108 protein-coding genes, 1 tRNA gene and 1 CRISPR repeat array (2 of these 110 cut by a window edge) are annotated in these 113,676 nt (G+C 47.7%); of the genes, 55 read left to right on the top strand and 54 right to left on the bottom strand.

Annotation, left to right across the window (positions count from 1 at the left end):
- The 4 genes in view from THAL_RS01680 to THAL_RS01665 are tightly spaced (at most 12 nt apart) and all read left to right on the top strand, a layout consistent with a single transcriptional unit that may run on beyond the window.
- Positions 1-648 carry the 3' portion of a damage-control phosphatase ARMT1 family protein gene (locus THAL_RS01680; protein ID WP_052293037.1) on the top strand. Its footprint begins 225 nt before the window's first position, so only the last 648 of its 873 coding nucleotides appear in the window; its start codon lies off the left edge, out of view; the stop codon is at positions 646-648.
- 9 nt (positions 649-657) lie between these two features.
- Positions 658-1,680 carry a PhoH family protein gene (locus THAL_RS01675; protein WP_012991380.1) on the top strand — a complete coding sequence of 341 codons (1,023 nt, stop codon included), beginning with the start codon at positions 658-660 and terminating at the stop codon, positions 1,678-1,680.
- On the top strand, positions 1,622-2,074 hold the full coding sequence (gene ybeY / locus THAL_RS08170) for an rRNA maturation RNase YbeY (RefSeq protein ID WP_245522245.1): 453 nt from the start codon (positions 1,622-1,624) through the stop codon (positions 2,072-2,074). The genes THAL_RS01675 and ybeY overlap by 59 nt, the downstream gene beginning before the upstream one ends.
- Before the next feature lie 12 nt (positions 2,075-2,086).
- On the top strand, positions 2,087-2,431 hold the full coding sequence (locus tag THAL_RS01665; RefSeq protein WP_012991378.1) for a HesB/IscA family protein: 345 nt from the start codon (positions 2,087-2,089) through the stop codon (positions 2,429-2,431).
- A 2-nt stretch (positions 2,432-2,433) separates the two neighbouring features.
- Here the strand turns inward: THAL_RS01665 and THAL_RS01660 are convergent, their stop codons facing one another.
- Both THAL_RS01660 and THAL_RS01655 read right to left on the bottom strand, forming a co-directional pair.
- Positions 2,434-2,823 carry a YbbR-like domain-containing protein gene (locus tag THAL_RS01660; RefSeq protein WP_041434064.1) on the bottom strand — a complete coding sequence of 130 codons (390 nt, stop codon included), beginning with the start codon at positions 2,821-2,823 and terminating at the stop codon, positions 2,434-2,436.
- Complete coding sequence (locus THAL_RS01655) at positions 2,805-4,055, bottom strand: M48 family metalloprotease (protein ID WP_012991376.1); 1,251 nt, start codon at positions 4,053-4,055, stop codon at positions 2,805-2,807. The genes THAL_RS01660 and THAL_RS01655 overlap by 19 nt, the downstream gene beginning before the upstream one ends.
- A 22-nt stretch (positions 4,056-4,077) precedes the next feature.
- Between THAL_RS01655 and alr the strand changes: the two genes are divergently transcribed.
- The 3 genes from alr to guaA all read left to right on the top strand — a co-directional run bounded on the left by alr (position 4,078) and on the right by guaA (position 7,997).
- Positions 4,078-5,091, top strand: coding sequence for an alanine racemase (alr, locus tag THAL_RS01650; protein ID WP_012991375.1), 1,014 nt, complete (start codon positions 4,078-4,080; stop codon positions 5,089-5,091).
- A 144-nt stretch (positions 5,092-5,235) separates the two neighbouring features.
- Positions 5,236-6,420, top strand: a complete 1,185-nt coding sequence (locus tag THAL_RS01645) for a porin (protein WP_012991374.1) — start codon at positions 5,236-5,238, stop codon at positions 6,418-6,420.
- A 50-nt stretch (positions 6,421-6,470) separates the two neighbouring features.
- A complete protein-coding gene (guaA, locus tag THAL_RS01640; protein ID WP_012991373.1) occupies positions 6,471-7,997 on the top strand; it encodes a glutamine-hydrolyzing GMP synthase in 1,527 nt (508 codons plus the stop codon).
- A gap of 11 nt (positions 7,998-8,008) precedes the next feature.
- Here guaA and THAL_RS01635 read toward each other — a convergent pair whose 3' ends face one another.
- A complete protein-coding gene (locus tag THAL_RS01635) occupies positions 8,009-9,355 on the bottom strand; it encodes an RNA-guided endonuclease InsQ/TnpB family protein (protein ID WP_012991372.1) in 1,347 nt (448 codons plus the stop codon).
- Between the two features lie 116 nt (positions 9,356-9,471).
- Between THAL_RS01635 and THAL_RS01630 the strand changes: the two genes are divergently transcribed.
- On the top strand, positions 9,472-9,723 hold the full coding sequence (locus THAL_RS01630; RefSeq protein ID WP_012991371.1) for a hypothetical protein: 252 nt from the start codon (positions 9,472-9,474) through the stop codon (positions 9,721-9,723).
- A complete protein-coding gene (gene hisC, locus THAL_RS01625; RefSeq protein WP_012991370.1) occupies positions 9,720-10,775 on the top strand; it encodes a histidinol-phosphate transaminase in 1,056 nt (351 codons plus the stop codon). Before THAL_RS01630 ends, hisC begins: the two co-directional genes overlap by 4 nt.
- Here hisC and THAL_RS01620 read toward each other — a convergent pair.
- The gene (locus THAL_RS01620) at positions 10,756-11,997 is read right to left on the bottom strand and encodes a ComEC/Rec2 family competence protein (RefSeq protein ID WP_012991369.1); all 1,242 of its coding nucleotides are present in this window, start codon (positions 11,995-11,997) and stop codon (positions 10,756-10,758) included. The two genes, hisC and THAL_RS01620, sit on opposite strands and share 20 nt — an antisense overlap.
- 20 nt (positions 11,998-12,017) lie before the next feature.
- On the opposite strand from THAL_RS01620, the gene purL reads away from it, so the two are divergent.
- Both purL and lspA read left to right on the top strand, forming a co-directional pair.
- A complete protein-coding gene (gene purL / locus THAL_RS01615; RefSeq protein WP_012991368.1) occupies positions 12,018-14,243 on the top strand; it encodes a phosphoribosylformylglycinamidine synthase subunit PurL in 2,226 nt (741 codons plus the stop codon).
- Positions 14,213-14,731 (top strand): signal peptidase II, encoded by a 519-nt coding sequence (gene lspA / locus THAL_RS01610; protein WP_012991367.1) that lies wholly within the window; start codon positions 14,213-14,215, stop codon positions 14,729-14,731. The genes purL and lspA overlap by 31 nt, the downstream gene beginning before the upstream one ends.
- Here lspA and THAL_RS01605 read toward each other — a convergent pair.
- From THAL_RS01605 to THAL_RS01585, 5 genes are read right to left on the bottom strand one after another with little or no spacing between them, the layout of a single operon-like run.
- Positions 14,665-15,000, bottom strand: a complete 336-nt coding sequence (locus THAL_RS01605) for a hypothetical protein (RefSeq protein ID WP_012991366.1) — start codon at positions 14,998-15,000, stop codon at positions 14,665-14,667. The two genes, lspA and THAL_RS01605, sit on opposite strands and share 67 nt — an antisense overlap.
- Positions 14,978-16,048, bottom strand: a complete 1,071-nt coding sequence (ispG, locus tag THAL_RS01600) for a flavodoxin-dependent (E)-4-hydroxy-3-methylbut-2-enyl-diphosphate synthase (RefSeq protein WP_012991365.1) — start codon at positions 16,046-16,048, stop codon at positions 14,978-14,980. The genes THAL_RS01605 and ispG overlap by 23 nt, the downstream gene beginning before the upstream one ends.
- Positions 16,045-17,004 carry a quinolinate synthase NadA gene (gene nadA / locus THAL_RS01595; RefSeq protein WP_012991364.1) on the bottom strand — a complete coding sequence of 320 codons (960 nt, stop codon included), beginning with the start codon at positions 17,002-17,004 and terminating at the stop codon, positions 16,045-16,047. The genes ispG and nadA overlap by 4 nt, the downstream gene beginning before the upstream one ends.
- A 27-nt stretch (positions 17,005-17,031) precedes the next feature.
- Positions 17,032-18,342 carry a sensor histidine kinase gene (locus tag THAL_RS01590; protein ID WP_012991363.1) on the bottom strand — a complete coding sequence of 437 codons (1,311 nt, stop codon included), beginning with the start codon at positions 18,340-18,342 and terminating at the stop codon, positions 17,032-17,034.
- Entirely contained in the window at positions 18,326-19,006 is a 681-nt protein-coding gene (locus THAL_RS01585) for a response regulator transcription factor (RefSeq protein ID WP_012991362.1), read from the bottom strand. The genes THAL_RS01590 and THAL_RS01585 overlap by 17 nt, the downstream gene beginning before the upstream one ends.
- Positions 19,007-19,023: 17 nt before the next feature.
- On the opposite strand from THAL_RS01585, the gene THAL_RS01580 reads away from it, so the two are divergent.
- The 4 genes from THAL_RS01580 to THAL_RS01565 all read left to right on the top strand — a co-directional run bounded on the left by THAL_RS01580 (position 19,024) and on the right by THAL_RS01565 (position 21,704).
- Positions 19,024-19,827, top strand: coding sequence for a MotE family protein (locus tag THAL_RS01580; RefSeq protein ID WP_012991361.1), 804 nt, complete (start codon positions 19,024-19,026; stop codon positions 19,825-19,827).
- Positions 19,828-19,948: 121 nt separating this feature from the next.
- Positions 19,949-21,064 carry a radical SAM protein gene (locus tag THAL_RS01575; protein ID WP_012991360.1) on the top strand — a complete coding sequence of 372 codons (1,116 nt, stop codon included), beginning with the start codon at positions 19,949-19,951 and terminating at the stop codon, positions 21,062-21,064.
- Positions 21,064-21,357, top strand: a complete 294-nt coding sequence (locus THAL_RS01570; protein WP_012991359.1) for an FUN14 domain-containing protein — start codon at positions 21,064-21,066, stop codon at positions 21,355-21,357. The genes THAL_RS01575 and THAL_RS01570 overlap by 1 nt, the downstream gene beginning before the upstream one ends.
- Entirely contained in the window at positions 21,354-21,704 is a 351-nt protein-coding gene (locus tag THAL_RS01565; RefSeq protein WP_012991358.1) for a DUF309 domain-containing protein, read from the top strand. The genes THAL_RS01570 and THAL_RS01565 overlap by 4 nt, the downstream gene beginning before the upstream one ends.
- Here the strand turns inward: THAL_RS01565 and dnaE are convergent.
- Together dnaE and THAL_RS01555 are read right to left on the bottom strand one after the other, a co-directional pair.
- Positions 21,701-25,153, bottom strand: a complete 3,453-nt coding sequence (gene dnaE, locus THAL_RS01560; RefSeq protein ID WP_012991357.1) for a DNA polymerase III subunit alpha — start codon at positions 25,151-25,153, stop codon at positions 21,701-21,703. The genes THAL_RS01565 and dnaE overlap by 4 nt on opposite strands.
- Before the next feature lie 3 nt (positions 25,154-25,156).
- Positions 25,157-25,915, bottom strand: a complete 759-nt coding sequence (locus tag THAL_RS01555; protein WP_012991356.1) for an oxygen-binding di-iron domain-containing protein — start codon at positions 25,913-25,915, stop codon at positions 25,157-25,159.
- Here THAL_RS01555 and THAL_RS01550 point away from each other — a divergent pair.
- Complete coding sequence (locus THAL_RS01550) at positions 25,914-26,384, top strand: CPBP family intramembrane glutamic endopeptidase (RefSeq protein WP_169301981.1); 471 nt, start codon at positions 25,914-25,916, stop codon at positions 26,382-26,384. The two genes, THAL_RS01555 and THAL_RS01550, sit on opposite strands and share 2 nt — an antisense overlap.
- On the opposite strand, the gene ispH is transcribed toward THAL_RS01550, so the two are convergent.
- Positions 26,341-27,201 (bottom strand): 4-hydroxy-3-methylbut-2-enyl diphosphate reductase, encoded by an 861-nt coding sequence (gene ispH / locus THAL_RS01545; protein WP_012991354.1) that lies wholly within the window; start codon positions 27,199-27,201, stop codon positions 26,341-26,343. The genes THAL_RS01550 and ispH overlap by 44 nt on opposite strands.
- 5 nt (positions 27,202-27,206) lie before the next feature.
- Complete coding sequence (gene sfsA / locus THAL_RS01540; RefSeq protein ID WP_012991353.1) at positions 27,207-27,845, bottom strand: DNA/RNA nuclease SfsA; 639 nt, start codon at positions 27,843-27,845, stop codon at positions 27,207-27,209.
- Positions 27,846-27,972: 127 nt separating this feature from the next.
- On the opposite strand from sfsA, the gene THAL_RS01535 reads away from it, so the two are divergent.
- The gene (locus THAL_RS01535; protein ID WP_148209087.1) at positions 27,973-28,653 is read left to right on the top strand and encodes an SDR family NAD(P)-dependent oxidoreductase; all 681 of its coding nucleotides are present in this window, start codon (positions 27,973-27,975) and stop codon (positions 28,651-28,653) included.
- A complete protein-coding gene (locus THAL_RS08165; protein ID WP_012991351.1) occupies positions 28,637-31,483 on the top strand; it encodes a putative bifunctional diguanylate cyclase/phosphodiesterase in 2,847 nt (948 codons plus the stop codon). Before THAL_RS01535 ends, THAL_RS08165 begins: the two co-directional genes overlap by 17 nt.
- On the opposite strand, the gene THAL_RS01525 is transcribed toward THAL_RS08165, so the two are convergent.
- On the bottom strand, positions 31,439-32,014 hold the full coding sequence (locus THAL_RS01525; protein ID WP_169301980.1) for a TIGR01906 family membrane protein: 576 nt from the start codon (positions 32,012-32,014) through the stop codon (positions 31,439-31,441). The two genes, THAL_RS08165 and THAL_RS01525, sit on opposite strands and share 45 nt — an antisense overlap.
- A 25-nt stretch (positions 32,015-32,039) precedes the next feature.
- A complete protein-coding gene (locus tag THAL_RS01520; RefSeq protein ID WP_012991349.1) occupies positions 32,040-32,999 on the bottom strand; it encodes a cellulose biosynthesis cyclic di-GMP-binding regulatory protein BcsB in 960 nt (319 codons plus the stop codon).
- Positions 33,000-33,018: 19 nt separating this feature from the next.
- Between THAL_RS01520 and mnmE the strand changes: the two genes are divergently transcribed.
- From mnmE to hisB, 4 genes are all read left to right on the top strand, one after another.
- Entirely contained in the window at positions 33,019-34,371 is a 1,353-nt protein-coding gene (gene mnmE, locus THAL_RS01515; protein ID WP_012991348.1) for a tRNA uridine-5-carboxymethylaminomethyl(34) synthesis GTPase MnmE, read from the top strand.
- A 114-nt stretch (positions 34,372-34,485) separates the two neighbouring features.
- On the top strand, positions 34,486-35,772 hold the full coding sequence (gene rho / locus THAL_RS01510; RefSeq protein WP_012991347.1) for a transcription termination factor Rho: 1,287 nt from the start codon (positions 34,486-34,488) through the stop codon (positions 35,770-35,772).
- Positions 35,772-36,809: a DNA polymerase III subunit delta gene (gene holA, locus THAL_RS01505; RefSeq protein ID WP_012991346.1), complete on the top strand. Its 1,038-nt coding sequence runs from the start codon at positions 35,772-35,774 to the stop codon at positions 36,807-36,809. The genes rho and holA overlap by 1 nt, the downstream gene beginning before the upstream one ends.
- Positions 36,745-37,326, top strand: coding sequence for an imidazoleglycerol-phosphate dehydratase HisB (gene hisB, locus THAL_RS01500; protein ID WP_012991345.1), 582 nt, complete (start codon positions 36,745-36,747; stop codon positions 37,324-37,326). Before holA ends, hisB begins: the two co-directional genes overlap by 65 nt.
- A gap of 4 nt (positions 37,327-37,330) precedes the next feature.
- Here the strand turns inward: hisB and THAL_RS01495 are convergent, their stop codons facing one another.
- From THAL_RS01495 to THAL_RS01460, 8 genes are all read right to left on the bottom strand, one after another.
- Positions 37,331-38,392 (bottom strand): SPOR domain-containing protein, encoded by a 1,062-nt coding sequence (locus THAL_RS01495; protein ID WP_012991344.1) that lies wholly within the window; start codon positions 38,390-38,392, stop codon positions 37,331-37,333.
- Positions 38,389-38,907 carry an SPOR domain-containing protein gene (locus THAL_RS01490; RefSeq protein WP_012991343.1) on the bottom strand — a complete coding sequence of 173 codons (519 nt, stop codon included), beginning with the start codon at positions 38,905-38,907 and terminating at the stop codon, positions 38,389-38,391. The genes THAL_RS01495 and THAL_RS01490 overlap by 4 nt, the downstream gene beginning before the upstream one ends.
- Positions 38,908-38,919: 12 nt before the next feature.
- Positions 38,920-40,575 carry an arginine--tRNA ligase gene (gene argS, locus THAL_RS01485; protein WP_012991342.1) on the bottom strand — a complete coding sequence of 552 codons (1,656 nt, stop codon included), beginning with the start codon at positions 40,573-40,575 and terminating at the stop codon, positions 38,920-38,922.
- Between the two features lies 1 nt (position 40,576).
- Complete coding sequence (locus THAL_RS01480; protein WP_012991341.1) at positions 40,577-41,890, bottom strand: nucleotide sugar dehydrogenase; 1,314 nt, start codon at positions 41,888-41,890, stop codon at positions 40,577-40,579.
- A 335-nt stretch (positions 41,891-42,225) separates the two neighbouring features.
- A complete protein-coding gene (locus THAL_RS01475) occupies positions 42,226-42,906 on the bottom strand; it encodes a metal ABC transporter ATP-binding protein (protein WP_012991340.1) in 681 nt (226 codons plus the stop codon).
- Positions 42,897-43,712, bottom strand: coding sequence for a metal ABC transporter substrate-binding protein (locus tag THAL_RS01470; RefSeq protein WP_012991339.1), 816 nt, complete (start codon positions 43,710-43,712; stop codon positions 42,897-42,899). Before THAL_RS01470 ends, THAL_RS01475 begins: the two co-directional genes overlap by 10 nt.
- Positions 43,713-43,725: 13 nt before the next feature.
- Positions 43,726-44,463: an ABC transporter permease gene (locus THAL_RS01465; protein WP_012991338.1), complete on the bottom strand. Its 738-nt coding sequence runs from the start codon at positions 44,461-44,463 to the stop codon at positions 43,726-43,728.
- Between the two features lie 5 nt (positions 44,464-44,468).
- A complete protein-coding gene (locus THAL_RS01460) occupies positions 44,469-44,900 on the bottom strand; it encodes an RrF2 family transcriptional regulator (RefSeq protein ID WP_012991337.1) in 432 nt (143 codons plus the stop codon).
- A gap of 68 nt (positions 44,901-44,968) precedes the next feature.
- Here THAL_RS01460 and THAL_RS01455 point away from each other — a divergent pair, with 68 nt between their 5' ends.
- Complete coding sequence (locus THAL_RS01455; RefSeq protein ID WP_012991336.1) at positions 44,969-46,180, top strand: MFS transporter; 1,212 nt, start codon at positions 44,969-44,971, stop codon at positions 46,178-46,180.
- Here the strand turns inward: THAL_RS01455 and THAL_RS01450 are convergent.
- Entirely contained in the window at positions 46,171-47,454 is a 1,284-nt protein-coding gene (locus THAL_RS01450) for an anaerobic glycerol-3-phosphate dehydrogenase subunit C (protein WP_012991335.1), read from the bottom strand. The two genes, THAL_RS01455 and THAL_RS01450, sit on opposite strands and share 10 nt — an antisense overlap.
- An 83-nt stretch (positions 47,455-47,537) precedes the next feature.
- On the opposite strand from THAL_RS01450, the gene THAL_RS01445 reads away from it, so the two are divergent.
- Together THAL_RS01445 and THAL_RS01440 are read left to right on the top strand one after the other, a co-directional pair.
- Complete coding sequence (locus tag THAL_RS01445) at positions 47,538-47,948, top strand: hypothetical protein (protein ID WP_012991334.1); 411 nt, start codon at positions 47,538-47,540, stop codon at positions 47,946-47,948.
- Positions 47,945-48,166 (top strand): DUF465 domain-containing protein, encoded by a 222-nt coding sequence (locus THAL_RS01440; protein WP_012991333.1) that lies wholly within the window; start codon positions 47,945-47,947, stop codon positions 48,164-48,166. Before THAL_RS01445 ends, THAL_RS01440 begins: the two co-directional genes overlap by 4 nt.
- Here THAL_RS01440 and THAL_RS01435 read toward each other — a convergent pair.
- Positions 48,163-48,897 carry an SDR family oxidoreductase gene (locus THAL_RS01435; RefSeq protein ID WP_012991332.1) on the bottom strand — a complete coding sequence of 245 codons (735 nt, stop codon included), beginning with the start codon at positions 48,895-48,897 and terminating at the stop codon, positions 48,163-48,165. The two genes, THAL_RS01440 and THAL_RS01435, sit on opposite strands and share 4 nt — an antisense overlap.
- A gap of 20 nt (positions 48,898-48,917) precedes the next feature.
- On the opposite strand from THAL_RS01435, the gene THAL_RS01430 reads away from it, so the two are divergent.
- From THAL_RS01430 to THAL_RS01420, 3 genes are read left to right on the top strand one after another with little or no spacing between them, the layout of a single operon-like run.
- The gene (locus THAL_RS01430) at positions 48,918-50,624 is read left to right on the top strand and encodes an FAD-dependent oxidoreductase (protein ID WP_012991331.1); all 1,707 of its coding nucleotides are present in this window, start codon (positions 48,918-48,920) and stop codon (positions 50,622-50,624) included.
- A gap of 1 nt (position 50,625) precedes the next feature.
- The gene (locus tag THAL_RS01425; protein ID WP_012991330.1) at positions 50,626-51,705 is read left to right on the top strand and encodes a 5-(carboxyamino)imidazole ribonucleotide synthase; all 1,080 of its coding nucleotides are present in this window, start codon (positions 50,626-50,628) and stop codon (positions 51,703-51,705) included.
- Positions 51,702-52,670, top strand: coding sequence for a sensor histidine kinase (locus THAL_RS01420; RefSeq protein ID WP_012991329.1), 969 nt, complete (start codon positions 51,702-51,704; stop codon positions 52,668-52,670). Before THAL_RS01425 ends, THAL_RS01420 begins: the two co-directional genes overlap by 4 nt.
- On the opposite strand, the gene THAL_RS01415 is transcribed toward THAL_RS01420, so the two are convergent.
- The gene (locus THAL_RS01415; protein WP_012991328.1) at positions 52,658-53,869 is read right to left on the bottom strand and encodes a bifunctional 3,4-dihydroxy-2-butanone-4-phosphate synthase/GTP cyclohydrolase II; all 1,212 of its coding nucleotides are present in this window, start codon (positions 53,867-53,869) and stop codon (positions 52,658-52,660) included. The genes THAL_RS01420 and THAL_RS01415 overlap by 13 nt on opposite strands.
- The gene (locus THAL_RS01410; RefSeq protein WP_012991327.1) at positions 53,862-54,107 is read right to left on the bottom strand and encodes a hypothetical protein; all 246 of its coding nucleotides are present in this window, start codon (positions 54,105-54,107) and stop codon (positions 53,862-53,864) included. The genes THAL_RS01415 and THAL_RS01410 overlap by 8 nt, the downstream gene beginning before the upstream one ends.
- A 25-nt stretch (positions 54,108-54,132) precedes the next feature.
- On the opposite strand from THAL_RS01410, the gene THAL_RS01405 reads away from it, so the two are divergent.
- Positions 54,133-55,797, top strand: a complete 1,665-nt coding sequence (locus tag THAL_RS01405; RefSeq protein ID WP_012991326.1) for an ABC transporter ATP-binding protein — start codon at positions 54,133-54,135, stop codon at positions 55,795-55,797.
- On the opposite strand, the gene THAL_RS01400 is transcribed toward THAL_RS01405, so the two are convergent.
- Genes THAL_RS01400 through THAL_RS01390 form a run of 3 tightly spaced genes read right to left on the bottom strand, consistent with a single transcriptional unit; the run spans position 55,781 to position 58,164 of the window.
- Positions 55,781-56,563 carry an LpxI family protein gene (locus tag THAL_RS01400; RefSeq protein WP_012991325.1) on the bottom strand — a complete coding sequence of 261 codons (783 nt, stop codon included), beginning with the start codon at positions 56,561-56,563 and terminating at the stop codon, positions 55,781-55,783. The genes THAL_RS01405 and THAL_RS01400 overlap by 17 nt on opposite strands.
- Positions 56,560-57,117, bottom strand: a complete 558-nt coding sequence (folE, locus tag THAL_RS01395) for a GTP cyclohydrolase I FolE (protein WP_012991324.1) — start codon at positions 57,115-57,117, stop codon at positions 56,560-56,562. Before folE ends, THAL_RS01400 begins: the two co-directional genes overlap by 4 nt.
- 6 nt (positions 57,118-57,123) lie before the next feature.
- A complete protein-coding gene (locus tag THAL_RS01390) occupies positions 57,124-58,164 on the bottom strand; it encodes an FAD-dependent oxidoreductase (protein ID WP_012991323.1) in 1,041 nt (346 codons plus the stop codon).
- A gap of 14 nt (positions 58,165-58,178) precedes the next feature.
- Between THAL_RS01390 and THAL_RS01385 the strand changes: the two genes are divergently transcribed.
- A complete protein-coding gene (locus tag THAL_RS01385; protein WP_012991322.1) occupies positions 58,179-58,667 on the top strand; it encodes a CDP-alcohol phosphatidyltransferase family protein in 489 nt (162 codons plus the stop codon).
- Positions 58,668-58,671: 4 nt separating this feature from the next.
- Positions 58,672-60,966, top strand: a complete 2,295-nt coding sequence (locus tag THAL_RS01380; RefSeq protein ID WP_012991321.1) for a DNA gyrase/topoisomerase IV subunit A — start codon at positions 58,672-58,674, stop codon at positions 60,964-60,966.
- Here the strand turns inward: THAL_RS01380 and THAL_RS01375 are convergent.
- Positions 60,950-61,243 carry a DUF503 domain-containing protein gene (locus THAL_RS01375; protein ID WP_012991320.1) on the bottom strand — a complete coding sequence of 98 codons (294 nt, stop codon included), beginning with the start codon at positions 61,241-61,243 and terminating at the stop codon, positions 60,950-60,952. The two genes, THAL_RS01380 and THAL_RS01375, sit on opposite strands and share 17 nt — an antisense overlap.
- 26 nt (positions 61,244-61,269) lie before the next feature.
- Between THAL_RS01375 and THAL_RS01370 the strand changes: the two genes are divergently transcribed.
- Both THAL_RS01370 and THAL_RS01365 read left to right on the top strand, forming a co-directional pair.
- Positions 61,270-62,967, top strand: coding sequence for an NAD+ synthase (locus tag THAL_RS01370; RefSeq protein WP_012991319.1), 1,698 nt, complete (start codon positions 61,270-61,272; stop codon positions 62,965-62,967).
- Entirely contained in the window at positions 62,958-64,097 is a 1,140-nt protein-coding gene (locus THAL_RS01365) for an aspartate aminotransferase family protein (RefSeq protein ID WP_012991318.1), read from the top strand. Before THAL_RS01370 ends, THAL_RS01365 begins: the two co-directional genes overlap by 10 nt.
- Here THAL_RS01365 and THAL_RS01360 read toward each other — a convergent pair.
- The gene (locus tag THAL_RS01360; protein ID WP_012991317.1) at positions 64,060-65,385 is read right to left on the bottom strand and encodes a UDP-N-acetylmuramoyl-tripeptide--D-alanyl-D-alanine ligase; all 1,326 of its coding nucleotides are present in this window, start codon (positions 65,383-65,385) and stop codon (positions 64,060-64,062) included. The two genes, THAL_RS01365 and THAL_RS01360, sit on opposite strands and share 38 nt — an antisense overlap.
- A 21-nt stretch (positions 65,386-65,406) precedes the next feature.
- Here THAL_RS01360 and THAL_RS01355 point away from each other — a divergent pair.
- Positions 65,407-65,480 (top strand) — tRNA-Met (locus THAL_RS01355).
- 1 nt (position 65,481) lies between these two features.
- Here the strand turns inward: THAL_RS01355 and THAL_RS01350 are convergent.
- The gene (locus tag THAL_RS01350) at positions 65,482-67,215 is read right to left on the bottom strand and encodes an ATP-dependent DNA ligase (RefSeq protein WP_012991316.1); all 1,734 of its coding nucleotides are present in this window, start codon (positions 67,213-67,215) and stop codon (positions 65,482-65,484) included.
- A gap of 16 nt (positions 67,216-67,231) precedes the next feature.
- On the opposite strand from THAL_RS01350, the gene THAL_RS01345 reads away from it, so the two are divergent.
- Together THAL_RS01345 and THAL_RS01340 are read left to right on the top strand one after the other, a co-directional pair.
- A complete protein-coding gene (locus tag THAL_RS01345; RefSeq protein WP_012991315.1) occupies positions 67,232-69,058 on the top strand; it encodes a KUP/HAK/KT family potassium transporter in 1,827 nt (608 codons plus the stop codon).
- Between the two features lies 1 nt (position 69,059).
- Positions 69,060-70,028 (top strand): YbgA family protein, encoded by a 969-nt coding sequence (locus THAL_RS01340; protein ID WP_012991314.1) that lies wholly within the window; start codon positions 69,060-69,062, stop codon positions 70,026-70,028.
- Here the strand turns inward: THAL_RS01340 and THAL_RS01335 are convergent.
- The 7 genes from THAL_RS01335 to THAL_RS01305 form a co-directional block, all read right to left on the bottom strand.
- Complete coding sequence (locus tag THAL_RS01335; RefSeq protein ID WP_012991313.1) at positions 69,974-71,206, bottom strand: bifunctional folylpolyglutamate synthase/dihydrofolate synthase; 1,233 nt, start codon at positions 71,204-71,206, stop codon at positions 69,974-69,976. The two genes, THAL_RS01340 and THAL_RS01335, sit on opposite strands and share 55 nt — an antisense overlap.
- Positions 71,207-71,210: 4 nt before the next feature.
- Entirely contained in the window at positions 71,211-72,077 is an 867-nt protein-coding gene (locus tag THAL_RS01330) for an FAD:protein FMN transferase (protein WP_012991312.1), read from the bottom strand.
- A complete protein-coding gene (locus THAL_RS01325) occupies positions 72,074-72,547 on the bottom strand; it encodes a peroxiredoxin (RefSeq protein WP_012991311.1) in 474 nt (157 codons plus the stop codon). Before THAL_RS01325 ends, THAL_RS01330 begins: the two co-directional genes overlap by 4 nt.
- Positions 72,540-74,501 (bottom strand): 2-oxoglutarate carboxylase large subunit, encoded by a 1,962-nt coding sequence (cfiA, locus tag THAL_RS01320; RefSeq protein ID WP_012991310.1) that lies wholly within the window; start codon positions 74,499-74,501, stop codon positions 72,540-72,542. Before cfiA ends, THAL_RS01325 begins: the two co-directional genes overlap by 8 nt.
- Positions 74,502-74,522: 21 nt before the next feature.
- Complete coding sequence (gene accC / locus THAL_RS01315; protein ID WP_012991309.1) at positions 74,523-75,941, bottom strand: acetyl-CoA carboxylase biotin carboxylase subunit; 1,419 nt, start codon at positions 75,939-75,941, stop codon at positions 74,523-74,525.
- 16 nt (positions 75,942-75,957) lie between these two features.
- A complete protein-coding gene (locus THAL_RS01310; protein WP_012991308.1) occupies positions 75,958-76,377 on the bottom strand; it encodes an OsmC family protein in 420 nt (139 codons plus the stop codon).
- A 63-nt stretch (positions 76,378-76,440) separates the two neighbouring features.
- Positions 76,441-77,142, bottom strand: a complete 702-nt coding sequence (locus THAL_RS01305; protein WP_012991307.1) for a biotin--[acetyl-CoA-carboxylase] ligase — start codon at positions 77,140-77,142, stop codon at positions 76,441-76,443.
- A gap of 20 nt (positions 77,143-77,162) precedes the next feature.
- On the opposite strand from THAL_RS01305, the gene THAL_RS01300 reads away from it, so the two are divergent.
- The gene (locus THAL_RS01300; RefSeq protein ID WP_012991306.1) at positions 77,163-77,573 is read left to right on the top strand and encodes a DUF420 domain-containing protein; all 411 of its coding nucleotides are present in this window, start codon (positions 77,163-77,165) and stop codon (positions 77,571-77,573) included.
- Between the two features lie 7 nt (positions 77,574-77,580).
- Here THAL_RS01300 and THAL_RS01295 read toward each other — a convergent pair whose 3' ends face one another.
- From THAL_RS01295 to THAL_RS01270, 6 genes are read right to left on the bottom strand one after another with little or no spacing between them, the layout of a single operon-like run.
- On the bottom strand, positions 77,581-78,081 hold the full coding sequence (locus THAL_RS01295) for a lytic transglycosylase domain-containing protein (RefSeq protein WP_012991305.1): 501 nt from the start codon (positions 78,079-78,081) through the stop codon (positions 77,581-77,583).
- Between the two features lies 1 nt (position 78,082).
- Positions 78,083-78,523, bottom strand: a complete 441-nt coding sequence (locus THAL_RS01290; protein WP_012991304.1) for a Fur family transcriptional regulator — start codon at positions 78,521-78,523, stop codon at positions 78,083-78,085.
- 31 nt (positions 78,524-78,554) lie between these two features.
- On the bottom strand, positions 78,555-78,971 hold the full coding sequence (locus THAL_RS01285) for a hypothetical protein (RefSeq protein WP_012991303.1): 417 nt from the start codon (positions 78,969-78,971) through the stop codon (positions 78,555-78,557).
- A complete protein-coding gene (locus tag THAL_RS01280) occupies positions 78,968-79,390 on the bottom strand; it encodes a DUF2227 family putative metal-binding protein (RefSeq protein ID WP_012991302.1) in 423 nt (140 codons plus the stop codon). The genes THAL_RS01285 and THAL_RS01280 overlap by 4 nt, the downstream gene beginning before the upstream one ends.
- 1 nt (position 79,391) lies before the next feature.
- On the bottom strand, positions 79,392-80,615 hold the full coding sequence (locus THAL_RS01275; RefSeq protein ID WP_012991301.1) for a cysteine desulfurase family protein: 1,224 nt from the start codon (positions 80,613-80,615) through the stop codon (positions 79,392-79,394).
- Positions 80,616-80,619: 4 nt separating this feature from the next.
- Positions 80,620-81,651, bottom strand: coding sequence for an Mrp/NBP35 family ATP-binding protein (locus THAL_RS01270; protein WP_012991300.1), 1,032 nt, complete (start codon positions 81,649-81,651; stop codon positions 80,620-80,622).
- Between the two features lie 52 nt (positions 81,652-81,703).
- Here THAL_RS01270 and nth point away from each other — a divergent pair, with 52 nt between their 5' ends.
- From nth to thiD, 11 genes are all read left to right on the top strand, one after another.
- Positions 81,704-82,321 carry an endonuclease III gene (gene nth, locus THAL_RS01265; RefSeq protein WP_012991299.1) on the top strand — a complete coding sequence of 206 codons (618 nt, stop codon included), beginning with the start codon at positions 81,704-81,706 and terminating at the stop codon, positions 82,319-82,321.
- A gap of 12 nt (positions 82,322-82,333) precedes the next feature.
- Entirely contained in the window at positions 82,334-83,383 is a 1,050-nt protein-coding gene (locus THAL_RS01260; protein ID WP_012991298.1) for a DegT/DnrJ/EryC1/StrS family aminotransferase, read from the top strand.
- Complete coding sequence (locus THAL_RS01255; RefSeq protein WP_012991297.1) at positions 83,374-84,075, top strand: SIR2 family NAD-dependent protein deacylase; 702 nt, start codon at positions 83,374-83,376, stop codon at positions 84,073-84,075. The genes THAL_RS01260 and THAL_RS01255 overlap by 10 nt, the downstream gene beginning before the upstream one ends.
- Before the next feature lie 86 nt (positions 84,076-84,161).
- The gene (locus tag THAL_RS01250; RefSeq protein ID WP_012991296.1) at positions 84,162-86,441 is read left to right on the top strand and encodes a proton-conducting transporter transmembrane domain-containing protein; all 2,280 of its coding nucleotides are present in this window, start codon (positions 84,162-84,164) and stop codon (positions 86,439-86,441) included.
- Positions 86,442-86,445: 4 nt separating this feature from the next.
- Positions 86,446-89,445 carry a DUF2309 domain-containing protein gene (locus THAL_RS01245; RefSeq protein ID WP_012991295.1) on the top strand — a complete coding sequence of 1,000 codons (3,000 nt, stop codon included), beginning with the start codon at positions 86,446-86,448 and terminating at the stop codon, positions 89,443-89,445.
- On the top strand, positions 89,442-89,795 hold the full coding sequence (locus THAL_RS01240) for a DUF190 domain-containing protein (RefSeq protein WP_012991294.1): 354 nt from the start codon (positions 89,442-89,444) through the stop codon (positions 89,793-89,795). Before THAL_RS01245 ends, THAL_RS01240 begins: the two co-directional genes overlap by 4 nt.
- 22 nt (positions 89,796-89,817) lie before the next feature.
- Positions 89,818-93,611: a CRISPR direct-repeat array (repeat unit 29 nt; unit sequence CTTTCAACTCCACACGGTACATTAGAAAC).
- A 190-nt stretch (positions 93,612-93,801) separates the two neighbouring features.
- Positions 93,802-93,948, top strand: a complete 147-nt coding sequence (locus tag THAL_RS08400; RefSeq protein WP_012991293.1) for a hypothetical protein — start codon at positions 93,802-93,804, stop codon at positions 93,946-93,948.
- A 30-nt stretch (positions 93,949-93,978) separates the two neighbouring features.
- Complete coding sequence (gene thpR, locus THAL_RS01235) at positions 93,979-94,536, top strand: RNA 2',3'-cyclic phosphodiesterase (RefSeq protein ID WP_012991292.1); 558 nt, start codon at positions 93,979-93,981, stop codon at positions 94,534-94,536.
- Entirely contained in the window at positions 94,529-95,536 is a 1,008-nt protein-coding gene (gene purM / locus THAL_RS01230) for a phosphoribosylformylglycinamidine cyclo-ligase (RefSeq protein WP_012991291.1), read from the top strand. The genes thpR and purM overlap by 8 nt, the downstream gene beginning before the upstream one ends.
- A 49-nt stretch (positions 95,537-95,585) precedes the next feature.
- The gene (gene bamA, locus THAL_RS01225) at positions 95,586-97,844 is read left to right on the top strand and encodes an outer membrane protein assembly factor BamA (RefSeq protein ID WP_245522244.1); all 2,259 of its coding nucleotides are present in this window, start codon (positions 95,586-95,588) and stop codon (positions 97,842-97,844) included.
- A complete protein-coding gene (thiD, locus tag THAL_RS01220) occupies positions 97,844-98,677 on the top strand; it encodes a bifunctional hydroxymethylpyrimidine kinase/phosphomethylpyrimidine kinase (RefSeq protein ID WP_012991289.1) in 834 nt (277 codons plus the stop codon). Before bamA ends, thiD begins: the two co-directional genes overlap by 1 nt.
- Here the strand turns inward: thiD and acpS are convergent.
- Positions 98,607-98,987, bottom strand: a complete 381-nt coding sequence (acpS, locus tag THAL_RS01215; protein WP_012991288.1) for a holo-ACP synthase — start codon at positions 98,985-98,987, stop codon at positions 98,607-98,609. The genes thiD and acpS overlap by 71 nt on opposite strands.
- A 16-nt stretch (positions 98,988-99,003) precedes the next feature.
- Between acpS and hemC the strand changes: the two genes are divergently transcribed.
- Genes hemC through THAL_RS01200 form a run of 3 tightly spaced genes read left to right on the top strand, consistent with a single transcriptional unit; the run spans position 99,004 to position 102,770 of the window.
- Positions 99,004-99,906, top strand: coding sequence for a hydroxymethylbilane synthase (hemC, locus tag THAL_RS01210; protein WP_012991287.1), 903 nt, complete (start codon positions 99,004-99,006; stop codon positions 99,904-99,906).
- A gap of 4 nt (positions 99,907-99,910) precedes the next feature.
- Complete coding sequence (locus tag THAL_RS01205; RefSeq protein WP_012991286.1) at positions 99,911-101,560, top strand: ATP-binding protein; 1,650 nt, start codon at positions 99,911-99,913, stop codon at positions 101,558-101,560.
- The gene (locus THAL_RS01200) at positions 101,532-102,770 is read left to right on the top strand and encodes an N-acetylmuramoyl-L-alanine amidase (RefSeq protein WP_012991285.1); all 1,239 of its coding nucleotides are present in this window, start codon (positions 101,532-101,534) and stop codon (positions 102,768-102,770) included. The genes THAL_RS01205 and THAL_RS01200 overlap by 29 nt, the downstream gene beginning before the upstream one ends.
- Here the strand turns inward: THAL_RS01200 and THAL_RS01195 are convergent.
- From THAL_RS01195 to THAL_RS01165, 7 genes are read right to left on the bottom strand one after another with little or no spacing between them, the layout of a single operon-like run.
- Positions 102,727-103,386, bottom strand: a complete 660-nt coding sequence (locus tag THAL_RS01195; RefSeq protein WP_012991284.1) for a 7-carboxy-7-deazaguanine synthase QueE — start codon at positions 103,384-103,386, stop codon at positions 102,727-102,729. The genes THAL_RS01200 and THAL_RS01195 overlap by 44 nt on opposite strands.
- Entirely contained in the window at positions 103,350-105,416 is a 2,067-nt protein-coding gene (gene infB / locus THAL_RS01190; RefSeq protein WP_012991283.1) for a translation initiation factor IF-2, read from the bottom strand. The genes THAL_RS01195 and infB overlap by 37 nt, the downstream gene beginning before the upstream one ends.
- Before the next feature lie 18 nt (positions 105,417-105,434).
- Complete coding sequence (locus THAL_RS01185) at positions 105,435-106,751, bottom strand: glutamate-5-semialdehyde dehydrogenase (RefSeq protein WP_425598185.1); 1,317 nt, start codon at positions 106,749-106,751, stop codon at positions 105,435-105,437.
- Positions 106,752-106,771: 20 nt separating this feature from the next.
- Entirely contained in the window at positions 106,772-108,049 is a 1,278-nt protein-coding gene (locus THAL_RS01180) for a FliI/YscN family ATPase (protein ID WP_012991281.1), read from the bottom strand.
- Positions 108,033-108,698, bottom strand: coding sequence for a FliH/SctL family protein (locus THAL_RS01175; RefSeq protein ID WP_012991280.1), 666 nt, complete (start codon positions 108,696-108,698; stop codon positions 108,033-108,035). Before THAL_RS01175 ends, THAL_RS01180 begins: the two co-directional genes overlap by 17 nt.
- Positions 108,691-109,695 carry a flagellar motor switch protein FliG gene (gene fliG / locus THAL_RS01170; RefSeq protein WP_012991279.1) on the bottom strand — a complete coding sequence of 335 codons (1,005 nt, stop codon included), beginning with the start codon at positions 109,693-109,695 and terminating at the stop codon, positions 108,691-108,693. Before fliG ends, THAL_RS01175 begins: the two co-directional genes overlap by 8 nt.
- A 19-nt stretch (positions 109,696-109,714) precedes the next feature.
- Entirely contained in the window at positions 109,715-109,906 is a 192-nt protein-coding gene (locus tag THAL_RS01165) for a CDGSH iron-sulfur domain-containing protein (RefSeq protein ID WP_012991278.1), read from the bottom strand.
- 35 nt (positions 109,907-109,941) lie between these two features.
- On the opposite strand from THAL_RS01165, the gene folP reads away from it, so the two are divergent.
- The 4 genes in view from folP to THAL_RS01145 are tightly spaced (at most 22 nt apart) and all read left to right on the top strand, a layout consistent with a single transcriptional unit that may run on beyond the window.
- Positions 109,942-111,129, top strand: coding sequence for a dihydropteroate synthase (gene folP, locus THAL_RS01160; protein ID WP_012991277.1), 1,188 nt, complete (start codon positions 109,942-109,944; stop codon positions 111,127-111,129).
- Positions 111,119-111,865: a diadenylate cyclase CdaA gene (cdaA, locus tag THAL_RS01155; protein WP_012991276.1), complete on the top strand. Its 747-nt coding sequence runs from the start codon at positions 111,119-111,121 to the stop codon at positions 111,863-111,865. Before folP ends, cdaA begins: the two co-directional genes overlap by 11 nt.
- Positions 111,866-111,883: 18 nt before the next feature.
- Complete coding sequence (locus tag THAL_RS01150) at positions 111,884-113,248, top strand: YchF/TatD family DNA exonuclease (RefSeq protein ID WP_012991275.1); 1,365 nt, start codon at positions 111,884-111,886, stop codon at positions 113,246-113,248.
- Between the two features lie 22 nt (positions 113,249-113,270).
- Positions 113,271-113,676, top strand: partial view of a hypothetical protein gene (locus THAL_RS01145; RefSeq protein ID WP_012991274.1) — the 5' portion only. 20 nt of this gene lie beyond the right edge of the window; only the first 406 of its 426 coding nucleotides appear in the window; its start codon is at positions 113,271-113,273; the stop codon falls past the right edge of the window.

Genomic DNA, 113,676 nt, shown 5'->3' with positions numbered 1-113,676 from the left:
AAAGTATCCAACCGTGTGGCTCTAAAACTTTTGCAGGAGCTTTCCCAGCTTCCTACAGAGGATCCTCTGGAGAGGGCCATAAAGCTGTCAGGCGCTGGCAACGCGGTGGACTTTGCCATAGCCCAGCAACTGGACCTTGAGGAAAGGGTTAAGGAGATCCTCAACACCGAACCTGCCCTCTTTGAGTACCCTCTCTTTTTGGAGAGACTTCAGAAGGCAGAAAAGGTGCTCATTATAGGAGATAACGCAGGTGAGATAGTTTTGGATCGCTTGCTGGTGGAGGAACTCATCAAGAGAGGTAAGGAAGTGATATACGCCGTGAAAGGTGCTCCCATCCTCAACGACGCTCTTATGGAGGATGCAGAGGAAGCCGGCCTCACTTCCCTCTGCCGAGTTGTCAGTAACGGTTCCGATAGGGTAGGTACAGTTCTGGAAGATTGTTCCCAAGAGTTTCGGCGCCTTTTCCAAGAGGCTCACCTGGTTATAAGTAAGGGGCAGGCCAACTTTGAAACCCTATCAAAGGCAGACAGAGAGATCTTCTTTCTTCTCACTGTGAAGTGTCTTCCTATAGAGAGGGAGACAGGAGGGAAGAAAGGTAGGATCTTTTTCGGAACTTGTCAAGGGAAGAAAAATCGTTATACTTTTTAATTGGTGCAGGTGGAAGAGAGGATAGACTTAGGAAGTTTCGACGAGAGGTTTTACGCTATAGTAGGCAGAGGCGACGAGAATCTAAAGCAGTTTTCCCAGCTCTTCGGTGTTAAAGTGACGGCAAGAGGCACCGAGGTCATCATAAAGGGGGAGGAGGAGAAAGTAAGGGCGCTTGCCGACTTTATAAGAACCATCATGAGGGAGATAAAGACCACACCCATGACGGCACAGGAAGTAAGAGAAAGAGCGAAGGCTCTGTTGAAAGCACGTCCTCAAGAAACAACACCTCAGACCCAGGAAGAAGTTATCTTGGTAACTCACAGGAAAAAGGCCATAGTTCCCAAGACACCCACCCAGAAGTTGTACGTACAAGCGATAAGGGAGAAGGACATAGTGTTCGGTGTGGGTCCGGCAGGTACCGGTAAGACCTATCTGGCTATGGCTATGGCGCTGGCTCATATAAAGGAGGGTAAGGTCAACAAGATAATCCTCACAAGGCCAGCCATAGAAGCGGGTGAGAAGCTGGGTTTTCTACCGGGGGGTATAGCGGAGAAGGTAGATCCTTACCTAAGACCCCTCTACGATGCCCTCTATGATATGGTGGATTACGACAAAGCTACTTATATGCTGGAGAGGAACGTTATAGAGATAGCACCTCTGGCCTTCATGCGGGGTAGGACCCTCAACGATGCCTTTATAATACTGGACGAAGCTCAGAACGCTACAAGAGATCAGATGAAGATGTTCCTCACCCGTATAGGTTTCGGCTCCAAAGTAGTGATAACGGGAGACATAACCCAGATAGACCTTCCCAAAAAGGAGGAGTCGGGTCTGGTAGAGGCTATAAAGGTACTACAGGGGATAGAAGAGATAGCCTTCGTGTGGTTTTCCCAAGAAGACGTAGTTAGGCACCCCATAGTGGCGAGGATAATAAGGGCTTATGAGGAGTACGAAAAACAAAGTTCTTCTGAGAGTGGAGAGAGGAAGAGTAAGAAGAAGGTGGTTAAAGGCTCTACTGCTGAAGGCTCTTGACCTTCTCCACCTTAAGAAGGTGGAGCTGAGCCTTTACATCACCACAGATCAGGTGATAAGAGAACTCAACAGGGAGTATAGGGGAAAGGATAAACCCACCGACGTGCTTTCTTTTCCCATAGGGGAAAAGGTGGGTTCCTTTACCCTCTTGGGAGACATAGTGATATCCTGGGACACCGCTAAAAAACAGGCAAAGGAGTACGGACACTCCACCGAGGAGGAGATAAAGAGACTTGCTTTACACGGTCTTGTACACCTTTTGGGTTACGATCACGAACTGGGTGGTGAGGAGGAGAGAAAATTCTTCTCCTTAGAGAACTATCTTCTCTCTGAGCTTTCTCATATTGCACCGTGGAGTTGGGGGGCTAATTTTTTGAAAAGGAAAAACTCTTAAGGAGGTAGTAAGATGCAGAAGGTAAGCTTTAACTTTTACGCCACCGAGAAGGCTGTGCAGGAAGTTCTCAGGATAGCACAGGAGAATGGAATAACCGAACCTATCCTGAGGATAAGGGTTGTTCCCGGAGGATGCTCCGGATTCCAGTACGCCATGGGTTTTGACGACACGGTAGAGGAGGGTGACCACGTTTTTGAGTTCGGTGGTCTGAAGATAGCTATAGATCAGTTCTCTATGCCTTACGTCAACAACGCCGAGCTGGACTACGTGGTGGACTTTATGGGAGGTGGTTTCACCATAAGGAACCCCAACGTGACGGGATCCTGCGGTTGCGGCAACTCCTTCTCCTGCGGCTGAGGTTATCGGTCCCCCTCCGGGGGGGCTTTTGATATCTTCACTTTTACATACTCTGGGTGAACGCTTTCAGGGAAAGCGAGGAACTTAAAGGGTGTCTCTACTTGAACCTTCAGTGTATAACTACCTTCCGATAAACCCCTTACGTCCACGTAAGCCTTAACACCCTCTACCACGTCTTCAGGCATAAGCCTCTCTATGAGAAGGAGCTTTATCTTCACCTTTTTTACGCTGAGGTGATAGGAAAACCCCTGTTGAGGGTGGAGGATCTCCACAGGTTTTTCCACTGTGACGGGTACCCGGGTACCGAAGTTGACCACAAACCACAGGGAAAAACCCACCGTAAGGGCTATCAGTTTGAGGGGTATATCTTCCGTTAGCAACCCCTTGAGCATCTTCTGAGTCTCTCTTGGGCATCGTAAACCCATGGTCTTTCACCTCCCGCCAGCTGAAGGGCCGTTCTGTAGTTTTCCACAGCTCTCTCACTATCTCCCATAGCTTCGTAACACCTACCCAGGTAGTAGTAAGTGTCTGGATAGCTGGGTATGAGATCTCTGGCTCTTCTCAGGTAATTTACGCTTCTAGGATAATCACCTGTTATAAAGAGGACATAACCGTAGGCGTAGTTGGTGGAAAAGACTTGAGGCATTTCTCTGTAAGCTCTTTCTACGTAAGAGAGGGCATCTTTCCCTCTTCCCATACGGGCCAGTATCATACCTGCGTACACTCTGGCCATATAGTTTCTGTCATAGAGTCTTATGGCCCTCTCCATGTAGAGGAGTGCTGTTCTCAAGTCACCTTTTTGGTAGTACTTCTTTCCTTCCGCAAAGGCATCAAAGGAGGGTTTTGTGGCAAGGAGGGACCTCTTTATCTTCTGAAACTCCTCGGTGTCGTCCACCAAAGTACCGCTTGGCCTTAGCGATCTTATTAGATCTTTAGTTTCTTCAATGCGCGTCTTGGGAAGGGGATGGGTGGAGAGCCACTCTACCCTCTCATCACCACCCACCTTTTCTAAGATGCGAAAGGTGCCTATAAGACCGTTGGGATCATAACCTGCTCTGATGGCATAGATGACACCGTATCTGTCTGCCTCCCTCTCTTGATCCCTGCTGAACTTAAGACTCATAAGCTGGGCTCCTATCTCCCCAAAGCGTACCAAGAGAGGGCCGTAAGCTTTATCCTGAAGAAATACTGAACCTATCTGTAAAAGCAGATTCATGGCCACCATTTTTTCCATAAAGCGAGCGTGATGTCGAGCGTTGAGGTGGCCCAGCTCGTGTCCCAACACACCCGCCAGCTCACTCTCCTTTTCCAGGCGCATCAAAAGTCCCCGCGTTATCATAATGGGTCCACCGGGCAAAGCAAAGGCGTTTACCTGATCAGAGTTCACCACGTAAAAACTGTAAGGTAGGTTCCTTTCGGTGTGTCTTGCCAGCCTCATACCCACTTCCGACACGTACCTTTGCACCTGAGGGTCCGGATACAGACCGTCCATCTCCTCTATAGCCAGAGGCACGTATGCTTTTCCTATGCGTATCTCCTCCTCCTCAGGCAGGAGGGTAAAGGAGGAAGAAACCTGAGCACACGAAAAGAGGAAAAGAAGGATAAAACTCAAAAGAGCCCTCATAGGTTAAAATATTAAAGCCTCAATGCGCATTCTTCTGGAGATAAACAGAGATGCCCTTTTACAGAACGTAAAGAGGATAAACACCTTCACCGGTAAAAAACTGATAGCGGTGGTAAAGGCCAACGCCTACGGCGTAGGAGCAACTCTGATAGCATCTCTTTTAGAACCTCTTGAGGAAGTAGCCGCTTTTGCGGTAGCCTGCGTAGAGGAGGGGGTAGAACTGAGAGAGGCTGGTGTGAAAAAACCCATTCTGGTGCTGGGAGGTGTTCTCCCAGAGGAGCTGGAGGAACTCGTAAGATGGAACCTCACTCCCGTAGTGTCCCATCCCTCCCATCTGAAAGCTTTAGAAGGGAGCTTCGTTAAGTTTCACGTCAAGTACGATACGGGGATGGGACGGTTGGGTTTTCTGGAGGAAATTATTCAGGACCGTAGAGTGGAAGGAGTTATGACTCATCTTTCTCATCCTGCCGACAGATCTTTTACTTTAAAACAGATAGAAACCTTCAGAAAGATAGTGAGTCATTACAGAGGAGTAAAATGGGTGCATCTGGAAAGTTCTGCTGGGTTAATTTACCGCGTAGATTACGCCACCCACGTGAGGGTAGGTCTTGCCCTTTACGGTGAAAAACCTCTTTCCTCTTACCCCATAGAGCTGTCTCCAGCTCTATCCCTAAAGGCCCGTATCATCTCGGTGAAGGTGTTGCCTGCAGGACACCGGGTGTCTTATGGTGATAGCTGTGTACTGAAGAGGGACACTCGCGTAGGAGTTGTGGCCATAGGCTACGCAGACGGCCTTCTTAAGAGTCTCTCAGGGAAAGCCCGCTTTTATTACAGAGGTGTTCCTGTCCCCCTTCTGGGAAACATCACCATGGACATGACCATGGTGGATCTCTCCTCTGTGGAAGCAGAAGTAGGTGACTGGGTGGAGATAGTAGGACCCCACCAGAGCTTTACTCAGTTGGCAAAAGAAGCAGGTACCATACCTTACGAACTCATGTCCCTCCTTTCCAGAAGGGTTCACAGAGTTTTTGCGTAAAAGCAAAAAGGCCCCCTTACCAAAAGCCTTACTTTTCAAAAAGGAATTTTTACATTTTGCAAAAAAACCACTTCAAAAAAACTTGACAGATCTTCATCCATGTGCTATCATAAAAACTAACAAAACCTCAAAGGAGGGTAAGCTATGAGGAAAAAGCTACTTCTGACGGCACTACTGGTGGGAGCCACCGGTGCCAACGCAGCGGTCATCAGAATCGACGAAGACACCTTTGCCAACACGGGCCTCAAACTCCAGATCTGGGCTCAGCGCTTAGGAAAAACCACTCCCGGTGGTAAAGACTACACGGACTTCTCTATAAGCAGCGCACGTATCTACTTTAACGGTCAGGTCAACAAGTACGTCCAGTTTGGTGCCAACTTGGAGTTTGCTGTACACCCTGGTCCTGCCGGTAGGGGAACTCACCAAGGCATTGGTACCAAAAATACTAGCACCTCAAGGGCCCAAGATGCCTTCATCAACCTGAAGGCTTCCGACGAGCTTCAGCTGATGGCAGGTCTCTACAGGTTACCCTTCAGCAGAGCATCCCTCACCGACAGCTACCAATACATAATTCCCACAGGCTACGGTTACAGCACAAGGGGTAACTACTTTGCACCCTTTACCATAGGATCTAACTCTAACATGGGTAACAGCTACAGAGATGCGGGTGTGACCCTCTGGGGTAACCTGCTGGACGGTATGATCAAGTACCAGCTGGGTGTCTTTGACGGTAGATGGGATCATGTAAATCCAAATGGTCTTGGTGTGAAGGACAACCTCGCCTTTTCCGGAAGGATCCAGTTCACACCCACCATGCTGGGCTTCAAACCTGAGAAGGGCTATACCCTTGCTGACACCTATCTCGGAAAGCAGAACGTGCTGAGCATAGGTCTCGGTTACAACGCCCAAAAGTGGGACAATGGCCAAGGCTTTAGCGGTACCGCCAAGGCATGGGTGGTGGACGCCATGTGGGAGCAGAAGTTTGGAGACTTGGTGCCCAACCTCCAGCTTGGCTACCAAGACAGAAAGGACATGCCTGGTACTGCACCCAACAAGGTGAAGGACAGGGCCTACTACGTGCAAGGTCAGCTCCTCTACGATCAGGTGGTGGGTATAGGTAAGCCTGCCATAGCCTTCAGATACGAAAAGCAGGATGACAGAAGTGCTGCCAACCAGGATACAGACAGGTACGGTGTGTTTGTCAACTACTACATAAAGGGTCATGACGCCAAGATACAGCTTGGCTTTGACTCCGTAAAACTGAAGAACAAAACACCTAACGAAAAGAACTACACAGACGTAACGCTGGCTTTACAAACTCAGTTCTAAGCTAAGGAAACTCTGTGGCCCCCGTCAGGGGGCCTTTATTTTTTTATGGTATGAGAAGGGGTGTTCTAGTCCTTAACTTTGGTTCTCAGTATGTTCAGCTTATAGCACGGCGTATAAGGGAACTGGGTGTTTACAGCGAGATAATCCCCTACTGGACCAGTGCGGAAGAAATAAAAACCAAGGAGCCTTATGGAATTATCCTGTCGGGTGGTCCTGCTTCCGTTTACCAAGAGGGAGCTCCCCTTCCTGATGCTGGTATCTACCGTCTGGGTGTTCCCCTTTTGGGTATCTGTTATGGCCTTCAGGTGATGGTGCATCAGTGGGGTGGTAAAGTGGAGAGGGCCACCCGTCAGGAGTATGGGAGAGCTCGTCTCACGATCATTAAGAGAGATATCCTCTTTGAAGGTCTTCCTGAGGAAATGGATGTTTGGATGAGTCACGCCGACAAGGTCTCTTCTCTGCCGGAAGATTTTGAAGTGCTGGCCATCTCCGAAAACTCCCCTTATGCGGTGGTGAGACACAGAGAACTTCCCCTTTACGGTCTTCAGTTTCATCCCGAGGTTTCTCATACTCCTTACGGTAAGGATCTTCTGGCCCGTTTCCTCTTTGGTATCTGTAAAGCTCCCGCCCACTGGCAGATGGGTGATATCCTTAAGGAAAAGATAGAAGAGATACGCTCTCAGGTAAAGGGAAGGAAGGTGATATCTGCCCTTTCGGGGGGTGTAGATTCCACAGTAGCTGCAGTTCTTACCCACAGAGCGGTGGGAGATCTTCTGGAGTGTGTCTTTGTGGATCATGGCCTTTTGCGTAAGGGAGAGTTAGAACAGGTCACAGAGGCCTTTAGAAAAATGAACCTTCCCTTTCGCGTAGTGTCGGCAGGTAAGCTGTTTCTGGAAAGGCTGAGGGGAGTTGAGGATCCGGAGGAGAAACGCAGGATCATAGGTCACACCTTTATAGAGGTGTTTGAAAAGGAGGCTGAGAAAATAGGTGCCCAGCTTCTCCTCCAGGGTACTCTTTATCCTGATGTGGTGGAGAGTGCAGGTATAGCTGGTTCTCAAGTTATAAAGTCCCACCACAACGTGGGAGGATTGCCAGAGAAGATGAACCTGGAACTTCTGGAGCCTCTGAGGGACATGTTTAAAGATGAGGTGCGTCAGTTGGGTAAGCTTTTAGGCATACCCGACGAGATCTTAAACAGACATCCTTTCCCGGGTCCAGGTCTTGCCATAAGGATACTGGGTGAGGTAAAAGAAGAAGACTTGGAACTCCTCCGTGAGGCCGACTACATCTTCGTGGAGGAACTCAAAAGGTGGGGACTTTACCACCGCGTGTGGCAGGCTTTTGCTGTTCTTTTGCCGGTAAAAAGTGTGGGTGTTATGGGAGATCAAAGAACTTACGAGAGGGTAATAGCCCTCAGAGCTGTGGACAGTGTGGATGGTATGACGGCAGACTGGTCAAGACTACCCTATGACTTTCTGGATCACGTGATGAGAAGAATCATAAACGAAGTTAAGGGGATAAACAGAGTGGTTTACGACATATCTTCTAAACCTCCCGCCACCATAGAATGGGAGTGAACTACCCCGCATCAAAGATGCGGAGCTTCGTGGTGGGTCTGGACACTTAACGTGTCCCTTACCACCACGGGCGGGTTCACACCACCCCTACTCCTGCCTATACCACCGTACAGTGGTATAGCGGAGCTACTTCCCTTTAGCTTGTAAAATACCCTCAGCCTCACAGGTCTTCCCAGAGCGGTTTCAAGGTCAAACTTTCTGAGCTTCTTGAGATAGTTCCTCACTGCGTTGACATCAGCATTCAAAAGTCCAAGAGAGGTTCTGAAAAGTCCTCTCTTTATCCTTCCTTCAGGGGTGTAGTTTTCTTTGCTAACTCCACAAAAGAGCGTGGAGTCTACCCCTGAAGTGTAGCTCTCATCTATGTAATCCACACTTATACCGTATTCCAGAGCTTTATACTCCAGATACTCCTTCGCCTTCCCGTGTGGAAGCAGGCTCCATATCTGGTCCGCCACGGAGTTCAGTTTGCTCTCTTTGTTCTTATCCCTCACCGCATCTCCTATGTAGATTTCTTTCACTCCGTGCTTGATTGCAAGCTCAAGTATCAGATTTGATACCGTATGAGCGTAGTGCCTTAAAAGTCTCTTTATCTTCACCCAGAGCTTGCTTATCCTCTCCTCCACCCTGTGGTAGGGAAGTCCCTTGTTCTTGAGATTGTCTTTTAAGCTCTGGAGCTTTGCTATCTTCTTTAAATACTTCCTGAGCAGGCCCTTTAGTCCTTTTCCGTCTATTATGTAAGGAGTCTTTATCCCTTCTATCCCCACCACCATGAAGTTTCCTGAGTTTGGGTCTATTACCATTACCTTGTTTCCTGAATACTCCCTGTTTTCTATTTTATGCTCGTAGATTATGTGAAGCTCAAACCCTGTCCCTTTAGGGACTATCTGGATATTCTTCACGAGCTCCTCTCTCAGTTCAAGCCCTGTCTCTATCCAGAGGTATTTGACGTGTATGTCGTGCCTTTCTCTGAGCCACCTTCTTAGCTCCTTAGAGAGACTGAGCCTCACTTTAGTGCCTATCACCTTAAAGCCTGTCCTGTCGTAAGTTAAGGTTCTGTGGGGTTTTCTCTTGGGCCTGAATTTGGGAGGCTTTACCTTCTCAGACCAGTTTTTGTAGGCTCTTACAAGCTCATCTAAGACTATCTGGGCTGTTCTTGACTGGAGGGCTTTGAGGTGGATTGAGGAGTTTAGCTTGTTGTAGAGGTCAAACATATTAACCTTGGCAAGTTTGTTTTTGAGAAAGTAGAGAGCCTGGTTGTAGAGCTTTCCCGAGTGATAGGTAAGATACCCGAGGGCAATCCTGTACTCTTGGGGAAGGTCGTTTAAGGATATGGTGATACATCTTAGAGATTTTGGCATTCCTCAATATACCTCCTGATGATCTAAATCATATCATAGATACGGGGTTTTAGCCCACAAGTTTTTCTATAAAAGTTAAAAAAAGTGTTAAAATATCTTCCAAGGAGGTGTGAAAAATGGCAAGAAGAGGAAGAAAGAGAGGCGGAGCAAGATACAGGAGAGTCACCATATCTCTTCCCAAGAGACTGTATGCTATCCTCAACGGTATAGCTATGGGAGACGAGAGAAAACTCAACAGACTTATAAAGGGGATTCTTGAGGACAAACTTTTAGAATCCACCGTGGCTGAGTTGGAACTCTATCTTGGAAGGGGTGAGGAGGAAGAGGAGGAGGAAATGGCCGAATCCGAAGAACAGCCTAAGGAATGATAAGTGCGCGCATAAAGGGTCTGTCTCCTTACAAGACCGAAAAGAGGTCTGCGAAGGTAAAACTTTCCTCCAACGAACTTTCTTTGGATCTGCCGGCTGAGGTGAAAGAAGAGATAGCGCGGGCTGTGGCCCGCATTCCTTTTAACCGTTATCCTGATCCTCAGGCAACAGAACTCAAAGAAGCGGTGGCCCTAAGGTTCGGAGTGGACCCCTCTTGCGTGGTGTTGGGTAATGGTTCTGACGAACTCATTCAGTATCTGTGTATGGCGGTAGGTGAATCGGGAGATGCGGTCTTCTACCCCGTCCCCACTTTCCCCATGTATGGTATATCTGCCCAGACGGTGGGTAAAGAAAGGCTGGAGGTACCTTTGGGAGAGGATCTGGACATAGATCTGGACTCTTCCCTGAAAGAGATAAGGCGTAGAAAACCCATTTTAGCCTTCTTCTCCTACCCCAACAACCCTACAGGTAACTGCTTTGACAAAAACAAGATAACCGCCATAAGGAACGAAGGTGTCTTCTGTGTAATAGATGAAGCCTACTACCACTTTTCCGGCAAAACCTTCCTGGAAGAAGCCCTATCCAGAGAAGACACGGTAGTCCTAAGGACCCTTTCCAAAATAGGCATGGCTGGCCTCAGGGTGGGAGTGTTAATAGCCAGACAGGACGTGGCTGACTACATAAACAGGATGCGCTTACCCTTTAACATCACTTATCCTTCCCAGGTGATAGCGGTTCTGATGCTTACCAAGTTCTACCATTTTGTGGAGGAAGCGGTAAACACAGTAAAGAGGGAAAGGGATAGGCTAATGGATGCACTGCGTAGTATGAAGGGTGTGGAGGTGTTTCCTTCCGAAGCCAACTTCTTCCTGTTTAGAACACCGCTACCTGCCCCTTTGCTCCAGGAAAAGCTGCTGGAGGAGGGGGTTTTAGTGAGGGACGTGTCCTATCTTCCGCGCCTAGAAAGATGCCTGAGGGTAAGTATAGGAAAGCCTGAAGAGAACGACGCCTTTCTGGAAGCTCTCCACAAAGTTATAGAAAAGATGCTATAAGAAAGAGGGGAACCACCAAAAGCTTTCTGTAACCTTTCGTCAGGTATAGGATCAACATACCTACCACCTCCGTAACCACCACACCATAAAAGCTTACCTCCCACTCCAATTGAGGTGCCACTGTGGAGGCGTAGGCTACCGTGATGTTCATAACTTTTGCAAGGAATTCTAAAGGAAGTGAAGGGAGACTAAAGCCGGTAAAGAGATCCACAAACCCATAAAAACTGAAGGGTAGCACTATGGGTGTGAGGAGAGGGGTGAGGATCACTGTGAGGGGAGTGATGTGGGTAAAAAGGGCCAGTATGGGCGAGACACCCAGGAAAGCAAAGAAGGAGGCCCAGAGGGAACTAATCCACCAACCTTTTACACCCTCTGGAAAGGAGATGTTCCTGAAGGAGAGAATCAGAAAGGCTGTACCACAGAAGGACAGCCAGAAAGAGTAAGAGTAAACCATTTGGGGAAAGAGTACCAGTAACACCACTCCTGAAAAAAGAAGCAGACCGAAGATATCTGGTCTTTCGTAGAGAAGTCTTAGGATGATGTAGAGGAGGATCATAAAGTAGGCTCTCAGAACGGGGGGTTCCTGAGGGACCAGTAGTAAGGCGTAAGCGCTTATGACCACAGCCGACAACACAAGGCCGTACCTGTAGGGTAAGAGATGTCTGGTGAGAAGAAACAGAATACCCAGATGCCCTCCCGAAACCACCAGAAGGTGCACCAAACCTGTAGCGGTGTAGTAGTACTGTACGCGGAGGGGAAGAAGGCTCATGTCCTCACCCATAAAGAAGGTGGCCACCAAAGATCTCACGGAAGGATCTTTTATCTTTTCCTCTAATCTCTGTAACAGCCTTTCCCTCAGAGGCATGGGTCCGTAGTAAGGTTCCAGATCACCTGCATAGGTAGTCATCCATACCCTTCCCTCCTTCACCCTTACCTTCATCCAACCTTCTACTCGCCATGGATGATGAAAGTGAGAAGCACCGTACACTCTAAGGTAAGCTTTTTTCCCATACAGCTCAGGAAAGTCTCCACCCGTTATCTCACATCTACAGAGGACTCCTCCTTCTTCCTCTTGGCAGAAGGAAAGAAACCTGACGGACACCTTACCCTCTCCCATGTCTTCATCCCACAGAAAAGGATCCGGTTTTCCTCTCTGAAGGGCCAACAGAAGAGCCAGTGTAAAGAGGAGGAATAACTTCAGGTGTGGGAATCGGGCAGACATATTATAATTTTCTTTCACTTATGGAACTCTACTCAGCTTTTGGACTGACACAGGAGGAGTATTTAAAGATAAAGGAACGTTTGGGGCGTGAACCCAATCAGGTGGAGTTGGGTATACTGGGAGCTCTTTGGTCGGAGCACTGCTCTTACAAATCTTCCCGTAGGGTTCTGAAGCTCTTTCCTACGGAGGGTCCTCATGTTATACAGGGGCCGGGAGAGAACGCCGGAGTGGTGAAGCTGGATGACGAGGTTTGGTTAGCCTTTAAGATAGAGAGCCACAACCATCCTTCTTACATAGAACCCTTCAACGGTGCTGCCACAGGTGTAGGTGGTATCATAAGGGACGTACTGTCCATGGGCGCAAGACCCATAGCTCTTATGAACTCCCTCCGTTTCGGTTATCCCGTTAAAGGAAGAACCAGACATATCCTCAAAGGTGTAGTGAGAGGTATATCCCATTACGGTAATTCCATAGGGATCCCCAACGTAGGTGGTGAGACTTACTTTGAAGAGTGTTACGTTACCAACCCTCTCGTAAACGCCTTCTGCTTAGGTGTTATGCCTGCCGGCAGACTTTACAGGGCCAGAGCCACAAGGGTGGGACAGGTTCTATTTCTCATAGGTTCTTCTACTGGTAGAGATGGTATTCATGGTGCCGTTATGGCATCTGCCGAGGTCAGCACAGAGACGGAAGAGAAGAGATCTACCGTCCAGGTGGGAGATCCTTACTTTGGTAAAAAGCTGATAGAAGCCATTATGGAAATACTGGAAAAAGATCTCATAGTGGGTATGCAAGATCTGGGAGCCGGTGGTTTGGCAGGTGCTTCTTCGGAACTTGCCGGTAAGTCTCAGATGGGGGTAGAGTTGTTTCTGGAGAAGGTGCCCCAAAGGGAGGAGGGTATGACACCCTTTGAGATACTCCTGTCAGAGAGTCAGGAAAGAATGCTGTTGGTGGCGGAAGAAGAGGCCACAGAGGAGCTCTATCGCATAGCGAAAAAACACCATCTGGAAGGTGCGGTGGTGGGCAGAATGACAGATGATGGTTATCTGAGAGCCTTTTACATGGGAAGTATAGTGGCAGAGCTACCGGTAAGTCTGATTGTGCGAGAGGCACCCCTTTATCACAGACCCAGCGAGGAACCTGCTTACCTTAAGGAGCTGAGAAACTATAAGGACGAAGATCTACCTCAAGCACCCCTTAAGGAGTCGGTTTTTTTACTTCTGAGGTCTCCCAACGTATGTTCCAAAGAGGGGATATACACCCAGTACGACTATCAGGTAGGTACCAACACCGTTCTTAAACCTGGTGCTGACGCTGCTCTTCTGAGGATCAAGTGGGTGGTAAGACCGGAAGTGAAGTCTGAAAAGCTGGTGGCTCTCACCTGCGAAGGAAACGGTAGGATGGTGTTTCTGAATCCATACGAAGGGGGTAAATATCTGGTGGCAGAAGCTTTGAGAAACTTAGCGTGTGTAGGTGCTGAGCCTCTCGCCATAACGGACTGTCTTAATTTCGGCAATCCCGAAAGACCTGAGATCATGTGGCAGTTGGAGAAAGCGGTGGAAGGGATAGCGGACGCTTGTAGGTTCTTTGGTGTGCCTGTTGTGAGTGGAAACGTTTCCCTTTACAACGAAACTGTAGAGAAGGAAGGTGCTCGTAACGTGTATCCTACACCCATACTGGTGGCGGTAGGTAAAGTGGCTGGGCGTAGGTGGGTGTCCCACAGCTTTAGAGAAGAAGGTTCAGCCGTGTTCCTTATAGGTGATCTTAACAGAAAACTCACCTTGGGAGGGAGTGAGTTCCTTAAGGTGGTCCACTCTAAGGTGGCGGGAGATGTCCCTCCCGTAGATCTCGGGAAAGAGCTGGCCCTTCATAATCTTCTGAGGGAGGTGATAGAGAACGGTCTTATTCTCTCCGCTCACGATGTGTCGGTAGGTGGGCTTATGATAGCTCTTGTGGAAAGTGTGTTCTCCACAGGTTTAGGTTTAGAGATAGACCTTTATGAAGACGAGCGGCTGGATCTTTTCTTCTTTGCGGAGGATCCTACGAGGGTGGTGGTTAGTGTCCCGAGGGGTAAGGAGGAGGACTTTAAGGATGCTGTAGAAATGGCAGGACTTGACTGGCTCCTCTTAGGCAGAGTCATCGACAGACCCATCTTGGTGGTGAGAAACTACGGAGAGGAGATCTTTAAAGAAGAGGTAGCATCCTTGGAGAAGGTATGGAGAGAAGCGTTGGAAGAGTTTCTCTGATATACCTGCTTACTTCTGCGGTGGTCCTTGTGGTGGATCTCTGGACCAAGAAGCTGGCAGAAGAACTCCTGGCAGGGAAAGAGATACAGATACTCCCTTTTCTCAGCTTAGTGTTGGTGTATAACAAAGGTGTTGCCTTTGGACTGTTCTCGGACAGTCATGATCTTATAAGACTACCCATCCTCCTTTTGGCTCCTGTCCTAGCTCTCATAATTACCTTCTTTTACTCCCTCAAAAGGAAGGAGCCGGTGACCGGTTTTCTCATGGGACTGATAGGGGGTGGTTCTCTTGGGAACCTGTATGACAGGCTGTTTCTTGGGCAGGTGAGAGATTTTCTATACTTACACTACGGTTGGTTTTCATGGCCAGCTTTTAACATAGCAGATGCTTCCATCACCTGCGGTATCTTTCTCTATCTCCTTTATTCCTCTGGATTACATCTGTTCACGTTACCAAAGCACTGGGGACAGAGATCAAAGAACACCTGAAGCCCCAAACCACCCAGCATCATGTTGACTTGGGTGATGACCAGATTCTCCTGCCTTTCGGGCAGTATCTGATACTGTTGGAGACTCTTCCCACACTGAGTCACACCTTCCTGATCACCCAGCTTGTGAAACTGGAAGACAAGTCTTCTGGTACGCCTGCACTTCATCCACCTAGGTGACAGATCCAGCATCACAAAGTTTATGGTGATATTAGGATCTACCAGTTGTGCCTTTTGCAGGAGTTTCTCAAACTTTTCCTTCTCCGTCATGGCCTAACACCTCTTCCAGTAATGCTTGTACCATCTCTTCTTCTTCAACTCGTCTTACCGGTTTACCCTTCTTAAAGATCCACCCAAAACCTCTACCACAGGCCAAACCTACGTCCGCTTCTCTGGCTTCACCTATGGCGTTAACCACGCATCCCATCACCGCCACCTTGATGGGCTTCTCAATACCCTTGAGTTTTTCCTCTACTTCCTTCACTATTTTGGGAAGGTCCACCTCTATCCTGCCACAGGTGGGACACGCTACTATCTCCACACCCCTTCTCCTTATGCCGAGAGACTGGAGGATGGCGTAAGCTACCTCTACCTCCACTACAGGGTCGTCTGTCAGGGACACCCTCACCGTGTCTCCTATTCCTAAGTAGAGGAGAATGCCTATACCCACAGAAGACTTTACTATACCCTTGGTTCCCATACCTGCCTCTGTTATCCCTATGTGAAGGGGCACGTCTGTCTCCTTTGCAAACAGAAGGTTGGCCTTTATGTTTTCCATAACATCGGATCCTTTTATAGAAACCTTAAAGTTGTAAAAGCCCCACTTTTCAAACTTTTCCGACCACCTTATGGCACTTTCAAAGAGAGCCTGTGCACAAGGATGACCGTACTTTTCCAAAAGGTCCTTCTCTAATGATCCTGAGTTAACCCCTATCCTGATAGCCACACCCTTTCTCTTGGCCTCCTCCACTATCTCCCTCACTATCTCCTCCTTTCCTATGTTTCCCGGGTTTATCCTTATGCCGTGTACTCCCGCTTCCATGGATCGGAAGGCATAGGAAGGTGCAAAGTGGATGTCCGCTATCACAGGCATGGGAGAGTTCCTAACTATGTCGGGCAAGGCTATCACATCTTCCTCGTGGGGCACAGCCACCCTTATGAGCTCACATCCTGCCTCCCACAGTCTCTTTATCTGCTGTAGAGTCTCTTCCACCTTGTGGGTCTTAGTGGAGGTCATAGACTGAACCACCACGGGGGCTGATCCACCCACCTTCACCCATCCTACTTGGATCTGGCGCGTCTTTCTGCGCTGTATCATGTCAGTTCCAACATCCTCCTTATGGGAATCACTGCCCTCTCTATTATTTCCTCCGGCAGTGTCACTTCGTTGATCTCATCCCTTAGGGTGGTGTAGACCTTTTCCAGTGTTATGGCCTTCATGGTACAACAGTAAACGCTACCACAGTAGTTCATAGAATCCGGGAAGATATACTCCTTGTTGGGGTTCTTCTTCATGAGGGTGTGCTTGAGACCCACCTCCGTTATCACTATAACTCTCTGTGCGGGACATGTGGTAGCAAACTGCACTATTTGGGATGTGGATCCTACGAAGTCTGCCATGTCTATAACTTCTTGATGACATTCGGGATGAACGGCCACCGGAGCATCCGGATACTTCTCCTTCAGTTTTTTCACCTCACGGGCTGTGAACTCAAAGTGGGGGGGACAGAAACCCTGCCATATTATGAACTCCTTGTCGGGTACATGCCTCTTTACCCAGTTACCCAGCGCCTGATCGGGAACGAAGATGATCTTTCTGGCGGGCAGTTTCTGTACCACCTTTATAGCGTTGGCAGAGGTCACGCATACATCAGAGACGGCCTTCACCTCTGCGGTGGTGTTTACATAAGACACCACCATAGCATCGGGATGCTTCTCCTTCAGAGCCATAACCTGCTGAGGTGTTATCATGTCCGCCATGGGACAACCGGATTCCGGGTTGGGATGCAGAACCTTGCGGGTAGGGTTGAGGATCTTGGCTGTTTCGCACATGAACCTGACACCACAGAAGACTATTATCTCCGCATCTGTTTGGGCAGCTTTCCGTGAAAGCTCTAAGGAATCACCTACAAAGTCCGCTATCTCCTGAACCTCGGGTCTTTGGTAGTAATGGGCCAGTATAACAGCCTTTTTCTCCTCTGCCAGTCTTCTTATCTCTCTCTGAAGCTCTTGTACGGACCTTGTATCTTCCTTCTGGAGCTGGAATGTAAGCATAGTAAAGATAAAAATATATCCTTCCCTTTAGGAGAACACTTTTATGCTTACCTTTGTACCCATACCTTTTGTACTCTCTATGATGAGCTGAAAACCGTGTTTTTCTACCACAGCCTTTACTATGGCTAGGCCAAGGCCGAAACCTTCCGTGTCTTTAGCCTCACGGTAGAAGGCTTCCAGAATCCTCCGCGTGTCCTCCACTCCCCTCCCTGTGTCTTCCACCACGATACTGTCCCCCGAAAAGTAAAGTCTTATACTGCCTCCTGCCGGTGTGTACTTGTATGCGTTGTCCAAAAGGTTAGAGAGGGCCAACTTAAGATAGCTTCTGTCCGCTCTGATGATAACGTCCTCTTCCATATACTCTACCCGAAAGTTATGACTACTCTTTACAAACTCGTACTCCTCCTCTAACTCTGCGAAGATCTCATTAAGGGACACATCCTCCATCTGGAGAGGTACGTGGGATTCTAAACGCATGAGGGTGAGGAGTCTGTTGATGAGGTTCTCCATTCTCCCCACCTGGACCTGCATGTTTCTGAGAACTTCTTCCTCCTTTACAGGATCGTATATGCCTTTCTGCAGAAGTTCTAGCTGACCCTTTATGTAGGTGAGAGGTGTTTTGAGGGAGTGGGCAAAGTCTCTCATAAACTGTATCTGCCAGCTTACCGATTCCCTAAGGCGAAGGATCATTTCCCTGAAAGCTCTCTGAAGAAGTCCAAACTCGTCGGACCTATCTGTGGACTCCACATCCACCTTCAGGCCTCCCCTTGACACCTCTTTGGATACATAGGTGAGGTACTCTAAGGGCTGGAGAAGTTTTTTGAGCACCAACATGAGGACCACCGACATGATTACCGACAGGAGACTGAACGCCACTAAGTTGGATCTTAGTACCCTTACCTGAATGTTCTCTATGCGATCTATATCCATAATGAGGAGGAGTCTGTAGCGTCCGTTGATCTCCTTGACAAGGTAGGCGTAATCTCCCCACACGCCTCTCTTGGTTCTTAGGAACTTCTGGACGAGGGCTTCATCTAACTGAGGTTCTTCCTCTCCCAAGAAGGGTTCCTTATGAATCACGCGGTTGTTCCTGTCTGCTACCACCACCGCCATCTCCCTGGAAACTATGTCAGAGGCTAGAAGTTTCACGTAATGTTTTTCATCCACCGGGAAGTTTTTGTAAAACTCCAGTACTGGCTGTACGTATCTCTCCATATAGCTGTAGGTATACTCCAGCAGATAACTGCGGAGGGCAGCTAAGGAGAAAATCAGCAGTAGGAGAAAACTGATGGTGTATATACCCAAAAAGTAAAGAGTGAACTTAAGTCTGACCGACATCTTCTGTACGCAGTATGTAACCGTATCCCCTCACCGTCTGTATGAGGCGTGGTGGTTTGTCCCCCAGTTTGTTCCTAAGATTCTTTATGTACACGTCCACTATGTTGGATCCTTCCTCGTGAGAGTATCCCCAGACCTTGGCGTATATCTCCTCCCTGCTGACTACCCTGTTGGCGTTTTCGGCAAGAAGCTTCAGAAGTTCAAACTCTCTACGGGTGAGGTGTATCTTCTGCCCTCTGTAGGTAACCTCTACCGCAGAGGGATCTATGCGCAGATCTCCCACCATTATCACCCCTTCTTTTTTCCTGTACCTTCTCAGCACGGCCTGTATGCGTGCGGAGAGTTCCTTGAAGGAGAAGGGTTTTGTTATGTAGTCGTCTGCCCCCGCAGATAGACCCTCTACCTTGTCCTCTATCTGCGACCTTGCGGTGACCATGATGACGGGTATATCCTTCGTTTCTCTTATCTTTCTGCAAACTTTCATGCCATCAAACTTAGGAAGCATTATGTCCAGTATTACAAGATCGTAGTTCTCTTCCACCACACGCCTGAGGGCAGTAAAGCCGTCCTGAACCCATTCCACAGTGAATCCTTCGTGTCTGAGCCCCTCCACCATCATCTGCCCTAAGTAGAGATCGTCCTCCACCAGAAGGATCCTGGGCATGGTTCTAAAATATTACCATGGACCCTGAGAAACTTCTCAGGCTGATGGAAAGCAGGAAGGAGGAGATCAGAAGGGAGTTGACGATGCTGGACAGCGATATAGCTCGTCTTGAGAGCCTCCTGCGAGAGTTGGTGAAGGAAATGGAACTGGTAAATGATGGGTTCAAGGTTGATCCCTCCGAGAAGGTACGGACAAGGTACGCATCTCTTTCTGCCAAGAAGAGGGATGTCTACCGCCAGCTGATGGCACTACAAACCAAGAGAGAGGAGCTTTTAAGATCCCTCGAGGATGTTATGATAGACATACAGGCCCTTAGAATCCTCTGCAGAAACAGAAAGAGGGAGGAGGAGGCTACCTTGCTAAAGAGGGAGATAACGGGCGTCTCCTTCTTACATATGCTGAGAAAGGCATCGCTTCTCCTCCTGTTCATAGTAGGAACGGCTGGGGGTGAAGGAGCACTTCAGAAGAAGATGAAGGAGCAGCAAAGGAGGGTGGTGGAGGAGGGTCTGACAGAGATATCCAAAGACATAGATCTTAAGCTAAAGCGGTTGGAGGAAGAGAAGAAGAGGCTAAACATGTTGAGGAGACAACAACCTCAAGAGGAAAGGAGCAAAGAGTACGTGGAGAAACTGGTGAATATCTTCAACAAAGCTTCCCCCGATGAGGCGGGTGCCATAATGAACAACATGGACCCTCATCTGGTGGCCCAGATCCTCGTAAGACTCAAGGAGAGACAGGCAGCTTCCATACTGGAGGCGATGGATCCTCAGAAGGCGGCGGAGGTATCTCAGATAATTTTAAAGATAAAGGGCTCACGGTGATGTATAGGTATAATAGAGAGGGCTGGGGAAATAGCGCCTGCGGGGTCCTCCCCAGCTTCAGAGGGCGCTATACAAGTAGCCCCGCACCTGGTCCTTGGAGGATCAGGTAAGGAAGGGAGTCATGGACCGAGTTCTTTTAGAAAAACTCACCCAGCAGAAGGAGAGTCCCGAGTATCTTCAGATAAGCATGGCAGCAGCTATGACGTTGGGCCTCGTACCCGGTATGTTTTATAAGAACACTAAACTCAGCTGTATAAACACCCTCCTCACGTATCCTTCCGGTTGTCATGCCACGTGTGCTTACTGTGGTCTTCAGAAGGCGAGAGATGTGGAGTACTCTAAGAAGAACTTCATCAGGGTAGAGTGGCCCACCGTCAAACTGGAAGATATTATAGAGCGCTCCAAAAAGGTGGGTCATGTGGAAAGGCTCTGTATAGCCCAGATCACCCATCCGAGAGCTATATCTGATACCAAGTATGTGCTGGAGAGGGTGGTGAAAGAGTTGGGAGACCAGATATTTGTCTCTTTGCTGATAAATGCTACGGGAACCACCTATCAAGACATGCTGGATTACAAGAAGTTGGGTGCAGATACCGTTACGGTGGCTCTTGACTGTGCAACACCCCAACTCTTTGAGAAGCTGAGAGGAAGACCTATGAACAGTCCTCACCGCTGGGAGACTTTCTGGAAGGTTCTGGAATGGGCAGTGGACGTAATGGGAGACGGCTACGCAGGTTGTCACTTGGTGGTGGGACTAGGTGAGACGGAGCAGGAGATGGTAGAGACCATACAGAGGGTGAGGGACTTAGGGGCGCGTACACACCTGTTCTCCTTCTGGCCAGAGGAAGGTTCTATGATGGAGAAAGAGCCTCCTTGTCCGGCACCTCAGTACAGGAGAGTGCAGTTTGCCAGATATCTCATAGACAACGGTATGGCCCGCTACGAGGATATGAAGTTCAACGAGAAGGGTCAGATAGTAGATTTCGGTATACCTAAGGAGACCTTTGAGGAGATATTCTGGAGTGGGAGGCCTTTCATGACATCAGGATGCAGGGGTAAAACGGTAGAGGTGGCCTGCAACAGGCCCTTCGGTGACAGTTCTCCCAGCGATATAAGAAGTTATCCCTTCAAACCTAACAGACAGGAGCTGGAAAGGATAAGAAAGCAGATGATGGACTACGAGATGACCACCAACTACCCTGACATACTCAACCCCAGTACTATGAGGTATCACTGATGGAGATAGAGAAGATTCTCACTGACATGGGCTACGGAGGGTTTGCAGGTTTTGTGGTGGGCTTTGCCGTCAAGAAGGTTCTCAACGTCTTCCTTATGCTGATGGGACTTTACATCCTCTCCATCATGTGGCTGTCTCATATTGGTATACTGGACGTAAACTGGGGGCAGTTGTGGGTCCTCCTCAAGTCTTCTGTAAGTAGTTTTGATGCCTTTGTTAAGGGCCTTGTGAGAACCATCGCTTTCTCCGGGTCCTTTATGGTGGGTTTCACGCTGGGCTTTAAGACGGGATGATGCAGGAAGAGAGAGAACTTCTCAGAAGAGCCAGGGAGCTGTGGGAAGAAGGGAAGTTTTACGAGGCTCACGAAGTGTTGGAAGATATCTGGAGACTCTTTCCCAAGGAGGATAGGTTATCCCGCCAGTGTTATCAGGGACTGATAAGGCTTGCCATAGCTATAAACCACTACCAACAGGGGAGGAGAGAGAGCTCCCTGCGTGTTCTTAACATGTGCAGGGATCAGCTCTCCTCCTGTACACCCACCTTTAGGGATATAGATGTAGCCTGTCTGGTGAGTTGGATAGAGGAGGCGATAGAGACGTTACAGAGAGGGGGGAACATAGAGAGGTTTCCTAAGCTTTAAACTCTGATTTCCACACCCAAAGAACGCAGTGCTTCCCGCAGTTCAGGTGTGGGGACTACGCGTATCCGTGGATCCACCTCCAGTAAAGTGCGATAACGGGGTGTGATGATCTCTATGGTGATGGGAAGGCCATCTGGACCTGTGTAAGCGGTCAGTGTCCTGTGAACTTGCAGGAGTTTGTCCTCCTCCAGCTCACAGGTGAAGATTAGAGTGATGTAATGACCCTTTCTTTTGAGAAACTCCTCCACACCGTGTACAGCACGTGCTATTATACTGACTTCTTCCGTCTCCTCGTCCCTCTCCACTAAGCCCTCTATCACCACCACGCTGTCTTCTTTCAGTTTGTCCTTCTCCTCTTCGTACACAGAAGGTGGGATTATCAGGGGTACCATACCTGTTCTGTCGGTGAGGTGAGCTGTGGCCATAAGGGTGTTCTTTGTAGTCTTCTTCACCTTTATGTCAGTAAGAGATCCTGCAAACAGATACGGACCCCCCTCCAGTTCTTCCACTTCTTCCAGTTTCTTGCAGGTGTCTTCTAGAAAACCTTCCCACACGTCTATGGGGTGTCTGGTGAGGTAAAATCCCAAAACTTCCTTCTCGTAATGGAATATGTCTTCTTGACGGTCTTCGGTGCTTTGGGAGTTTTTCTCAAAGAGACTGACACCACCCAAAAGAGCGTTTTTACTTTCCAACGCTTTCAGTAATGCGGTTCTACTCTTTCCGGTAAAATCAAAGGCTCCTGCCTTTATGAGGGCTTCCAAAGCTTTCTTGTTGAGACCCGCCGCTCTGGCCACCTGAGAAGGCTGAGTCCAGGTGGTTTTACGAGCTTTCACTATCTGATAGGCTGTGTCTTCTCCTATACCCTTTATACGTGCTAAACCAAATCTTAGTGTTCTATCACCTTCTATAACAAAGTGGACGTGGCTTTTGTTGATATCAGGTGGTAGTATAGTGATGCGATGCTTCTTGGCATCGTTAACCAGTGCCAAAAACTTGGCGTCGTTCTTTTCGTAAGAGAGTTTCACCGCAAAGAACTCTTCTGTGTAGTGGGCTTTGAGGTAAGCGGTCCAGTAAGAGAGATAACCGTAAGCCACCGAGTGAGACTTGTTGAAGGAGTAACTGGCAAACTTCTCAAAGTCCTCCCACAGTTTGGTAATCTTCTCCTCCTTGTAGCCCCTCTCTACCGCTCCTCTTATAAACTTTTCCCTCAGAGAGGCCATAAGTTCTTTATCCTTCTTACCTATGGCCTTTCTGAGGGTGTCCGCCTCACCGGGAGTAAAGCCTGCCAGTATCTGACTGGCCTTCATTATCTGCTCCTGATACACCCATACACCGTAAGTTTCCTTCAAAACGGGCTCCAGTTCAGGGAAAGGATACTCCACTTCCTCCTTACCGTGCTTTCTCTTCACGTAAGAGTCCACAAGACCCGATTTGAGAGGTCCTGGTCTGTAAAGGGCTATGGCAGCCACAAGGTCTTCAAACCTATCGGGAGACAGCTTACTGAGGAGTCTCTGCATTCCCTTACTTTCCAACTGGAACACGCCGGAGGTGTTACCCTTCCTCAGGAGCTCAAAGGTTCTCTCGTCGTCCAAAGGTATCTTCAGAAAGTCTACGTCCGCCTTGTGCCTCTCCCTTATCAGGTTCCTCATGGCGTTAAGTTCCGTAAGAGTCTTCAAACCCAGAAAGTCCATCTTTACGAGACCCAGTTTTTCCAGCTGGCCCATGTCCAGCTGTGTGGCCACCTGACCGTCGTCGTAGTAAGTAGGTACTACCTCCTCCAAAGGTAAAGGAGATATCACTATACCTGCCGCGTGCAGTGAGGTATGTCTGACGAGCCCCTCCAGCTTAAGAGCTATCTCTACCACCCTTCTTATCTCCGCGTCCGTCTCCATAAGCTGTCTGAAGGTCTTTACGTTCTCCTCTATATCGGTTCTGTGATGGCCGTACTTCTCCAGAAGTTCTTCTAGAGGGGTGTGTACCATCTCCTCCAGGCTAAGCCACGAGCCCTGTACGTCGCCGGGAGGTACCAACTTGGCCAGCCTATCACCCACCGAATAGGGAAGCCCGAGAGCCCTTGCCGCATCGCGCAGTGCCTGTTTGGCCTTCATCACGTTGTAGGTGATGATCTGAGCCACCTTGTCCTCTCCGTACTTTTCTCTCACGTACTGAATCACCTTCTCCCTTCCCTCCATACAGAAGTCCACATCCACGTCCGGCATGGAGATGCGTTCCGGATTAAGGAATCTCTCAAAGAGAAGGCCGTGTTTTACCGGATCCACGTCCGTTATACCAAGAGCGTAGGCCAACAAAGATCCCGCTGCGGAACCTCTTCCGGGTCCTACAGGTACACCCTGGTTCTTAGCCCAGTTTATAAAATCCTGCACTATGAGGAAGTACCCTGCAAACCCCATCCTGCGTACTTGTTCTATTTCGTACTCCAGTCTGTCCCAGTACTCCTTACTGTCGGGACAGTGTCCAAGAGCCTGCCTTCTTCTGAGTCCCTCCCTTGCCAGATCCTCCAGAAGCTGACCCTCCTCCACACCTTCGTAGGCTTTAGGTAAGAGATAGTCTTTGTTTTCCAGCTGAGGAAAACTGTCGGCACACTTTTCGGCCACCTCCAAAGTGTTCTTCAGAGCGTCTTCCCATCCATCAAACTTTCCTCTGAACCGTTCCCACATCTCTTGGGGAGGGGCAAAATGAAGATCGCAGACCGAGTACTTAAGTCCTTCCTTCTGTATGTCCTGTAGTGTTTTTTTCATCTGAAGGGCCATGAGAACAGAGTGGGCGGTTTTGTCCTCCGGGTCCAGATAATGAGCGTCGGCGGTGGCCACCAACTTGACCCCAAACCTCTTGGCGATGTTTATGAGAACTCTGTTGGCAGTTTCCTGCTCCGGCAGACCGTTAGCCTGAAGTTCCAAATACAGATCATCTCCAAAAAGGTCCTTCAGCTTCTTTACCCACTCCTCCGCTTTTCTTTCCTCTCCCATGCTGGCGTAATAAGTGGGCACACCTTTCAGACAAGCCGTCACCGCTATCAGTCCCCTATGATACTTCTGAAGGAGCTCATAATCTATACGGGGCTTGTAGTAGAAACCTTCCCTGTAGGAAAGGGAGGAGAGTCTGAAGAGGTTTTTAAGTCCCTCCTGGTCCTTTGCTATGAGGATTATGTGATGGTTTATCCTGTCGGTGAGGTTGTCATCGCTTCCCTTACCTTTCCTGTCAAAACGGGAACCTGTGGTGAAGTAGGCTTCCATTCCCAGAAGGGGTTTTATACCCTTTTCCTTAAGGGTCTTGTAGAACTCCAAAAGTCCAAAGAGGTTACCGTGATCTGTTATGGCTACCGCTCTGTATCCATAAGCCTGTGCTCTTTCAGCAAGATCCTTTATCTTTATAGCACCGTCCAGGAGGGAGTACTGAGTGTGAAGATGAAGGTGGACAAAGTCCCTCATACCTTAAGGTAGTCGGTAATGGTCCTGCGTCATAAGATCAACACCCACCTGTAAGTTTTCCAACCAATTTAGGAACTTCTCCACCATCTGTTTGCCTTTAAAGATGGCACCGTGCTGAGGAACTATCATCTCTATGTCCAACTGACGGACCATGTTGACCCAGAAACGGAGCACCTTGTTGGAGGCCATGTACCTTTTGTGGAAGGGCTCCATGTACTTTACGTGTTCCTCAAAGTTCTCCACCACATAGTAGTCCTGCCCCAGAGATGCACCCAGATCACCGGAAAAGAGCATCTTGGCGCAAGGATCGTAGACGTGAAAGTTACCGGGAGAGTGGAGAAAGTGAGCAGGCAGAACCAACAGCTGACAGTCACCTCCGAGGGTCAAGGTGGTTCCACTGTCTTCTATGGGTATAACCCTATCCTCCAGCTGGGAGTCCAGTCCGAAGTGGGGGAGGAACCTCATCCAGAGCTTTGAGATGTAGGCGACGGCTTTTGTGGTCATGAGCCACCCGTTTATGCTGGCCACTATGTCCGGGTCCTGATGGGAGAGAAAGATGTACTTTATCTGGTTGGGGGGTATGAGTAGGGAGATATCGGAGAGAAGCTTGGAAAAAACTTTGTGACCTCCTGGATCCAGGAGCATGCCTTCCCCTTTGTGAACAATGAGCAGTTGATTTGCCTGTACTGCGGAGGCAGGTGTAAGTTCCTCAAAGAAGGCTATCTTATGATCTGGAGTGTTGTAGATGACCTTAGCTACCATGAGTAAAAGTTTAACATACCTTTTGATAGTTCTACTTTTTCTAAGTCTTTTTGTCTCGCTCCCGGTCTATCCTTCTCTTCTGTTACCTCTGATCTTTCTTCCCCCCTCCCGTTTCGGACTGATGAGCCTCTGGAGCTATGTAGCCTATGCAGGTATCTTCTTCCTCCCTTTCCTCGGTGGAGTTTCCTCCCTCAGTTACCTCTTTGGTGCCTTTGCTGAAGAGGTGTTTTTCAGAGCTTACCTTACACCCCAACTGGGTAACATACGTGCATCTTTCATCTTTGCCTTGGCCCATCTCAGTGTGAGGTTTAACCTTTTTTCCGCTCTCACCTTCTTTCCATCCTTGTTCTTGGGTTGGGTGTACATGAGGACAAGATCCTTACCTCTCAGCGTGTTACTTCATACCCTCTTCAACCTTCTCTGGTTTAACTACATAGCTCCCTTATTTTCTCCACAACACCCTGTATGATCCAGTCGGGTGTAGATGCTCCCGCAGTTACTCCCACACGTTTCACACCTTTAAACCAGTCTGGTTGTAGTTCATCAGGAAGCTCCACATGGTAAGTGCGGGGATTTAAAGAGAGGGATATTTGGTAAAGTCGGCGTGTGTTTCCACTGTTTCTACCACCCACCACTATCATAACATCCACTTCTGGTGCCAGCTGATAGACGTCCTCCTGTCTTTCAGAGGTGGCGTTGCATATGGTGTTTATCACTTTCAGTTCTTTTACCCACAAACAGAGCTCCCCAACCACCTCTTTAAAAAAGGCCTCGTTCTGTGTGGTCTGTGCTACAACACCTACCCTCTCTTTACCCAGTACCTCCCTAAGGTCCTCCTTTCTTTCCACCACTGCACCCTCTCCTCCTGCTTCCTCCAGATAACCGAGGGTACCTACCACCTCGGGATGATCTTTTTCCCCCACTATGACCACAAAGTAACCCTCCTTTGCCAGCTGGGTGACAGCTTCGTGAACCGCCTTCACGTAAGGGCACGTGGCGTCCATAATAGTTAAACCTTTTCTTCGAAGCTCCCTTTCCCTTTTTGGAGGAATGCCGTGAGATCTTACTATAACCACATCTCCTTCCCTCAAACCATCTGCCGAGGACAGAACCTCTACACCCTTCCCCCTTAACCTGTCCACCTCCTGAGGATTGTGGATAAGAGGTCCCATGGTGAAGACCCTTCTGCCCTCTTGCGTCAACAAGGAGGCTTTTTCCGCTATGTTTATAGCTCTTCTCACACCGAAACAGAAACCCGCATGTGGTGCTATAAGTATTTCCACCATGGCAATTAAAATATAATGTCCAACGGCTTTTCTATCATGATCTCCTTCATACTAACCTTGCAGGCGTAAGCCTGCAGCTGAAAACCCTTTTCTCTGTACCGCACAAGTGCACGGCAGAAGTCCGGGTCCGTATCCCAGTTAGGGGAGAAGTACAGAGCGTCCTCTCTTTGAACCACAAAGACTATAAGGGGTTCATAACCTTCTTCACCCAGTTTTATGAGTTCCTCCACGTGTTTTCTTCCCCTCAAGGTGGGAGCATCGGGGAAAAGGGCCACTTTATCTCTCACCAGATTGACAGATTTGGTTTCTATTATCTTTTTGTCCACCAAGAGATCAAACCTTACGTTGCCAAAGCGTGGCTCTCTCTTTCCTTTAACTCCTGTGTACTCCTCGTAGAGAAAAGGTGGGATGGTGGAGTCTACACACACCAAAGATGAACCTGCGTCTACCAAAAGGAGTTCTAAGGGATGTTTTCCTCCCTCCTTCTCCCGCACGTACACCTTTGTGCCTTCTTTTAGAAGTTCTCTCAGTCTTCCTGTGTTGCGAAGGTAAGCGGTATGCTGCCCATCTCGGTAAAGTACTCTGCATATAAACCTGTTGATACGTTCCAGGAAGATGGCCTCTCTAAGAGTTCCAAGGAGCATCTTTTAGAAAGGCCCCTCCTGGCGGAGGGGCAAACAAATTAGGGGAGGGAGGGGGAGGGAGTTTCTCACCCTTCCACATTAAAACATTATATTCCGGTTTCTGAGGATGTCAAGATATACTTTTTTTGTGCGTGCTGTAGTGACAGGGGGAAGTAGAGGGATAGGTAGAGCCATAGTGGAGGCCTTTCTGAAAGAGAACTACAGGGTGTGTACCTGCGCGCGCCACCAAGAGGGTCTTCTCGTACTAAAAAGAGAGCTGGGAGATCCGATAAATCTTTTTGCTATGCCCTGTGATGTGAAGGATAGGGACTCGGTGAAGAGTTTTGTAAACCACTGTGTCTCTTTTCTCGGAAAAGTGGATGTTTTGGTAAACAACGCAGGAGTGTTGGGTGTGAGGGAGAAGATAGAGGGTTATCCGGAAGATGTGTGGGAGGAGGTTCTACGAGTTAACCTTAACGGTATGTTTTTTGTAACCAAGTACTTCATACCCTATATGGAGAGAGGTGGTTTCATCATAAACATGTCCTCGGGAGTGGGGAAGCGCCCTGCACCAACGTGGGGTGCTTACGCTGTTTCCAAGTTCGGTACAGAAGGTTTCTCCCTCTTACTGGCAGAGGAGCTGAGAGAAAGAGACATAAGGGTATACGCCTTCAATCCAGGTGCCACCCGCACCACTATGAGAGCACAGGCTTACCCTCAGGAGGATCCCACGAGGCTAAAGTCTCCCGAGGAGGTGGCGCGAGCCGTGCTCCGTCTTATAAAGCTAAGACCTTCTTCAGTTTCCTTGGACTATGAGGACATACTCTGAGATCTTTTTGGCAGGTTTGGGTCTTTTGGTGTTCTTCTCCACCTTGGCGGTGAGGGATACCATTCACATAGATATGACCACCTTCGGCTATCTCACAGCGCTTCTGCGTATAACCGCCTTCTTCACTCTTCTCTTCTTCTCTCTAACGGTGCTGATACTGGGCAGGGGCTTGGTGTGTAGGAGGCTTTATCTCACGGGCCTCTTCATGATACCCGCCCTTATACCCAACGCTCTTCACATCTTGTCTTTTGTCTTCTTCCCCTCCTTCATCACACCTAACACCAGAGATAAAGTGGCTTATCTCTTTTCCTTATCCCACCTGTTTCTTCTGACAGCCCTTTACATAGGCTTCCTTCTGGGTAGGAGATGGAAAACTTCCACCACCAGAGTGGTCTTTCTTTTCAGCACCTTTCTTTCCTCTCTCTTCTCTGCTCTCGTGGTCCTTTACTACCCGTGGCTACCTCCCATGTGGCTGGAAGGGGAAGGGTTCCCATGGTACAGAGAAGTTTTCCAGGTAGCGTTGGCAGGAGCATCCCTCCTTCTGTGGAGAAGTATAGGTAGTGAAGGGTTTTTGCGCCTCTCTTTACTTTACCTGTCTCTGGGGTTTTTGCTGAGTTCTACCGCCGTTAGATTCACCGACTTAACCCTCGTGGTGTGTAGTGGTTTTCTCTTGGTCTCTTATCTATTTCTCGTGTGGTCTTTGTTGGTGGTAGGTCTACGCCACAGGGCACATCTTGTGGTGCAACTTAGTGGGAAAATTCTCTCAGTTCTCTCTTACCTTAAACCAGAGGTGAAGGATCATGTGGTTTACATGAAGCTGGAAGAGGCTTTTGCAAAGGGTCTTGTGAGGGAGGTGTGGGTTTACGATAAAAGAGACAACCAACTGAAGATACACGCTTACGCCTACGAACCTTCCAGTCCACCCTCCCAGTGGGAGAAGTTTTACACGGAGAAGAGCTGGAAAGGATTTCATGTGGAACTGTATCGGGGAAGGTACTGGGTCATAAGCCTTCTGGCAGGGAAGTTGGAAAATCCCATAGAGAGGTTGCACGTGCTAAACGTAGAGAACTTGATAGTTAGCTATGGTCTTTACACTTTAGAGCTTCACAAAGAACTCAGTAAAATGAAACTTCTGCTGGAAACGTCCCAGTACGTAGCAGAAGCCTACAACAACATAGAGACATTCTCCCGGCAAGTTCTCAACAAAATTGATCAGATCCTTCATCTAGACGGTAGTCTGTTCTTTATGTACAACAAAAATTCCGACACTACCGACAAGCTGACCTTTTCGTCCGGCTTTTTGGGAAAACTGGGTGATCTTCCAGTATCCGGTTATGTGAGCCGGGTATTGGAAAAGGATAGTTCTTACGGTGTGGAAGAAGGGTTCATATACGCTAAGGGGGAGTATGGGCATTTGGTGGTGGGTGTGTTAGCCTTCAGAAAAGGCGGAGTTTTTGACAGTGATCAGCTTATGTTCCTCCGGACAGTTTTCCACCAGCTTTTCCACGTAGTTAGATTGATGAAAGCGATAGAAGATCTCCAAAAGGCTCAGCTGAGTGTAAAGTTTCTCTCCCAGTACGATCCTTTAACCGCTCTTCTCAACAGGGTCAGTTTTGAAAAGGAGTTACAAAAGGCCACCAAGCATGACATCTTCTCCATCATACTGATAGACATAGACAACCTCAAAGTTATAAACGATACCTACGGTTTTTCTGCTGGGGATCTACTACTGAATGGTATGGCCAGCGTCCTACGAAGAAGCGTAAGGAGGTGGGACACGGTGGGTAGGGTGGGAGGAGACGAGTTTGCTATCCTTTTACCTAACACCCCTAAAAAGGTGGCGAAGATAGTGGCTGAAAGGATAAGGAAGGAGATAGAAGCATGGGGATGGGAGCCTCAGCCCGGTGTGGTGGCCAGGGTGAGTGTAAGTATGGTGATACTCACTTATCCGGAGGACGCGGATAAACCTGAGGAGATGATACACATTGGTGAGCTGGCCATGGGGAAGCTTAAAAGGGAGGGCAAAGGTGGAATCTGGGTGCTGGGAGAGGAGGAAAGGGAAAGGTTATATGTCTTTTACAGAATGGAACGTATCCTGATGCAAGCCTTAGAGAAAGATGCTGTTATACCTTACCTACAGCCCATAGTGGAGCTCAAAGATATGAAGGTGTTAGGTTACGAGGTTCTCATGCGCCTTGAGGTAGATGGCCAGATTCTAACGGCGGGGCAGTTTGTGGAGGTGGCAGAAAAACTGGGAGTAATGCCCCAACTGGACGTACTCCTTATAGAAAAGGTTCTGGAGGGGTACCATACGCTGGAAGGTGAACCTCTGTTGTTTATAAACTTAGAGCTCAGAAACGCTACACCTAAGTTCACAGAGCTTCTTACGTCCTTATGTGAAAAGTACAGAGTACCCACCCATAGGGTAGTTCTGGAGATAACAGAGAGGGAGGCGGTGGGAAATATGATAAGTGTAGTAGAGTTTGTAAACTCTCTGAGATCCAAAGGTTTTTCTTTTGCCATAGATGACTTTGGTTCTGGTTACTCCTCCTTCTACTATCTGAAGTTTATCCCAGTGGACTACATAAAGATAGATGGGGAGTTTGTGAAGAGTGCTGTTGTATCCCCTGTGGATAGGATCTTTGTGGAAGCTGTAGTAAATATGGCCAAGAGGTTGGGTATAAAGACGTTGGCAGAGTTTGTGGAAAACGAAGAGATACTACGCGTGATGTCACAGTTAGGTGTAGACTACGGACAGGGTTTCTATTTAGGAAAACCTACGCCACTAACGGGATTTTCTCAAAAGGAGACCCACCAGCAGGGAGACTGAGGACAGTATCAACATAAGGATTCCTGCCAGTAGGGTGGATACGAACCAAAATCTCATAGGATAAACCCTCAGTAGAGTATCTTGGTCAAAGAAACGCCACGAGTAAGGATCGAAAACTATATTGTGGAACTTCTCAAAGAGGGCATCGTAGTTCAGAAAGGACAAAAGAAGGGAGAGAAGGACCAACAGCAGACCTAAGAAACCACCTATTAGAAACACGCCCCCTATCCTCCTTTTATCTCTTAGACTTACCACCCCCACAACCCACAGAGGGAGTATCCCATAAAAGGCTTTGGTGAGGTAAGATAGTACTTTCTGGACATCTTTCATATGTTTTATCTCCCTCTCGTTGAAGAGTCCGGACTTTATAAACTCCTCCATTCCCTCTTCAGAGAGGACAGCCCTGAGACCCAGCAGAGCTATACGTAAGCGTGTGGCATCGTCCATGCCCCATCTGTCTGGTGGGAGATCTCCCACCGCGTACACCAACTTCACAAAACTCTCGGTAAAGGCAAGCTTCACCGTCCCCATCACCAGCAAGAAGGGGAGCAGAACACTAAGGAGCGCTACTGTAACCCCTCTTACTGGTAGGACCCGCATGACAGTTGATACAAGAGAGACCAAAGCTCTCCGCTATACGTTGGTGTTTGGCGTGAATGGACTCTAAGGGTACGAACTTCCTCATCTGGGGGATGCCTTCCCCTTGGTGACACTGGTAACAGGTTACCATAGCCTCTTTCCAAAGGGATACCGCTTTCTTTCTGTCCCTCTTCTCTATGGCCTCCGGAAGATCCTTGTAGAGGATACTGTTTCTCTTTTGGACCACACTCTTCACCTCATCGGACCAGGATGCCACCATGGGAGCTGCCAAAGACATGTTCTTACCACAGGCAGAGACGCCTTGAGGACTCTTTATGAGTCTTAGGGCGCTCTCCCACTCTCCTTTCTCCAAAAGACCTCTTAAAGTCACGAAGGAGAAGAAGGTTTTGTAAGCACCGGCCTTGAAGTTTAGGCGCACATCAGACAGGTACCTGGCTGCTTGTATCACCTCCTTTTCATTTCTACCACCTACTACCATTATCTTTTTACCGTCCTTATCCACCACCTTTATGGTGGGTCCGGAAAAGGTGATTCCCAAACTCTTTACCACATCATTGTTGGTACCAACCACTATTATGTTCTTCCAGGGGATTTCTCTGAGCTGCAGATCGCTCACCAAAAGGGGTGGTATCCGGGACTCTTTTACTTCCTCTACACCAAAGCCGATATCGTCGGTCCACTGTCCCAGATAGAAGGCTATCTTGCCTGCCTGGGCTACCACCTGAGGATCCTCCCTAACGCCATAGACGATGAGAAGGTTGGGGACAGCCACATCCTTCAGAGAGGCAGGAGTACCTTTCCACACCTCACTGTAGGTGATGTAGGGAAACACCCTATCGGCAAAGGGAGGATCTATTGCTACATTTTGTGCAAAAGCTACCGCCAGAGGTCCGATGAATATCACCAACTTCCTCATGCCATTAAATTATATGCTCATGATACGTCAAAGAGAACCGATAGTGGCTCTTGCGACCCCCTACGGTGAGAGTGCCATAGGTGTCCTACGCCTGTCTGGTAAAGGTGTGCTGGAAAAGATTAAACCCTTTCTAAAGCTGAAGGGTGCTGTAAAACCTAGGTATGCCCATCTGGTGACCCTTGTGGACGAAGAGGGTAGGGAGATAGACGAAGGTATACTGGTCTTCTATCCCTCTCCCAAAAGTTACACAGGAGAAGATATGATAGAACTTTCCCTACACGGTAATCCCCTTATTCTTCATAGAGCTTTGGAACTTTTCCTGTCGGCAGGTATAAGACTGGCGGAACCTGGTGAGTTTACCAGAAGGGCCTTCCTGAACGGAAAGATGGATCTACTACAAGCTGAGGCTGTGGCAGACCTTATAGGTGCCAGGACGGAGCTGGCTGTCCGGTGTGCCCTGCGTCAACTGAGAGGTGAGCTTTCGGATCGCATAGAGAGGATACGTTCCCAACTTTTAGAGCTTATCGCCTACGTGGAGGCAGACATAGAGTTCTCAGAACAGGACATTCCCACCCTCAGTAGGGAGGAGATACTGAAGCGCCTTGAAGATTTGATAAAGGATCTGGAAGATCTTTTGGCCACGGCACGTGTAGGTAACTTTCTTAGAAAAGGTCTAAACCTGGCCATAGTGGGCAAGCCCAACGTGGGAAAATCCTCTCTATTTAACGCCCTTCTAGGATCTCAGAGAGCTATAGTTACCGACATACCCGGTACCACCAGGGACTTTTTACAGGAGCAGTGGAACATCGGGGGAATTCCCATAAACTTGGTGGACACAGCGGGGATAAGGACCACTACAGATCCTGTAGAGCAGATGGGTGTGCAGAGGAGCATTGAGAAACTGGGTAGTGCCCACATAGTTCTGCTGGTGGTGGATGGTTCAAAACCTCTGGAGGAGGAGGATCTTTCCATATACAGTATGGTGAAAGATAAAGATCACATAGTGGTTTTAAACAAGAAGGATCTAGGGGTGTGCGAAGATACAGCCAAGGCTTTCCCTGAGTTTGTTATGGTAAGTGCCAAGACGGGGGATGGATTGGAGGATCTGAGGAAGGAGATCCTCAGAAGAGCTGGTTTTTACACGGCGGAGGGAGGAAGTATCTACGTATCTGCCAGGCACGCCAACCTCTTGCAAAACTCCCTTTCGGTGATAAAATTAGTTTATCAGCAACTGAGGGAGCAGGACATATCGCCGGAAATACTCATGCTTTATCTTAGAGAAGCCGTGCACTACCTTGAGGAGGTGATCGGTACTGTTACCACAGAGGATGTTTTGGATAGTATTTTCTCCAGTTTTTGCATAGGTAAATAAAGCGTGAGGGCGTCCAAATGCCGCCTGCCGGGTATGTGGGCGCTCCTCTGAGGCGGGGTATAAATAGCCCGGCACCTGGGTGTGAGGATAAAGGCCCAGGTATCAGGGTTCAGCATGCAGGAAGTTCAAGAGAAGAAAACTTACAGTTTTGAGGAACTCAAAAAAATGTCACTTGCAGAACTTCAGAAGATAGGGAGGGAATTTGAACTCAAAAGGGTTACAGGACTTCGCAAAGAGGAGCTTATAGAGAGTATACTGGCGGCACAGGCGAAGGAAGAGGGTCTTAACTTTGTGAAGGGGGTTTTGGAGATTCTCCCCGAAGGTTACGGTTTCATCAGGAGCCCGGAGAACAACTACATGCCCAGTAACACCGACGTATACGTAGCTCCCTCCCAGATAAAGAAGTTTGGCCTCAGAACAGGGGATACCATAGTGGGGTACGCACGCCCTCCTCAGGAGAGGGAAAAGTACCAGGCTCTCATAAGAATAGAGTCCGTTAGCGGACTTCCTCCTGATCCAGATGTTTTAAAATCTCGTCCCATCTTTGAAAAACTGACACCCTTCCATCCCACCGAACGGTTCCAACTGGAGACAACACCCGACGAACTGTCAACCCGTGTGGTGAGTCTTATAGCTCCCATAGGTAAAGGTCAGAGAGGCCTCATAGTGGCACCTCCGAAGGCCGGTAAAACGGTACTCCTTCAGAAGATAGCCAAAGCCCTCATCCAAAACCATCCTGAGGTTTATCTCATCATACTCCTCATAGACGAAAGGCCGGAAGAAGTTACCGAGATGCGTAGGATAGTGGGGGAAGGTGCGGAGGTGGTGGCATCCACTTTTGACGAACCTCCGGAAAGACACGTACAGGTGGCAGAGTTGGTGGTAGAGAAAGCCAAGAGAATGGTGGAACTACAGAAAGACGTGGTGATACTTTTGGACTCTATGACACGTTTCGGAAGGGCAGCCAACGCCATCACCCCACCCACAGGTCGTGTACTAACGGGTGGTATAGAGGCAACCGCTCTCCAGAGACCCAAGAAGTTCTTTGGTGCTGCCAGGAACATAGAAGAAGGTGGTTCCCTCACCATAATAGCCACAGCTTTGATAGAGACAGGTTCCCGTATGGACGATGTTATATACGAAGAGTTTAAAGGTACTGGAAATATGGAGATACACTTAGACAGGCGTTTGATGGAACGTAGAATATTCCCCGCCATCAACATAGAGAAATCGGGAACCAGAAAAGAGGAGCTGTTGCTGGAAGATTGGGAGCTTCAGAGAATATGGGTGCTCAGGAAGTTCCTCGCCACCATGGACAACATAGAGGCGATGGAGTTTCTGCTGGACAAACTTAAGAAGTTCAAAAACAACAGAGAGTTCCTTAAGGCTATGCATTCCTGATGGACATACTGGAGTATCAAAAAAACATAAGTATTGATAAAATAAAGCCCATAAACTTAGTGATAGGGGAGGAGGAGTATCTGGTTAAAACTTTCCTGGAAAAACTATCTCGGATAGCCTCCCTACGTGTTCTTTGGGGGGACGAGCTTACCCTGGAGGATTTTCTCAACCAGCTAGGTGAAACCAACCTCTTTGAAGGAAAGTCTCACGAGATAGTGGTGGTGAAGAACGGAGAGGAAGTTCTTAAGAAGCTTAAGGATCCCAAACTGGTTTTGAGGATAGCAAGAAATCTTAAGAAGAAGAAGGTGTTCTTCGTAGTAGGTAAAGTGGACAAAAGACAGTTGGAAAAACCTCCTTACCAAACCATAGGAGAGGTGGGGGACGTAATAGAAGCCAAGAAACTGAACTCTAAGAAGGTTAAAGACTTGGTGAAAAGACGTTTTGAGAAAGAAGGGATACAGATAGATGAAGATGCACTAAACTACCTTCTGGAGGCTTTCTCCTACAATCTTATGATGTTGAAAACAGAGGTAGATAAACTGACCCTCTACGGTAAGAGGATAACCCTTGAGGATGTAAGGAGAGTGTGTGTACCCAGTGGTGAAGGATCCATCTTCGATTTCTTGGAAGCCTTCTTCACGAGAAATGTGGAGAAGGCTCTCGTCAGTTTAGACACCCTTTACAGGTACGGTGTTCATCCTCTTTTGATACAGAAGTCTCTCGCTAACCTGGTTATCCTACTTTACACCGCTGTCAGGTTATCGGGTGGTAAAGATATGGATGAAACTCTCAGAAAGTTGGGTGTAAGGCATCCCTATCAGATAAAGCTCTACAAAGAGTACATATCCATCAACGGTGAGGAAAAACTTAGAAAACTCATAGATGGACTGTTTTGGTTGGACTTTGGGGAGAAGGTCTATTATAAAAAGCCAGAGGATACTCTGAGGCGTTTTGTGATAGAATACCTCTCCGATGCGGTGGTCAGAGTTCAAGAGGGAGACGAAGGAAACCAGGATATGGGCGAAGATCAATCTTGACGGTAGTGGCCAGTATCATATAGAGACGCCTGTGGGTTTTCTCACCCACATGTTAGAGACTTTGGCAAGACACTCAGGTTTTGATATACACCTTAAGGCAGAGGGAGACGTTCATGTTTCTCACCACCACACGGTAGAAGACGCAGGTATAGTTCTTGGTACAGCTTTCCTAAAGGCTTTAGGTGAAATGAAGGGCATAAATCGTTTCGGTTACGCCATAGTACCCATGGACGAAGCACTGGTGATGTGCAGTTTGGATATATGTGGTAGGCCTCTCTTTTTTTACGAAGATGGAGGCCTCAGAGGCAAAATAACGGATTTTGACTTTGAACTGATATGGGAGTTCTTCAAAGGTTTTGCTCTTGAGTCCAAGATAACCTTGCATATGAGGGTTCTCTCGGGGAGAATTCTGCATCACGTGGCAGAAGCCTGCTTCAAGGCCTTTGCTCTGTCTCTGAAACAAGCGGTCATATTAACCCACTCCCGCATACCCTCCACCAAGGAACATATACTGTGAGGTATCAGTCAACGATAAAACCGTAGACGTTGAGGTCCCTAAGCTTTCTAAGCTCTCTCTCTGCATCTTTTCTGTCTTCAAAGCTTCCGTAGAATATCCTGTAAACACCCCCTTGTTCCTCCACCGTTATATCCTTAAGGCCCAGCTCTCTCTCCAGTTTCTCCTTCCAGCTGTTGGCCTTCTCCTTCGAAGAGAAGGCACCCAGCTGTATGCGCCACCTCTTTACAGGCTTATGTTCCTGCTCCTTTACCGGTGGTGTGGAAGGTTGAGGTTTCTCAAGGGGAGGGGGTTTTCTCATCCCCAACTTAAGTTCCTGCTCCTTTACCAGCACCTTGGTGAGGAGATCCATAGCAGCAGATCTTGTAGGAGCATCTATCTGTCTATCCTCTAGCAGTTCCCTCAACAGACCCTTAGCTTTCTCTGTATCTCCCATGGCGTAGTAGACTCTCGCCATTCCCAGACGGACGCTGGGAGAATTAACACCGTTACTTTGAAGAGTTCTGTAAACGTCTAAAGCGGCATCGTACTCCCCCCTGCTTTCGTAAGCTTGAGCTAGTTCCATCTGTGCCTCCAAGAAGAGGGGGTAATAAGCCACAGCTTTCCTGAGATTCTCTAGATATCCTCTCTCGTTCCCTACAGCTTTTTCCACCCTTGCCAGGTAATAGAAGGCCATGTGTTTCTGGGGAAAACCTTCGTCAGATATAGCCTTAAGCAAATACTCCTTAGCCTTGTCATACTCACCCTTCCTAAAGTGAAGAATGCCTAGTTGTAGAGTAGCATCAGTGAAGTTCTTATCCACACTGAGCGCCTTTACAAAGGCTGATTCCGCTTTTTCGTATTCTCCCGCTTCCATGTAAGCTATACCCAAAGCGTTCCAGATCTTTGGGTCGTATGGGTTCTCACGAGAAGCCCTAAATAAGTTAGCTATAGCTTCCGAGTAGTTGCGGGATATGAGGGAAGACATACCCATGTCGTAGTAGTACCTTGCTGACTCCGCCCCTTTGTTTTCCTGTATCTGTGCACAGCTACTTACTATCAGCGAAAGGAGTAGCCATCTACGTATCATTTCACGAAAGCTCCCCCGAACTCTTTCCTCAGTTTCTGAAGGTGCTCATCTATGTTGTCGGTCTTTACCACCAGTAGGACCTTATAGAACCCGTCTTCCTTCTTTATATGACCTTTATATCCCATCTTTTGGGCTTTCTCTAAGGCTTTCTGAGCATTCTCTTGGTAGGTGAAGGCACCTACCTGTATCAGGTACTCCTTTTTCGGGCGAGGCTTGGGTTTTTCTTTAGGCTTCTCATGAGGTTTTTCATGAGCTTCGGTGGTGGTAGAAGGAGTAGGAGATACGTGCTTTTCTGTAGGAGTTGCAGCCTGTGTCTGTTGCGAAGATTCGGGAGGGGTTGTTGTTGAGGAAGGTGCGGATGTAGCTGGGGGTGGTGAAGGTGTGGGCTTTACCGGCATGATGGTAACAGGTGTTGAAGGTTGGTTCTTGCTGGAGAGCCACTGATTTAGTCCCACATAAAAGGACACCAGTGCCACCAGTAAGCCCACCAGTAGTATAAGTCTCTCCCTCTTCATTTTAACCTCCTCTCACATTCTTTCCGGAGCAGACACACCTATCAAGTTTAACGCAGTTTTTAAGGAGATCTCCACTGTTTTTAAGACGGCCAGTCTTGATAGCATAAGCTCTCTGTCTTCCACCATCACCCTGTGATGGTTGTAGTAATTGTGGAAGTCTTTGGCGGTTTCTATGAGCCACGAGGTTATTATATGGGGTGCCAGTTTGGATACGGCGTCCCACAGAGTATCCTTTAGAAAGATGCATTTCTTGCACAGTTTAACGCCTGCTTCGTCCCTTAGATTCTGTATATGTTCTCCAAGACCTGCGTTATCCGGGTCTATGCCGTACCGGGTCTTTACTTCTCTGAACACACCCCGTATACGGGCGTGAGCGTACTGTACGTAAAAAACTGGGTTTTCAGAACTCTTCTCAAGGGCCAGTTGTATATCAAAGTCAAGAGGTGTGTCGGATCTTCTTGTCAAAAAGATGAACCTAACAGCATCTTTCCCCACTTCCTCCATAAGCTCTTCTAAGGTAACAAACTCCCCAGCTCTCTTAGACATGCGTACCTCCTCTTCACCCTTGAAGAGTCTTACCATCTGCACCCACTCTACCCTTAACCACTGATCTGGTATACCGAGAGCTCTCAGAGCTCCCACAAGGCGCGGCAGATAACCGTGATGGTCTGCTCCCCACACGTTAACTACTTGCTGGTAACCTCTTTTGTACTTCTCATAGTGGTAGGCTATGTCGGTGGCAAAGTAGGTGTACTCTCCCGTAGACTTTCTGAGGACTCTGTCTTTGTCATCTCCAAAGAGGGTACTTTTGAACCATATGGCACCATCCTTCTCGTAAAGGTAGCCTTTCTCCTGTAGTACGGAAAGGACTTCCTCCACTCTGCCCTCTTCCACCAAACTTCTCTCACTGAACCAACTGTCTATAGAGACATCTAGTTTGCTGAGTGTCTGAGATATCTCCTCTAAGATCTTACGGATACCTAACTGAGAAAGGGTTCTTATAGTCTCTTCCCTATCTCCTTTAAAAAGTTCCTCCCCGTATGTCTGTAGGGCCTCCTTGGCGAGATCCATTACGTAGGTGCCTTTGTAGCCTTCCTCCTCAAAGGTGGGTCTTATATCCTCTGGATCCCTGCCGGTCATCTCCAGACACCTGTAAAGAATGGACAGTCCCAAGAGGTACACCTGTCTTCCCGCATCGTTTATGTAGTACTCCCTCGTTACATCAAAACCAAAGGCGGTTAAAAGTCTTGCTATGACGTCACCTACCACCGCTATCCTGCCGTGTCCTAAGTGTAACGGACCGGTGGGGTTGGCGCTCACCAGTTCCACCAGTATCCTCTTGCCTTCTCCCACCTTTTCAAGGAAGAAGCTTTCACCTTCCTGTAGAATTTGTTTTGTCATCTCTTTCACTGTACTTTCCAGTATGCGGATGTTGATAAAGCCTCTCTGAGCTGTTGCATCAAAACCGTGCTGTGATAAGAGGTTTGCCAAATACTGGGCTATTTCCTGTGGGTTTCTTCTGAGAGTCTTAGACAGGATAAAGGCCACGTTGGTGGCAAGATCTCCCAGTTCCTCCTGCCGAGGTGGTTCCACCTGAAACTCTTCCACCTCTGTCTTGTATTCCTGACGTACTATCTCCCTTATCTTCTGAAATAGATACCTTCTCATGCTACAGCCTCCAATACACGAAGCCGAGTTTTTGAGCCTCCTCTTTGTCCCACATCCCTTTTATATCCACTAGGATAGGGGGCTTATCGCACAGAGTTTTAAGGAGTTCTAAGGAAAATATTTCCTTAAAAATGTTGTGTCTTACCGCAAAAATCACGGCATGGTAGGGGGCTCCTACTGTGTAGTCTTCTACCAGCTCCAGGCCGTACTCTTCTTTCAAACCTTCCCTGTCCGCTATAGGATCAAAGATGTAAGTTTCCATCTCAAAGTCGGCTAGTTCTTTTACCAGGTCGTAAACCTTAGAGTTTCTTACATCTGGTACATTCTCCTTGAAAGAGACTCCCAGTACCAGTACGCGTGCTCCCTTAATCTTTTTTCCACTTCTCACTAAAGTCTTTACCACTTGGTGGGCCACAAACACGGGTATATGCTCGTTAACCCTTCTGCCTGCTAGAATAAGCTCCGGAATATATCCCACCTCCTTAGATTTGTGAGCCAGATAGTAGGGATCCACAGGTATACAGTGTCCTCCCACGAGTCCAGGTTCAAACTTCAGAAAGTTCCACTTGGTGGAGGCCGCTTTTAGAACCTCCCTTGTATCCAGCCCAAGACGGTGAAATATTATGGCTAGTTCGTTTATGAGAGCTATGTTGATGTCTCGCTGTATGTTCTCTATCACTTTGGCCGCTTCTGCAGTCTTTATATCAGGAGCAACATACACGCCAGCTTTCACCACCTTTTCGTAAACCCCTTTCACCACCTGCAGCGTCTGGGGTGTATCAGCAGACACCACCTTTACCACTTTCTCCAAGCTGTGATGAGGATCTCCCGGGTTTATTCTCTCCGGGGAGTATCCCACAAAGAAGTCCCTCTTCCACACAAGACCGCTCTCCCTTTCCAGTATCGGTACGCACACCTCTTCTGTAGCACCGGGATAGACGGTAGATTCGTAAACCACCACACTTCCCCTCCTCATGTACCTACCCACCAAGGCGGATGCAGATCTTATAAAGGAGAGATCCGGGTTCTTAAGTTTATCCACAGGTGTGGGAACAGCCACTATTATAAACCTGGATTGGGATATGACGGAGGGATCTGAGGAAAACTGAACGTTGGTACCTATTAACTTCTCAGCTTCTACCTCTCCTGTGGAGTCTATACCCACCTTAAGCTCCTCTACCCTCTTGGTGTTTTTGTCGTACCCGAAAACACGGAAATGCTTAGAGAGGGCTACAGCCAAAGGTAAACCTACGTATCCTAAGCCTACCACACATATACTCTCCTTTCCCTTTTCCAGATCCTCCAGTGAAACCATGCCGGATAGAATAGTGTGAACTACCCCGCATCAAAGATGCGGAGCTTCGTGGTAGGTTTGAACGCTTAACGCGTTCCTTACTACCACAGGCGGGTTCACACCGCCCCTACTCCTGCCTATACCGCCATGTAGCGATATAGCGGAGCTACTTTTAGCTCTCCTGATTCATCTATACCCCACCTTAAAGCCGTTGAACTCTCCTACCCAGGAGAGCGGTGGGGTATTAGCTATACATTAAATTAATTCAGTAATGTTTTTGTGTCAACCCTTTCGGGGCTGGCTGTATCCCCGCATCACAGATACGGGGTTTTAGCCCGCAAGTTTTTCTATAAACTTCAGGGATGGAGTCCATAAAGATCCTTCATTATGTCCTTGAACTGATGGGGTTCTACCACCACGCAGGAAGGCATACCTAAGCAAAGCACACGTGTTGCGTTTCTCATAACAAAACCTATGTCGTGAGACACCACCACCACCGTCCTGCTTTTAGCTATTTCCTTAAGGACGCTCTCTATGTGCTCCTGAGCGTGGATGTCCAGCCCGGTAAGAGGTTCATCCAGAAAGAGTATGTCAGGGTTTGTAGTGAGAGCTATGGCCAGCATCAACTTCTGCTGTTCTCCACCGGAGAGCTTGTTAAACTGGCGATTCAATAGGTGTTCCAGATGTAAAAAGGATATGATCCATCCTACCCTCTCCTTAGGAGCAAAGGCTCTCAGGATCTCTGCTACAGTACCTGTAAAGGATCTTTCGGTGGTCCATCTCTGAGGTACGTAGCCTATACGGTGCCACTCACGGAACTTCTCCAAAGGTTTTCCCATGAGGAAAACCCTGCCATGAGTAGGTTTTAAAAAACCCAGCAGTATCTTCAGGAGGGTCGTTTTGCCAGCACCGTTGGGACCCATTATCCCGAAGAACTCCCCCCTGCGAACGTGGAAACTGAGGTTTTGTATGAGAAGCTCACCCTTCCTATAGCCGAAGGACAGATCCTCTACCCTTATGACTTCTTCTACTGGCATTCAAGACCTTCCTTCAGCTGTTGTAGGTTTCTTTTCATTATGGAAAAGTAATCGTCCTGGGGTGATGATGGATACAGAGAGCTGTTTAGAAAGTATACCTTTGCTCCCACTTGCTCTGCTATGTAGCGTGCCGTGGTGGTATCATAACCTTCTTCTACATAAATGGCTCTGACACCCTTTTCCTTCATAAGGCGTATTATCTTAAAGAGCTCGGAAGGTTTTGGTTCTTCTTCAGCATGTACACCTCTTAGACCCACGTTGATAAGTTGATAATCCCGTGCAAGGTAGGCAAAGGCGGTATGTGTAGACACCAAGTACCTCACCCTGCATCTGGATAAGGTGTTCTGAAAAAGTTTGTCCAGCTCTTCCAGTTTTTGTAGATAGGTTTTGCATCTCTTTTCATAAACCACCTGCCTGGAAGGATCTGTTTCCTTTAGCTGTCTGCAGAGGTTCTCCACCAGATAGATGTAAGTTTTGGGCGATAGCCACAGGTGAGGATCCTGCTGGCGCCCGTAAGATATAAGACCTCTCACGTTACCCACCTTTACGACCCTTCCCTTCAGAGATCTCTCCCAAGGTTCTAGACCTAAGGTGAACACGTAGTCTGCAGAAAGCATCTTCTTCACCTCTGTGGGTCTAAGCTCGTAGTGGTGGGGATCCGTTCGTGTGTTTATAAGAACGTCCACGTTCCTTTCTGGGTAGGCTATAAACTTAAGAGGGTAGTAGATGGGATATGTGGTGGCCAGTAGAAGACCTTTTGCAAAGGTGAGAAAGGAAGAAAACAGTAAAAGAATTAGGAACCTCATCTTTTTGATTATATCAACGGAGGGCGTGTCTGTAACTCATCAGTAGCACCAGTAAAGATGTGAGGAAACCCACCGAAAGAAGCATGTACATGACCAGTATCTGGTATACCATAGCCTCCATAGGATCCATACCTGCTATCACCATACCCGCCGACACACCTGGTATATGCACTATACCCGCTGACTTCAGCATATTGTACTTAGGCATCATAGCTGCCCTCATGGCTGCTTTTATACAGTCCTCCATGGCTGTTCTGAGGCTAGCACCTAGGGCCACCTTGGCCTCTATTTCGTTCCTTCTATTTTTGGCCTCTGCACTCAAGCGTTCAAAAGCCAATGTTACGTTGCTGAGAGAGTTTCCCAAAACAAGACCCCACAGGGTTATGGTTTCCGCATAGTTGTGCTTTATGGCTCCCATAAGATACAGACTTAGAAATACCAAAGCACTGGACACATTGAGGGAAAACCCTCCCACCAAGAGTCCTCTCCACCTACTGCCTCCTAAGGGGAACCTCTCTGCCGCTATGAAGGATGCTGCCAAAGACATAAGGAGTATCACCGCAAGGAGAGATGTGGTGGATCTCCAGTGAAACAGATATCCGAGGAAGTAACCTAGGAGGAGTAACTGTAGGGTGGTTCTGAGGGTGGATTCTATTAGATCCCTCTCCGCCGACAACCTGTAGCGACGAGAAAGAAACACCAAGAAGAAGATCAGGATATATGCCAATGCTATTCTTGAAAACTCTCCCACGTTGACTATTTTACAGGTTTCCTGTGTTTATCCTCTACACCTGCCAGTTCCGCTATAGTGGTAGTGGTGAGATACTCCAGTACGTGCTCCCTTAGTGCCACCCATTTGTCGTGGACGTTACAGGGAGAGGTTTGCCACTCCTCACATCGCCCAGGTCTTAGAGCGCAGTAATCCAGTTTGTAGTCCTCGTCCAAAGCTTTTATCACGTCCAGTATTGTTATCTCCTCTGGAGGTATAGCAAAGGTAAAACCACCTGTGGGACCCTTGTAGGATTTCAGTATCCTTTCCCTCACCAGCTTATGAAATATCTTGGAGAGGAATGGGCGAGGTATGTTCTGAACCTGGGACACCTCTTCGGACTTTACCAACCTATCCCTGTTGAGAGCCATGTAGGCCAGTGCCAGAAGAGCGTACTTAACAGATTCTGAGTAAATCATAAGATAGTATATTATACCCTTTTTTCCCAGCTTGATGAGGGTGGTTCTCAACCTTAAAATAGATACCTATGCTGAAGGAGTTCACACCAGAGGAACGCAAGGCTGTTTTAGGTATAACCTTTGCGGTAGCGGTACGGATGCTGGGTCTGTTTTTGCTACTTCCTGTTCTCTCTCCTTACTTGCGTAATCTGGAAGGTGCATCCCCACAGCTTATAGGACTCGCCGTAGGTATATACGGCTTCGCTCAGGCTTTTCTTCAGATACCTTTCGGTTACCTCTCTGACCGTATCGGAAGAAAACCCGTCATCTTTGTGGGGATGCTGACTTACGCGATAGGTAGTCTGATGGGGGGTCTTGCCAGTAACATATGGACCATGGTGTTGGCACGTTTCATTCAAGGTTTCGGAGCTGTTTCCTCTGCCATGACGGCCCTCGCTGCGGATCTTACGCGTGAAGAGGTCAGAACCAGAGCCTTCGCTCACATAGGTGCCTCCATAGGGCTCGTCTTTGCCTTCAGTATCACTGCTGCTCCCGTCTTGGCCGGCTATCTGGGTGTTCCTTTCCTCTTTTACATGACAGCCCTTCTTAGCCTCGTTGCCACCTTCTACGTTATGTTTTTCATACCGGAACCTAAGGTTCACGCCTCCGATAGGGAGATAAAACCTTCCCTCTCCAACATACTATTACTCTTGAAAGATCCCAATCAGCTTGTTCTCAACTTCTCCATAGCCCTCACCCACGCTTTCCTAACAGGAATATTTACCTTCGTGCCCTACCAGCTGGTCTACAACTACCATTTTCCTAAACCTGAACATTTCAAGATCTACTTACCGGCGGTTCTGGTATCTCTGGCCATCATGGTACCCTCCACCATCTTTGCCGAGAAGAGGGGGAAGTTTAAGGAGGTCTTTTTAGCGGGTATACTGTCCATACTGGTAGGTTTTGCCTTATACGATCTTTTCAGGAATTTCTGGGGAGCGGTGGCTTTGGTGTTTCTCTTCTTTGTGGGATTCCACCTTTTGGAGCCGATAGTACCTTCTTTGCTCACCAAGTTGACCCACAGAGACGTGAGAGGCCTGGCTTTGGGATTCTTTAACACCACCCAGTTTTTGGGTGCCTTTTTAGGAGGTGTTTGGGGTGGATTCGCCCTCAAACATGGTCTGGCCTACCTGGTGGTAGGGGGTGCTGTTCTCTGCGTTCTATGGCTGTTGGTGGTGTACGTTTGGTTTTCTTCTGTAAAGATACCTAAAAGGGCCGAGGCCCAGGAGCCTCAGCCGTAAGCTCTGTAGATAACTTCTATAGGGTGAAGAGGTTTCTTCCCTGTAGCCATCTCTATCTGGTTACTGGCCAAAGGACAGTCGGAGACTATAAGGTCGGCTCCCGCTGCCTGTATTTCTTCAAAAAGTTTTGAACCCACTTTATAGGCCATATCAAAGGTCTCTTTACGCACACCAAAGGTTCCATCGTGTCCTGAGCAACGCTCCACTATTCTCACCTTCGTACCCGGTATAAGCCTCATAAGAGCGGCGGCTCTGTAACCCACGTTGAGGGACTTAAGGTGGCAGGGTATGTGATACAGGATGTTTCCCATGGATACTTTAAACTCTCTGTTGAACCTACCTTCCTCGTGAAGTTTCCACAGATATTGGTGAAGGTCGTAAACCTTAGAGGATACCAGTTTAACATCCTCATTGTCCGGCAGCAGGAGAGGGTACTCGTACTTTATCTGGAGAGCACAGGTGGGAACTGGAACCACTATGTCGTAGCCTGCCTCCACGTAGGGTTTCAGTTGCTGGACGTTGAAGAGAGCCTTTTGGGTGGCAGAGTCTATGTCTCCTATATCAAAGAAAGGAATACCGCAGCACTGCTGCTGAGGGATCTCTACCCACACGTCGTTCTTTTCCAGAACCCTCAGAGCAGCTATTCCCTTGTCCAGATAGTTGTAGTTAAAGAGGCATGTGGTAAAGAACACTACTCTACCATTCTGACCCTTCACCGGTTGCCGGTTATTCTTGTACCAGTTTGCCAAGGTCTGAGTGTTGAAGGGGGGGAGCTTAGCTCTCCTGTCTATGCCCATAAAGTTCTCTAGCAGAACTCTGACAGGCTTGGCGCTGCTCAGAGTGTTCACCAGGGGTGCTATAGGTACCGACATCTTACCCACCAGATCGGTGTTGAGCATAAGCTTGTCAGTTATTTTGGCACGTTTGTTTTTGAACTTCCATACCTTGTACCTTAAGGAGAGGTGTGGAAAGTCTATTCTCCATTCGTGGGGTGGGGTGTAGGGACACTTAAAGTAACACTGTTTACAGTGGAAACATAGCTCCAAAGGTAAAGCCAGTTCCTCTTTGGAGAGTTTACTGACGTCATCATCGTGACGATCCACCGCATCAAAGAGGGCCGGGAAAGAAGGACAGTAGGTAACACACATCCTACAGTCCTTACACTTAGAGTACACCCTCCTTGCTTCTTCCCATATACTTTCCTCCTTCAGAAAGTCAGGATCCTTCACGTTGAACTCAAAGTCCTTGGTGCCACCTATGGCCATCTCACTCATCTCTTCTTCACCTCCAAGTTTTAATAAGTATTATATGCAAATTTTTCTCATTTGTCAATAACACCACCTGTATAATATGTTTGATGATAAAAGAGTACCACAGAAGGATAAAAAAGTTTCACCGAGCTTGGATAGGCTTTGTTAGTATAGTGTTCCTGGGATCTTTACCCACTTATCCCTTCTTCCGCCTTCCCCTCCATCCCAACACTAAGTGGGGACTCACCTTTTTGGTGGTGGTCCTCTTCTTTATCACCTTTGTGGCCGCTGTCTGGATAAAGGGTAGGGTCTTTCCCGTAGAGCACCAGCAGGACCCTCTGTGGAACTACACCGCTACACGCAGATACTTCTGGCTCTTTTCCTTAGTTTCTTTACCCTTCTTTTTCTCCTTTCTCTTCTACCTGATCTTTCCCTCCCTTACCCTTCTTACGGTAGGATATATCCTCACCATTTTTGGTTTAATATTTCTAAGACCCAAGGAGGAGGACGTGTTATGACGAGGGAAGAAGCCATCAAGAAGCTGTTGGAAGAAGATCCAGAGTTCAGACACCACTACAAGAAACACGAGGAGCTGGATAAAGAGATAGCCAAACTGGAGAAACATCATCCTATGACTCACCAACTGGAGATGCAGATAGAACAACTAAAGAAAGAAAAGCTGTATCACAAAGATATTATGGAAGAGAAGATTCAGAGACTTCTCAGAAACGGTTAACTGCAAGATCCCGAAATGTTTCTACCGCTGTCTAAGTACAGTATCTCTCCCGTCATACTGTCCATACGTAGTAAAGTGAGACTGAGAAGCACTATGTCTTCCACAGACACAGGTCTTTTGAGGGGGGTTTTTTGGAGGTAATCCCTCCACTTTTCCTCCGATACATGATCCGGTATCAGCACCGGCCCTAGAGCTATGGCGTTTACCAGTACATGGGGTGCCATCTCTCTGGCTAGGACCTTCACCGCGGTGTGGAGAGCTCCCTTTGCCACGAAGTAAGCAGCGTAGTTTCTGTAGGGTGTTAGGTTGGTGGCCCAGTCACCGTAAGCTATGATTCTACCCTTCACTGTGCCTTCGTTCTTGAGCATGTGGAAAAAAGCATGTTTAGCTATAAAGATGAAGGCTTCTGCTATAGGTTTGAAGTGAAGGTAAAGGTGGGAAGGATTTAGTTCTTCAAGGGGTGTAGGAAAATAGGGTGATGCCAGATGTAGAAAGGCGTCCAGCCTACCAAAATGTCCGTATGTCTCCTCCACTATACGCTGGTGGTTGTCTTGAGTGAGATCGGTCTTTATACCTAATACTCTGTCACCGTACCCTTCTTTCAGCTTTTTGTAAACATCTTCCGATGTGTTGTAAACCACGCTGACACACCAGCCTTCCCGCAAAAGGGCTTCTGCTACCGAACCACCTATACGCTTTATACCTGTGATGAGGGCCACCTTCCTTTGCATATATCTTAAAATATCACAGCATGAACAGGTACGATGTGGTTATAGTGGGTGCAGGTGGTGCCGGTCTCAGGACAGCGTTGGAGGCAGCCAGAGATCCTTCCGTAAAGGTGGCTGTAGTTTCAAAAGTTTATCCTACCCGTTCCCATACGGGAGCTGCACAGGGTGGTTTGAACGCCGCACTGGGTCATGTGGTTCCCAACGACAGTCCCGAGGCTCACGCCTACGATACTATAAAAGGGTCTGATTTTTTAGCAGATCAGGATGCCGTTTTCTTTATGTGTGAGGAGGCACCTGAGGTGGTCTACGAACTGGACAGATGGGGTGTTCCTTTCTCCCGGCTTCCGGACGGTCGCATAGCCCAGAGACCCTTCGGAGGTGCCTCCTTTCCCCGTACCGTATACTCGGCAGACAGAACAGGCCACGTGCTTCTCCACACCTTGTTTGAACAGGCTCTTTCCAGAGACAACATAGACTTTTACAACGAGTTTTTCTTACTGGACATAATCCACGATGGGAAGAGGGTCAAAGGTGTCAGCCTCTATGACATAAAGAACGGGGAGGTGGTAGTGCTGGCAGCCAAAAGCGTGGTGTTGGCCACCGGTGGTTTTGCTCGCGTATACTGGCAGAGAAGTACCAACGCGGTGGGTAACACAGGAGACGGTGTGGCTGTGGCGCTGAGGAACGGTGTTCCTCTGAGAGATATGGAGTTTATTCAGTTTCACCCTACGGGCCTGGCACGAACAGGCATTTTGCTTTCAGAAGCCTGCAGAGGTGAAGGAGGATATCTCCTCAACGCGTTAGGAGAGCGTTTCATGGCGCGTTACGCACCCGACAAAATGGAGCTGGCACCTCGTGACATAGTGTCCAGAGCTATAGAGTACGAGATAAGAGAAGGTAGAGGTGTAGGTGCCGGGGTAGAGGCGTATGTGTATCTGGACCTAAGACACCTGGGTAAGGAAAAGATTAAGGAGAGACTCCCTCAGGTGAGACAACTGGCCATGGACTTTGAAGGTGTTGATCCCGTCAAGGACCTTGTGCCTATAAGACCTACAGCCCATTACTGTATGGGTGGTGTTCATGTGGTGAACTACCAGACCTCCTCCACATCCCTTGAAGGTCTTTACGCGGTGGGTGAGTGTGCCTGTACAGGTGTTCACGGTGCCAACAGATTAGGAGGGAACTCTCTCATAGAACTTCTTGTTTTCGGCAAGTTCTGCGGCATAGCCGCCAGAGAGTACGCCAAACAGGTAGACTTCTTACCTATATCTGAAGGGGAAGAAAGAAAAGGTTATGAGTACGTGGCAAACCTTATGGAGAGAGAAGGTAAAGAGAGTCTTGCTCTCCTGAGGAGGAAGATGGGTCAGATCATGTGGGAAAAGGTGGGCATCTTCAGAGATGAAAGATCACTGCGAGAGGCCTATGAGGAACTTTCGGAACTTCTGGAAAGATGGCACCATGTCCCTGTGGTGGATAAATCCAAAGTTTTTAACACTAACCTCTTGGAAGTTATGGAACTCAGGAACATGCTGGAACTGGCCAGAGTGGTGGCCTACTGTGCCCTTCATAGGCGAGAGTCAAGGGGAGGTCACTACAGGGAGGATTATCCTGAAAGAGACGACGAGAACTTCTTAAAGCACTCCCTCGTGTGGTGGGATGGCCAGGATTTAAAGCTGGAGTATATTCCAGTAAAGATCATCAAGTACCAACCTGCCGAGAGAAAGTACTGAGATGAGGGTGGGTATAGTTGGTGGAGGACAACTGGGTTGGATGACGGTGCTGGAGGGGCGCAAGTTAGGTTTTGAGTTCTTGGTGTTGGAGGAAAAGCCAGACTCACCGGCCTGCAAGGTGGCAGATGCCTGTTTCAGTTACGACAAAGTGGATGAGTTTTTAAGATGGTGTCATGTAGTTACTTTTGAGTTTGAACATATACCCGATTACATACTGGAGAAGGTGTATCCCGTAGCTTTACCTTCTGTGGAGGTGTTGGAGTTAAAAAAGAGCAGGATAAAGGAGAAGAGCTTTTACAAAAGGATGGGATATCCTGTGCCGAGTTTTCGCATCGCCCAAGGCAAAGAATTACCCTCTCTGCTGAGGGATGTTTGCCTGCCGGTGGTGGTAAAGAGGGATGTTATGGGTTATGACGGTAAAGGCCAGTATGTGGTAAACCATCCACAGGATGCTCAAGTTATAGCCACCTCTTATCCTCATGAGTGGTTTCTAGTAGAGGATTGGGTGGACTTCGCTATGGAGTTTTCCATCATAGGTGTGAGGGACAAAAGTGGGAGAGTTCTCCTGTATCCTCCTACCGTTAACTTCCACCAGCAGGGTATCCTTCTTTACAACAAAACAACCTCTCTGGAGGTGAAGGAGGCTCAGGACATACTGCATCACCTTATGGAGGATCTGGGTATAGTGGGTGTTCTGGCGGTGGAGTTCTTTTACACTAAAGATGGAAAGGTTCTCATAAACGAGATGGCTCCGAGGGTACACAACACAGGACATTACACCCTGGACGGTTGTTACACCTCTCAGTTTGAGAATTTAGTAAGAGCCGTGACAGGACTTCCTCTAGGAAGCACCTCCCTGAAGTGTCCTGCAGGTATGGTGAATATACTGGGACTGGGATTGGAGGACCTGGACCTTCATTTTCTACTTTCCGTAGAGGGTGCTAAGCTTTACTGGTATAGTAAGTCTAAAAAACCAAGGAGGAAGATGGGACACATAAACGTGGTGGGAAGAACGGAGGAGGAGGTGGAATACAAGATAAACCGCCTTCTTGAAATGTATCACGTACTAGAGGAAAAGTGAAGGACATTCTCCATCTTCTTGACGAAGGTGTGTTGCTTTTGGACAGGGAAGGGAGGATACTACTGATAAACAGGTGGTGGATAAGTAAGAACCTGGCCAGGGAAGACTGGGAGGGTAAATACTACTACGAGGCACTGCGTAGCCTCAGCGTGATATCTGCTATAGGACAGCTTTTGGAAGGTGGGGAAAGTCTCTACGTGATGCACGAAGATGCTAAGTACCTCATCAAGAAAAAAATCATGGAAGGGGATAAGAGGCTGTTTTTGGTATCTGATGTGAGTAGTCTGTGGCAGTACGAAAAACTAAAGAGGGATCTTGTGGAGAACGTAGCTCACGAGCTGAAAACTCCTCTCTCTGCAGTCACCCTACTACTGGAGAGGGCTGCAAAAGAATGTCCCTCCAGCTTTGCCATCCACAGGGCCTTACACCGCCTTCAGCAGATGGAGAAACTGATAGACGATATGCTTATCCTCGCTCGTCTGGAGTCGGGGGTAGAGAGGCTCCATCTTACCGAGATACACCTAAGGGAGTTCCTACAAGATGTTTACTACCAACTTCGTGAGGAGTTTGAGAAGGCCAAGGTAAACTTTGAAAACTTGGTGGACGAATCCTTTGTCCTGGTAGCTGACGAAAATAAACTATACCTTATACTCCGTAACCTTCTGGAGAACGCGGTGAGATACAACAGGGAAGGTGGATCCGTAAGGGTAAGGGGATGGAAGGAGGGCCAGATGGCTGTTGTGGAAGTGTCAGACACAGGAATAGGCATACCTAAGGAACACATTCCCTTCATCTTTGATAGATTCTATAGGGTGGACAAAGGCAGATCAAGAGATAGGGGTGGTACGGGGTTAGGCCTATCCATCGTGAGGAACGCGGTACGCCTTCACGGTGGTAGTATAGAACTCCAAAGTGAAGTAGGAAAAGGATCCACCTTCAGAATCTACATCCCTCAGAGTATATGACCCAACTTCTCCTTCTTTGTCTGTAGATATTTTACATTGTACTGACAAGCTTCCACCCGTAGCGGAACCCTCTCCACCACCTCTAAGCCGTAACCCTCCAGCGCCACTATCTTTCTGGGGTTGTTGGTGAGGAGTTTCATCTTACGGACACCCAGATCCAGCAGTATCTGGGCACCCACTCCGTAATCCCTCAGATCGGCTGGGTATCCCAGCTTTTCGTTGGCTTCTACAGTGTCGTATCCCTGATCCTGAAGAGCGTAAGCCTTTATCTTGTTGACGATGCCTATACCCCTTCCCTCGTGACCCATTATGTAAACCAAAACACCCTTCCCTTCCTCCGCTATCTGGGTGAGGGCTGCTTCCAGTTGGGACCTACAGTCACACCGCAGGGATCTGAACACATCTCCTGTGAGACACTCGGAGTGTACCCTCACCAGCACAGGTTCGTCCTCTCTCCACTCTCCCATGGTGAGAGCCACCTGCTCCTCTCCCGTGAGTACGTGCCTGTAAGCGTGTATCTTAAAGAGGCCGTAGCGTGTGGGAAGATTGGCAGAGGCTTCACGCACCACCAACTTCTCTCTCTTCAGTCTGTACCTTATAAGATCCGCTATGGTGATGATTTTGAGCCCAAACCTTTTAGCGAACTCCATAAGGTCCTCTAACCTGGCCATAGTACCGTCATCCTTCATAATCTCACAGATGACTCCTGCCGGGTAAAGGCCTGCCAGTCTGGCTAAATCTACAGCTGCTTCCGTATGCCCTGCTCTCTCCAGAACACCCCCCGGCCTTGCCCTGAGAGGGAAAACATGTCCTGGTCTGATAAAGTCGGAAGGTTTGGCATCGGGGCTTACAGCCAGCTTTATGGTTATGGCCCGGTCGTAGGCGGATATTCCCGTAGTGGTACCGTACTTAGGGTGAGCGTCTATAGACACACAGAAGTAGGTTCCTTTCGGATCGGTGTTCCTCATTGTCATGGGATGGAGGTCCAGCTCGTCACACCTTTGGGGGTTAAGCGCCAAACATATGAGGCCCCTACCATACTTGGCCATAAAGTTGATGGCTTCGGGTGTGACCTTCTCAGCAGCCATAACAAGATCGCCTTCGTTTTCTCTATCAGGATCGTCTACCACTATCACCATCTTGCCTTCCCTTATGTCCTCAAGGGCCTCCTCTATGGTGTTGAACTTGAATTCACTCATTTTTTTCACCTCCATCCTTCTCCTTCTTTATGAAACTTCTCACCTTTTCCACCAACTTATCTATTATGCTCTGTTTCTCTGTCTGCTGTATGGGAGGTGGGTTGTAGTCGGGGTTATATTTTTTGAGGCTCTCCGCATACTCTTCTCTGTATCTCTCCCAGAAAGAGGCTCCGTAGTGTACCCACAGATGATCTATCAACAGGTAGATGACCAACAATCCTATAAGCCACCTCACCATACAGTTTTAAAATATTCCCACCAGTATGAGTAATGTCAAGTGGCTCCTCTTCCGCTTTAAAAAGCACTGGGTACTTTTACTGCTAGCTCTATTGGGATCCCTTTTTGAGTCTGTGGGTGTTGCAGGTGTGAGCCTTTTGGTGAAAAGACTTGTGGACGGCGTTTTTCTTATGAAGAGTTTTTGGAAACTGGTTCAGACGGTAGGTTACCTGTATCTTCTGGTTCTCCTGGGACAGTTGGGCAACTTTATGGTTTCCTACTTTACGGGCCTTATGGCAGAGAGGGAGGTGAGAGAGATAAGAGAGCAAGCTTTTGAAAAACTTATGGGTTCTCACTACCTTTACGTGAAGGGCATCTCCATAGGTGATGTTCTGACGAGACTTTTGTCGGACCTGCGCCTCTACAGAGATCTGGTGGGATCTTATGCAGTCAAGCTGTTCAGAGATCCTTTCACAGTGATCCTTCTCTTGGCGGTGCTCTTTTACAGGGACTGGCGCCTCACTTTACTTTTGGCCCTTTTTCTACCTGTCATGTTCTTCTCCATCCGTTATTTTGGGGGAAAGAAGGACAAGCACACCAAGAAACTGCAGGAAGACACCGCAGATGCAGCCTCAGGTATAAAAGAAAGCCTGAGGGGTGTGGAGACTATAAAGGCCTTCATGGCAGAGAAGGTGATGATAGGGTGGTTTCAGCAACAGAGCCGGAAACTCTACGAGAGGAGCATAAAGCTTGTCCTTTACTCTTCGTGGAACACCGTCTTCAACTACCTTTTTGGTTACACGGTGGTGTCCCTTCTTATCTTTTACGGAGGTTACATGGTGGTCAAAGGCTACATGACGCCCGGTGATTTTATCTCTTACCTAACCGCTTTGGTGATGCTTCAAAAACCCCTTATGGAGGTGCAAAAGGGTTTTACAGAAGTGAGGGGAAGTATATCTGTCGTTTCCCGCTTGAGGGAGGTACTAAACTTACCTCAGGAGAGGGACGAAGGTTACCTCTTCCGTGGCCTGAAGGAAGAGATACGGATAGAGGACCTGAGGGTAAAGCTGGGAGATGAGGACATACTGCGCCACATTACTCTAAGGATAAAGGCAGGACAGAAGGTGGGTATAATAGGATCTACAGGAAGTGGAAAGAGCACTTTCCTGCGCACTTTGGCAGGCTTTGTGCCTTACATGGGAAAGATCCTCTTGGACGGTGTAGATTTGAGCCTCTTCAAACCTTCTTCCTTCAGAAGTAATATAGGTTTCCTCACCCAGGAAAGTTTTGTCCTCTCAGGGAGTGTGAGGGATAACCTGCTGATAGCCAAAAGAGATGCTACCGAAGAGGAGATGTGGAGAGCTCTCCGTATGGCTCTGTGCGATTTCGTAACAGACCTAGATGAGAAGGTAGGTGAGGGAGGAAGGGACCTTTCTGGAGGTGAGAAACAGAGGCTTGCTCTGGCACGCCTGTTCCTAAAAGAGCCCAGCATCATATTTTTGGATGAACCTACCTCCGCTCTGGACACTGTGACAGAACAGCAGGTGTTGAAAAACATACTGATGGCCTTTCCCAAAGCCACCGTGTTCATGGTGGCTCACAGACCTTCCAGCCTCAGCATATGTGACCGTGTTCTGGTGATGGAAGATGGTCAGATAGTCTTTGACGGTGATGTTACTTCTGCTCTTAACTTCTTCACAAGCCGTAGATAGCTATACCCCACTTGTCGGCAAGTCGTAGCATCTTCTCTTTATCTACCATATAAACCTTATTGGCTTCCAAAAAGAGGGCATCCGCCTTTATCTTTCTCATAAGCTCCAATGTCTGAGGTCCTACCGTGGGCACATCTATCCTAAAGTCCTGGTTTTTTCTGGCCACCTTTATGACCCTACACCCCTTTCCCCCTATTCTCCCGGCACGTTCGATAGTTTCCTGAGTGCCCTCCATGGCCTCTACACTCACCACACTTTTTTCCTTCACCACTATTGTTTGGCCTACATCCATGTCAGCCAGTGCCTTGGCTATGGGCATACCAAAGAGACCGTCTTCCATGGCGGAATCAGAAGGCCTTACCCTGTTAATGACACCGGAGGGCGCCAGTATGTCTTCCAGATAGGGGCGTGGGTCCAAGAACTGAAAACCCATACTTTCCAGTTCCTGCATCATGGTCTTTATGAGGGTCTGAGGTCTTTTATCGGGAGATTTTCGTAGTATCCTTACGGCCAGCTCATCCAACGTCAAGAGGTGTGAGAAGAGGAGTTTATGTTCAAACTTTCCCAGCATCACTATGTGTTTTATCCCTCTCCTTTCCAAAGTTTTAACCAGGCTCCCCACCTTACCGAGAGGTAGTGTCTCGTGGGCCTGTATGTCGGTAACATGTCTGACACCCACCACGAAGACCTCTTCCCCCTTCTCTTGAGCAGACTTTAGGAAGATGTAAGGTAGAGAACCACTGCCAGCTATGAGGCATATTTTCATAGCTTCTTGCCTATCAGCTTAAGAAACTCCTCCCTTGTTCTGATATCGGACAGGAATATACCCCTGAGGGCGGAGGTGGTGGTTATATGTCCTGGTGACATTACACCCCTCATGGACATACACAGGTGTTCACATTCTAAAACCACAGCCACACCTTTGGGCTTTAGCTGTTCCATCAGAAAGTCAGCTATCTGAGCTGTCAGCCTCTCCTGGACCTGGGGTCTTAGGGCAAAGGCCTTAACTGTCCTCACCAATTTAGAAAGTCCACACACCACCCTATCAGGTACGTAAGCCACGTGAGCTTTCCCAAAGAAGGGAAGGAGGTGATGTTCGCAAAAGCTGTATATGGTTATGTCTTTTACCACTACCATCTCGTTGTACTGGCCAAACTCCTCAAAAAGCTTAAAGTTGAACTCTCTCTGTCTTTCAAACTCCTCCCACATACGTGCTATGCGGTCAGGTGTCTCCTTCAGTCCCTCTCGGTCAGGATCTTCTCCTATACCTTCCAGAAAGAGGCGTACAGCTTGCTTGATCTTTTCCCTATCTATACCCATAGGCAACTATTTTACTTCAAAGCGATTACCATCAAAGACCTTCATAAAAGGATCCACTTCTCCGCGTGTTATATAGTTACGCACTATCTGGGCGGTTATAGGTGCCTGTAGTATACCGTTCCTGTGGTGACCTGTTGCCAGCAAGAAGTTTTTCCCCCACAGAAATACAGGTTTTTCGTCAGGTGTGGCCGGTCTGTAACCGTATAGAGTAGACAACAACTTGGCCTTAGCCAAGGCCGGAAGGATGCTGATGGCTCCTTCGGTAAGCTGGTGCAGTCCTTCTAGTGTGTTGCCGTGATCCAAAACTCCTACCTCTGATGTTGCTCCTATGTAAAGGTATCTGTTTCTGGGTATTATGTAGGACAAGCGAGAGTAATGAACCCTTTCTACGGAAACCTCCTTCACCTTGATGGCCTGACCCTTTACGGGAAAAATGGGCAAGGGAAAGAGTTCCTTGGTCCATACACCTGTGCAGAACACGTAAAAGTCCGCTTCGTAAGAACCTTTTATACCATCCACCTTCTTCACCTCACCGTCCTGAAGTTCCACTCTGGTTATCTCGTCCACCTGTATGGGTATACCGGTCCTATAGGTAGACAGAAGGAGGGCATCCATCAGGTTCTCTGCATCTACACATCCTTCCTCTTGGTAGAGGATCAGAGCTTTAACCTTTTTGCTTAACTCACCGTGAGGTTCCATCACATAGGTTCTGTAGCCTCTGCTGGCATACTCTTGTGCCTTTACTATAAGGTGATCCTCATCTTCTAGCACCACTCTGAAGATGCCGTCCATCTGAGCGTATACCTTCTGTCCTGATACATCCTCCACTAAGTGAAGGAACTGAGGATACTCTCTCAGGCTTCTGTAAGAAAACTCCAAGAGATCTCCTTCCAAACCTTCTGAAAAAGGTGCCAGCATGCCGCCTGCAACCCAAGAGGTGGCCTCTTGGGGATTTCTCGTCACTACACTCACCCTCAGGCCCTCTAAGGAAAGGAGGAGACCACTGCTGAGACCCAGTATTCCTCCGCCTACGATCAGTACTTTCATGTTAGATTTAATATATGTCTCCTCTCCTGGTGACCAGTATCAGGTTCTTTCTCACCTTCCCTACCGTGTACTTGGTGGTGGAAGATCACCGACTTTTGGCAGGTTTGTGCATACTTTTAGCTGCCGTCAGCGATTGGTACGACGGTGAAAAGGCCCGCAAGACAGGACAAAACACCCCTCTCGGATCCCTCATGGATCCCTTCGTAGATAAGGTTTTTGTTTTAATGGTTCTGTCAGCTTTTCTGTACATGGGGGAGGTATCTCTGTGGGCTTATCTGCTGCTACTGCTGCGTGAACTGAGCATGTCCTTCCTCAGAGGTATAGCTTCCCAGTATGGTGTAAGCATGACACCCTCTTATCTGGGCAAGACCAAGACCCTCTTTGAGTTTCTGACCCTCCTGTCCTTGGTCCTTTACCCTTCTGTCTCTGATCTCCTCCTCTGGATAGCCATCTTTTTTGCCTACGCTTCCGCCGTAGAGTACCTACGGCGTTTTGTAAAATAGTGTTATGGACATAATAGAGGTACCCATAGAAGAGGAAGTACGCCAGTCCTACATAGACTACGCTATGTCCGTCATAGTGGGTAGGGCCATCCCCGACGTGAGGGATGGTCTTAAACCCGTTCAGAGAAGGATACTTTACGCCATGTACGATATGGGTCTCTTTCCTGAAAAACCTTTTGTAAAAAGTGCCCGTATAGTGGGTACCGTGTTGGGTTATTATCATCCTCACGGTGATCAAGCTGTGTACGATGCTCTTGTCAGAATGGCTCAAGACTTCAACATGAACTATCCCCTCATAGTGGGACAGGGTAACTTTGGATCGGTGGACGGAGACCCACCAGCCGCTATGAGATATACGGAGGCAAAACTTTCCCGGTATGCTCTCCTCCTGTTGGAGGACATAGACAAAGAAACGGTGGATTTCGTTCCCAACTTCGATGGTTCCACAAGAGAACCAGCCGTTTTACCTTCCAAGTTCCCCAACTTACTCTGTAACGGTACGGCGGGTATAGCGGTAGGTCTGGCCACTTCCATACCTCCCCATAACCTGTCTGAGGTATGCAAAGCTGTTATAGAGTTGGCCAAAAACCCCCACATGACCACCCAAGAGATAATGCGCATCATAAAGGGACCTGACTTTCCTACAGGGGGTATAGTGGAGAACTACCAGGAACTTTTGGAGTTTTACGAAAAGGGAAGAGGACAGGTTAGGATAAGGGCCAAGGCTCACGTGGAGAAAGTAGCGGGGGGAAGGGAACAGATAGTGGTGACGGAAATACCTTACCAAGTCAACAAAGCTGAGCTTATAAAGAGGATAGCGGAGCTGGTGAGGGACGGGCGTCTCAAGGAGATCTCCGACATAAGGGACGAGTCTGACAAGGAAGGTATAAGGATAGTGATAGAGCTCAAGAGGGATGCTAGCGGCGAGAAGGTGTTGGAGAAACTCTACAAACTCACAGCCCTTCGCAAGAACTTTCCGATAAACTTCGTAGTTCTCATAGACGGTGAACCAAGACAGGTGGGTATAAAGACTCTTCTTCAGGAGTTCATACGTCACAGGTTGGAGGTGATCCTAAGAAGGTCACGTTATCTCTTACGTAAAGCGGAGGAAAGACTCCACTTAGTGGAAGGTCTTCTGAAAGCCCTCGCTAACCTGGATGGTGTTATAGCAGATATAAGATCTTCGGAGGATGTTCATCAGGCTCGTGAGAAACTCACCAAAAAGTACGGTCTTACCCCACTGCAGGCAGAAGCTGTTTTGGACATGAGGCTCCAAAGATTGACCTCCTTAGAGAGAAACAAACTGGAAGAGGAGGAGAGGGGGTTACGCCAGAAGGTGGAATACTACAGGCGCGTCATAGGGAGTGAGGACGAAAGGGTGAGGATACTTATAGAGGAGATGGAGGAACTGATAAGGACCCTTCCTTCGGTACGCAGAACTTTTGTGGAGGGTCTGGAGGGAGAAGATAAGACAGGTTCCATAACGGTGGTCATCTACCAAAACGGCAGGATTCTACCTGTCACCTCCATGGAAGAGGGAGTAGTGGTAAACATACTGGAAGTGCCCTACGACGACGGTCTCTTTCTGGTTTCCAGCAAGGGTAGAGTTTACTGGATAGGAGGTTCTCAGGCCCTTCAGGGTAGTAGGATAGATCTAAAGGAACAGGGAGAGTACGTGGTAGGTGCCTTTGTAAGATCCCAGGCCAGTGACAGGTTGGTACTGGCTACAGCCATGGGATACATCAAGAAGATTCCCCTCGTAGACTTTGAGTACCGAGCTCAGGGGATGCCCATAATAAAACTAGCGGAAGGTGATGAGATAGTTCGCCTCCTTCAATCACCCGAAGAGGGTGACCTGCTTCTTTACACACACCGGGGTAGGGTCCTCAGATTTCCTGTGAAGGATGTTCCACCCGCCGGTGTAGGCTCTAAGGGTGTGGTGGGTATAAAGCTGGAGGATAAGGATCGTGTGGTGGGTGTGAAGGCGATACTAGGTGCTAAGTATATACTCGTCATCACTGAGGATGGAAAAGTTAAGAAAGTGTCTTCTCAGGAGATTCCGGTAAGGAGCCGTGGTTCGAAGGGGATCAACGTGCTCTTCTCTTCCAGAGAGAGGTTGGCGGATGTAGTACCTATGGGAGAGGTAGTTAACGTAATGGTGGCTACTCTTTCAGGTAAGGTGTTTTACGATAAGCTGGAGGAGAAGGAACTACCCCTCGGTAGAGTGGACGGCCCTGCCAAAAAGAGATGGGACATAGGAGAGGACAGGATACACAAAGTGATCACATATCGGGTGTAAGGTACTTATCCTTAAAACTCATGATGAGTTCTGGAAAGTTCCTGTCTAGAAAGTTCCTCACCTTTCCCAAAGTTTCTTGAACGTAAGAGTACTCAGATCCTGCACACACAACCGCTATACTGGATCTCTGCCACTTGTCCTGATGATCTATCTCTGCCACACTTACGTTAAACTGGTTCCTGAGTCTGTCCTTTATTGATCTCATATAGTAGCGTTTCTCTTTGAGGGAAGAGTTCTCCGGCATAAAAAGTTCCACCATCAGCACCCCAACCACCATAGAGAACTCATTATAATCTTTCCTCTATGTATATCAACGTTGCCTTAGCCCAGATAAACCCTTTGGTGGGAGATCCTGAAAACAACACACAGCTCATTATGGAAAGATGGCAGAAAGTAGATGATAAGGCACACCTGGTGGTTTTTCCTGAGCTTTCCATCAGCGGATACCCTCCAGAGGATCTTCTACTCAGATGGGAGTTCGTAAAAGGGTGTGAGAAGGCCCTCAACAAGCTGGTGGAGTTTTCTAAAAGTATGAAGTCTGTATGTGTGGTGGGAACTCCTTACTGGAACGGTGACCTTTACAACGCTTTAGTAATTTTACAGGGTGGGAAAGTTCTCGGGATTTACAGAAAAAAGCATCTTCCCAACTACTCTGTCTTTGACGAAAAGCGTTACTTTCGTGGAGGAGAAGAACCTCTTCTTATGGAGATAGATGGTGTAGTTCTGGGGTTCTCGGTATGTGAAGATATATGGCATCCGGATGGATGGGAACGCTATTACGCCACAGCAGGAGCTGATATCTTGATCAACATAAACGCTTCTCCTTATCACATGGGTAAGTATGCCTTTAAGGAAGCTTTCCTTAAGGCACGTGCTGAGGATAACCTCTGCTATGTGGTTTACGTTAACAGCGTGGGTGGGCAGGATGAACTGGTCTTTGATGGCAGGAGTCTGGTTATAGATCCTGAGGGAAACGTAATTGCCCGTTGCAAAGCCTTCGAGGAGGATCTTAAGGTAGTCAGTTTGGACGTGCTTAAAGGGAGAAGAAGAAGGCTGGTGGATGTACGCCTTAGAGAGAGGCCTTTTGTAAGGGAGAAACCTTTGACTCACACCGACGGGAGAACTTTACCTTATGTGGAAGGCACAGTGGAACACTCTTTGGAGGGTGAGGAAGAACTGTATCGGGCGGTGGTGCTTTCCATAAAGGAGTATGTGGAGAAGAACGGGTTCAGAAAAGTGGTAGTAGGTCTATCGGGGGGAATTGACTCTTCTCTGGTGGCCTGTATGGCTGTAGACGCTTTAGGGGAGGAGAGGGTGGTGGGGGTTTTCATGCCATCTGTTTTCACTTCTGAAGAGAGCAGACAGGCTGTCTACCAACTGGTGAAAAACTTGAGGATACAGTTGCTGGAGTTTCCTATAGAGGGGATTATGAACTCTTACAAAAGCATGATGGGATGGGATGATATAACTGTGGCGGAGGAAAACCTCCAGTCTAGGATAAGGGCCAACATACTCTTTTATCTCTCCAACCGTTACGGTTACCTGGTTCTCTCTACCTCCAACAAGAGTGAGCTGGCCACAGGGTACGGCACCATATACGGTGACATGGCGGGTGGATTTGCACCCTTGAAAGACCTTTACAAAACCTACGTGTACCGTTTAGCCTATTACAGAAACCGTGTGAAGGAGGACATACCGTCCTTTGTTTTGACGAGACCACCAACGGCGGAGCTTCGTCCCCATCAAAAGGACGAGGACACGCTCCCTCCTTATCCTGTTCTAGATAAGATTCTCTTTCACTACATAGAGGAAGGGCTTTCGGTGGAAGAGATAGTAAGAAGAGGTTTTGAGAGGGAGCTGGTGTGCAAGGTGGTGAAGATGATAAAATCTGCCGAGTACAAGAGGAAGCAAAGTCCTCTGGGACCAAAACTTACATCTCGGGCTTTTGGAAAAGACTGGCGCGTGCCTATAACCAACGGATGGAGGGACTCATGTGGTTGATGGAAACCTATCAGAGACTTCCGGTAAGGTTCGTGAAGGGTAAAGGTGTTTATCTTTACGATGAAAAGGGTAAAAGATATCTGGATCTGGTGAGCGGGATAGCGGTCAACGCTTTGGGATACGGCGATAGGGATCAGGTGAAAGCCATATGCCATCAGGCAAAGAAACTGATACATGTCTCTAACCTCTTTGAAAACCCTTGGCAGGAGAAACTGGCTAAGCTCCTTGTGGAGAGGTTCTGGACAAAGGGTAGGGTGTTTTTCTGTAACAGTGGTACAGAGGCCAACGAAGCGGCCATAAAGCTGGTGAGGAGATACTTCAGGCTCAGAGGAGAGGACAGATACAGGATAATAACCTTTCAGAACTCTTTTCACGGAAGAACCTTTGGTTCTATGTCGGCCACAGCTCAGAAAAAGATTCAGACCGGTTTTGAACCTCTTCTGGAAGGTTTTGATTACGCCATCTTTAACGACATATCCTCGGTAGAGAAACTTATAACTGATAAGACAGCGGCCGTCATGTTGGAGATAGTGCAGGGAGAAGGTGGTGTGCGCGTGGCAGACAGACAGTTTCTTGAGGATCTTCAGAAGTTGTGTAGGGAGAGAGGTTTGCTCCTCCTTCTGGACGAAGTGCAAACAGGTATAGGAAGGACAGGGAAGTTTTACGCTTACCAACATTTTCAACTGGAACCTGACATCATCACTCTGGCTAAGGGACTGGGGGGAGGTGTTCCTATAGGAGCCCTCTTAGCACGTGAGGAAGTGGCAAAGGCTTTTGATGCGGGTTCTCATGGATCCACTTTCGGTGGCAACCCACTGGCATGTGCCTCTGCCCTTGTGGTGGTGGAGAAAGTGTCAGAGCTTTTGGATCACGTGAGAGAGGTGGGAGAGTACTTTATGGAGCGTCTTGCTGCTCTCGGGAGAGGAGAGGTGAGAGGTATGGGGCTTATGCTGGCTTTGGAGCTGGAAAGCAACTGCAAAGAGGTGGTTCTAAAAGCGTTGGAGAAAGGACTGGTCATCAACTGTACTGCAAAGAAGGTTCTCCGTTTTGTACCACCTTTGATACTTCAGAAAAGACACGTAGACATCGCTGTCAGAATACTACGCCGTGTTCTTGAAGAAGTTGGGTGATGACCTCTTCCATCTTCATTCCCCTTGAACCCTTCACCAGGATGATGGTGCCCTCCCTCAGCTTTTTTCTCAGATGCTGGACCACCTCTCCCTTATCTTCCAGATAGATGGTGGATACTCCCAATCTCTTCGCTTCGTGGAAGGCATAGCGCATCCAGTAGCCGTAAAAGATACACTCGTCTATCCTCTTTTCTGCACACCATCTACCCACATCCCTGTGGAGCTCTTCCGCCTTCTCCCCCAACTCCAACATATCACCCAGTACCGCTATTCTGTGTCCCTCCATGAGAGACAGGCTTTCTATAGCCTTTTTGACAGAGAGAGGGTTGGCGTTGTAGGAATCATCTATGATGGTAGCACCCATTACCGACAGGGTACGGAAACGTCCCTCAACAGGTCTGAAAGTGGTCAGTTTATCCAGGAGAGTAGTCCAGTCTACACCTAAGGCTTCCATAACTCCCAAGGAACACAGGATGTTCTCCACAAGAGCTAAACTGGGCACTGGCAGGAAGATCTCCTTTCCCTTCACCACGAAACGCACACCTTCCACCGTCAGTTTCAGATCTTGCGCAGACAGAGGCGTCCCTTCTCCGAAAAGAACCGCTCTTTCCACTCTGTAACAGTGAGCCACGTAAGAAGGCAGAACAGCCACGTGATCCTCCCGCATACCCTCCAGTATCTCACCGTTACCCAGTATCACGTCGTCAAGACATCCAAAGGTTTCAAGATGTTCCTCACCTATGGAGGTTATAACCCTCACGTGAGGTATCACCAACTGGGTGAGTTTAGCTACATCCCCTTTGGCACTGGCACCCATCTCTATAACCCAAAAGTCACAGTCTTCGGGAAAGTTGGCCACCGATAGGGGCACTCCTATCTGAGAGTTGTAATTTTTAGGTGTTTTGCACACCTTACCTACTGCCGACAGAAGGTGGGCCACCAGCTCCTTGGTGGTGGTTTTACCAGCGGAGCCTGCTATACCCACCACTTTTCCCTTAAAGTTGTTTCTTTTAAAGAGAGCGATACTGCGCAGTGCCTTCAGACTGTCTTCCACCACCAGCGCAAACTTACCCTCCTTTACGGGAACTTCCCTCTCCACCACCACTCCTACCGCTCCTCGTCTGAAAGCTTCTTCTACGAAACTGTGTCCGTCGTGTTTTTGTCCCTTCAAAGCTACAAAGACATCCCCTTCCTCCACCTGTCTGCTGTCGGTGACAAAACGCTTCACCTCACAGTTTTCTCCTATAAGTCTACCACCCGTTATAACACTGATACTGTAGGCCTTCATCGTATATAATTATGCTATATAGGCGGCGTAGCTCAGCTGGTTAGAGCGGGGATCTCATAAGTCCCAGGTCGGAGGTTCGAGTCCTCCCGCCGCCAGTTATGTTTCTCCTTCCGTACTCACTTTCCTCTGAAGCTGGTACAGTCTCAGGATTTCCTCTACCGTTGTAGCATCTTCAGGTTTCTTGTCTATCCTGATGAATCCCACAGCCCTCGGGAAGCGAAGGGCATAGCCGGGTTCTGTAATGGTCCTGCCTGCGGTGTGTAAGGGAGAACGCGTAATTTCGTCCGCTGTGACGGTAACCACGTACTTGGGTTCTACCCATACGTCCGCCTCCAGTATAGAGTCCACCCGTGCGTGTCGGTGGGGAAGTTTTATCTCGTCCAGAAGGTTCTTGAGCCTTATCCACTCATCTTCGGTGAAACCGGATCCCACTTTGCTGATGGTTTTAAAAGTGTCAGTGCTAGGATCGTAGACAGCGGTGAGAAGAGCTCCTATCCCAAGCTTGGCACGTGCCCCCTTACCGTAAAAGTACCCCACTATTACCACATCCACCGTGTCTGTCAGCGCACCCCTGTAGCTGCGCTTTAGCTTTATCCAGTTGAAGTTTCTTGAGCCGGCGGTGTAGGGAGCATCCAGCCTCTTGGCCATTATACCCTCAAGACCCCGTGAAACAGCGTCCTGAAAGAACTCTTCTATCTCTTTGGCTGTTTCCACTATCCTCATCTCTGACAAAAGGATAGTGTCCTGTTTTCCTGAAAGGAGGTTCTCTAAGGTGCGCCTTCTCTCTATGAAAGGTTCCTCCGTCATGTCGTTACCGTTCACGTAAAGGAGATCAAAGGAGAAAAGCTTGAGGGGATACTCCTTAGAGTACTGATAAACACCGTACTTTCTCTTTCTCTGGATGGTTATCTGAAAGGGATGAAACTCTCCCGTCTCTTCGTCGTAACTTATCGCTTCTCCTTCAAAGATTATGTCCTCCACATGAGCCAGTGCGGAAAGAACAGCGGAGGTTATGTCAGGAAACATCTCCGTCATCCGTTCCAGATTTCTGGAGTATATCTCCACCCTGTCCTTACTTTTGTGAATCTGGAGACGTAGGCCGTCATACTTGGCTTCCACAGCACATTTTCCCAGCCTCTTTATGATCTCCTCCGCAGAAGATACCCTCTCTGCCAGGGCCATCCTCACGGGATAACCTACCTGTAGCTTCATACCTTTCACTCCCTCTATCCCCTTCTCCAAAAGGGTTCTGGCCACCAATCCCAGATCGGAACACAGATTGTAGGCCCTTTCTATATCCTGGCGCCAGTTTCTGTTCCCCGCCAGCATGGCCAAAGCGTCCAGTAAGGTGGCCTCTCCCACGCCTAACCTCAGTCTTCCTACCACGATACGCATAACGTACTTGGCACACAGAGGAGAGAGACCCCTCAGCAAACTTATTAGGGCCATCAGCTTGTCCAAAGTTCCCCTCGTTTTGGCTATTTTGAGAAGCTCATCGTAAACCTGTACCACAGAAAGACCTTTCCCCTCCCACTTTATCAAGGTGGCGGCTGTTTCTCCTATATCTCCCGTCTGTCTGTAGATACTCTCCACCTGCGACAACTTAGTTCCCGTCGCCTTGGAGATGGCTTCCAAGGAGAGTTTCTCCGATATACCCATCTCCACTCCTGTGAAGGGTGGGAGAAGTTCCCCCAGCGTGAGATAAATCACCTTATCTACCTCTTCTCCGCTGCAAGACTTGAGAAGTCTGTAGAGGATGTCAGCCATATGCAGTCTGCTGGTGGTGTTCTCCAGCTCTTTAAAGTACTGGGCAAGTTCTATAAACTTCATAGGTATAATTTTAGCGATGGGCCATGCCGTGCTTAAGGATGTGAGAGATGCAGTAAGGGCTATGGGGGCCGTGTTTGGTGATATCGGTACGAGCCCCCTCTACACTCTCACGGTAGTGGTTCTCCTCACCAAACCTTCACCTCACGAGATTCTGGGAGTGGTATCCCTTATCTTCTGGACGCTGGTGATTCTGGTAACTGTTCAGTACTCTTGGTTTGCCATGAACCTCAGTATAAAGGGTGAGGGAGGTACGGTGGTTCTGGGAGAGATAGCCAAGAGCCTCACAAAGAGTAACAGATTGAAGGCTTTCTACACCTTTCTCGTCTTTGTGGGTCTCAGTTTCTTGATGGGTGATGGCGTCATAACACCGGCCATCACCATACTGAGCTCCTCGGAAGGTCTAAGACTGGTACCTGGTCTTGAACACCTATCTCAGGGTGAGGTGGTTCTCATAGCTATAGCCATAACGGTTTTTCTCTTTGCCCTTCAGCCTAGAGGGACAGGAAAGATAGGGGACATGTTTGGTCCCATAATGCTTTTGTGGTTCAGCTCCATAGGTCTCATAGGTCTTTACTACGTGATGCAGGAACCTTCTGTACTGCGTGCTTTGAGCCCCCACTACGCCTTAGAGTTTCTACTTCGTGATCCTTTCAAAGCTTTCGTGGCACTGTCGGAGGTTTTCCTGGCAGCTACAGGTGGAGAGGCTATGTACGCAGATATGGGACACTTAGGAAGAGTGGCTATAAGACGCGCGTGGATGTTCGTATTTCCCATGTTGGTGCTCAACTACCTTGGTCAAGCTGTGTACGTTATGAAGAATCCCAACGCAGCGGAGAGAGGAGTGTTTTATGAGTCGGCCCATTCTCTCTTGGGTGACGTTCTGTATGTGCCCTTCATACTCCTCGTCATAATGGCCGGTGTTATAGCTTCTCAGGCCCTCATAAGCGGTGTCTTCTCCATAGTGTTTCAAGCCATCAACATCCGCATATTCCCCTTACTACATGTAAAACACACCTCCACTGAGCTCAGCACCCAGATATACATACCCACCGTAAACTGGATGCTGATGCTGGGTGTCATTTTTATGTACTTCACCTTCTGGACCTCCGATAGCATGGCGGCGGCTTACGGCTTTGCCGTCAGCACAGTGATGGTAATAACGGGTTTTTTCCTGCTCTTTATACACATAATGCAAAGACACATATTCTACGCGGTAGGCTCCCTCTTTCTTTTGCTGGTGGATCTGGCCTTCTTCTTATCTAACTCTTACAAAATTCCCCACGGTGCTTACTGGTCCCTGGCTTTTGCCAGCCTTCCCCTCTCTGTAATGCTTCTCTACACGGCAGGCCAGCGAAAACTCTATAGGAAGATGAGTTTTATGCCCTTCAAGGACTTCCTCCTGACCTTTGAAAAATTCTATCAGCAGAATCCTAAAATAAAGGGTTCGGCTATCTTTCTGGTGAGAGATCTCAGGTTTGTCCCTCCCTACGTGGTTCAGACCATATTTCAGCAAGGTATCCTCTACGAGGATAACGTATTCCTGTCTCTCGTCAAAAAAGACGAGCCTTTTGGCGTGGAAACCCTTCTGAAGGGAAGTATAGCCACTGGCTTGAGGTTGGTGGAGATAAAGTACGGCTACATGGAGATACTGGACATAGAAAAAGAACTCAGAAAGGCAGGTATAGAGGAGAGAGTTATATTTTATGGTGTGGAGCAGGTGTACACTGAAAAGATCCTGTGGAAGATCTTCGGATGGATAAAACGTAGTACGCCTAGCTTTGTGGAGTTTTACCAATTTCCTCCCCATAAGCTGCACGGTGTCACTGTTAGGGTAGAGTTTTGAGATGAGCCACGTCAGGCCACTCCTTGTGGTAAGTGCTTGCCTTTTGGGGGATCCGGTGAGGTACGACGGTGGTACGGTAGATGATCCCTTCGTTCGTTCTTTGGCAAGCTTGTGCGACGTGATAAAGGTATGTCCCGAGGTAGGAGCAGGACTTGGTGTGCCGAGGGCAAGAATAATACTTTTCAGAAAGGAAGGTCATATAAGGGCTTTTCAGCCTGGAAAAGGTGTGGACGTGACGGACAAGCTCCTTACCTTCTCCCGAGATTTCATAGAGAGATGTCCTGAACCAGACGGTTTTATACTGAAGGGGAAATCTCCTTCCTGTAGTGTGTCCTCCTCTGCCATCCTGTACCAGGATCCTATGGGTACCAAGTTTCTCTACAAAAGTAAAGGTATCTTTGCCTCTGCTCTCTTGGAGGCTTACCCTCTTTTACCTATAGTGGATGAGAAGCTCCTCAAGAATCCGGAGATAAGACAACATTTTGTGTTGAGAGTGTTTGCCTTGGCCGACGTGAGGATATCCCTTGAAAAGGCTCAAAATTTAAACCACATTATGGAACTTCACAGAAGACATAAGTACTTTCTTATGCTCCATTCCCAGGTGGCCCTAAAGAAGATGGGTAGATTTTTGGCGGAGGCAAAAGGTAGACCTCTTCAGGAGGTAAAGGATTTCTACAGAGCAGCTTTTCTCTCCGCTACCCACCGCAGACCTTCCTTGGGCCAGTGGACCAACGTTTTCCTTCACATCTTTGGCCACATATCCACCTTTCTAAAGCCTAAGGAAAAGGAGCATTTTATGAAACTGTTAGACCACTTTCGTCAGAGGAAGATAGGCCAAGAAGTTCTTTTAGAACTCCTAAGGAACTGGGCTTACAGGTTTGACAACAACTACCTTTTGGAACAGAGCCTTCTTAACTACGCTTCTCTGTACACAGAACTGAAGGCTTCTTTGACCTCACCTACCAGGTAGAGAGAACCTATCACCAGAAGATCCTCCTTTAAGGAAACCACATCCATCGCACTCTCCAAAAGCACAATCTCCTTAAAGTTCAGTTCTTTTGCCTTCTGCAGCAGTCGGGATATGTCCTCACCCCTGTGGTGTTTTATGGGCACCAGATATATGCGATCCCACACTGTTCTCAGAAAGGTGATGCTCTCCTCCCATTCTTTATCTCTGAGGGCAGAGAAGACGGGTACAACTCCCTTTATGTGTTTCTTTACCTCTTGCACCACCTTCTTTATGCTATCCACGTTATGGGCACCATCCACCATCAGCAAGGGTTTGCGCCGTAGTATCTCCATCCTACCTTCCCACCTGGTGGAGGTTAGAGCTCTCTTCACCTTTTCTTCCTCAGGCTGTATGAACCTCTCCACCACTGCCAGAGCTATCCCTGCGTTGCCTATCTGCCACTTTCCCCAAAGTCCAAGGGGTGTATTACTTATCTTCAACCTCTCACCCACAAAACTCTCCAGAAGGGTAGTATCACCCTCCACCTTTCCGTAAGCCTGAAAGTCCACACCGGCCACCACCAGGTCTTCCTGTCGGCACAGCTCCAACGCTTTAGGGTATAGGGGATATCTCATACTACCCAATACGAGAGGAAACCCTTCCCTGTATATACCCAGTTTTTCCTCTGCCCTACTTTCGGGGTTAGTCCCAAGCCACCTAACGTGATCTCTCTCCACGTTGGTTATGGCACAAACCACAGGCATACACACCTTAGTGGCATCCCACCTTCCCCCCATACCTACCTCAAAGACGGCCACATCTACCTTTTCGTCCTCAAAGTATCTTAAGGCTAAGAGGGTGCACGCTTCAAAGTAAGTAAGCTCAAAACGTTCTATTATCCCAGATAGTTCCTTTACGTACTCTCTGAGTCTCTCCTGAGGCATGTACTGACCGTTCACGCGCCACCGTTCCCTCTCTTCCACCAGATGAGGAGATACAAACCAGCCCGTCTTGAGGCCGTGTTCCCTAAGGATCCTCTCCACAAAGGCACAGGTGGAGCCTTTACCGTTGGTACCACCTATCTGGATGGAAGGGTAAGAGGGTGGAGAGAGGCCTGCGTACTTTGCCGCCTTCATGATTCTATCAAGGGTGGGAACTATCTTGTAGTCTCTTCCTTGAAACAACCTATAAAGTTCCATGGTTCTAATAATTGTAAAGCCGAAGATCTTGGAAGTATCTTCTGAAGGAGGAGTTCATATAAAGGCTACCGTCCTGATAGAGTATCAACACACCCACATGAGGGTTCTCCCGAAGGAAGCGTTCCCTCTGTTGATCTGTCATGGCATACAGAGCGGTAGCAAAAGCGTCTGCAAAGGTACAGTCATCGTAAGCCACCGTAACCTGCACCACGTAAGTTTCTGTACCCCATATGTGTCTCCTGTCTTTGTTGCTGGAGGTGGAAAGACACAGATCTTTTTTGTTGTAACCTTCAAGGAGAACTCCGCCCTTTATAGGATCTTCCACCGCCAGAAGTCTGCTGTGACCCCATACCTTCATATCTCCCGCTATGGCTATGAAACCCCACGCTGTTTTAAGATGTTGGTAAGCCTTCTGCACAGCGAAACCTTTACCTATACCACCCAGATCTATAGCCATACCCTTTTTCCTGAGGAGAACATCTCTTCCCTTTACCACCACGTCCTTGTAGTTGATAAGCTTCTTAGCTTCCTCCTCAGAGATCTCCTTAAGTCTCCAGCTTCTTATGGTGAGAGCGCCCGCCGTTATATCAAACACTCCGTAAGTCTTTCGAGAAACCTCTAAGGCCTTTTCTATGACCTCCAGCGTTTCCTCTGAGACCCGTACGTAGTTCTTACCAGCCTCCCTGTTTATGGCACTCACTTCCGAACTCTCTATATAGTCGGAGAGTTTCTCCTCCAAACTCTTCATGTACCTGTAAGCTTCGTAAGCTTTCCCTTCGGGTAGCTCCACAAAGGCGTAGGTGCCCATTAAATGAAAAACGTGAAGTTCCGCAAAGGCGGAAGAAAGAAAGAGAAGCAGGAGAAGGATCATATCTCCGATAAGAGTTTTTCTACGTGTCCCTTTGCCTTTACGTTGTAGTATGCCTTCTTTATAACACCACCGGTGTCTATCACAAAGGTACTCCTTATGATACCTTCCACCTCTTTACCGTACATTTTCTTCTTGCCGTAAGCTCCGTACATAGAAGACACCTTGTTCTCCGGATCACTTAAAAGGGGAAAGTTCAGATTGTACTTCTGCCGGAACTTTCTATGAGACTCTAAAGAGTCCGGACTTACACCCACCACCTGGTAACCCTTAGAAACAAGTCTTTCAAGGTTATCTCTAAAGTCACACGCTTCCTGTGTACAACCTGGTGTGTCGTCCTTAGGATAAAAGTAGAGGACGAGGGGACCCCTCTTCAGGAGATCCCCTAAGCATATCTCCTTCTCTTCACCTCTCTCATCCAAACCTTTCAGGCAAAAGTCAGGAGCTCTGTCGCCTTCCTTCAACTTAGCCATAGTTGTCACCTTCCATCTTCACAGGTTCTATCCTCATTATAGCATCATCGGGTGTTACGTTGTCCCCAGGTTTTGCGTATATCTTCTTAACCACACCGCTTACAGGAGCGTGGATCTCGTTTTCCATCTTCATGGCCTCCACTATAGCCACCGTCTGTCCCTCTTGAACCGCATCACCTTCATTAACCAAGATCTTCACCACCCTACCCGGCATAGGAGGTGTGACATCACCTGGCTGAGTAGCCTTGGGAATACCCTTCTCCTCCGTTGAAACAGCCGTTGCGGAGGCTCCACCGGAAGGTATAGCTTCCCTCATCGGTGTTAGCTGAACCTCTTCTAACCTTCCATCAACTCTTATGTAGTACTTGCGCGGTTTTCCTGGTTCTTGATGGGCGCTTACACCCTCCACCTTCACCTTGAACTTCTCTCCATGGTAAATGATTTCAAACTCTACAGGTGCCGCACCCGGCACAGTACCACCTTTCACTTCTGTAACAGCCTCCATCTCTTCCACAGGTTCCGGATGAAGTTCTCCTTTCTCCCTCGCTATGAAGAAGTCCTTTGCCTGCATGGGGAACAGAGCGTACAGGAGAACCTCTTCGTCGGTAGGTTCCCTTCCTAAAAGGGCCTTTGTCTCTTCGTAAGCCTTGTCCCAGTCATCGGGATCTGCCAGATCAGCAGCCCTTATGGAGAAGTCAGGTTCTTTACCCGGACCAAGTATCTTTTCAGCCAGCTCTTTGGATATAGGACCTGGAGGTTTTCCGTATTTGCCCTCCACGTAATCACGCACCTCTTTGGTGATCACCTTATAACGCTCTCCCGAAAGGACGTTCAAAACAGCCTGAACACCCACTATCTGGGAGGAGGGTGTGAGGAGAGGAGGATAACCCAAGTCCCTTTCTACGTTGGGAACCTCCTTAAGAACTTCCTCTATCTTATCGAGAGCGTTGGCCTCTATCAGTTGAGCCACCATGTTGGAGATCATACCGCCCGGTATCTTATGGATGAGGACCTTGGCGTTGACGCCTGCATACTCTGTCTCGTACTTCTTATACTTCTTCTTGATCTGTCTTGCTATCTCAGCGCATTCGTCTATGAGGCGCATGTCCAGTCCCGTGTCAAAGGGTGTTCCCTCCAGCATAGCTACCACAGACTCGGTGGCGGGGTGAGAGGAACCGAAGGCCAGAGGAGATAGAACGGTGTCCAGCATATCTACCCCTGCCAAAACAGCCATCATGTGGTTCACTATGGCGGTACCACTCATATCGTGGTTGTGGAGCAGAACCGGGAGTTTTCCACCTGTGGCTTCCTTTATACCTTTTATGATGGCGTATACCTCAAAGGGCATGATGATACCGGTGGCGTCCTTGAAGGACAGCCAGTCTGCACCCATCTCCGCTATCTCAAGGGCGTACTCTATCCACTTCTGGTAAGTGTGTATGGGGCTCCGCGTGTAGGATATCTCGGCGTGAACCTCACCACCCAACTCTTTTATAGCCTTTACAGCGGTTTTTATGTTCCTGTTATCGTTAAGGGCGTCAAACACCCTGAAGACCGTTATACCGTTGGCTATGGCTCTCTCTACGAACTTGTAAACCAGTTTATCTGACTTGGGCCTGTACCCCACTATGTTTTGGCCTCTGAAAAGCATCTGGAGTTTGGTGTTGGGCATCACCTCCTTTATCCGTCTGAGACGCTCCCACGGATCTTCTTTGAGATATCTCAAACACACGTCATAAGTGGCTCCTCCCCACACCTCAACGGCATAAAAGCCTACTTTATCCATCTTCTCGCACAGGGGGAGAAGGTCATCGGTTCTTACGCGGGTGGCCAGTTTGCACTGTTGCCCGTCTCTGGGTGTCAGGTCGGTGATGAGGATCTTCTTTCTGAACCCCTTCTTCTCCACTTCTTTGAGTTTCTCCTGGATGTCCTCAACTATCTCCATCACGTGCATGTTAAACCTCCTACCGTTTTGTTAAAGTCCATGATAGGCGGTTATAGCCGCAGATATAAAGGCTACAAAATCTTCCTTATCCCTGTGCTCGGGATAATCAAAGAGGTGAGGGTGCTCCTCTAGGTAACGGGTGGTAAACTTACCCGCTCTGAAGTCGGGGTCCTTCATAATGTTGATGAGAAGAGGGATGGTGGTCTTAACTCCCGTTATTTCGTAGGTCTCCAGTGCTGCCCTCATTCTGTCCACAGCTACTTCCCATGTAGGACCCCACACGATGAGTTTGGCTATCATGGAGTCGTAATAAGGTGTCACTTCGTAGCCTCTTGAGGCGGCGTGTTCCACCCTTATACCAAAGCCTCCGGGCACGTAGTAGCGCTCTATGGTGCCTATGCTGGGTGCGAAGTTCTTCTTAGGATCCTCTGCATTTATCCTACACTCTATGGCGTAGCCGTTAAACTTTATATCTTCCTGTTTGTAACGCAGGGGTTCTCCGGCCGCTATCCTTATCTGCCACTTTACGATGTCTATGCCTGTTACCATCTCAGTAACGGGGTGCTCCACCTGTATCCTGGTGTTCATCTCTATAAAGTAGAGGTTCCCCTCTTCGTCTGCGATGAACTCCATAGTACCGGCGTTGTAATAACCTATCTCTTTAGCAGCTTTGACCACCAGCTCACCGTAGTACTCCCTCTTTTCGGGTGTGAGTAGGAGGGAGGGTGCTATCTCCACCAGTTTTTGGTTACGCCTCTGTATAGAACAGTCTCTCTCACCGAGGTGTATAACGTGGCCGTACTTGTCACCTAATACCTGAAACTCTATGTGTTTTGGGTTCTCTATGTACTTTTCCAGAAGGAGGTCTCCTCTACCGAAAGCTTTGAGGGCTTCGTTGTAAGCGTTCTCGTAGTTTCTGAGGAGCTCCTCTTCATTCCTACATATTCTGATACCTCTGCCACCACCACCCGCGGAAGCCTTAAGGAGAACGGGGTAACCTACCTCCCGCGCTATCTGTTTGGCTTCCTGTTCATCCTTAAGAACACCGTCGCTACCCGGTACCGTAGGTAGTCCCGCCTTTTTGACCACTTCTTTGGACCTGGCCTTATCTCCCATAAGCTCTATGACCTTCCAGTGAGGACCTATGAAGGTGATACCTCTCTCCTCACACAGACGGGCAAAGTGTTCGTTCTCCGCCAGAAAACCGTAGCCCGGATGTATAGCATCCGCTCCCACTTCCAACGCCAGATCCACTATCCTCTCAGCGTTGAGGTACGTGTCAAGAGGATTAACCCCTATCATGTAGGCTTCGTCCGCCATCTTAACGTGCCTTGCCGTGGACTCTATCTCGTTGTAGATGGCCACGGTCCTTATACCCAGCTCCTTACACGCTCTTATTATCCTACAAGCTATCTCACCTCTGTTGGCCACGAGAACCTTTTTAAACATGCCAGGCCTCCGCTCTTTACTGGATGAGTTCCACCCTGTACTCTATAGGGGCCACCTGATGGATCATGTAGGCTATGGAACACGTTCCTGGATTGTATATGGCTTTGTCAAGGGCCTTTTTCACATCCTCCTCTGTTACTTTGCCTCTTACCTTCACGGTGAGGTATATCTTCAGGAAGACCTTGGGATAACCTTCCGTTTTCCTGTCCGCGTCAGTCTCTATCTCTATGTGGTCCACTTGTTTGCCTTCGTGGTGGAGAGCCTCGTAGAGGTGTATTCCTACACAGCCAGCTATAGAGTGAAAGAGTAGCTCCGGAGGCCTTATGCCTCTTCCCTTTCCACCTACGTACCCTGCAGCATCTATCGGCACTTCTCTCCCTGCTTCCCCTATACCTACAAAGTGAAAGTCTTCCTTCTGGGTCACCTTCACCTTCATAAGGCATGCCTCCTTTAAGTTATGGGACTAATAATTATACATTCCAAAAAATGGTAGTCAAGATCATAAACTTTTGAGACTTACATCCCCTGCCAAAATTCTCTTATATCCATCAGCGGTGAGGATAACAAGACTCCCGTCCTCTCCAAGATGGTGAAGTAGGCCTACAGTAATATCCCCGGCATCTTCCACTATAACTTCCTCCCCCAAAAAGAGGAGGCGCTCCTCTATGACATCTCTGAAAGGTGAAAAACCTTTGTTCATCAAAAGCCTAATGTCCTCTTCCAAAAATCCTAAAAGCTCCAGTAAGATCCTTTTTTTGTCGTACTCTTTGCCGGTGACCATACGCATAGATATGGCAGGAACGTCTTCCGGAAAGCTCCCCTGATTTACGTTTATACCTATACCCAGTATGAGTTTGTCCTTGCTGCGCTCTGCAAGAGCGCCGGATATCTTCTTACCTTTTACATACACGTCGTTGACCCACTTGATGGAGGCATGTACTCCTTCCTTCTGGAGGAACCTACACACCGCATGGGCTGCCACCAGAGTTATTGTCTGTTCGTCTCTGATGGGTGCTGTCCTCAAAAGGAGGGAGAAGTAGAGACCACCCTCCTGTGAGAACCAACGTCTCCCTCTTCTGCCCCTTCCTGAGAGCTGACGGTTGGCTACTACCACACAACCTGAAGGCAGCTCCTTCTCTTTGGCTACATCTTGGGTTGAGCTTACTTCCTCCAGCCACAGGACACAGGTTATTATATCCATGATATACTAAAATAACTGTGATGGGAGAACATCTTCTCAACTGGCTCAGTCTTCTTACCATAGGTATAAGTGGGATCTCTCTTCTAACAGGATTGGTTTTCATAAAACTGGGAAAGAGGGACCTCCACAAAAGAGCCATGCTTACCGCTTCTGTCTTCGCCATCCTTTTCGTAATGCTGTACCTTGTGAGAACCGCCCTTTTCCCGCACCGTTCCTATCAAGGACCTTATCGTGAACTCTTCTCCTTCATCCTGTGGTCTCATACTTTCCTGGCTATCGTCAACTTTCCCCTCGCCATCATCACCATCAGATATGCCTTCAGAGAGGCCTTCCAGCAACACAGAAAGGTGGCTCCAATAACGGCCCTCGTATGGCTTTATGTGGCGGTGACAGGGTGGCTCATATACGCCTTCATAGAGTGGCTTCAGTGAGGAACACCTATCTCCCGGTGGCCTTACTTATAACGCGCCTCACATAATCCCAGTTATCGGCCCTTATACCGTTATAAGCCTTCACAGCCATAACCCAGTCACCGTAGCGTCTGTAGTTTTCGTAGAGGATACGTGCACCTAGCTCTATGTTAAGATCTATTTGATAGAGTTGTTTTGGATCCGTTATTCCGTATTCCTTCATGAGCCTTTTATTATGTTGATAATTTATCTGCATGATCCCTATATCCTCTGTGCCATCCCTGTTTCTGTTGTAGGCGTTTGGTTTAAAACCGCTTTCCACCTCCATAACAGCCCAGAGGAGACCTTCTGGTACACCGTACTTAGCGGAAACCTTTTTGACAATCTCCTTTATGTTTTCCTTGATATCTTGAGCAGGTGATGAGAGAACGACCCTCTGTAGCGTTTCCTCAAAGGCCTCCTGTCTCTGTATCTGTATATGTTTGTCTCTCGTGATCTTTAACGGAAGGGAGAATCCCTCCACTCTCATGTCAGCTCTCCCTACATTTTGAGCATACACCGAATATCTCCAGTCTGTGATGCAGAGGCTTAAAGTCAAACTCTTCACACACCTTGTCCTGGATCTCCTCTATCTCCTCCTTGTAAAATTCAAAGACTGTACCGCATTTTACGCACACTAAGTGTTCGTGATGGGGTTTTCCTGCCACGAACTCGTATATAGTTCTGTTACCCAGCTTGATAACCTCCCTTATGGCACCGAACTCCTGTAGTAGGCGCACTGTTCTGTAGATGGTGGAACGAGATGCCACCCTTTTATCTTGCGAAGATATCCACCGCACCAGTTCTTCTATCTCAAAGTGGTTGCCGTATCTGGCTATTTTATCCACCAACTCTGTTCTTTCTTTGGTTACTTTGTAACCTTTCTGCCGCAGGAAGTTCTCGAACTGTTTTTTTAGCTCTTCCAGATGCATGGGTATAATATACTACCGTTGAGTTTCATTTTCAAGTTTTTAGAATCAAGTCCAAAAGTTGGTGGCTTATGCCCTCTGCCCGAAGGAGATCCTCTCTCTCTAAAGCATACTGAGCAGCAAGCCTTAGTAGATGGTAGGCTCTCTCCTTCTCTTTCAGAAGACCTTCCTGCCTTGCCCTGTTTATGGTATCTATCAAGTTTTCCAGTAAGCTTACCATCATTCCGTCCATCTTCCATTTTCCGTAAAGCTCTTGCCTTTTAGAGGGTTCTGTCTGTCTAAGTTGGTCCGCCAAGAGGAGAATCTTCTTCCACGTCTGTAGAGTTTTTTCCCAAGAATCGGGTGGTAGTGATGTTACTTCTATGTTGATGATGCTAAGAAGGTACTTTACCAGGTGCTCTCTTAGGTCCGGCCTTGAGTCCTTTATCAGATGAGACAGATCCTTCATCATCTTAGAACATCCATGATAAGATGCATTATCTCCGATAAAAGGATCCCTATCAGGAAGTAAAAGCTGCCCTCCCACAGACTGGCCTCTGACAGTATACGGAAAGGCTCCCGAAAGCCCAAAAGCCAGCTAATAAAGAGTAGGACGGCGGTTATATAGGATAGCCTTAGGAAGGTACCGAAGAAGGGAACGTGGGACAGGCCCCTGTGTCTGGACTTTTTCTGGTAGGGTCTCCACAGATAACGGAAGGGGCCCCACCTTTTGGTGGGTTTTGATACTTTCAAGTCCAGGTCCGGGGATAGTAAAAAGGTTCCTATGAGGTAACCAGCCACGAAGGTTAGGTAATGCTCCTTAGGGATGAAGTAAAGAAAGGCCGGCAGAGCCAGAAGGTTAACCACCTCGTGAACTCTGCCTAACGCCATCTTAACCTTTTTTGCCCTTAACGTACTGCTCCCAGTTTTCCGGTGTGAAGGGTGAGAGCTCCCTCAAGAGTTTCACCGTTTTGGGAAACTCCTCTATCACATAGTCTACGTCTTCCTCCGTGTTGTCTCTACCGAAGCTGAACACCAAAGATCCGTTGGCTACCTCTTTGGGAACACCTATGGCAAAGAGAACGTGTGACTGTTTGAGGGCCAAAGATACGCAGGCTGAACCCGAAGCGGTTTCTATACCCATGAGATCCAGTCTCAGCAGCATGGCCTCACCTTCTATGAGATGCACGATAAGAGAAAGATGGTGGGGCAGTCGCTGGGTGGGGTGTCCTGTAAACTCGATGTAGTCCAGTTTTTCTTCCAAAGCCTTTTTTAGTTTGTCTCTGTAGTAAGAAAGGCGCTTCATTCTGTCATCCAGTTCCTTCATGGTGAGCTCTGCCGCGGCACCAAAACCCACTATACCCGGCACGTTTTCTGTACCTGCCCTCACACCCCTCTCCTGAGTTCCCCCCTCTATCAAGGGTCTTATCTTAACACCCTTTCTGGTCCATAGAGCTCCCACACCTTTGGGACCGTACATAAGGTGAGCGGTAAAGGAAGCTGCGTCCACGCCCCATTCCTGAAGATCCACCGGGTAATGTCCGAGAGTAGGACACGCGTCCGTGTGGAATATGACACGGGGGTTCTTCTCTTTAGCAGCTTTCACCAGCTCCTTTATGTTTTGAATGGTTCCTATCTCCCTGTTGGAGTGTCCTATACTTACCAGCACCGTGTCTTCTCTTACCGCCTCCCTTACCTGATCAGGGTCAATAAGACCATACTTGTCGGGTTTAAGGTAGGTGACTTCCCAACCTTCACGCTCTAACGTCTTCAGAGGATGTAGTATGGAGTGGTGTTCTATCTCGGTGGATACTATGTGCCTTCCCCTTTTCTCGTAAGCTTTGGATATACCTTTTATGGCTAAGTTGTTGGCCTCTATACCACCGGAGGTGAAGATGATCTCTTCAGGAGATCCTGCTTTTATGAGGGAGGCTATCTTCTCCCTCGCTTCGTTGATAGCCTTCTTGGCCACCTGTCCAAAGCTGTGAAGAGATGTGGGGTTTCCAAAGCGTTCCCTAAAGTAGGGTAACATAGCCTCTATAACTTCCTGAGCCACCGGCGTGGTGGCTATGTGATCCAGATAAACGACTCTTTTACCTGCCTTCTGCAAAAACATGCTACTACCTCCTATTTAGTTCTTCCAAAACTAACCTGGCTATGCCTAAGAAAGCCTGAGCCACCTCTGAATGGGGATACGCTTCCACTATGGGAAGTCCCAGATCGGAACCTTCCGCCACCTGAGGATCTATGGGTATGGACCCCAGTATTTTAAGACCGTAAGCCTGAGCGAACTCCAGAACCTTCCCTTTACCGAATATGTAGTACTTCTTACCGGATTCAGGGCACACAAAGTAGGCCATGTTTTCTATGACTCCCAGTACGGGAATGCCTACCTCTTTGAACATGGAAGTGGCCTTCCTTACGTCTGCCAGAGCCACGTCCTGGGGTGTGGTAACGATGATGGCACCCGACATATCCACGTTCTGAGCCAGCGTAAGCTGTACGTCACCTGTGCCGGGTGGAAGATCCAGTACAAGAACGTCCAGTTCTCCCCACTCCACATCAAAGAGGAACTGGGTGAGGGCCTTCATAAGCATAGGACCACGCCATATGACGGGTGTGTCCTCCGAAGGAAGGAGGAAACCTATGGAGAGGGTCTTCAGGCCAAACTTCTCCAGAGGTATTATCTTGTTCTGATCGTTTACGTAAACCCTCTGACCCTTCAGACCCAACATGGTAGGTACACTGGGACCGTATATGTCCGCATCCAAAAGACCCGTTCTGGCCCCCAAACGTGACAGAGCCAGCGCCAAGTTCACAGCCACGGTGGACTTACCCACACCACCTTTACCACTACCTACCGCTATGAGATGCTTAACCCCTTGCACTTTTCTACGCTGAAAGACTGGTGCCTGTAAGAACTGAGCGGGTGGCCCCTCCACGAACCTCACGTTCACCTTTTCCACATCAGGTACCGATTCCAAGGCTTGTACCGTCTTCCTTCTTATCTCTTCCTCCAAGTGTTTCTGAGGCAAACGAAAAACTATTTCTAAGGTGCTTCCCACCAGTTTTATGTCTTTCACCAACTCGGATAGTGGGGTGTTATCCACATGCTCCTTTCTGAGAGCATCCATTATATCTTTAACCGCCATAGAAAACTCCTCCTTTTATCCTTTTAAAATATATCCTGTGGAGTACGGTACTATGAGCCATGTCAAGGAAATAATAGAAAGACTGGAGAAGGTGTTTCCCAACAAGTTGGAACTTAACTTTTCAAACCCATTCCAGCTTCTGGTAGCGGTTATACTCTCAGCTCAGACTACAGACGCTAAGGTGAACCAGATAACCCCAAAACTCTTTGAGAGATTTCCCACACCTAAGGATCTAGCAGAAGCACCTTTGGAGGAGATAGAAGAGTACATAAGATCCGTCAACTACTACAGAAACAAAGCCAAGTTTCTGAAAGAAGCCAGCAGGATACTGGTAGAGAAGTATGGAGGGGAGGTGCCAAAGACCATAGATGAGTTGGTGGCCCTCCCAGGCATAGGCAGGAAGTCTGCATCTATGATTCTTTACAACGCTTACGGCATCAACGAAGGGATAGCGGTGGATACCCATGTGGCACGCGTAAGCCAGAGGCTCGGGCTCACGTCCCACACAGATCCCCAAAAGATAGAGAAGGATCTTATGCAGATAACTCCCAAAGAGGATTGGGGTAAGCTCTCTAATCTCCTCATACTGTTGGGAAGGTACGTATGTACCGCCAAAAACCCCCAACACCATAAATGTGTTCTTAGAGATATCTGTCCCTCTGCAGTTTAAAATAGATGTGGGATGATACGCATTATAGAACCTAGATTTTCGGAAGAAGAGAAGGAAGCCATTCTCCGGGTATTGGAAAGTCAGCAGATAACCCGTGGTGAGTTCACCAAGAGGTTTCAAGAGGAATTTGCCCATTATCTGGGTGTGGAGTACGTCTTTACTGTGTGTTCCGGTACGGTAGCCCTCTTTATAGCCCTCAAAGCTATAGGAGTGGAAGGCCAGAGAGTTGTGGTACCTGCCCTGAGCTTTATGGCCACCATAGATGCCGTTTATCTTGCAGGAGGAATCCCGGTAGTGGTGGACGTGGACGATTACTACACTATGGATGTTCAACAGCTGGAGGATGCCGTCAAAAAGTACAGACCCAAGGTGGTCATACCGGTACATCTATATGGCCAGATGGCAGATATGGAAAGCATTATGTTTCTTTCGGAGAAGTATGGTTTTTATGTTCTGGAAGATGCCGCTCAGGCTCATGGTGCTTCCTTCAAAGGTAAGAAGGCAGGGGCATGGGGCCACATAGCCGCTTTCAGTTTTTACGCCTCTAAGAACGTGCCCATGGGTGAGGGAGGTGCTGTAGTAACCAACGACTCCAATCTGGCAAGAGAAGTAAGAAAGTGGATTGACTTTGGAGATCACCCAGCCTTTAACGTAAGAATAACGGAGTTTCAGGCAGCCATAGGAACAGTCCAGCTTAAGCATCTCGATGAAAGAAACAGGAGAAGAAGAGAGATAGCCAGAAAGTACGCCTCAGCCCTTGACATCAACGGCCATCTGATACATCCTTCTGAAAGGGAGGGAGCTTATCATGTCTTTCACCTCTACACCCTTCGCCATCCCATGAGAGACAAGATAATAGAAGTTCTAAAAGAGAGGGAGATAGACGCCCGTGTTTATTACCCTTACCTGCTCAGTGAGCTTAGAAAAGCGGAACATTTACCACTTCCTAGAGCGGAACGTTTCAAGAGAGAGCTTTTCTCCATCCCCGTCCATCCTTATCTCACCGATAGGGAAGTAGACTACATAGTGGAAAGTCTGGCCAGCGTGGTAGCATGCGTGTAGTGATCCTTACCGGAGCAGGTGTGTCAGCGGAGAGTGGAGTTCCCACCTTTCGTGGGCCTTCCGGCCTTTGGAGAGGGTTTGACCCTTCTAAGTTGGCAACACCTCAAGCTTTCCAAGAGAACCCAAAGCTGGTATGGGAGTGGTATGACTGGAGAAGAAGCATCATAGCCAAAGCAGAACCCAACAAAGCCCACCTGATTATAGCTCAGATGGAGGAGCTCTTTAAGGACTTTATCCTCATAACCCAAAACGTAGATGGTCTACATCAGAAAGCTGGTTCTCGGAAGGTAGTGGAGCTTCATGGCAACATATGGATGGTGAGATGTCTTTCCTGCGGAGATCTCTACGAAGACAGGAGAGTGCCATTACCGGAAATACCACCCCACTGTCGTAGGTGTAAAGGTCTTGTCAGGCCCAATGTGGTGTGGTTCGGAGAAGCCCTTCCCGAGGATGCCCTAAGGACCGCCATAGATTGGTCCCAGAGTTGTGATGTTATGGTGGTGGTTGGTACCTCAGGCGTGGTGTATCCGGCAGCACACCTTCCCTACCTTGCTGCCCAAAGAGGAGCCACCGTCATAGAAGTAAACCCGGAACCCACACCCATCTCCTCATTAGCCCATATCACAGTAAGAAAGCCTGCCTCCGAAGGAATGGTGGAAGTTTTAGAAAAGCTGAAGAAGATGGGGATTTAAACAAAGCCTCTCGTTATCCTTGACAGTCCTTTGATGCTTAGTATAATTTTTGTAAGCCTAGAGGAATACCTTTGCAGGAGGGCGATATGTTTCCTGAGGTAGCCATTGTGATTATCCCTTTACTATCCATGATAACCTCACTATTTACAGAAAAGAGGACCTACGCAAAGGTAAGCACCCTTTTCACGGGTATGGCCTTTTTGCTTAGTCTATACGTGCTCATATTTACTAACAAAGAAAGTTCCTTGCTCTTCCTTAGATTTGACGGACTGGGAACCCTTTTAGCTTCCTACATACTTCTTGTGAGTACAGTGATTCATAAATATTCAGAAAATTACATGAAAGACGAACAAGGCTTTAAAAGATACTTCCTTCTCCTGGATCTGATGACTTGGAATTTATTACTGCTTGTGCTTTCTAATCACCTAATCATCCTCTTTGCTTCGTGGCACTTAATGGGTGTAATTCTTTACTTTTTACTGACTTTCAATAACAGAAGAGAGCAAGCAGTTCAGTCAGGAAGAACCGCCCTCTTTACTCATAGAATTGCGGATGTTCCACTTTTAGTAGCTATCCTTTTGCTTTACCAACAGTATGGCACCTTTGAAATAAGCAAATTGGCCCAGATGATCACTACGGGACCTTCAGATACTTTATGGATAGTAACCCTTTTGGTAATACTAAGTGGCATAATAAAATCTGCTCAGATACCTTTTCACGTGTGGCTCGTTTACAGTATGGAAGGTCCCACTCCTGTTTCTGCTCTCATGCACGCGGGAATAGTCAACGCAGGTGCTTTTATAGCAAACAGGTTTGCCTTTATGTTTCCTCACGACCTTTACGGACTTAGTCTTTCCTTCTTAATAGGCTTAATAACTGCGATAGTAGGCTCTACTCTCATGCTTATGCAGAACGATGTGAAAAAGGCATTAGGATACTCCACCGTAGGTCAGATGGGTTATATGATGATGGAGATAGGTGTAGGTGCTTTTGCCCTCGCCCTCTACCACATGATGGCTCACGGCATATTCAAGGCTACTCTATTCCTTTCCTCAGGAGGTGTTATACACGAAGCTAGAAGGGACACCAACATACCAAGAGACGAAGTCTACGACGCTTTGGTTAAAAGGGAAATGTCCTTTAAAGAAATACCAACTGTCTTTTACGGCGCTGTCACTTTGATAGTACCTTTTGTATTAGTTTTGGTTACACACCTTTTCTTTGAGCAAGATGTCTTTAGGTACAAAGCTCCCCTTATCCTTCTCTTCTTTGGTTGGGTCACATCCGCTCAGATACTTTTTAACCTTTTCAAAATGGGTAAAGAAAAACCTTTGCTTACCATTTTCTTAGGAGGTTTCTCTCTCTTCCTTCTTTTGAGTGTATACACTTTTATGTCCCACATCCTTCAGGTCTTTGTATTTACTTACGAAGGCCTTCAGGAAGAAATCTACAGGAGAGCCTTTTCTAATGCTCCTCTTTTCTTTCTCAGTATGATCTTAAGCCTCATCCTTGTCTTGGCAGGATGGGTGCTTATATACTTTGCCAACGAAGAAAAACCCCTGAAACTGCATCTGAGCCTTTACGCCCACCTTTCTAGGGAACTTTACTTTCCGGATCTTTATAAACTCACGGGAAAGCTCTTTTTAAGGTTGGCGCGTGTTTTGTCAATAACTTCTTCCTCTGTCGTGCCCGTTTACGGCTTCTTTTATCAGGGAGGATCCTCAGGCAGTTTTCTCCTGAAAGTGTTTTTACTCTCACTCTTTATTCCTCTGTTCCCCATAAGCCTGATAACCTCCTACCTTATAAAGAGGTTCTGGATATACTCCTATCCCACAATAGCCCTACTGGGTTTTATAACCCTTAAGTTGACACATCTACCTGCTTATGAGCCCCTTCATTATCTTGCAGCCCTTACGCTAATCTTTCATTCGGTAAGAGCCACATTGAGTGAAAACTTCAAAGAAAGCGTTTCAGAACTGTATCCAGCGCTACTTAGCATCACCTGGATATCTGGAGATGATCATTTTGTCTTACTACTTTTACCTTCTCTTCTTCTCTATCTTCTTGGTGTTTATATCAAAAAGGTGCTACAAACGGACAGTTTTTATTACGCCGGTGGATTGATGGAAAAGATGCCCATTTATTCTCTTTTACTGGTAATTGTATCTTTGCAAGCTTGCTTAACACCTGTTATGCCCAGTTTTTACTCCTTCTTTGAAGCTCTCCTAAGATCAAACACCTTGCAAATAATCCTTCTGGTGATGGGATGGTTTACGCTAGGTGTGGCGGTGGCGCTTTCTGTATGGAGATTATTACACGGAAAACCACGAGACGATATACGTTATGCAGACATTCTACGGAGGTAACCCTATGGAGAAAGGAAGAAAGCTATACATAAGGTCCCTTGTAAATATGGCCGCTGAACCCATAGCTTACTTCTGGCCTATGAGGACTTTCATAACCCGCAATCCCCTAAGAGGATTGGAAGACAAACCCTTTAAGGATGCCCTCAAAGAGGGTGAGCTTTTGTTTGGTGGCAGAGGTTATCTTAGAAGAGAAGACTACAGGTACCTCTACTCCAAAGGCTACATGAAGGATGAATTTCTAAGGGAGGGTATAAGAAAATTTCTTTCTTCTATGGAGCTCAAACTGGAGCTTCCTTACGAAGAACTACTTTTTACTCTTTTTGTCGATAACATAAAAGAGCCTGCTTTAAATGATCTGTACAAAGGGAAAGTTGACGAGAAAATTCTAAACGCCCTTATGGAACACTTTACAGAAGACCCTGCTCAAGTTTGCAGAGATATTTTACTTTCCATAGGTCTGAAGCATACTCTACAGGACATTATAGAACTTTTGACAGGTAAAAACCTTTCTCAAACCATAGATGAACTTACCATAAAGACAGCTTTTGATTTCCTGGACGAGGGACAGTCTACTATAGATATGCCTGGCAGAGGTGCTGGTTTTTACAAGGCTTGGAGAGAGTTAGCCAAAAGGAATCTAAGATTTTTCTTATGGGCAGGAAAGAGCCTAAAAGATATGGTAGAGGCTTTCCAAGAGCCTGAACCTGCTATAGAGTATGTGCTGACGTCTTTTGAACTACCCCAAGCCCTTTGGGAAGGATACATAAGTCTTGAACTTGCACGCCTGAAAGGTATAGCAGGTTTTATAAAGTGGCGCTCTCACAACAAGTTCTATTACTGGCAAAAAGTTCACCCTGTTGACATGGTAGATTACACAGCCATAAGACTTTTGATAGCAAAGGCGGTAATAGATGCCCACAAAAAGGGTCTTCCTTTTGAACCCACCTACAGAGCGTTAGAGGAGTTTTTAAACAAAGAGCGTGCCAGAGCTTATCTTTTGTACGAACTTGGCACCAAAAGGTGCCCACCACAGCTTTGGGACCGTATGAAGGATTACCTCAAAAAGCCTCACGAAAAAGTAGAGGAATATGTAAGAGCAAAGGCAGAAATTTTAGCCTTGAGCTACTACCTGTTTTTAACCAACTGGACGAGAAAAGTAGGTATAGACATAAACAGTCTCACCGCAGATCACCTTCTTGAGCTCATGAAAGTATACGAAAAGTTCAAAGAAGAGGAGGGATACATATACCTCAGAGCTCTTGAGGATACACACATAGATAAGCTTGTAAAGCTCATAAGAGCACCCCAAGAGGAGACACAAGAAAGACCACTAGCTCAGGCGTTTTTCTGTATAGATGTACGCTCCGAGCGTTTCAGGAGACATCTCGAAAGCTTAGGTAGATATCAAACTTACGGTATAGCCGGTTTCTTCGGTGTGCCTGTTGCTATGGTGAATCTGCAAAAGGGACACGAAGAGTTCCTTTGTCCCGTAATAGTAACTCCCAGGAATGTGGTTTTTGAAGTACCCTACAACAAAAGAGGAGTAGAAAAGGAAAGAGTAGCAAGTCATATCTTCCATAGCGTGAAAGATCACGTATTGGCACCCTTTGTGGCGGTAGAAATGTTGGGATTTGCCTTTGGCTTTGATTTCTTGGGAAAGACCTTTCTGCCGGAGAAGTATCTTAGGTTTAAGGATTTAGCTTTTAAAGATTACACAAAAACGTCCCTGATAGTGAACAAGCTTTCTGATGAAGAAATACAGCAGATAATACAATCCTACTATTCTACCCTCATAAGAACCGTATTACGAGAACGCTTTGGAATGCAAACTATCAACGATGAGATGGTGAATCAGGTGTACGAAGCCTGCTTGAATGGTGGAAACACTCTTTCCGAAAACCTTAAGGAAGTAGTTGAACTTTTGAGAGAGAAATACAAAGTGGAGCGTGGTTATGTAGAACTTTTCAGAGAAAGGTTAAAAAGTGTAGGTTTCACAAAGGAAGAGCAGGCCTTCCTTATATCCACAGCTCTTAAAAGCATAGGTTTAACCAAAGAGTTCGCCCCAATAGTGTTGGTGCTAGGGCACGAAAGTAGGTCCGAAAACAACCCCTATGAGTCTGCTTTAGACTGTGGCGCTTGTGGTGGTGCTTCTGGCATCTATAACGCAAGGATATTCTGCATTATGGCCAATGATCACGTGGTAAGGCAGATAATGGCTCAAAGGTACGGATTGGAGATACCGCCATATACAGTATTCATACCAGGAGTTCATAACACTACTACAGATGAAGTATTCCTCTATGATCTTGAGTTTTTACCTGCAGAATACATTCCGCTGATTGACAAAATAATCCAAGACCTTCAAGTAGCTAAGGACCTTACCCTTCAGGAAAGAGCTAAAACTTTGGATACAAAGAACACTCAGGATGTGTACAAGAAGGCTTACGATTGGTCAGAGGTCAGACCCGAATGGGGTCTTTCTGGAAACTACGCCTTCATCATAGGGAGGAGAAGCATAACAAAACTGGCCAATTTAGACGGTAGAGTGTTCTTACACTCTTACGACTACCGTGTTGATAAAAAAGGGTTTCTGCTGGAAAATATACTCGCAGGTCCTGCGGTAGTAGGTCAGTGGATAAATTCGGAATACTACTTCTCCACAGTGGACAACGAAGTCTACGGTAGTGGAAGCAAGGTCTACCATAACGTGGTGGGAAGGATAGGCGTAATGACAGGTAATTACAGTGACTTGAGAACAGGTTTACCTGCCCAAACAGTACTAAAAGAGGGTAAACCTTTCCACATACCCATAAGATACACCCTCATCGTAGAAGCCCCCTTTGAGTTAGCAAGGAATGCCATCAACAAAATAAGAAAGATAAGGGATCTTATGCAAAACGGCTGGATAAATCTCCTTATCTTTGATCCGGAGAAGGAAATCTTTTATAGGTACTTAGAAGGTGTTTGGGTTGAATACTTCAAAAAAGAGGAGGTGAAAGCATGAAAAGTGTAAAACTCTATGAGATGAAGAAGGTGGAAATAATCGTTAGAGGTGAGGACTTAGACTTTGTTTTGGATCTATTGGACAGAGCTGGTGCCACTGGCTACACCATAATACATAACCTGTCTGGAAAAGGAAGTCACGGTTTTCACGAAGGCCACCTTCTGTTTAATGAAGAGGACACTCTTGTAATGGTCATTTCAGTAATGCCAGAGAATCTTGTTGAAGCTGTGCTTGAAGGTATTACTCCTTTCCTTAATAAGCATTCAGGTGTTGTGTTTGTAAGTAGTGTTATGGTTAGCAGGGTAGGAAAGTTTGGTGATGTACCAACAAAAGCAGATGGAGGGACTTAAACCTCCACGTTTTCTATTTCTCTTTTCAACTCCACACGGTACATTAGAAACCTCCCATCCTTCCTCCTCCTAACCTAACGGTACGGTGCTTTCAACTCCACACGGTACATTAGAAACTCCCATCCTGAAGAAGTTCCACCTGTAGGGTCCCACCTTTCAACTCCACACGGTACATTAGAAACTCAGGGAAGTTTCCTGTGCTTTGACGGAGTGTGCTCTGCTTTCAACTTCACACGGTACATTAGAAACACAAACTTCTTCACATATCTGTCTCTGATGCTCTTTCTTTCAACTCCACACGGTACATTAGAAACTCACTGCTTTTGCGAGGATGTTTTGGAGTATCTTAGGATCCTTTCAACTCCACACGGTACATTAGAAACGTAGCATGGATAGTGAGAAAGCATTGCCTAAGTAGATCCTTTCAACTCCACACGGTACATTAGAAACGACATCACAGAACAAGAAGCACATGATTTACTTGCTCTTTCAACTCCACACGGTACATTAGAAACATTTGTAGTGTTTGGTCTGGTGTGCGGATTTGTTGCTCTTTCAACTCCACACGGTACATTAGAAACACCTTTGTAAGCCTCTTAAGTCGGGAGCGAGCCACATGACTTTCAACTCCACACGGTACATTAGAAACCTTAATGGGCAGGCGGTAGGGAAGGTGCAGATAACAAACCTTTCAACTCCACACGGTACATTAGAAACATATGTTGACACTGATAGCTTGTTTGTTACTGAAGACTTTCAACTCCACACGGTACATTAGAAACCAGCAGAGAACATAGTAGAGCTATACAGAAAACAGATACCTTTCAACTCCACACGGTACATTAGAAACAATGTCTGTATAGCAACACCAACACCGTAAGAACCATATCTTTCAACTCCACACGGTACATTAGAAACGGTTGATTATGATTTAGATCATACTTTCTCTATATCCTTTCAACTCCACACGGTACATTAGAAACCATTTGCAGTGAATGTATTCAGGAGACTACCAATTGAGTACACCTTTCAACTCCACACGGTACATTAGAAACCGCACCTCCTACCGTAGTTTTGCCAAGCCTTGACAAGCTCTTTCAACTCCACACGGTACATTAGAAACAAAAAGCGCGGCACGGCACGAAACCGCACCGTTTAGGTAGCTTTCAACTCCACACGGTACATTAGAAACAATTGGGAGCGGATGGAAGACTTCCACAGAGCCTTTGCTTTCAACTCCACACGGTACATTAGAAATATCACAGAACAAGAAGCACATGATCTTTTAACCAGATCTTTCAACTCCACACGGTACATTAGAAACATAGCTCTTGCAAGTTCTGATTTTCTCTGTAACTCAAACTTTCAACTCCACACGGTACATTAGAAACAAGCATCTTGCGAAGTATCTGCAAAAGTAGACGCGATAGTAGCTTTCAACTCCACACGGTACATTAGAAACAGGTGAAGACTGATGGACCATCATGTAGAACAATCAACTTTCAACTCCACACGGTACATTAGAAACCCTACACCTGCCATGAGTATTAAGTTTAACCCTTTCTTTTCTTTCAACTCCACACGGTACATTAGAAACTTTTGCGCAAGGAGTTGAAGAGGATTTTTTATAATCCTTTCAACTCCACACGGTACATTAGAAACTCACCATTCTGTTGATCCTATCCTCTAATGTTCTATCCTTTCAACTCCACACGGTACATTAGAAACAGAGTCTGGCGGGTTATCTCGTTGGTTCTGTTAATGCTTTCAACTCCACACGGTACATTAGAAACATCGTTTTGATGTTTGGCAAGCTCTGGATGTTCAGAACTTTCAACTCCACACGGTACATTAGAAACAAGCTTTTATCCTTCCTTGATTTCTCGGTTCTATTACTCTTTCAACTCCACACGGTACATTAGAAACCATTACTCAAGAGAGAGCCCTTCTTTGCTAAAATGGTAGGGTCTTGCTTTCAACTCCACACGGTACATTAGAAACTATGCGTACTTTTACAAAATCTTTATGAATTCACTGTACTTTCAACTCCACACGGTACATTAGAAACTTACCACTGCATTGAGAAGCTCCTCGTAGCTCTCTACCTTTCAACTCCACACGGTACATTAGAAACAGGATTGATGTTCTTAAAGCTCTTGGGTGGAAAGATCACCTTTCAACTCCACACGGTACATTAGAAACTCACCATTCTGTTGATCCTATCCTCTAATGTTCTATCCTTTCAACTCCACACGGTACATTAGAAACTCTTCAACGCTGGACAGACTTCATTTACCACACCTTCCTTTCAACTCCACACGGTACATTAGAAACTCCTGTCCTGTCTCTCCTTAGGAATGCTCACTGTGAACTTTCAACTCCACACGGTACATTAGAAACAAGATAGCTACCATCAACTTCCTCATCTTTGCTCCCTCCTTTCAACTCCACACGGTACATTAGAAACATGCTTCTTAGAAAGTGGCTCAGAAGTTTTTCCTTCACTTTCAACTCCACACGGTACATTAGAAACGGACTATGGCAAGAATAGTAGCCTTAACGCTTTTACCTTTCAACTCCACACGGTACATTAGAAACCATAAGAAAAGAAGCATTTACTCTTATAGATGCCAACCTTTCAACCTTTCAACTCCACACGGTACATTAGAAACCACACCATCCAATTCACCAGACAGTACAACCGCACCTGACTTTCAACTCCACACGGTACATTAGAAACGCGTAAGCGGACAAATTCGCATTAGCCATGCGTAAGCGCTTTCAACTCCACACGGTACATTAGAAACTACAAACCTTCTACCCACCTCAATTGCAACATCCACCTTTCAACTCCACACGGTACATTAGAAACCGACATAGACAGCAGGTTAAACATTCTCTCCACCTTTATCCTTTCAACTCCACACGGTACATTAGAAACCGGTGGGAGTGGGCGGTGAGGACGTAGAAGTCAAGACCTTCTTTCAACTCCACACGGTACATTAGAAACTATCGCAAGAAAAAGCAACGCAATTTGTTGCACAGTTCTTTCAACTCCACACGGTACATTAGAAACCTCCAGAAGGATTCCAAGAACCACGCAGTACATTTTCACTTTCAACTCCACACGGTACATTAGAAACGAAGCACCTTCCTGAACGTATTCCCACCTTCTTTTTAGGCTTTCAACTCCACACGGTACATTAGAAACTAGCTTTGAAGCTGGTGGTGGAAGTTTCACCAAGTATACTTTCAACTCCACACGGTACATTAGAAACGAGCTACTACGGTGGTAGGTGTGAAGCTTTCAGATTCTTTCAACTCCACACGGTACATTAGAAACGATGGTAGTACAGAACCTATCTTTATTGATGAGTTAACAGTTGACTTTCAACTCCACACGGTACATTAGAAACAGTATTACAGCGTTCTCATGATTGTATCCAAGATCACTTTCAACTCCACACGGTACATTAGAAACAGGTTCAAAGTTGCAATTTATAATGCAAGGACGGAAGCTTTCAACTCCACACGGTACATTAGAAACGTGCTTAAGTTTGTCAATAAGTATCCTTACGATAAAGAAACTTTCAACTCCACACGGTACATTAGAAACACGCCACACACGATAAACCTTGCAAGTAAAAACATCACCTTTCAACTCCACACGGTACATTAGAAACAAAAATGCGTGAATACCTTTATACAAGACCTGACAGCTCTTTCAACTCCACACGGTACATTAGAAACCCCTGCACAGTATTGTGCAGAGTGCCCATTTAGTAAACTTTCAACTCCACACGGTACATTAGAAACCCCAACTCATCATATTAATCTTATCCTACAAAATCAACAACTTTAGAGAGGGGGTACCCTTCGCAAAATGAAGTTTATTTTCGGAAACTCCAGGTGTCTCGGAGAGCATCCAAAAGTACCCCTCTCTGAGCTTACTCTCTCAAGCATTAGAAATTTCTGCATCAAGACATCAATACTAAAAAATGTCTAGATGCCTAAAAGTCACTCTTGCAAAGAAATACCAACCCTCTATTCAGTTGCCAAGATAACAAGGGTCCTATGTGGACCCTCCGTCTTGGTGGATATTATATACCAAAAGGAGGATTATGACAAGGTTCTTCTTGACCCCTTGCATTAGGAAAGTAACTGTAAGATAATACTCATGTCTATGGTAAGAGTTTTTGTTGGGTCCTTCACCACTAAAAGGATTCAGGAGCAGGTGGAGTTGATAAAGGAGAAAGCTGAACGTCACATAAAAGGTAAGTGGGTGGAACCTCAAAACTACCACATTACCTATCAGTTTATAGGTGAGGTGGAGGAAAGTAAACTTTTGGATATAGTGAAGGCTCTTCAGGAAGTGGTTCAAAAGCAAAAACCGGTGAAGGTAAAGTATAGGTCTTTGGGTGTTTTCCCTGATGTTGAAAGGGCAAGGGTGTTGTGGATAGGTGTAGCGGAGGGTCATAACCAGCTTAAGAACCTGGCAAGGGACGTTATCAACGCCACAAGGCGTGTGGGCATAAAGACAGATGGTAAGCCGTTCTATCCCCACGTGACTGTGTGTCGTATAAAGGAGTACGATAAGAGGTGGTTAAAGAACTTCCTCCGCCAACACCAGAACACTTTTTTTGGAGAGGATACCATAGAGAGCATAGCTCTCGTTAAGAGCAGTCTTACTTCTGTAGGTCCAATATACACGGTACTGGAGGAGTTTTATTTCCATGGGTAAGTTAACTTACAAACAGGCAGGTGTGGATGAGGAGAAAGCTCAGAGGTTCGTGAACTTCATAAAGGAAAGGGTCAGCAGTATGCCCTTTGAGGTAAAGTTGCTGGGGAGCTTTGCCAGTGGTGTGAAAATTCCTCCCATGAAGAGGCCGGTGGTGATGATGTCCACCGACGGTGTGGGAACAAAGCTTTTAGTGGCTCAAAAGGTAGGTATACACAGCACGGTGGGTATAGATCTTGTTGCCATGAATGTCAACGATGTTATAACCTCAGGTGCTATTCCCATAGCTTTCCTGGATTACATAGCTTTTGGAGATGTAACTGAAGAGGTGCTTAGGTCTGTCATGGAGGGTATACTGGAAGGTTGCAGGAGGGCCGAGGTTCCCCTTGTGGGGGGTGAAACCGCTCAGATGCCGGACTTTTATCCGCTCGGTGTGTACGATCTTGTGGGCTTTTGTGTTGGTATCTGTGAGGAAGATGAGCTTATAACAGGAAGCTCCATAAGAGAGGGTGATCTCCTTTTAGCAATTCCATCCTCCGGTTTTCACAGTAACGGTTACTCTCTCATCAGAAAGGTTCTTGAGGTGAAGAAGGTGGACTATCATCACTATCTACAAGAGTGGGGCAAAACTGTGGCAGAGGTGCTTTTAGAACCTACTCGCATATACTGGGAAGACATAAAGAAACTACGGACCGCAAAGCTGATGCCAAAGGCTATGGTGCACGTAACGGGGGGAGGCATCCCTGGTAATTTGATAAGGGTGTTACCTGAGGGCATAAAGGCGCGTGTAGATAGATCCGTTATAGGTGAGAGGTTCCCTTTCTCTTGGATAAAGAAACTGGGTGAGATAGAAGAGGAGGAGATGTTTAGAGTCTTCAACATGGGTGTAGGTTTCATCTTGGTGGTAGACAAAGATCATTTGGATAAAGTAACTGAAACCTTACCCGATGCATTTATAATAGGTGAGGTATTGAGGGGAGAAAGAAGTGTGGAGATCCTTTAGCCTAATCCTAATATCCGTATGGTTTGCCTTTTCACAGGTGATAGGCCGTGTGGAGGTGAGCGGTAATCGTTATGTTCCTGATGAACTCATCCTCTCCATAATAAGAGCGAGGGAAGGTGTTACCTATACACCGGATCTGGTGAGAGAGGACATAAGGAGGCTCTACAGAACAGGGTTCTTCGATAAGGTAGAGGTTTACGGTGAGAAGGTGGGCGACAAGATAAATCTCTACTACAGAGTAGAGGATCTTCCTGTCATATACAGGATAGAGTTCGTAGGTAACAAAAAGATAAAGTCCGAAGACCTGGAGAAAAAGATAGGTATAGAGACTGAGGTAGGTAAGATAAACATAGAGGAGTTAACCAAAGGTTATACCTCCTCACCCGCTGTGGAGGAAAAGGTAGAGATCCAAAGAAGACTCACGCTGGGGCGCGTTCTCAGTAAAGAGGAGATGGAGATTATTAAAAGGCGCATAATACAGGCGTACGCTCGCGAAGGTTATCCTAACGTGGAGGTTTATTACCAGCTTGTCCCTAAGAAAGGTGCTTCTAAACTGGTCTACATCATCAAAGAGGGTGAGCCTGAGTACGTAGGAAGTATTACTTTTGAGGGTAACAAGAGTTTCAGAAGCGGTAGACTAAAAGATCTTATGGAGACAAAGGAACCCAGCTTACTGGCTTTCCGTTTTCGTCCTCCTTTCAGTGAGGAGATCCTTAAAGATGACGTACAAAAAATAAAGGAGTTTTACAAATCAGAGGGCTTTCTGGAAGCGGACGTGAGTTACAGTATCAAAAAGGAAGGCAACAGGTACAGCATCACCATAAAGGTGAAGGAAGGGCCACGTTACAAACTTAAGGAGCTGAAACTGGAAGGGAACACTTACTTTAGTACCACAGAGCTTGTGGGAAACACACTGAAGAAGAATAAAGGTGGTTACTTCAGGGAAGAAGTTATCCAGAAGATAATACAGAACATAAAGGACAAGTACTCCCAACTGGGATTTCTCATGGTGAACGTTCAAGAGGAGCCTCAGGTAGATCCCGAGAAGAAAGAGGTCAGTGTTCTGATGCGTATAGAGGAGGGCGAACCTGTGTATGCCGATAGAATAGAAGTAAGGGGTAACTATGAGACGAGGGACTACGTCATAAGAAGAGAGCTGAGGTTTCAGGAAGGAGATCTCGTCAACCAAAAGGAGATAGATAGGTCCAGAACCAGGATCTTTAACCTCGGTTACTATCAGGATGTAGATATAGAACCTTTTCCTGCTGACAGAAACAAGTGGGACTTTGTGGCAAAGGTGAGAGAGAGGTTTACCGGTCAGTTCTCGGTAGGTTTAGGATACAACCAGATCACTAAAGTGTCGGGTTTTGTGGCCTTGCGCAAGGGTAACTTTTTGGGAACAGGTGATATTGCGGGTATATCGGTGTCTTACGGCAGCCATTATAAGGATAACTCTTTCTCCTACACACGCAAGTGGTTCCTCAACAAACCTATAGACTTAACGGGATCTGTGTATGACAGAAGGATAGACTATACCACCTACACGGTCAGCCGTACAGGTCTTGACCTTTCTCTTTCCAGAGAGATAAAGGAATATTGGCGCTTTACGGTAGGCACCAGCATACAGAGGGTACGCTACTCTAACATATCACCTTCTGCCTCTGTGGTTCTGCGTCAGGAAGAAGGAACAAGACAGTCCAGAAAACTCTTCTTGGGTATAACAAGAGACACCAGAGACAACTACCTCTTTCCCACTAAAGGTTCCATCACCGATATTAGTTACTCGGTGGCTGTACCTGTACTGGGCGGTACGGAGAGGTTCAACAAGGTGGTGCTGTCTCACCAGCGGTTTATAAAGGACACGTGGCTGGACACAGGTCTTATATTCAGCTTTAAGGGAGTGCTGGGTGTTGTGGAGCCATACGGAGGAAAGACTGTACCTCTGGACGAGCGCTTCTTTGTAGGTGGGGACTTTACCATAAGGGGTTACAAGTACGGATATGCGGGTCCACTGGATCCTAATGTCCACGAACCTGTGGGAGCAAAGAAAGAACTCATTTTATCCTTTGAGGCCAACTATCCTATCTACAAAAATGTCCTCTACGGAGCTGTCTTTTATGACACAGGTCTTGGTTTCAATGACTGGAAAGAGTTGAAGACCCAGAATCTCAGGGGTGGTTTTGGTGTAGGTGTAAGGTTCATAACACCCTTTGCACCCATTAAACTGGACCTGGCCTTTAAGACCAAAAAGGTTCCGGGGGACACCTCCCGAACCAAGCTACACTTCGTTTTGGGTGTGTTTTTCTGATGTTGCCACGGGCTTTAACTATAGCCGGCTCTGACAGTGGTGGAGGTGCGGGTATACAAGCTGATCTGAAGACTTTTACCGTATTGGGTGTGTATGGTATGACGGCCATTACTTGTGTGACTGTCCAAAACACTGTGGGAGTCTTTGGTGTTGTGGAAATCCCACCAGAGGTGGTATATCAGCAGATAAAGGTGGTGGCTGAGGATATAGGAGTGGATGCCCTCAAGACGGGTATGCTCTACAGTCAACAGACAGTGGAGGCTGTTGCCAAGGCGGTAAAAGAGTTAAAACTCAACAACTTGGTAGTGGATCCTGTGATGAGGGCCAAGTCGGGAGATCCTCTTCTAAAACCTGAGGCGGTAGAGGCTCTTGTGGAACATCTCATCCCTCTAGCTACCCTCATCACACCCAACATACCAGAGGCGGAAGATCTTACAGGTATGAGAATAAGGAGTGTGGAAGATATGGAGAAGGCCTGTCTTAGACTCATGGAGTACGGCTGTAAGGCTGTTCTCCTGAAGGGAGGACATATGGAGGGTGATAAGGTTACGGATGTTTTCTATGACGGCAAGAGTTTTGAATACATCCAACACGAAAAGGTGACCACTAAAAACACGCACGGTACAGGATGTACCCTTTCCGCTGCCATCACTGCCTTTTTAGCAAAGGGTCTGCCTTTGGAAAAAGCGGTGAGGATGGGTGTAAGTTATCTTCTACGAGCCATAAGTACAGCTCCCTCCTTAGGGAAAGGGCACGGCCCCCTTAATCACATGTGGCCCCTACCCTCATTAACTGAGCCACAGCTACCGAATAATCCCTTTCATGAGATATAGATACCACCAGTTTGTAGAGTTTGAGCCTTTCCCGAAGGTCCTGGCGCAGTATCTTTACGTCAGGTGGATGAAACCTTACACCGTTCACCTCTATATCCTTCCACGTCAACATAGTCTTTAACTCTGCATACACCGCCTTCATGACGGCTTCCTTACAAGCCCACCGTGCTGCCAGACAAGGGTAGGGATCCCTCTGGGAGAAACAGTACTCTATCTCCCTCTGCGTGTACACTCTCCTCAGAAAGCGCTCTCCGAACTTCTCTACAGCTTCCTTTATTCTTCTGTTGCTCACTATATCTACTCCCAACACCCTTAAAATTATAGAGATGCACATAAGGATAGGTACGAGAAGGAGCCAACTGGCTCTATGGCAGGCCAACTACGTTAAGAGAAAACTGGAGGATATGGGACACACTGTAGAGCTTGTTCCCATTACCACCACGGGAGATAAGATTACCGACGCACCTTTGGCCAAGATAGGTGGAAAGGGACTCTTCGTTAAAGAGATAGAAGAGGCTCTTCTAAGAGGAGATATAGATGTGGCTGTTCACTCTCTGAAGGATGTGCCCACCAAACTGCCCGATGGCCTCACACTGGGTGCTATAACGGAGAGGGAACTGCCCTACGATGTTCTTATCTCAAGGGATGGTCAGAGGCTGGAGAACCTACCTACCGGCGCCGTGGTAGGGACATCCTCACTCAGAAGGAAGGTACAGATAAAGAGGATGAGGAGAGATCTGGTGATAAAAGATCTGAGGGGGAACGTGGACACTCGTATAAGAAAACTGGACGAGGGGCAGTACGATGCCATAGTGCTGGCCTACGCAGGGATAAGACGCATGGGGTGGGAGAACAGAATAGTTCAGATTTTGGAAGATTTCATACCGGCGGTAGGGCAAGGGAGTATGGCTGTAGAGATAAGAGAGGATGACGAGAAGATAAGGGAAGTGATCTCTCTACTGGATCATAGGGAGAGTAGAATAAGGGTGGAGGCAGAGAGGGCCTTTTTGGAGGTTATGGAGGGAGGTTGTCAGGTACCTATGGGTGCCATAGCGTGGCTTGATGGAAGCAGGCTCTTTATGAAGGGTTTTCTTTCAGACTTAGAGGGAGAGAATTTTGTGGAGGCTTACGTAGAGGGAAATGTAGAAAAAGCACAACTTTTGGGGAGAGAACTGGCCGAGAAAATACTGTCGCAGGGTGGTCGTAGCATTTTGGAGAGTATACTTTAATACTATGCAGATAGGACTGGTACTGGGGACAAGACCTATCTCACCTCTGGAGTTCTGGATAGGGGTGGACGAGGGAAGAGTCATAGAGTTGGACCAAGTGGTGTACGCGGTAACAGATCTTGGTGATAAAGAGGTTAAGTTCTACGGGATTATACAGGAAGTGCAGAAGTTTTTGGAAGGACCCAGCATGGTTTACGAGGACAGACTTTTTCGGGAGGGAGCTTGTCCTGCCAACGTGGCTTACGTGGCCAAGGTGAGTGTGACGCGTGTAGAACCCGAGTTCTTTGTACCCCCACAGCCAGGTGATCCCGTTTATCTGGCAGAAGGCGAAGAACTGGAGAGAGCCCTCTACTATGACCAGATGAAGGTACGCATACCCGCTGGGCTTACGCGTAATGGACAGATAGTGTACCTCAACTATCACTTTTTAAACGGTGTTGAAGGAGCTCATGTGAGTATATCGGGTATGTCAGGTGTTGCTACCAAGACCTCTTATGCCCTCTTTCTTCTCTACTCTGTTCTCAAGAAGGGAAGTGATATAAGAAAGCACGGTATTATCTTTAACGTGAAAGGTAAAGACCTGCTGTGGATAGATAAGAGGAACAAGAACCTATCACCGGAAGACGAAGATGCCCTCAGAAAGATGGGATTCGAGCCTGAACCTTTCTCAGACGTGAGGTTCTATGTTCCTCCCCACAAAAACGATCCCTACAAACCTGACTGTGAACGCTACGATGATAGGGTAACACCTTTCTACTGGAGTATGCTGGATTTTGCCGAAAACGGTCTTATCCGCTTCATGTTTGCAGAGGAAGAGGAAGGTAAATCTCAAGTCCCTTATGTGGTGGAGAAGATAGCTACCCAACTTCACATTCGGGCCCAAAGGTCCAAAAGTTTAGGTGTTCTTACGGATTCTTACGGTAGAGAAATAGACTCCCTCCAGAAACTGGAGGAGCTTCTCAAAGAAGCCATAGAGGAATCTGAGAAGGGCAACAAAGATATTTACAGAGAATGGTTCGGTGATTCCTCTTTACAGACGGCCAGAGCTTTCCTAAGGCGTTTTTCAAGAGCCAGCATGCACATAGGGCGGTTCGTAAGGGGAACGGTATCTAGTCCCATAGACTGGGAGTCCTCCAAGGTGAGTGTCATTGACATAAGTGGCCTCCATCACATAGCCCAGATGTTCGTAGTGGGTGCGGTCCTCAAGAGACTCTTTGAGGAGAAAGAAAGCAGATCCACACCCGAGCCTAAGGTGTTTGTAGTTTTGGACGAGCTTAATAAATATGCGCCAAGGGACGGATGGAGTCCCATAAAGGATGTTATACTGGACATAGCGGAGAGGGGTAGGAGCTTGGGTGTTATACTGATAGGTGCCCAGCAGACTGCCAGCGAGATAGAGAAAAGGGTCCTGGCCAACTCTGCCATAAAGGTGGTAGGTAGACTGGACAGTAGCGAGGTTCTAAGTAAAGAGTACGAGTTTTTGATGGGTAACTTCCGGCAGAGAGCTCTTCTCCTTAAGAAGGGTAGTATGATACTGCATCAACCCGACATACCTACACCTCTCATGGTAAGGTTTCCTAAACCTCCGTGGGCTACCCGCAGAGAGGAAGTAAAGGAGGAGATAAGTGTTCCGGAGGAGTTTGGCAACTTTTAGTTTACTAACACTGTTTTCTCTACTGTTGGGAGTATGCTGGGCAAGGGGAGAAGCCTCTATAGAAGTGGGCTTCAGAAGGGCATTATACCCCGACAAAGAGAGGATAGTCCTTGTGTTGGGTGAGCGAGTTGATTACAGGGTACTTCTTCTGGAGAATCCCAAAAGGATAGTGGTGGACATCATAGGAGTAAGCGTAAAACTACCTCAGGGTATAGCTACCCGTGTGGGGAAACATCAGTGGGGTACGCGCTTGGTGTTGGAAAGAAATTACGGCACTGTCAAGGCCTTCTCTTTGGAGGATCCCTTCCGTATAGTGTTGGATATATACGCTCCCTCAGAGAAGGAGAAAGCTGATGATGATTCTCTCATCGCCATACTGGACCCTACGGTTCTAAAGGTGTTGGGATATACCCACGAGCACCAGAAAAAGGAACGCGTCATCAGTGAGCGGGTAAAAACAAGAGTGATATCCCAACTTAAGACAGTGGTGATCGATCCGGGACACGGAGGTCATGATCCCGGAGCTATAGGAGTGGATGGTATCAAGGAGAAGGATGTAAACTTGGCGATAGCCAAAAAGTTGGCTAAACTGCTTGCAGAGGATGGACGTTTCCGGGTGGTGATGACTCGTAAGGACGATACCTTCGTCACCCTACAGGAGAGGGCTCACATAGCTCTACGTAACAGAGCGGACCTTTTGGTAAGTATCCACGCCAACGCTTCTCCCAAAGGTGTTTCAGAACATGCCAGAGGAACTTACATATTTGCTATATCTTCAGAGGCTGCACAGAAGAAGAAAGAACAGATAGTGAGAAACGACTCTTACGCGAAGTTGGCTCTGGGGGTTGCGGACCTTCCCATAAGTGCCAGAAAGGTCCTGGCTGATCTAGCCATGGACGTTACCCTTTACGAAAGTGTGGCCTTTGCTCAGAAACTGGCAAAAGCTATAAACACAGAGTTAGGAAGAAATGTGGAGTTTAAGGGTGTTCAGAGGGCAGGTTTTGCGGTTCTCAAGACACCTGGAATACCATCAGTGTTGGTGGAGGTGGGCTTTATAACCAACCCTACCGAAGCAAGACTTATGACCCAGGAGGATTTTCAGGAAAAGATGGCAAAAGCCATCTATGGGGCGATTGTGGAATACTTCTTCCCCTCCTCCCAGAAGGTTACTTCAGTCCAAGAAGCTTATGAAGCTGAGGCAAAACCCTAACCCTGTAGCCGAGAGATAGAAGCTCTTCCTGTAAGGAGAGAGCCTTCTGTAAAAATATCTCTTTGTTGCCTTCCGGTTGTAGTACTACCCTCTCTTCCTCCAGGAACCTTCTGAAGGAGGGCATGAGAATGATGTCCAGTGTCAAAAGGTGATCCACCACCCACTTTAACTCACGAGCATACAGAAGTACTTTAGGATGGACAAACCAACTGGCCACCCCTTTGGGAGACAGAGTTATGTGAATGTGGGATGCCAGTGTATCCATCCCCTTCTGCCACAGTGTACCGTTGGTCTCTATCTGAACGCTAAAGCCTTCCTTCAGAAGTTCCTCCACCAAGAGAGTTAGAAAACTTTGAGTGAAAGGTTCCCCGCCCGTGATGACCACATGGCGATGTGGGTACTCTCTCACCTTTCCTATAACATCCTCCACCGACATCAAAGCTCCTCCACCGGGATGAAGGGACTCAGGCTGATCACACCAAGGACAACGCAGATTACACCCCTGTAACCTTACGAACACTGAGGGTGTACCCACCAGTAGACCTTCTCCCTGGAGGGAAGGATATATCTCCGAGACTTTTAAAGCTGTCTTTCTTCTAACCTCACCTCGTAGCATTCTATAATATCACCTACCTTCACGTCGTTAAAGTCCTTAAGCTTCACACCACACTCAAATCCTCTGGCTACCTCCTGTACATCCTCCTTATACCGTTTGAGGCTCTCTATCTTGCCATCGTATATAACTACACCATCCCTCACAAGCCGTGCCCTCGCGTTACGCACCAGCTTGCCTTCCAGCACATAGCAACCAGCTACAGTACCCACACCTTTTATCTTGAAGGTGGCTCTCACCTCCGCAGAGCCAAGTACCACCTCTTTCTCTATAGGTTTGAGAAGACCACGGAGAGCCTTCTTAACATCCTCCACAGCCTCGTAGATGATACTGTACAGTTTTATATCCACCTTCTCCCTTTCCGCTACCTCACGTGCCTTGGGATCAGGGCGTGTGTTGAAGCCTATAACTATGGCTCCGCTGGCTTTCGCCAACATAACATCGTTTTCTGTAATACCACCTACCGCTCCGTGTATGATCCTCACCGCCACCTCCTGGGTGGAGAGTTCGGTGAGGGCTTTCTTAAGGGCCTCTAAAGAACCTATGGTATCCGTCTTCAGTATGAGGCGTAGCTCCGTAAGTTCACCTGCCTGTATCTTCTTGAAGACCTCTTCCAAAGTAAGACCTTTGGATACTTTTTCCATCTGTTCTTTACGAGCCTTTCTGAGCTCTGCCAACTGTCTTGCCTTCTTTTCGTCCTTTACCACCTTGAAGGTATCGCCTGCCATAGGGAGTTCCTCAAAACCTAAGACTTCCACAGGAGTGGAAGGTCCGGCCTCCTGTACCTTCCTGCCTTTGTCATCCAGCATAGCCCTCACTTTTCCGTAGGTGGTACCCGCTACAAACACATCTCCCACCCTGAGAGTGCCTTCCTGAACCAGCACTGTAGCCACTGGACCCCTCTGTTTGTCTAGCTTAGACTCAAGAATGGTACCTCTGGCAGGAACATGAGGATCTGCCTTCAGCTCCATGATCTCTGCCAGAAGGAGTATGTATTCCAACAGCTGGTCCACATTCTGGCCTGTTTTGGCAGAAACATCCACAAAGATGGTGTCTCCTCCCCACTCTTCGGGAATTAGACCGTACTCAGAGAGCTCCCTACGTACTTTCTGAGGATCAGCACCAGGTTTATCAATTTTGTTGACAGCCACTATGATGGGAATGTTGAAGGCCTTTGCGTGGTTTATGGCCTCCACCGTTTGGGGCATAACTCCGTCGTCGGCAGCCACCACCAGAACAGCTATATCTCCTACCTGAGCACCTCTCGCTCTCAGAGAGGTGAAAGCCTCGTGTCCCGGTGTGTCCAAGAAGGTTATCTTCCTCCCGTCGGGAAGTTGCACGACAGAAGCACCTATGTGCTGGGTTATGCCACCCTTCTCTCTTGCTGCCACGTTGGTCTTGCGTATGGTGTCCAGCAGGGTGGTCTTACCATGGTCCACGTGCCCCATAACTACCACAACGGGAGGCCTCGGCTCACCTACCTCTCCCCTAAGTTCTTCTTCCTCCTCTTGTATCTGCTCCTCTTCCCCTTTTATCTCGGCCAAGAAACCGAAAGCCTCAGCTACTTGTAGGGCCACTTCAGGTGGTATGGTCTGGTTTATAGTGGCCAGTATACCCCTCTTGAGAAGTTCGGCCATAACCTGGTTAGGTGGTATCTTCATAAGTTCCGCCAGCTCCCTCACCGTGATTATCTCCGGGATCTGAAGGATCTTTATCTCCTCCTCTTCTTTCTTCTCAACCTTTTCTACCTTCTCCTTCCTTTCGTGTTTTTTAGGCTTTTCCTTCTCCTCCACCTGCGTGGAGGTAACAGCAGTCCTCTCTTCTTGGCCTTCCTCCTGTACGGCCACTGCGGTAGCCACCGCCAACTCCGTACCGGTGCCACCCTTAAAGTGATCCAGTACTATCTGGATCTCCTCTTCGTCAAGATAGGAAAAGTTACTTTTCTCTATGCCCCACTCTTTAAGGACCTCTTTTACCTCCTTTACCTTGACACCCAGCTCTTTTGCCAAATCCTGAAGTCTTACTTTGTTCATAGGTATTAATTATAAGCCTCAGCCGTCCCACTCTTTGAGGATATGGGAAGGAACACGGAAGTTGTCCCTTACCTGTCCTTCTCCCAAAATCACAAACTTTTGAATGGTGAGTTCTTCAAGACCCATAGGGCCTCTGGCGTGGATCTTGTCGGTGGATATACCCATCTCTGCTCCTAGACCGAACTCGTTGCCGTCTGTAAACCGTGTGGAAGCGTTCACGTAAACGGCTGCAGAATCCACCTCCCTGATAAATTTGAGGGCCTTGCTGTAGTTCTCTGTTACGATGGCATCCGAGTGTTTGGACCCGTATTTCTCTATAAAGGCTATGGCTTCATCTATATCCTCCACCACCTTGACGGCCAGGATAAGATCTAGAAACTCTTCGTAGTAATCTTCTTCCACGGCTGGTTTGGCCTTCACAAAGGAAAGGCGTGGGTCCGAGTTTATAACCTCTAAACTCTCCTCATCACATCGTAACTCCACTCCCGCTTTCCCCAGTATGTAGGCCATCTTAGGGAAGAATTTGTGCAGTATCTTTCTGTTTATGATGAGATTTTCAACAGCGTTACAGACAGATGGCCTTTGAACCTTAGCGTTGTAGACGATGTGATAGGCTTTTTCCAGATCAGCTTCGTCGTCCACGTAGATGTTACATACACCTTTGTAGTGTTTTATGACGGGTACACGGGCTCTTTCGGCAACAGCTCTTATAAGGCTCTCCCCTCCTCTCGGGATAGCTACGTCTATCTTACCCTCCATCTGAAGGATGTGCCAGACTATCTCCCTGTCAGGAATATCTATAAACTGAATGGCATCTTCCGGGAAACCTTCTTCTCTGCAGGCTTCCTTCAAAATTTCCACCAAGGCCCTGTTGGAGTTTATAGCCTCCTTACCACCACGTAGAACTATGGCGTTGGAAGATTTCATACACAGGGATGCGGCCTCCACAGTGACGTTGGGGCGTGCTTCGTAGACGATAAAAACCACACCCAGAGGTACCCTCATCCTGCCCACTCTCAGACCGTTGGGTAAGGTCCACATGCGAGTGATCTCTCCTACGGGATCTGGGAGAGATGCCACATCCCTAAGAACCTTTGCCATCCCCTCTATACGTTTATCGTTAAGGAGTAGTCTATCTATCAGTGCGGGTGAGAGTCCGGCCTCTTGGGCATACTGGATATCCTTCTCGTTGGCCTCTTTTATAAAGTCCTTTCTTTCCAGCATAAGTTGAGCAGCTCTCAAGAGAGTTCTGTTCTTTACTTCGGTGGGAAGAGACATAAGGGTTCTGAGGGTGGATCTCGCTCTATTTACCTTCTCCTCTGCGTAGCTCACCACGTCAATCATAGGGAAGAATTTTAACTCAAAAGTCGGTAAAGCTCCCTAAGAGCCTCCACGCTTTCTTGAAAACTCACTTTTACCTCTGCAGGTTGATGGAAGAAAGATCTTATCTCATCTCTGTGTTTTATCACTTTATCCACAAAGGGATTGGAACCCTGTCGGTACAGACCCACATGGACTACCTCCTCCATGGCGTCGTACACAGAGAGAACATCCCTTATGTGGAGGGCCATGCGCATGTGATCCTCCGTCACCAAATGAGGCATGACTCTACTTAAACTCCTCACCGGGTCCACAGCGGGGTAAAGACCTGAACTGGCTCTCTTTCTGGAGAGGACTATGTGTCCGTCCAACATCCCGAGAAGAGCGTCTGCCACAGGATCTGTATGAAGATCATCTCCCTCCACCAGTACACTGAATATCCCCGTTATGCTTCCTCCCCTTACAAACTTCCCGCAACTCTCCACTAATCTAGCACACATGTGAAACACAGAAGGAGTGTAACCTTTCAGAGTTGGGGGTTCTCCCGCCGCAAGGCCTATCTCTCTCTGAGCCATAGCAAACCTCGTCAAAGAGTCCATGATGAGGAGTACGTCCTTACCTCTTCCAGCAAAGTACCTTGCGTGTGCTACCGCACTTATGGCTCCCTTAACCTTCATAATAGGTGTCTGATCGGAAGTGGTCACCACCACTACACTTCTACGACGCCCTTCTTCCCCCAAAACATCTTCCAGAAACTCCCTTACCTCCCTGCCTCTCTCCCCTATAAGAGCGAGTACCACCACATCTACCTGCGCCCACCGTGTTATCATCCCCAAAAGGGTGCTTTTGCCTACACCTGCACCCGCGAACACTCCCACCTTCTGTCCTTTCCCCAAAGTGAGGAGAGCGTTTACAGACCTCACGCCACAATCCAGAACTTCCCTTATCCTCTCTCTCTCCAATGGATTTACGTCAACAAAGTCCACCCGTATTTTCTCCTCACCCACCACCCTTCCGTCTGTCAAGCTCCGCCCAAAGGGATCCAACACCGCCCCTATCACTCTGTCTCCGGTAAAGGTGTGAACTTTCTCCCCCGTAATCAACACTTTGTCTCCTACCTTCACACCCATCATACTACCGAAGGGCATGATGATACACCTGTCTTCGTGTAACCCTATGATTTCTCCTTCTCGTTCACCATCCACGGTCTTTATAATGACCCTGTCTCCTACAGCTCCCTCTACGTTGAAGGCCTCTACGTAAACACCGCTCACCTTAGTTACACGAGAGTATACCCTAAATACCTTTCTCACCTCTGAGTTCCCCCAGAAGATCCTGAAGTAGGTCTTCGTACCGTCTCTCTATCCAAAACTGAGGTGTTTCCATGACAAACTCTCCCCTCATTAACTGGAGGTCTTCTCTTATCTGAAGTTCTATACCGTCCAACTGCTGTACCATCCTGCGCAGATAAGGTTCTGTCACAGGAACATCTGCGGGGTTAAGATGTATCACCAAACGTCCCTTTAGTTTTACATAGGACTCAAAGATAGATGAGAGGGCTTTTAACAGGGCTTCCTCTCTGGGGAGCACGTCGGTGATCAACAGTTCCTTCACGACAACTTCCACAAGGGATAGGAGCTCTTCGGTCAGATGTCTTCTACACAAAGACAGTTCTTCTCGGAGCCTACTGCCCAATCTCTCCACAAGTACGTTTAGGTCTCCTACTTTCCGAAGCTGTTCCTTCAGGAAATTTACCTCCTCCCTCAACTCCTCCACCTGTAGATGGGCAAGTTCCTTATCCTTTTTAAGTTCTTGGGAAAGCTTAGTGAGACGCTGTACCTCTTCTTTGCACTTTATCAGCTCTTCCTCCAAAAGTTCTTTATCCCCTCTGTGCTCCTCCGGTTCTGTCTGGAACGTACTTTCAGCGTGTAGAGGATGAATGGGGACAAAATCCTCAGACATAACTCTCTCCCCCTGAGAGATCTATGACACCTTGGTCTGCCAGTTGCTTTATTATCCTCACCACCTCTTTCTGAGCCTTTTCCACCTCCGACACCTTCACAGGACCCATGGCCTCCATATCTTCCTTCATGATCTCAGCGGCCTTTTTGGACATGTTGGAAAAAAACTTCTCCTTTATATCCTCAGGCGCACCTTTGAGTGCCAAAAGTAACGTGTTTCTTTCAACGGCTTTGAGAATCTCCACTATGGACCTGTTGTCCAGCTTTCTAATGTCTTCAAAGGTGAACATCTTCTCCTTTATCTTCTCGGCAAGGTAAGGGTCTTCCTCCTCCAACTTTGACAGGATACCACCAGCTGTGTTTTTGTCTAGCAAATTGAGGATACCCGCTACGAGGGGCACTCCCTCCATCTTCTGCATTATACCGCTGACGCCCATGCCTCTTATCTCTTCCGCCATCACCTCTATGAGTTCCCCTAGAGCCTCGGGTGATATATTCTCCAATGTTGCCATTCTTCTGACCACTTCCACGCGCAGCGTGTCCGGTAACAGTTTCAGTATCTCGGCAGATTTTTGGTAGGATAACTGAGAAAGCACAACAGCTATCGTTTGGGGATGCTCAGATCGAAGAAGGTTGGCCAGTAAGCGATTGTCCACCCTTTCCAGCTCCTGGAAACTTTTTATTAGGGTGGAACTACTGAGGAACTCGTATATCTTGGCAAACTTTTCAGGAGGAAGCACCTTTCTGGCAAACTCGAGGAGTGCATCCAGATCAGGGCTCAGAAAGCTGGTAGCCTTGTATTCTTCAAGAAACTCTTTGCCCACCTCGTCCAGGTCCTTCAGAGTGACACCCTCTAGGCTTGTGGCTAGTATCAGTACCTCCTGAATCTCCTCCTCGCTCAGTTCTTTCATCACTTCTACAGCTATCTGTGGAGGTAGTGCCATAAGTAGGATGGCAGCTTTGTGAGCCTTACTGAGTTTTCCCCTTGCCTCCGCCATAAAGTAAAGTATAAATATTTTAGCTTATCTCCACTCTCCCGCTATCGTCGTAAAGGTATATTTTCCCTTCCTCTTCGTCCTTCGTCCTCTTGTGGGACCCATCACAGAAGGGTTTGTTCTTAGATAGACCACACATACATATGTAGTAGGTCTCCCCTCCTACTTCCAGCTTATAGGGACCTTTCTCCGTAAACTTAACGAGCCTTGCCATAACTTTTCCCTCCTTACATCAAATATAATACCTACATGATCCTTATAAGGGAGTTCAGAGATAAGGATGCCTTTTACAGATTCCTCAAGGACAAAGTGGGAGTGTTCTTCAGGGAGGCTGAGGAGAGGTCCTTTGAAGGTTTAAACAGAGTCATTTACCTGGAGAAGGAGAAGATAGACCCTCAGAAGATCCATGAATGCGCCCGGTGGGCATGCTTGCACATCTTTCACAACGAAGACAGGTATGCTCTTTCTGGTACAGAAGCCCAGATAAGGAAGTTCTGTTCATGTTTGGTAAAGTCTAATAGAGACGTTGCCACTGAGATACTGGAGAGCCTCATACGTTACAGAAAGAAGGCCTTCCGTCTACAATACAGAGAAAAAATCCTTCCTCTGGGCATAAAGACAGCTATAATGGGTGTTCTTAACGTAACTCCTGACTCCTTTTCCGATGGTGGTATGTACACAGAACCCAAGAAGGCGGTAGAGAGAGCTGTAAAAATGGTAGAAGAAGGTGCCGAGATAATTGATATAGGCGGAGAATCTACGAGACCGGGCTCTCAGAGGGTGTCTTTTGAGGAGGAGCTGAGGAGAGTTTTACCCGTTTTAAGGGAGGTGAGAAAAGAGCTACCTAACGTGTGGATATCTATAGATACTTACAAGGCTGAGGTGGCACGGATATGTTTAGAGGAAGGCGCTGACATCATAAACGACATAAGTGGAGGAACCTTTGACGAAGAGATGTTCCGTGTGGTGAGCCAGTACCACTGTCCTTATATCATGTGCCACATCAAAGGTAGACCCGAGGAATGGAAGAGTATGCCCATCGTCTACGAAGATGTTATGCAAGAGATAATAGAGTGGTTTGGTGATAGACTTTCCTCTCTCCGTGCGATGGGATACAAAGGAACTGTTCTGCTGGACCCGGGTATAGGTTTCGGTAAACTACCGGAACACAACGTGGAGATTCTGAAGCGTTTCAATGAACTCAAGATTTTTGGTTTACCTACCGTGGTGGGAGTTTCCAGAAAGTCCTTCATAGGTCTTATACTGGAAGGGCTTCTGAAAAAGAAAACGCAGCCTGCAGAACGCCTTTACGGAAGTTTGGGAGCTTTGGCCTACGCTGTAACGATGGGTGCCTGTGTGGTTAGGGTACACGACGTAGGTCCTACAAGGGAGTTTTTGGCGGTTCTTGATTCTATAAGGACATATCATGAGTTTTGACCATCTCTTTACCTACAGGGACCTTTTGGATATACTGGCGGTTTCTATATTTGTGTATGCCATCATCTACTTTCTGAAGATAACAAGAGGTATGCAGATTCTGAAAGGTCTCATCCTGCTGGCCGTTCTGTGGATATCTGCAGAGGTTATGAATCTGAGAACCATGTCGTGGATTTTTGAAAAACTCTGGACACTGGGGCTCTTCTCCATAGTGGTGATATTTCAGCCAGAGATAAGGAAAGCCCTCAGCAGGTTAGGACAGACCACACGAATAACAGGAGGTAAGTCGGTAGGTGAGAGGGTTATTGACAGAGTGGTCAGAGCCTGCAGTTTCCTTTCGGAAAGACAGATAGGAGCTCTCATAGTGATAGAGAGGGGTCAGAACATAGAGAGTCTTGTGGAAGGATGTGTTCCTATAGACGGCATAGTGTCGGTAGAACTCCTCATCACTATATTTGAACCTATAACACCTCTTCACGACGGTGCGGTAGTTATAAGGGGCGACAGGATAGCTTACGCTTCGTGTGTTTTACCTCTCTCCAGAACAGCTGACCTTCCCAAAAAGTACGGTACCAGACACAGAGCGGCTCTGGGAATATCGGAGGAGAGTGATGCGGTGGCGGTGGTAGTGTCTGAGGAAACCGGTGAGATCTCCGTGGCTGTGGGAGGGAAGTTTTACAGGAACTTGGATCCGGAAGCTCTCAGAGAACTTTTAGTGAGGGAACTGGGAACGTGAGAGTATATTTAATATCTTATGATTGACACTCACTGCCACTTGGACCTTCTGAAAGAGGAGGATAGGAACCTCACTCTACAAGATGACAGCTTGGAGTATCTTATCACGGTAGGCTATGACAGAAATACCATTCAGAGAGCTCTACAGTTGGCACAGGAACAGCGGCACGTCTTCTGTGCCATAGGCTTTCATCCCCACGAAGCAGACAAGGTTAAAGATGAGGACATAGAGTGGTTGAAGGATCTGGCTAAGAAGAACCCTAAGGTGCGTGCTATAGGTGAAATAGGTCTCGATTTTTACAAGAATTACTCCCACAAAAATAAGCAGGAGGATGTGTTCAGAAAGCAGATAGCGGTAGCCAGAGAACTGGGTCTTCCTCTCGTCATCCACACGAGGGAGGCTGAGCAAGACACCGTTAGGATCCTCAGGGAGGAGAGAGCCTACGAGGTAGGTGGGGTCATCCACTGCTTTACGGGGAGCTATGAGTTTATGCGGGCGTGCGTTGATATGGGTTTTTACATATCTTATTCCGGGATAATAACCTACCCCAACGCCTCTTCCCTGAGGGAGGTGGTGAAGAAAACACCCACCAGCAGGATACTGCTGGAGACAGACAGTCCCTTTCTGGCACCTCAGCCCGTGAGAGGAAGACCTAACAGGCCATCCTATATCTGGTACACAGCCGAAGTTTTAACCCAGCTTATACCCAACACCTCCCTGGAAGATGTGGACAGAATGACGTCCCATAACGCCAAACTACTCTTCCGCCTTGATACAGAGGAGAAAAAGGACACCATAGTCTACGTCATCAACAACAAGCTTTACGTTAACCTTACCAACAAATGTAATCTTCACTGTAGTTTCTGTCAGAGGGAGAGAGAAAGAGACTTCACGGTAAAAGGTTACTGGGTGTGGGTGACGAGAGATCCATCTGTAGAGGAGGTCATAAAAGCCATAGGGGATCCATCTAATTACCAAGAGGTGGTGTTCTGCGGTTACGGAGAACCAACGCTACGTTTCTCCGCTCTCAAAGAGATAGCCACCTACGTAAAGTCAAAAGGTGGAAAGGTGAGGGTAGATACTAACGGTCTTATGTTCACTTTCCTGCCTAGGGAGAAGCTCAAGGAACTTAGGGGACTGGTGGATGTGTGGTCAGTGAGCTTGAACGCTCCTGATCCAGAAACCTACGCGCGGGTATGTAGACCAGCGCAGCCTCACGCTTTTCAAAAGGTGGTGGAGTTTATTAAAGCCGCTTTGGAGGAAGGTTTTCAGGTGATAGCGACAGCGGTAGGGGTGGAAGGGGTAGATCTTAAGAAAACGGAGGCTCTTGCTAGATCTTTGGGTGCCGGATGGCGCGCCAGGGAATACGACGTGATAGGTTAGATGTTATGTTATACTATCCACCATGGTGGATCCCGATATACTGCTTCTTGCCATAGTGAACATGGCGGAGGGTGTAAAAGCCCTGATAGGAGACAAGGGAGCAAAAGCTGTTATGCGAGATGCAGGGCGCCAGTCAGGACCTCGCCTTTTGGAGAGTCTGATAGGACATTTTCCGGAGGTCTTGGGTAGGGAGGAGGCTCTGAGAAGAAGCTGTGCCATACTGGAACAGCTGGGCTTCGCCAAAAGTATCAGACGTGAGGATGGGAAAATAGTAGTGGAAGAGGATATATTCACCGACGCTATATTGGGTGAAAACCTTATAGACTCTCCCATCGTGTACTTCTTTGCTGGCCTCATAGAGGGTTTTGTGTCCTTTATGAGCAACGAGAAAGCCACCCTCACTCCTGAACGTGTAGAAAGAGGAAAGA

Origin of the sequence: Thermocrinis albus DSM 14484 (assembly GCF_000025605.1) — a bacterium.
GTDB lineage: Bacteria > Aquificota > Aquificia > Aquificales > Aquificaceae > Thermocrinis > Thermocrinis albus.
This window is presented reverse-complemented; position numbering and strand designations above follow the sequence as displayed.

Excerpts from the sequence above, each read along its gene's own strand:
- THAL_RS01665 (WP_012991378.1), top strand. The coding sequence starts at position 2,087 with ATGCAGAAGGTAAGCTTTAACTTTTACGCCACCGAGAAGGCTGTGCAG.
- THAL_RS01660 (WP_041434064.1), bottom strand. The coding sequence starts at position 2,823 with ATGCTCAAGGGGTTGCTAACGGAAGATATACCCCTCAAACTGATAGCC.
- THAL_RS01655 (WP_012991376.1), bottom strand. The coding sequence starts at position 4,055 with ATGAGGGCTCTTTTGAGTTTTATCCTTCTTTTCCTCTTTTCGTGTGCT.
- alr (WP_012991375.1), top strand. The coding sequence starts at position 4,078 with ATGCGCATTCTTCTGGAGATAAACAGAGATGCCCTTTTACAGAACGTA.
- THAL_RS01645 (WP_012991374.1), top strand. The coding sequence starts at position 5,236 with ATGAGGAAAAAGCTACTTCTGACGGCACTACTGGTGGGAGCCACCGGT.
- guaA (WP_012991373.1), top strand. The coding sequence starts at position 6,471 with ATGAGAAGGGGTGTTCTAGTCCTTAACTTTGGTTCTCAGTATGTTCAG.
- THAL_RS01635 (WP_012991372.1), bottom strand. The coding sequence starts at position 9,355 with ATGCCAAAATCTCTAAGATGTATCACCATATCCTTAAACGACCTTCCC.
- THAL_RS01630 (WP_012991371.1), top strand. The coding sequence starts at position 9,472 with ATGGCAAGAAGAGGAAGAAAGAGAGGCGGAGCAAGATACAGGAGAGTC.
- hisC (WP_012991370.1), top strand. The coding sequence starts at position 9,720 with ATGATAAGTGCGCGCATAAAGGGTCTGTCTCCTTACAAGACCGAAAAG.
- THAL_RS01620 (WP_012991369.1), bottom strand. The coding sequence starts at position 11,997 with ATGTCTGCCCGATTCCCACACCTGAAGTTATTCCTCCTCTTTACACTG.
- purL (WP_012991368.1), top strand. The coding sequence starts at position 12,018 with ATGGAACTCTACTCAGCTTTTGGACTGACACAGGAGGAGTATTTAAAG.
- lspA (WP_012991367.1), top strand. The coding sequence starts at position 14,213 with ATGGAGAGAAGCGTTGGAAGAGTTTCTCTGATATACCTGCTTACTTCT.
- THAL_RS01605 (WP_012991366.1), bottom strand. The coding sequence starts at position 15,000 with ATGACGGAGAAGGAAAAGTTTGAGAAACTCCTGCAAAAGGCACAACTG.
- ispG (WP_012991365.1), bottom strand. The coding sequence starts at position 16,048 with ATGATACAGCGCAGAAAGACGCGCCAGATCCAAGTAGGATGGGTGAAG.
- nadA (WP_012991364.1), bottom strand. The coding sequence starts at position 17,004 with ATGCTTACATTCCAGCTCCAGAAGGAAGATACAAGGTCCGTACAAGAG.
- THAL_RS01590 (WP_012991363.1), bottom strand. The coding sequence starts at position 18,342 with ATGTCGGTCAGACTTAAGTTCACTCTTTACTTTTTGGGTATATACACC.
- THAL_RS01585 (WP_012991362.1), bottom strand. The coding sequence starts at position 19,006 with ATGCCCAGGATCCTTCTGGTGGAGGACGATCTCTACTTAGGGCAGATG.
- THAL_RS01580 (WP_012991361.1), top strand. The coding sequence starts at position 19,024 with ATGGACCCTGAGAAACTTCTCAGGCTGATGGAAAGCAGGAAGGAGGAG.
- THAL_RS01575 (WP_012991360.1), top strand. The coding sequence starts at position 19,949 with ATGGACCGAGTTCTTTTAGAAAAACTCACCCAGCAGAAGGAGAGTCCC.
- THAL_RS01570 (WP_012991359.1), top strand. The coding sequence starts at position 21,064 with ATGGAGATAGAGAAGATTCTCACTGACATGGGCTACGGAGGGTTTGCA.
- THAL_RS01565 (WP_012991358.1), top strand. The coding sequence starts at position 21,354 with ATGATGCAGGAAGAGAGAGAACTTCTCAGAAGAGCCAGGGAGCTGTGG.
- dnaE (WP_012991357.1), bottom strand. The coding sequence starts at position 25,153 with ATGAGGGACTTTGTCCACCTTCATCTTCACACTCAGTACTCCCTCCTG.
- THAL_RS01550 (WP_169301981.1), top strand. The coding sequence starts at position 25,914 with ATGAGTAAAAGTTTAACATACCTTTTGATAGTTCTACTTTTTCTAAGT.
- THAL_RS01555 (WP_012991356.1), bottom strand. The coding sequence starts at position 25,915 with ATGGTAGCTAAGGTCATCTACAACACTCCAGATCATAAGATAGCCTTC.
- ispH (WP_012991354.1), bottom strand. The coding sequence starts at position 27,201 with ATGGTGGAAATACTTATAGCACCACATGCGGGTTTCTGTTTCGGTGTG.
- sfsA (WP_012991353.1), bottom strand. The coding sequence starts at position 27,845 with ATGCTCCTTGGAACTCTTAGAGAGGCCATCTTCCTGGAACGTATCAAC.
- THAL_RS08165 (WP_012991351.1), top strand. The coding sequence starts at position 28,637 with ATGAGGACATACTCTGAGATCTTTTTGGCAGGTTTGGGTCTTTTGGTG.
- THAL_RS01525 (WP_169301980.1), bottom strand. The coding sequence starts at position 32,014 with ATGGGGACGGTGAAGCTTGCCTTTACCGAGAGTTTTGTGAAGTTGGTG.
- THAL_RS01520 (WP_012991349.1), bottom strand. The coding sequence starts at position 32,999 with ATGAGGAAGTTGGTGATATTCATCGGACCTCTGGCGGTAGCTTTTGCA.
- mnmE (WP_012991348.1), top strand. The coding sequence starts at position 33,019 with ATGATACGTCAAAGAGAACCGATAGTGGCTCTTGCGACCCCCTACGGT.
- rho (WP_012991347.1), top strand. The coding sequence starts at position 34,486 with ATGCAGGAAGTTCAAGAGAAGAAAACTTACAGTTTTGAGGAACTCAAA.
- holA (WP_012991346.1), top strand. The coding sequence starts at position 35,772 with ATGGACATACTGGAGTATCAAAAAAACATAAGTATTGATAAAATAAAG.
- hisB (WP_012991345.1), top strand. The coding sequence starts at position 36,745 with ATGCGGTGGTCAGAGTTCAAGAGGGAGACGAAGGAAACCAGGATATGG.
- THAL_RS01495 (WP_012991344.1), bottom strand. The coding sequence starts at position 38,392 with ATGATACGTAGATGGCTACTCCTTTCGCTGATAGTAAGTAGCTGTGCA.
- THAL_RS01490 (WP_012991343.1), bottom strand. The coding sequence starts at position 38,907 with ATGAAGAGGGAGAGACTTATACTACTGGTGGGCTTACTGGTGGCACTG.
- argS (WP_012991342.1), bottom strand. The coding sequence starts at position 40,575 with ATGAGAAGGTATCTATTTCAGAAGATAAGGGAGATAGTACGTCAGGAA.
- THAL_RS01480 (WP_012991341.1), bottom strand. The coding sequence starts at position 41,890 with ATGGTTTCACTGGAGGATCTGGAAAAGGGAAAGGAGAGTATATGTGTG.
- THAL_RS01475 (WP_012991340.1), bottom strand. The coding sequence starts at position 42,906 with ATGCCAGTAGAAGAAGTCATAAGGGTAGAGGATCTGTCCTTCGGCTAT.
- THAL_RS01470 (WP_012991339.1), bottom strand. The coding sequence starts at position 43,712 with ATGAGGTTCCTAATTCTTTTACTGTTTTCTTCCTTTCTCACCTTTGCA.
- THAL_RS01460 (WP_012991337.1), bottom strand. The coding sequence starts at position 44,900 with ATGATTTACTCAGAATCTGTTAAGTACGCTCTTCTGGCACTGGCCTAC.
- THAL_RS01455 (WP_012991336.1), top strand. The coding sequence starts at position 44,969 with ATGCTGAAGGAGTTCACACCAGAGGAACGCAAGGCTGTTTTAGGTATA.
- THAL_RS01450 (WP_012991335.1), bottom strand. The coding sequence starts at position 47,454 with ATGAGTGAGATGGCCATAGGTGGCACCAAGGACTTTGAGTTCAACGTG.
- THAL_RS01445 (WP_012991334.1), top strand. The coding sequence starts at position 47,538 with ATGATAAAAGAGTACCACAGAAGGATAAAAAAGTTTCACCGAGCTTGG.
- THAL_RS01440 (WP_012991333.1), top strand. The coding sequence starts at position 47,945 with ATGACGAGGGAAGAAGCCATCAAGAAGCTGTTGGAAGAAGATCCAGAG.
- THAL_RS01435 (WP_012991332.1), bottom strand. The coding sequence starts at position 48,897 with ATGCAAAGGAAGGTGGCCCTCATCACAGGTATAAAGCGTATAGGTGGT.
- THAL_RS01430 (WP_012991331.1), top strand. The coding sequence starts at position 48,918 with ATGAACAGGTACGATGTGGTTATAGTGGGTGCAGGTGGTGCCGGTCTC.
- THAL_RS01425 (WP_012991330.1), top strand. The coding sequence starts at position 50,626 with ATGAGGGTGGGTATAGTTGGTGGAGGACAACTGGGTTGGATGACGGTG.
- THAL_RS01415 (WP_012991328.1), bottom strand. The coding sequence starts at position 53,869 with ATGAGTGAATTCAAGTTCAACACCATAGAGGAGGCCCTTGAGGACATA.
- THAL_RS01410 (WP_012991327.1), bottom strand. The coding sequence starts at position 54,107 with ATGGTGAGGTGGCTTATAGGATTGTTGGTCATCTACCTGTTGATAGAT.
- THAL_RS01405 (WP_012991326.1), top strand. The coding sequence starts at position 54,133 with ATGAGTAATGTCAAGTGGCTCCTCTTCCGCTTTAAAAAGCACTGGGTA.
- THAL_RS01400 (WP_012991325.1), bottom strand. The coding sequence starts at position 56,563 with ATGAAAATATGCCTCATAGCTGGCAGTGGTTCTCTACCTTACATCTTC.
- folE (WP_012991324.1), bottom strand. The coding sequence starts at position 57,117 with ATGGGTATAGATAGGGAAAAGATCAAGCAAGCTGTACGCCTCTTTCTG.
- THAL_RS01390 (WP_012991323.1), bottom strand. The coding sequence starts at position 58,164 with ATGAAAGTACTGATCGTAGGCGGAGGAATACTGGGTCTCAGCAGTGGT.
- THAL_RS01385 (WP_012991322.1), top strand. The coding sequence starts at position 58,179 with ATGTCTCCTCTCCTGGTGACCAGTATCAGGTTCTTTCTCACCTTCCCT.
- THAL_RS01380 (WP_012991321.1), top strand. The coding sequence starts at position 58,672 with ATGGACATAATAGAGGTACCCATAGAAGAGGAAGTACGCCAGTCCTAC.
- THAL_RS01375 (WP_012991320.1), bottom strand. The coding sequence starts at position 61,243 with ATGGTGGTTGGGGTGCTGATGGTGGAACTTTTTATGCCGGAGAACTCT.
- THAL_RS01370 (WP_012991319.1), top strand. The coding sequence starts at position 61,270 with ATGTATATCAACGTTGCCTTAGCCCAGATAAACCCTTTGGTGGGAGAT.
- THAL_RS01365 (WP_012991318.1), top strand. The coding sequence starts at position 62,958 with ATGTGGTTGATGGAAACCTATCAGAGACTTCCGGTAAGGTTCGTGAAG.
- THAL_RS01360 (WP_012991317.1), bottom strand. The coding sequence starts at position 65,385 with ATGAAGGCCTACAGTATCAGTGTTATAACGGGTGGTAGACTTATAGGA.
- THAL_RS01350 (WP_012991316.1), bottom strand. The coding sequence starts at position 67,215 with ATGAAGTTTATAGAACTTGCCCAGTACTTTAAAGAGCTGGAGAACACC.
- THAL_RS01345 (WP_012991315.1), top strand. The coding sequence starts at position 67,232 with ATGGGCCATGCCGTGCTTAAGGATGTGAGAGATGCAGTAAGGGCTATG.
- THAL_RS01340 (WP_012991314.1), top strand. The coding sequence starts at position 69,060 with ATGAGCCACGTCAGGCCACTCCTTGTGGTAAGTGCTTGCCTTTTGGGG.
- THAL_RS01335 (WP_012991313.1), bottom strand. The coding sequence starts at position 71,206 with ATGGAACTTTATAGGTTGTTTCAAGGAAGAGACTACAAGATAGTTCCC.
- THAL_RS01330 (WP_012991312.1), bottom strand. The coding sequence starts at position 72,077 with ATGATCCTTCTCCTGCTTCTCTTTCTTTCTTCCGCCTTTGCGGAACTT.
- THAL_RS01325 (WP_012991311.1), bottom strand. The coding sequence starts at position 72,547 with ATGGCTAAGTTGAAGGAAGGCGACAGAGCTCCTGACTTTTGCCTGAAA.
- cfiA (WP_012991310.1), bottom strand. The coding sequence starts at position 74,501 with ATGCACGTGATGGAGATAGTTGAGGACATCCAGGAGAAACTCAAAGAA.
- accC (WP_012991309.1), bottom strand. The coding sequence starts at position 75,941 with ATGTTTAAAAAGGTTCTCGTGGCCAACAGAGGTGAGATAGCTTGTAGG.
- THAL_RS01310 (WP_012991308.1), bottom strand. The coding sequence starts at position 76,377 with ATGAAGGTGAAGGTGACCCAGAAGGAAGACTTTCACTTTGTAGGTATA.
- THAL_RS01305 (WP_012991307.1), bottom strand. The coding sequence starts at position 77,142 with ATGGATATAATAACCTGTGTCCTGTGGCTGGAGGAAGTAAGCTCAACC.
- THAL_RS01300 (WP_012991306.1), top strand. The coding sequence starts at position 77,163 with ATGGGAGAACATCTTCTCAACTGGCTCAGTCTTCTTACCATAGGTATA.
- THAL_RS01295 (WP_012991305.1), bottom strand. The coding sequence starts at position 78,081 with ATGAGAGTGGAGGGATTCTCCCTTCCGTTAAAGATCACGAGAGACAAA.
- THAL_RS01290 (WP_012991304.1), bottom strand. The coding sequence starts at position 78,523 with ATGCATCTGGAAGAGCTAAAAAAACAGTTCGAGAACTTCCTGCGGCAG.
- THAL_RS01285 (WP_012991303.1), bottom strand. The coding sequence starts at position 78,971 with ATGATGAAGGATCTGTCTCATCTGATAAAGGACTCAAGGCCGGACCTA.
- THAL_RS01280 (WP_012991302.1), bottom strand. The coding sequence starts at position 79,390 with ATGGCGTTAGGCAGAGTTCACGAGGTGGTTAACCTTCTGGCTCTGCCG.
- THAL_RS01275 (WP_012991301.1), bottom strand. The coding sequence starts at position 80,615 with ATGTTTTTGCAGAAGGCAGGTAAAAGAGTCGTTTATCTGGATCACATA.
- THAL_RS01270 (WP_012991300.1), bottom strand. The coding sequence starts at position 81,651 with ATGGCGGTTAAAGATATAATGGATGCTCTCAGAAAGGAGCATGTGGAT.
- nth (WP_012991299.1), top strand. The coding sequence starts at position 81,704 with ATGAGCCATGTCAAGGAAATAATAGAAAGACTGGAGAAGGTGTTTCCC.
- THAL_RS01260 (WP_012991298.1), top strand. The coding sequence starts at position 82,334 with ATGATACGCATTATAGAACCTAGATTTTCGGAAGAAGAGAAGGAAGCC.
- THAL_RS01255 (WP_012991297.1), top strand. The coding sequence starts at position 83,374 with ATGCGTGTAGTGATCCTTACCGGAGCAGGTGTGTCAGCGGAGAGTGGA.
- THAL_RS01250 (WP_012991296.1), top strand. The coding sequence starts at position 84,162 with ATGTTTCCTGAGGTAGCCATTGTGATTATCCCTTTACTATCCATGATA.
- THAL_RS01245 (WP_012991295.1), top strand. The coding sequence starts at position 86,446 with ATGGAGAAAGGAAGAAAGCTATACATAAGGTCCCTTGTAAATATGGCC.
- THAL_RS01240 (WP_012991294.1), top strand. The coding sequence starts at position 89,442 with ATGAAAAGTGTAAAACTCTATGAGATGAAGAAGGTGGAAATAATCGTT.
- THAL_RS08400 (WP_012991293.1), top strand. The coding sequence starts at position 93,802 with ATGCCTAAAAGTCACTCTTGCAAAGAAATACCAACCCTCTATTCAGTT.
- thpR (WP_012991292.1), top strand. The coding sequence starts at position 93,979 with ATGGTAAGAGTTTTTGTTGGGTCCTTCACCACTAAAAGGATTCAGGAG.
- purM (WP_012991291.1), top strand. The coding sequence starts at position 94,529 with ATGGGTAAGTTAACTTACAAACAGGCAGGTGTGGATGAGGAGAAAGCT.
- thiD (WP_012991289.1), top strand. The coding sequence starts at position 97,844 with ATGTTGCCACGGGCTTTAACTATAGCCGGCTCTGACAGTGGTGGAGGT.
- hemC (WP_012991287.1), top strand. The coding sequence starts at position 99,004 with ATGCACATAAGGATAGGTACGAGAAGGAGCCAACTGGCTCTATGGCAG.
- THAL_RS01205 (WP_012991286.1), top strand. The coding sequence starts at position 99,911 with ATGCAGATAGGACTGGTACTGGGGACAAGACCTATCTCACCTCTGGAG.
- THAL_RS01195 (WP_012991284.1), bottom strand. The coding sequence starts at position 103,386 with ATGCTACGAGGTGAGGTTAGAAGAAAGACAGCTTTAAAAGTCTCGGAG.
- infB (WP_012991283.1), bottom strand. The coding sequence starts at position 105,416 with ATGAACAAAGTAAGACTTCAGGATTTGGCAAAAGAGCTGGGTGTCAAG.
- THAL_RS01175 (WP_012991280.1), bottom strand. The coding sequence starts at position 108,698 with ATGTCTGAGGATTTTGTCCCCATTCATCCTCTACACGCTGAAAGTACG.
- fliG (WP_012991279.1), bottom strand. The coding sequence starts at position 109,695 with ATGGCGGAGGCAAGGGGAAAACTCAGTAAGGCTCACAAAGCTGCCATC.
- THAL_RS01165 (WP_012991278.1), bottom strand. The coding sequence starts at position 109,906 with ATGGCAAGGCTCGTTAAGTTTACGGAGAAAGGTCCCTATAAGCTGGAA.
- folP (WP_012991277.1), top strand. The coding sequence starts at position 109,942 with ATGATCCTTATAAGGGAGTTCAGAGATAAGGATGCCTTTTACAGATTC.
- cdaA (WP_012991276.1), top strand. The coding sequence starts at position 111,119 with ATGAGTTTTGACCATCTCTTTACCTACAGGGACCTTTTGGATATACTG.
- THAL_RS01150 (WP_012991275.1), top strand. The coding sequence starts at position 111,884 with ATGATTGACACTCACTGCCACTTGGACCTTCTGAAAGAGGAGGATAGG.